The organism is Crocosphaera sp. UHCC 0190, from assembly GCF_034932065.1.
GTDB lineage: Bacteria > Cyanobacteriota > Cyanobacteriia > Cyanobacteriales > Microcystaceae > UHCC-0190.
In genome coordinates this window covers 1-104,599 of sequence record NZ_JAYGHP010000015.1, presented here as the reverse complement: position 1 = coordinate 104,599, position 104,599 = coordinate 1, and the positions used below count along the sequence as shown (strand labels likewise).

At 39.2% G+C, this 104,599-nt stretch carries 102 protein-coding genes, 3 tRNA genes and 1 pseudogene; 66 read left to right on the top strand and 40 right to left on the bottom strand.

The annotated features are described in order from the left end of the window. Positions 1-541 (bottom strand): annotated as a pseudogene (locus VB715_RS18365) (photosystem II D2 protein (photosystem q(a) protein)); the annotation flags it as partial. Positions 542-815: 274 nt separating this feature from the next. Here VB715_RS18365 and VB715_RS18360 point away from each other — a divergent pair. Beyond that, positions 816-1,088 (top strand): hypothetical protein, encoded by a 273-nt coding sequence (locus VB715_RS18360; RefSeq protein WP_323302671.1) that lies wholly within the window; start codon positions 816-818, stop codon positions 1,086-1,088. A gap of 125 nt (positions 1,089-1,213) precedes the next feature. Here VB715_RS18360 and VB715_RS18355 read toward each other — a convergent pair whose 3' ends face one another. The 3 genes from VB715_RS18355 to VB715_RS18345 form a co-directional block, all read right to left on the bottom strand. After that, positions 1,214-1,939 carry a cistern family PEP-CTERM protein gene (locus VB715_RS18355; RefSeq protein WP_323302670.1) on the bottom strand — a complete coding sequence of 242 codons (726 nt, stop codon included), beginning with the start codon at positions 1,937-1,939 and terminating at the stop codon, positions 1,214-1,216. A gap of 267 nt (positions 1,940-2,206) precedes the next feature. Next, entirely contained in the window at positions 2,207-2,989 is a 783-nt protein-coding gene (locus VB715_RS18350; RefSeq protein WP_323302669.1) for a PEP-CTERM sorting domain-containing protein, read from the bottom strand. 168 nt (positions 2,990-3,157) lie between these two features. After that, the gene (locus tag VB715_RS18345) at positions 3,158-3,931 is read right to left on the bottom strand and encodes a pentapeptide repeat-containing protein (protein WP_323302668.1); all 774 of its coding nucleotides are present in this window, start codon (positions 3,929-3,931) and stop codon (positions 3,158-3,160) included. A gap of 103 nt (positions 3,932-4,034) precedes the next feature. Here VB715_RS18345 and VB715_RS18340 point away from each other — a divergent pair, with 103 nt between their 5' ends. From VB715_RS18340 to VB715_RS18325, 4 genes are all read left to right on the top strand, one after another. Beyond that, a complete protein-coding gene (locus VB715_RS18340; RefSeq protein ID WP_416336956.1) occupies positions 4,035-4,412 on the top strand; it encodes a Uma2 family endonuclease in 378 nt (125 codons plus the stop codon). After that, positions 4,409-5,272: a sulfotransferase domain-containing protein gene (locus tag VB715_RS18335; protein WP_323302667.1), complete on the top strand. Its 864-nt coding sequence runs from the start codon at positions 4,409-4,411 to the stop codon at positions 5,270-5,272. The genes VB715_RS18340 and VB715_RS18335 overlap by 4 nt, the downstream gene beginning before the upstream one ends. Positions 5,273-5,360: 88 nt before the next feature. Next, positions 5,361-5,951, top strand: coding sequence for a precorrin-6Y C5,15-methyltransferase subunit CbiT (gene cbiT, locus VB715_RS18330; protein WP_323302673.1), 591 nt, complete (start codon positions 5,361-5,363; stop codon positions 5,949-5,951). A 140-nt stretch (positions 5,952-6,091) separates the two neighbouring features. Next, positions 6,092-6,988, top strand: coding sequence for a phosphatidate cytidylyltransferase (locus VB715_RS18325; protein ID WP_323302666.1), 897 nt, complete (start codon positions 6,092-6,094; stop codon positions 6,986-6,988). 159 nt (positions 6,989-7,147) lie between these two features. Here the strand turns inward: VB715_RS18325 and VB715_RS18320 are convergent, their stop codons facing one another. Further along, positions 7,148-7,330, bottom strand: coding sequence for a hypothetical protein (locus tag VB715_RS18320; RefSeq protein ID WP_323302665.1), 183 nt, complete (start codon positions 7,328-7,330; stop codon positions 7,148-7,150). Between the two features lie 76 nt (positions 7,331-7,406). On the opposite strand from VB715_RS18320, the gene VB715_RS18315 reads away from it, so the two are divergent. The 3 genes from VB715_RS18315 to VB715_RS18305 all read left to right on the top strand — a co-directional run bounded on the left by VB715_RS18315 (position 7,407) and on the right by VB715_RS18305 (position 10,787). Continuing rightward, positions 7,407-8,549, top strand: a complete 1,143-nt coding sequence (locus VB715_RS18315; protein ID WP_323302664.1) for an anhydro-N-acetylmuramic acid kinase — start codon at positions 7,407-7,409, stop codon at positions 8,547-8,549. A gap of 190 nt (positions 8,550-8,739) precedes the next feature. Continuing rightward, on the top strand, positions 8,740-9,183 hold the full coding sequence (locus VB715_RS18310; protein ID WP_323302663.1) for a hypothetical protein: 444 nt from the start codon (positions 8,740-8,742) through the stop codon (positions 9,181-9,183). A 74-nt stretch (positions 9,184-9,257) separates the two neighbouring features. Continuing rightward, positions 9,258-10,787: a serine/threonine-protein kinase gene (locus tag VB715_RS18305; RefSeq protein WP_323302662.1), complete on the top strand. Its 1,530-nt coding sequence runs from the start codon at positions 9,258-9,260 to the stop codon at positions 10,785-10,787. Here VB715_RS18305 and VB715_RS18300 read toward each other — a convergent pair whose 3' ends face one another. After that, positions 10,788-11,666 (bottom strand): universal stress protein, encoded by an 879-nt coding sequence (locus VB715_RS18300; protein ID WP_323302661.1) that lies wholly within the window; start codon positions 11,664-11,666, stop codon positions 10,788-10,790. Between the two features lie 181 nt (positions 11,667-11,847). On the opposite strand from VB715_RS18300, the gene VB715_RS18295 reads away from it, so the two are divergent. From VB715_RS18295 to VB715_RS18280, 4 genes are all read left to right on the top strand, one after another. Beyond that, positions 11,848-12,168 carry a hypothetical protein gene (locus VB715_RS18295; RefSeq protein WP_323302660.1) on the top strand — a complete coding sequence of 107 codons (321 nt, stop codon included), beginning with the start codon at positions 11,848-11,850 and terminating at the stop codon, positions 12,166-12,168. A gap of 24 nt (positions 12,169-12,192) precedes the next feature. Continuing rightward, positions 12,193-12,864, top strand: a complete 672-nt coding sequence (locus VB715_RS18290; RefSeq protein ID WP_323302659.1) for an energy-coupling factor ABC transporter ATP-binding protein — start codon at positions 12,193-12,195, stop codon at positions 12,862-12,864. 74 nt (positions 12,865-12,938) lie between these two features. Continuing rightward, a complete protein-coding gene (locus VB715_RS18285) occupies positions 12,939-13,478 on the top strand; it encodes an NYN domain-containing protein (protein WP_323302658.1) in 540 nt (179 codons plus the stop codon). Positions 13,479-13,561: 83 nt separating this feature from the next. Next, positions 13,562-13,634 (top strand) — tRNA-Glu (locus VB715_RS18280). A 171-nt stretch (positions 13,635-13,805) separates the two neighbouring features. Here VB715_RS18280 and VB715_RS18275 read toward each other — a convergent pair. Then, positions 13,806-14,039, bottom strand: a complete 234-nt coding sequence (locus tag VB715_RS18275; RefSeq protein WP_323302657.1) for a DUF4327 family protein — start codon at positions 14,037-14,039, stop codon at positions 13,806-13,808. 198 nt (positions 14,040-14,237) lie between these two features. Then, the gene (gene psaK, locus VB715_RS18270) at positions 14,238-14,504 is read right to left on the bottom strand and encodes a photosystem I reaction center subunit PsaK (RefSeq protein ID WP_323302656.1); all 267 of its coding nucleotides are present in this window, start codon (positions 14,502-14,504) and stop codon (positions 14,238-14,240) included. Positions 14,505-14,764: 260 nt separating this feature from the next. Between psaK and VB715_RS18265 the strand changes: the two genes are divergently transcribed. The 9 genes from VB715_RS18265 to gloA all read left to right on the top strand — a co-directional run bounded on the left by VB715_RS18265 (position 14,765) and on the right by gloA (position 21,702). After that, positions 14,765-15,115 (top strand): YbaB/EbfC family nucleoid-associated protein, encoded by a 351-nt coding sequence (locus VB715_RS18265; RefSeq protein WP_323302655.1) that lies wholly within the window; start codon positions 14,765-14,767, stop codon positions 15,113-15,115. 111 nt (positions 15,116-15,226) lie between these two features. Further along, positions 15,227-16,340, top strand: a protein-coding gene (gene prfB / locus VB715_RS18260) for a peptide chain release factor 2 (RefSeq protein ID WP_323302654.1) whose coding sequence is annotated in 2 segments (ribosomal slippage) — positions 15,227-15,298 and positions 15,300-16,340 — 1,113 coding nt in all. Because the reading frame shifts where the segments join, the coding sequence is not laid out codon by codon here. 269 nt (positions 16,341-16,609) lie between these two features. Further along, entirely contained in the window at positions 16,610-16,807 is a 198-nt protein-coding gene (locus VB715_RS18255; protein ID WP_323302653.1) for a DUF3285 domain-containing protein, read from the top strand. 12 nt (positions 16,808-16,819) lie between these two features. After that, on the top strand, positions 16,820-17,377 hold the full coding sequence (gene ybeY, locus VB715_RS18250; RefSeq protein WP_323302672.1) for an rRNA maturation RNase YbeY: 558 nt from the start codon (positions 16,820-16,822) through the stop codon (positions 17,375-17,377). A gap of 57 nt (positions 17,378-17,434) precedes the next feature. Next, positions 17,435-17,965 (top strand): diacylglycerol kinase family protein, encoded by a 531-nt coding sequence (locus VB715_RS18245; RefSeq protein ID WP_323302652.1) that lies wholly within the window; start codon positions 17,435-17,437, stop codon positions 17,963-17,965. Between the two features lie 45 nt (positions 17,966-18,010). Further along, positions 18,011-18,607 carry an aminodeoxychorismate/anthranilate synthase component II gene (locus tag VB715_RS18240; protein WP_323302651.1) on the top strand — a complete coding sequence of 199 codons (597 nt, stop codon included), beginning with the start codon at positions 18,011-18,013 and terminating at the stop codon, positions 18,605-18,607. Between the two features lie 23 nt (positions 18,608-18,630). Further along, positions 18,631-19,419, top strand: coding sequence for an MBL fold metallo-hydrolase (locus VB715_RS18235; RefSeq protein WP_323302650.1), 789 nt, complete (start codon positions 18,631-18,633; stop codon positions 19,417-19,419). A gap of 164 nt (positions 19,420-19,583) precedes the next feature. Next, entirely contained in the window at positions 19,584-21,254 is a 1,671-nt protein-coding gene (locus VB715_RS18230) for a mechanosensitive ion channel family protein (RefSeq protein ID WP_323302649.1), read from the top strand. A gap of 16 nt (positions 21,255-21,270) precedes the next feature. Next, positions 21,271-21,702, top strand: coding sequence for a lactoylglutathione lyase (gene gloA / locus VB715_RS18225; protein ID WP_323302648.1), 432 nt, complete (start codon positions 21,271-21,273; stop codon positions 21,700-21,702). Between the two features lie 67 nt (positions 21,703-21,769). Here gloA and ppk1 read toward each other — a convergent pair whose 3' ends face one another. From ppk1 to VB715_RS18210, 3 genes are all read right to left on the bottom strand, one after another. Beyond that, complete coding sequence (gene ppk1 / locus VB715_RS18220; RefSeq protein ID WP_323302647.1) at positions 21,770-23,941, bottom strand: polyphosphate kinase 1; 2,172 nt, start codon at positions 23,939-23,941, stop codon at positions 21,770-21,772. 107 nt (positions 23,942-24,048) lie between these two features. Continuing rightward, positions 24,049-24,774, bottom strand: coding sequence for a peptidylprolyl isomerase (locus VB715_RS18215; RefSeq protein ID WP_323302646.1), 726 nt, complete (start codon positions 24,772-24,774; stop codon positions 24,049-24,051). Between the two features lie 122 nt (positions 24,775-24,896). Beyond that, complete coding sequence (locus VB715_RS18210) at positions 24,897-25,463, bottom strand: photosystem I assembly protein Ycf4 (protein WP_323302645.1); 567 nt, start codon at positions 25,461-25,463, stop codon at positions 24,897-24,899. 503 nt (positions 25,464-25,966) lie between these two features. Between VB715_RS18210 and VB715_RS18205 the strand changes: the two genes are divergently transcribed. After that, the gene (locus tag VB715_RS18205; protein WP_323302644.1) at positions 25,967-27,379 is read left to right on the top strand and encodes a DNRLRE domain-containing protein; all 1,413 of its coding nucleotides are present in this window, start codon (positions 25,967-25,969) and stop codon (positions 27,377-27,379) included. 90 nt (positions 27,380-27,469) lie between these two features. Here the strand turns inward: VB715_RS18205 and pyk are convergent, their stop codons facing one another. Further along, positions 27,470-29,242 carry a pyruvate kinase gene (gene pyk, locus VB715_RS18200; RefSeq protein ID WP_323302643.1) on the bottom strand — a complete coding sequence of 591 codons (1,773 nt, stop codon included), beginning with the start codon at positions 29,240-29,242 and terminating at the stop codon, positions 27,470-27,472. Positions 29,243-29,431: 189 nt separating this feature from the next. Between pyk and VB715_RS18195 the strand changes: the two genes are divergently transcribed. Continuing rightward, positions 29,432-30,157, top strand: a complete 726-nt coding sequence (locus VB715_RS18195; RefSeq protein ID WP_323302642.1) for a metallophosphoesterase family protein — start codon at positions 29,432-29,434, stop codon at positions 30,155-30,157. 6 nt (positions 30,158-30,163) lie between these two features. Here the strand turns inward: VB715_RS18195 and VB715_RS18190 are convergent, their stop codons facing one another. Continuing rightward, positions 30,164-32,224: a thioredoxin domain-containing protein gene (locus VB715_RS18190; protein WP_323302641.1), complete on the bottom strand. Its 2,061-nt coding sequence runs from the start codon at positions 32,222-32,224 to the stop codon at positions 30,164-30,166. Between the two features lie 251 nt (positions 32,225-32,475). Between VB715_RS18190 and VB715_RS18185 the strand changes: the two genes are divergently transcribed. From VB715_RS18185 to VB715_RS18175, 3 genes are all read left to right on the top strand, one after another. After that, a complete protein-coding gene (locus tag VB715_RS18185; protein WP_323302640.1) occupies positions 32,476-33,138 on the top strand; it encodes a hypothetical protein in 663 nt (220 codons plus the stop codon). A 138-nt stretch (positions 33,139-33,276) separates the two neighbouring features. Continuing rightward, positions 33,277-33,513, top strand: coding sequence for a DNA-directed RNA polymerase subunit omega (locus VB715_RS18180; RefSeq protein ID WP_323302639.1), 237 nt, complete (start codon positions 33,277-33,279; stop codon positions 33,511-33,513). 161 nt (positions 33,514-33,674) lie between these two features. Further along, on the top strand, positions 33,675-34,409 hold the full coding sequence (locus VB715_RS18175; RefSeq protein ID WP_323302638.1) for a GUN4 N-terminal ARM-like repeat domain-containing protein: 735 nt from the start codon (positions 33,675-33,677) through the stop codon (positions 34,407-34,409). Positions 34,410-34,452: 43 nt separating this feature from the next. On the opposite strand, the gene VB715_RS18170 is transcribed toward VB715_RS18175, so the two are convergent. Beyond that, positions 34,453-34,863: a DUF1622 domain-containing protein gene (locus VB715_RS18170; RefSeq protein WP_323302637.1), complete on the bottom strand. Its 411-nt coding sequence runs from the start codon at positions 34,861-34,863 to the stop codon at positions 34,453-34,455. Between the two features lie 99 nt (positions 34,864-34,962). Next, positions 34,963-36,105, bottom strand: coding sequence for a glutamine-hydrolyzing carbamoyl-phosphate synthase small subunit (carA, locus tag VB715_RS18165; RefSeq protein WP_323302636.1), 1,143 nt, complete (start codon positions 36,103-36,105; stop codon positions 34,963-34,965). 195 nt (positions 36,106-36,300) lie between these two features. Here carA and VB715_RS18160 point away from each other — a divergent pair, with 195 nt between their 5' ends. From VB715_RS18160 to VB715_RS18140, 5 genes are all read left to right on the top strand, one after another. After that, positions 36,301-37,224, top strand: a complete 924-nt coding sequence (locus tag VB715_RS18160; RefSeq protein ID WP_323302635.1) for a transposase — start codon at positions 36,301-36,303, stop codon at positions 37,222-37,224. 393 nt (positions 37,225-37,617) lie between these two features. Next, positions 37,618-38,505, top strand: coding sequence for a pentapeptide repeat-containing protein (locus VB715_RS18155; RefSeq protein ID WP_323302634.1), 888 nt, complete (start codon positions 37,618-37,620; stop codon positions 38,503-38,505). Between the two features lie 158 nt (positions 38,506-38,663). After that, entirely contained in the window at positions 38,664-40,823 is a 2,160-nt protein-coding gene (locus tag VB715_RS18150) for a diguanylate cyclase (protein ID WP_323302633.1), read from the top strand. A 57-nt stretch (positions 40,824-40,880) separates the two neighbouring features. Continuing rightward, positions 40,881-40,961, top strand: a tRNA-Leu gene (locus tag VB715_RS18145). Positions 40,962-41,096: 135 nt separating this feature from the next. Beyond that, positions 41,097-42,284, top strand: coding sequence for an SGNH/GDSL hydrolase family protein (locus VB715_RS18140; protein WP_323302632.1), 1,188 nt, complete (start codon positions 41,097-41,099; stop codon positions 42,282-42,284). Positions 42,285-42,338: 54 nt separating this feature from the next. Here the strand turns inward: VB715_RS18140 and tilS are convergent, their stop codons facing one another. Genes tilS through VB715_RS18125 form a run of 3 tightly spaced genes read right to left on the bottom strand, consistent with a single transcriptional unit; the run spans position 42,339 to position 45,017 of the window. Next, complete coding sequence (gene tilS / locus VB715_RS18135; RefSeq protein ID WP_323302631.1) at positions 42,339-43,304, bottom strand: tRNA lysidine(34) synthetase TilS; 966 nt, start codon at positions 43,302-43,304, stop codon at positions 42,339-42,341. A gap of 41 nt (positions 43,305-43,345) precedes the next feature. Then, entirely contained in the window at positions 43,346-44,329 is a 984-nt protein-coding gene (dusA, locus tag VB715_RS18130; RefSeq protein ID WP_323302630.1) for a tRNA dihydrouridine(20/20a) synthase DusA, read from the bottom strand. Positions 44,330-44,339: 10 nt separating this feature from the next. Continuing rightward, positions 44,340-45,017: a Uma2 family endonuclease gene (locus VB715_RS18125; protein WP_323302629.1), complete on the bottom strand. Its 678-nt coding sequence runs from the start codon at positions 45,015-45,017 to the stop codon at positions 44,340-44,342. A 236-nt stretch (positions 45,018-45,253) separates the two neighbouring features. On the opposite strand from VB715_RS18125, the gene ebsA reads away from it, so the two are divergent. The 10 genes from ebsA (at position 45,254) to VB715_RS18075 (ending at position 51,954) form a co-directional block, all read left to right on the top strand. Next, entirely contained in the window at positions 45,254-45,640 is a 387-nt protein-coding gene (gene ebsA / locus VB715_RS18120; protein WP_323302628.1) for a type IV pilus biogenesis protein EbsA, read from the top strand. A 26-nt stretch (positions 45,641-45,666) separates the two neighbouring features. Continuing rightward, positions 45,667-46,728: a phosphotransacetylase family protein gene (locus tag VB715_RS18115; RefSeq protein WP_323302627.1), complete on the top strand. Its 1,062-nt coding sequence runs from the start codon at positions 45,667-45,669 to the stop codon at positions 46,726-46,728. Between the two features lie 133 nt (positions 46,729-46,861). Beyond that, positions 46,862-47,971 carry a hypothetical protein gene (locus VB715_RS18110; RefSeq protein WP_323302626.1) on the top strand — a complete coding sequence of 370 codons (1,110 nt, stop codon included), beginning with the start codon at positions 46,862-46,864 and terminating at the stop codon, positions 47,969-47,971. A gap of 18 nt (positions 47,972-47,989) precedes the next feature. Next, positions 47,990-48,268, top strand: coding sequence for a hypothetical protein (locus tag VB715_RS18105; protein WP_323302625.1), 279 nt, complete (start codon positions 47,990-47,992; stop codon positions 48,266-48,268). Positions 48,269-48,622: 354 nt separating this feature from the next. Further along, on the top strand, positions 48,623-48,904 hold the full coding sequence (locus VB715_RS18100; protein WP_323302624.1) for a hypothetical protein: 282 nt from the start codon (positions 48,623-48,625) through the stop codon (positions 48,902-48,904). After that, positions 48,879-49,421: a hypothetical protein gene (locus VB715_RS18095; protein ID WP_323302623.1), complete on the top strand. Its 543-nt coding sequence runs from the start codon at positions 48,879-48,881 to the stop codon at positions 49,419-49,421. The genes VB715_RS18100 and VB715_RS18095 overlap by 26 nt, the downstream gene beginning before the upstream one ends. Before the next feature lie 60 nt (positions 49,422-49,481). Beyond that, positions 49,482-49,691, top strand: a complete 210-nt coding sequence (locus VB715_RS18090) for a hypothetical protein (RefSeq protein WP_323302622.1) — start codon at positions 49,482-49,484, stop codon at positions 49,689-49,691. Then, a complete protein-coding gene (locus VB715_RS18085; protein ID WP_323302621.1) occupies positions 49,688-49,954 on the top strand; it encodes a type II toxin-antitoxin system RelE family toxin in 267 nt (88 codons plus the stop codon). The genes VB715_RS18090 and VB715_RS18085 overlap by 4 nt, the downstream gene beginning before the upstream one ends. A 27-nt stretch (positions 49,955-49,981) precedes the next feature. Further along, positions 49,982-50,164 carry a DUF2442 domain-containing protein gene (locus VB715_RS18080; RefSeq protein WP_323302620.1) on the top strand — a complete coding sequence of 61 codons (183 nt, stop codon included), beginning with the start codon at positions 49,982-49,984 and terminating at the stop codon, positions 50,162-50,164. 155 nt (positions 50,165-50,319) lie between these two features. Beyond that, positions 50,320-51,954 (top strand): alpha-D-glucose phosphate-specific phosphoglucomutase, encoded by a 1,635-nt coding sequence (locus VB715_RS18075; protein WP_323302619.1) that lies wholly within the window; start codon positions 50,320-50,322, stop codon positions 51,952-51,954. Positions 51,955-52,060: 106 nt separating this feature from the next. Here VB715_RS18075 and VB715_RS18070 read toward each other — a convergent pair whose 3' ends face one another. Both VB715_RS18070 and VB715_RS18065 read right to left on the bottom strand, forming a co-directional pair. Beyond that, positions 52,061-53,452, bottom strand: a complete 1,392-nt coding sequence (locus VB715_RS18070) for a YcjF family protein (RefSeq protein WP_323302618.1) — start codon at positions 53,450-53,452, stop codon at positions 52,061-52,063. A 75-nt stretch (positions 53,453-53,527) separates the two neighbouring features. After that, a complete protein-coding gene (locus VB715_RS18065) occupies positions 53,528-54,025 on the bottom strand; it encodes a 2TM domain-containing protein (protein WP_323302617.1) in 498 nt (165 codons plus the stop codon). A gap of 333 nt (positions 54,026-54,358) precedes the next feature. Between VB715_RS18065 and VB715_RS18060 the strand changes: the two genes are divergently transcribed. From VB715_RS18060 to VB715_RS18040, 5 genes are all read left to right on the top strand, one after another. Then, complete coding sequence (locus VB715_RS18060; protein ID WP_323302616.1) at positions 54,359-54,871, top strand: inorganic diphosphatase; 513 nt, start codon at positions 54,359-54,361, stop codon at positions 54,869-54,871. A 198-nt stretch (positions 54,872-55,069) separates the two neighbouring features. Then, positions 55,070-55,429, top strand: coding sequence for an NAD(P)H-quinone oxidoreductase subunit M (locus tag VB715_RS18055; protein ID WP_323302615.1), 360 nt, complete (start codon positions 55,070-55,072; stop codon positions 55,427-55,429). Between the two features lie 5 nt (positions 55,430-55,434). Continuing rightward, entirely contained in the window at positions 55,435-55,668 is a 234-nt protein-coding gene (locus VB715_RS18050; protein ID WP_323302614.1) for a DUF6737 family protein, read from the top strand. Positions 55,669-55,876: 208 nt separating this feature from the next. Beyond that, a complete protein-coding gene (locus VB715_RS18045; RefSeq protein ID WP_323302613.1) occupies positions 55,877-56,296 on the top strand; it encodes a BlaI/MecI/CopY family transcriptional regulator in 420 nt (139 codons plus the stop codon). Positions 56,297-56,298: 2 nt separating this feature from the next. Continuing rightward, positions 56,299-57,153: a M56 family metallopeptidase gene (locus VB715_RS18040; protein WP_323302612.1), complete on the top strand. Its 855-nt coding sequence runs from the start codon at positions 56,299-56,301 to the stop codon at positions 57,151-57,153. 81 nt (positions 57,154-57,234) lie between these two features. Here the strand turns inward: VB715_RS18040 and VB715_RS18035 are convergent, their stop codons facing one another. Both VB715_RS18035 and VB715_RS18030 read right to left on the bottom strand, forming a co-directional pair. Next, a complete protein-coding gene (locus tag VB715_RS18035) occupies positions 57,235-57,825 on the bottom strand; it encodes a M23 family metallopeptidase (RefSeq protein ID WP_323302611.1) in 591 nt (196 codons plus the stop codon). A gap of 203 nt (positions 57,826-58,028) precedes the next feature. Then, complete coding sequence (locus tag VB715_RS18030; protein WP_323302610.1) at positions 58,029-58,853, bottom strand: acyl-CoA desaturase; 825 nt, start codon at positions 58,851-58,853, stop codon at positions 58,029-58,031. Positions 58,854-59,092: 239 nt separating this feature from the next. Between VB715_RS18030 and VB715_RS18025 the strand changes: the two genes are divergently transcribed. Then, entirely contained in the window at positions 59,093-60,328 is a 1,236-nt protein-coding gene (locus VB715_RS18025) for a methionine gamma-lyase family protein (RefSeq protein ID WP_323302609.1), read from the top strand. Positions 60,329-60,685: 357 nt separating this feature from the next. On the opposite strand, the gene recA is transcribed toward VB715_RS18025, so the two are convergent. Both recA and VB715_RS18015 read right to left on the bottom strand, forming a co-directional pair. Then, on the bottom strand, positions 60,686-61,729 hold the full coding sequence (recA, locus tag VB715_RS18020) for a recombinase RecA (protein ID WP_323302608.1): 1,044 nt from the start codon (positions 61,727-61,729) through the stop codon (positions 60,686-60,688). Between the two features lie 561 nt (positions 61,730-62,290). Continuing rightward, complete coding sequence (locus VB715_RS18015; RefSeq protein WP_323302607.1) at positions 62,291-63,421, bottom strand: HetZ-related protein 2; 1,131 nt, start codon at positions 63,419-63,421, stop codon at positions 62,291-62,293. Positions 63,422-64,048: 627 nt separating this feature from the next. Between VB715_RS18015 and VB715_RS18010 the strand changes: the two genes are divergently transcribed. Genes VB715_RS18010 through VB715_RS17980 form a run of 7 tightly spaced genes read left to right on the top strand, consistent with a single transcriptional unit; the run spans position 64,049 to position 70,318 of the window. Further along, positions 64,049-65,437 (top strand): glycosyltransferase, encoded by a 1,389-nt coding sequence (locus VB715_RS18010; RefSeq protein WP_323302606.1) that lies wholly within the window; start codon positions 64,049-64,051, stop codon positions 65,435-65,437. A 58-nt stretch (positions 65,438-65,495) separates the two neighbouring features. Then, on the top strand, positions 65,496-66,224 hold the full coding sequence (locus tag VB715_RS18005; protein ID WP_323302605.1) for a class I SAM-dependent methyltransferase: 729 nt from the start codon (positions 65,496-65,498) through the stop codon (positions 66,222-66,224). A gap of 40 nt (positions 66,225-66,264) precedes the next feature. Further along, positions 66,265-67,086 (top strand): FkbM family methyltransferase, encoded by an 822-nt coding sequence (locus VB715_RS18000; protein WP_323302604.1) that lies wholly within the window; start codon positions 66,265-66,267, stop codon positions 67,084-67,086. 44 nt (positions 67,087-67,130) lie between these two features. Next, positions 67,131-69,032, top strand: a complete 1,902-nt coding sequence (locus VB715_RS17995) for a hypothetical protein (protein WP_323302603.1) — start codon at positions 67,131-67,133, stop codon at positions 69,030-69,032. A gap of 16 nt (positions 69,033-69,048) precedes the next feature. Further along, positions 69,049-69,330, top strand: a complete 282-nt coding sequence (locus VB715_RS17990; protein ID WP_323302602.1) for a hypothetical protein — start codon at positions 69,049-69,051, stop codon at positions 69,328-69,330. A gap of 18 nt (positions 69,331-69,348) precedes the next feature. Next, positions 69,349-69,597 (top strand): hypothetical protein, encoded by a 249-nt coding sequence (locus VB715_RS17985; protein ID WP_323302601.1) that lies wholly within the window; start codon positions 69,349-69,351, stop codon positions 69,595-69,597. A gap of 10 nt (positions 69,598-69,607) precedes the next feature. Next, positions 69,608-70,318: a hypothetical protein gene (locus tag VB715_RS17980; RefSeq protein WP_323302600.1), complete on the top strand. Its 711-nt coding sequence runs from the start codon at positions 69,608-69,610 to the stop codon at positions 70,316-70,318. On the opposite strand, the gene VB715_RS17975 is transcribed toward VB715_RS17980, so the two are convergent. Then, on the bottom strand, positions 70,310-70,828 hold the full coding sequence (locus tag VB715_RS17975; RefSeq protein WP_323302599.1) for a PadR family transcriptional regulator: 519 nt from the start codon (positions 70,826-70,828) through the stop codon (positions 70,310-70,312). The genes VB715_RS17980 and VB715_RS17975 overlap by 9 nt on opposite strands. A 162-nt stretch (positions 70,829-70,990) precedes the next feature. On the opposite strand from VB715_RS17975, the gene VB715_RS17970 reads away from it, so the two are divergent. Then, complete coding sequence (locus VB715_RS17970; RefSeq protein ID WP_323302598.1) at positions 70,991-72,454, top strand: efflux RND transporter periplasmic adaptor subunit; 1,464 nt, start codon at positions 70,991-70,993, stop codon at positions 72,452-72,454. A 51-nt stretch (positions 72,455-72,505) separates the two neighbouring features. After that, a complete protein-coding gene (locus tag VB715_RS17965; protein ID WP_323302597.1) occupies positions 72,506-75,640 on the top strand; it encodes an efflux RND transporter permease subunit in 3,135 nt (1,044 codons plus the stop codon). Between the two features lie 65 nt (positions 75,641-75,705). Here the strand turns inward: VB715_RS17965 and VB715_RS17960 are convergent. From VB715_RS17960 to gshA, 4 genes are all read right to left on the bottom strand, one after another. Further along, positions 75,706-75,779: transfer RNA gene (locus VB715_RS17960), tRNA-Met, on the bottom strand. Positions 75,780-75,904: 125 nt separating this feature from the next. Next, positions 75,905-78,037 carry a peptidoglycan DD-metalloendopeptidase family protein gene (locus tag VB715_RS17955; protein ID WP_323302596.1) on the bottom strand — a complete coding sequence of 711 codons (2,133 nt, stop codon included), beginning with the start codon at positions 78,035-78,037 and terminating at the stop codon, positions 75,905-75,907. Between the two features lie 399 nt (positions 78,038-78,436). After that, positions 78,437-78,898, bottom strand: coding sequence for a tRNA (cytidine(34)-2'-O)-methyltransferase (locus VB715_RS17950; protein WP_323302595.1), 462 nt, complete (start codon positions 78,896-78,898; stop codon positions 78,437-78,439). Between the two features lie 119 nt (positions 78,899-79,017). Continuing rightward, on the bottom strand, positions 79,018-80,163 hold the full coding sequence (gshA, locus tag VB715_RS17945; RefSeq protein ID WP_323302594.1) for a glutamate--cysteine ligase: 1,146 nt from the start codon (positions 80,161-80,163) through the stop codon (positions 79,018-79,020). A 94-nt stretch (positions 80,164-80,257) separates the two neighbouring features. Here gshA and VB715_RS17940 point away from each other — a divergent pair, with 94 nt between their 5' ends. After that, the gene (locus tag VB715_RS17940; RefSeq protein ID WP_323302593.1) at positions 80,258-80,740 is read left to right on the top strand and encodes a hypothetical protein; all 483 of its coding nucleotides are present in this window, start codon (positions 80,258-80,260) and stop codon (positions 80,738-80,740) included. 153 nt (positions 80,741-80,893) lie between these two features. Next, a complete protein-coding gene (locus tag VB715_RS17935; RefSeq protein WP_323302592.1) occupies positions 80,894-81,274 on the top strand; it encodes a PilZ domain-containing protein in 381 nt (126 codons plus the stop codon). Positions 81,275-81,453: 179 nt separating this feature from the next. Here VB715_RS17935 and VB715_RS17930 read toward each other — a convergent pair whose 3' ends face one another. After that, positions 81,454-82,635 carry an aldo/keto reductase gene (locus VB715_RS17930; protein WP_323302591.1) on the bottom strand — a complete coding sequence of 394 codons (1,182 nt, stop codon included), beginning with the start codon at positions 82,633-82,635 and terminating at the stop codon, positions 81,454-81,456. Between the two features lie 65 nt (positions 82,636-82,700). Here VB715_RS17930 and VB715_RS17925 point away from each other — a divergent pair, with 65 nt between their 5' ends. Further along, a complete protein-coding gene (locus tag VB715_RS17925; protein WP_323302590.1) occupies positions 82,701-83,966 on the top strand; it encodes a folylpolyglutamate synthase/dihydrofolate synthase family protein in 1,266 nt (421 codons plus the stop codon). On the opposite strand, the gene VB715_RS17920 is transcribed toward VB715_RS17925, so the two are convergent. Both VB715_RS17920 and hisC read right to left on the bottom strand, forming a co-directional pair. Beyond that, positions 83,937-84,761: an inositol monophosphatase family protein gene (locus tag VB715_RS17920; RefSeq protein WP_323302589.1), complete on the bottom strand. Its 825-nt coding sequence runs from the start codon at positions 84,759-84,761 to the stop codon at positions 83,937-83,939. The two genes, VB715_RS17925 and VB715_RS17920, sit on opposite strands and share 30 nt — an antisense overlap. After that, on the bottom strand, positions 84,751-85,797 hold the full coding sequence (hisC, locus tag VB715_RS17915; RefSeq protein WP_323302588.1) for a histidinol-phosphate transaminase: 1,047 nt from the start codon (positions 85,795-85,797) through the stop codon (positions 84,751-84,753). Before hisC ends, VB715_RS17920 begins: the two co-directional genes overlap by 11 nt. A gap of 184 nt (positions 85,798-85,981) precedes the next feature. On the opposite strand from hisC, the gene stpA reads away from it, so the two are divergent. Further along, positions 85,982-87,259, top strand: a complete 1,278-nt coding sequence (gene stpA, locus VB715_RS17910; RefSeq protein ID WP_323302587.1) for a glucosylglycerol 3-phosphatase — start codon at positions 85,982-85,984, stop codon at positions 87,257-87,259. A 103-nt stretch (positions 87,260-87,362) separates the two neighbouring features. Here the strand turns inward: stpA and hisB are convergent, their stop codons facing one another. Then, complete coding sequence (hisB, locus tag VB715_RS17905; RefSeq protein ID WP_323302586.1) at positions 87,363-88,013, bottom strand: imidazoleglycerol-phosphate dehydratase HisB; 651 nt, start codon at positions 88,011-88,013, stop codon at positions 87,363-87,365. Between the two features lie 508 nt (positions 88,014-88,521). Here hisB and VB715_RS17900 point away from each other — a divergent pair. Further along, the gene (locus VB715_RS17900; RefSeq protein WP_323302585.1) at positions 88,522-89,052 is read left to right on the top strand and encodes a DUF4330 domain-containing protein; all 531 of its coding nucleotides are present in this window, start codon (positions 88,522-88,524) and stop codon (positions 89,050-89,052) included. A 20-nt stretch (positions 89,053-89,072) separates the two neighbouring features. Here the strand turns inward: VB715_RS17900 and VB715_RS17895 are convergent, their stop codons facing one another. Then, the gene (locus VB715_RS17895) at positions 89,073-89,411 is read right to left on the bottom strand and encodes a hypothetical protein (RefSeq protein WP_323302584.1); all 339 of its coding nucleotides are present in this window, start codon (positions 89,409-89,411) and stop codon (positions 89,073-89,075) included. Between the two features lie 93 nt (positions 89,412-89,504). Then, the gene (gene ilvD / locus VB715_RS17890; protein ID WP_323302583.1) at positions 89,505-91,190 is read right to left on the bottom strand and encodes a dihydroxy-acid dehydratase; all 1,686 of its coding nucleotides are present in this window, start codon (positions 91,188-91,190) and stop codon (positions 89,505-89,507) included. Between the two features lie 294 nt (positions 91,191-91,484). Here ilvD and VB715_RS17885 point away from each other — a divergent pair, with 294 nt between their 5' ends. Both VB715_RS17885 and VB715_RS17880 read left to right on the top strand, forming a co-directional pair. Further along, positions 91,485-92,876, top strand: coding sequence for an AAA family ATPase (locus tag VB715_RS17885; RefSeq protein ID WP_323302582.1), 1,392 nt, complete (start codon positions 91,485-91,487; stop codon positions 92,874-92,876). 5 nt (positions 92,877-92,881) lie between these two features. Next, a complete protein-coding gene (locus VB715_RS17880; RefSeq protein WP_323302581.1) occupies positions 92,882-93,733 on the top strand; it encodes a chromosome partitioning protein ParB in 852 nt (283 codons plus the stop codon). Between the two features lie 416 nt (positions 93,734-94,149). Here the strand turns inward: VB715_RS17880 and VB715_RS17875 are convergent, their stop codons facing one another. Next, a complete protein-coding gene (locus VB715_RS17875; RefSeq protein ID WP_323302580.1) occupies positions 94,150-94,869 on the bottom strand; it encodes a hypothetical protein in 720 nt (239 codons plus the stop codon). A 526-nt stretch (positions 94,870-95,395) separates the two neighbouring features. Between VB715_RS17875 and VB715_RS17870 the strand changes: the two genes are divergently transcribed. Continuing rightward, complete coding sequence (locus VB715_RS17870) at positions 95,396-97,072, top strand: CHAT domain-containing protein (protein WP_323302579.1); 1,677 nt, start codon at positions 95,396-95,398, stop codon at positions 97,070-97,072. A 32-nt stretch (positions 97,073-97,104) separates the two neighbouring features. Here VB715_RS17870 and VB715_RS17865 read toward each other — a convergent pair whose 3' ends face one another. Together VB715_RS17865 and VB715_RS17860 are read right to left on the bottom strand one after the other, a co-directional pair. After that, positions 97,105-97,608, bottom strand: a complete 504-nt coding sequence (locus VB715_RS17865; protein WP_323302578.1) for a DUF4168 domain-containing protein — start codon at positions 97,606-97,608, stop codon at positions 97,105-97,107. 112 nt (positions 97,609-97,720) lie between these two features. Further along, positions 97,721-98,491 carry an ABC transporter ATP-binding protein gene (locus tag VB715_RS17860; RefSeq protein WP_323302577.1) on the bottom strand — a complete coding sequence of 257 codons (771 nt, stop codon included), beginning with the start codon at positions 98,489-98,491 and terminating at the stop codon, positions 97,721-97,723. A 327-nt stretch (positions 98,492-98,818) separates the two neighbouring features. Here VB715_RS17860 and VB715_RS17855 point away from each other — a divergent pair, with 327 nt between their 5' ends. Beyond that, the gene (locus tag VB715_RS17855) at positions 98,819-100,816 is read left to right on the top strand and encodes an AarF/ABC1/UbiB kinase family protein (protein ID WP_323302576.1); all 1,998 of its coding nucleotides are present in this window, start codon (positions 98,819-98,821) and stop codon (positions 100,814-100,816) included. A gap of 5 nt (positions 100,817-100,821) precedes the next feature. On the opposite strand, the gene VB715_RS17850 is transcribed toward VB715_RS17855, so the two are convergent. Further along, positions 100,822-102,003: a glycosyltransferase family 2 protein gene (locus VB715_RS17850; protein WP_323302575.1), complete on the bottom strand. Its 1,182-nt coding sequence runs from the start codon at positions 102,001-102,003 to the stop codon at positions 100,822-100,824. 12 nt (positions 102,004-102,015) lie between these two features. Further along, the gene (locus VB715_RS17845) at positions 102,016-103,218 is read right to left on the bottom strand and encodes a glycosyltransferase (RefSeq protein ID WP_323302574.1); all 1,203 of its coding nucleotides are present in this window, start codon (positions 103,216-103,218) and stop codon (positions 102,016-102,018) included. Between the two features lie 143 nt (positions 103,219-103,361). On the opposite strand from VB715_RS17845, the gene VB715_RS17840 reads away from it, so the two are divergent. Then, complete coding sequence (locus VB715_RS17840; protein ID WP_323302573.1) at positions 103,362-104,381, top strand: glycosyltransferase family 2 protein; 1,020 nt, start codon at positions 103,362-103,364, stop codon at positions 104,379-104,381. Positions 104,382-104,599 lie beyond the last annotated feature (218 nt).

Below are 104,599 nucleotides of genomic sequence, written 5' to 3'. Positions count from 1 at the left end.
TGAAACGGAAAATTCCGGCTACCCCAAAACTGGGAGCAAAGAACCAGCTAGACTGTCCCAAGGGGTACATCAGGAAAACGCTGACGAATACCGCAATGGGGCCAGAAAAGGCAATAGCGTTATAAGGACGAATGCCGACTAAACGGGAAATTTCAAACTGACGTAACATGAAGCCAATCAGTCCAAAAGCACCGTGTAGGGCGACAAAGGGCCATAATCCGCCAATTTGACACCAGCGAGTAAAGTCTCCTTGTGCTTCGGGACCCCATAAAAAGAGAATGGAGTGGCCGAAGGCATTAGCGGGAGAAGATACGGCAACGGTCAGAAAGTTACAGCCTTCCAAATAAGAACTGGCTAACCCGTGGGTGTACCAGGAGGTGACAAAGGTGGTTCCGGTTAACCATCCACCTAGGGCTAGGTAGGCACAGGGAAACAATAGTAACCCAGACCAACCTACAAATACGAAGCGATCGCGCTTTAACCAGTCATCGAGGACATCAAACCATCCTCGCTCTGGGGCGCGTCCGACTGCAATGGTCATGGCGCAAATCTCCAAATGAATATAAGGACAAGGTTTAAGAATTCTCTAAAACCGCCTAGCATACCTCAACTTCGTGTTACGAAGTAGATCCCTAGACGAAATGTGAGAAATCGTTACTTTTCTTAACTGATACCATCTTAATGTAAACTGTCCGAGTTTTCCACCCTAAATCTTAACAAAATATAAAGATTCTCTGAAAGCCATCTCTACCCTGGGTTGTGCTAAGTTTTAACAGATAATTAGATTGAGAGCCGTTTTTTTACGAGGAGCATTCATGATCAGTATTGATTTAGCCTTGAAGTACATTCCGATTCCCATTTCTGTCCAACGCAAAGAAACTGAAGATGCAGAAGCTTTATATCAGCAAATTGTGAGCGCAATGAAATCCCCGACTCCCCAACTGTTAGAGTTAACCTGTGAGAAGCAAACGGAAAAAAAGGTCGCTGTGATGAGTGATCAGATTGGTGCGGTGATCCTTTCTCAGAAAGATGGATCTACCGCAGCGGGCCGGGTTCCTGGGTTCTTTTCGATGGTGGAAGCAGAATAACCTGAGAAAGCTAAAACGCATTTAAAATGCGTTTTAGTCAGGAAAAAGGGAAAAAATTAACCGAAAAAAATACAGGCCTAGCGGCCTGCAACACACTAAAAGGTTTGATCTGAAATTATGGAAAATTAAGCGTTTTTGTCCTTCTTTTTGGCTTGAGCTAATTTGCGCTTGAAGGCACCACCAAATCCAACCGCAGCACTTGCACCAAGTATGGTAAGGGGTTCGGGAACGGGAGTACCAGTCCCAGTGCCACTGTTTCCAAGGTTAGTTCCAGTAATGCTTTGGTAACGAACACCAAAGTTAGATAATGAAAGGGAAGATGGGGGCATTAAGGCTCCTGGTGCAAAGTTAAGAGCAACGGTGAAGTTACCTGTATTACCAGTAGGAACACCACCACCACCGCCACCTTGACAGTTGCTAGTGCCTCCACCAGCTTTGAAGCAAACACCAATTGGACCGAATCCATTAGGATAAGCACCATTACGAACAGCAATGTCAAAAATACCAGTGGAGGTAGCACCTGTTAGCACAGGATCGGTATTAAATCCTAGACTGGATACTCTTGAACCAATTCCACCCGAAGATGTGTTGGTCAGTGCAATACTGAAGAGTGCCCCACTATTGTTAAAATTAACCAGGGTAAAAGTAGCTTCTGATGTCAGTCCTGCCACATCTTGAGTCGCAACATTACCGTTAAATTTTACCGTGAAAGATTGTCCGATATCGGCAGCTGTAATATCAGTAACACTATCATTAGATATAGTAAGTGCAGAGGCATTTGAAGTCATCCCAATAGCCAAACCTGCGGCTAATAGAGAAGTCCCAATTAGAGTTGAGGTTGCGTTTTTCATCGTTTTTATCCTTTACTATATGGACTGTTCAACCAACTTCTAAGGTGAAGTTAGCAAGTATCCTGATTCAGTAGGGTTTTAATTACCACCACTAAAACAATCATAGAAAGGGGATGTATAAGATGGTGTTATCGCAATGTATAACTTAGTGTATAACTTTAGGGGTGAAAACTACCCCAACTAAGCTGACGCTATAGTTGGGGTTTCTGAATTCACAGGGGAATGGCTCAAGACAGACTAAAAGGTTTGCTCTGAAACCAGGGAAAATTAAGCTTTTTTGTTGTTCTTTTTGGCTTGGGCTAATTTGCGCTTGAAACCACCACCAAAGGCAACGGCAGCACCTGCACCGAGGATGGTGAGGGGTTCGGGAACTGTTCCAACAGGTGGTTGTTCTGCCTCTCTGTGTAGCCACTCCTCAAATCCACCTCCAGCGTTGGTGAACTCAGAGTATAAGTAAACGTATTCGTTGGGCCCTGTGAATAAACTATCTTTAATTCCGACTACATAATCATACCGACCGCTACCAGAATTGAGATCTGTCATCGAAACTGAATTACCGGAACCGAGATCGAAAATTTTCGTTACATCGCCATCGAAAGTCGGATAATTGTTCAGATCACCAGCGTTACCCAGGAAAATCTGCAACTTACTTAATGTGATCCCAGGTTGACTTCCCCCATTAGGCTCGTTCAAATCTAGGATAAACTGGCGATAAGTTACACCACCAACCTCGAAAGTGGGTACGTCACCTAACAAAAGTGAACGGGTAAAATTGCCATCGGTTTTTTCATCAAACTGAACTGGACGGTAATCTGTATTGTAGCCTTTTTCAGTACCGTTGTTTTGAATCCGCAAAAATGAATCAATGGCCCCAGTTCCTGCTGGAACGCCGTCACTAACCTGCTGGAAGTAGGCATCACCTAGAGTGCCAGAAGATCCAGCTGTTGTGACATTTAATGTCGTTGCTCCAGCTTCACTAGCAGAGAAAGACAGGATACTTGTAGCAGCAATTACTGAAGCCCCAATTAAGGTTGAAATTGCGTTCTTCATTATTTATGTCCCTTATGTACAAATCATTAAGCAAGTTTCATGTAGAGGTTAACAGTCCGTTAAGCTCTACTATTCTTTCATTGTAGAAAGGGGATGTATACGATAGTGTCAGCGCAATGTACAACTTTGTGTACAACTTTGTAAAAGTAACATTTTGGCGATCGCCACTTAATTTTTCAAATTAACCCCATCTAAATTAGTCCCAATGAAAATTACCCCCTGCAGGTTCGCTCCTTGCAAATTAGCTCCTCTTAAGTCTGCATAGCTTAAATTAGCTCCTCTGAGATTTGCACCCGCTAAATTTGCCCCTTGTAAGTTAGCTTGGGTTAAATTAGACCATCTTAAATCGCAGCGATCGCCTTTAATTTCTGTTAAATTAGCTCTGAATAAATAGGCCTGACATAAGTGAGCTTGAATCAGTTGCCCTTGTGATAAATTAGCACGGTAAAAATAGGCTCCTTGCAATTCGGCTTCGTATAATATTGCTTGACTTAAATCTGCCTCACAAAAGTTTGTATTTTGTCCCAAAGCTTCACTTAAATTAGTACGGTTAAGGTGAGTGCGACTAAAATCAGCCCCTTTTATTTGGGCATTTCGTAGGGATGTTCCAATTAAATTAGCTTGAGATAAATTTGCATAATTGAGGCTTGCTTGAGATAAATTTGCACCGATTAAATTGCTATTTTGCAAGTTAGCATAATTGAGATTTGCTTCACTTAAATTCACTTGAGAGAGATCAGAGTTTTCTAGATTAGCGTGATTTAATATAGCTTGTTGAAGATTGGATTTGTTTAAATTTGCTCCAAATAAATAAGCTTTTTCTAGGTTTTTTTTGCTTAAATCAATATCTCTTAAATCTGGTGTAATTTTTGGGTTATCTTGTCGCCAGGTTAACCAGTTTATCTCTTTTTCTAACAGTGCCAAATGTTCTCGATTTGCCATGATTTTAATAAATCCCTTAATTCCCCTGATTCATAGTTTAGCAAAGAATGGCAACATTCCCTAAATTTGTTAACATAAAAAGTAAAATGAGTTAATAGCAATTATGGACACACTTATTAAATGGTCACTGGAAGATTACCATAAAATGATTGAAGCGGGAATATTAAGCGATCGCTCTTGTGAGTTAATTGCAGGAGAGATACTACAAATGAGTCCAGAAGGTCCAATACATACTTCAATTAATCATATCGGTGTTACCTATCTTCGTTCAATTTTAGGAACGCAAGCAGTCATTAGAGAAGGACACCCCATTACTCTGACAGACTCGGAACCAGAACCAGATATTGCGGTGGTTCGTTCTCCTTATACATTATATCTAAATCATCATCCTTATCCTGAAGATATTTATTGGTTAATTGAGGTTTCTGATAGCACTTTAGGGAAAGATTTAGGCATCAAAAACAGAATAAAAAAAATATGAAAAAACCCAGCTATTACTATCATAATGGATTTCGGATGCCCATGGGATTTCCCATAGAAGGATTTACCTCAGCACTAAATTATCAAGCGCAACCTTCAGACATTTTTATTGTAACTTATCCTAAATGTGGAACCACTTGGACACAATATATTGTCTGGTTAATTCAACATAATGGCGAACCTTTATCAGCATCAAAAAAAATAGAAGATGATATTCCTCATTTAGAAGAAGTTGGCAAAGAAAAGATTGAAATATTACCCCAACCGAGAGTAATTAAAACCCATTTTCCCTATAATTTAACCCCTTATCATCCACAAGCAAAATATATTTATATTGCACGAAACCCTTTTGATTGTGCCGTTTCATTTTATCATCATACCAGAGGCTTTATTAAACATTATAATTTTGCAGAAGGGAGTTTTGAGGATTTTTTTGAATGTTTTATTAAGGGAGAAGTAGACTTTGGAGATTATTTTGATCATTTAGTACCTTGGTATAAACATAAAGATGAGCATAATGTTTTGTTTTTAACCTACGAAAATATGAAAATAGAGCCAAAAAATGCTATTATAGACATAATTAATTTTTTAGGAAAAGCCTACAAAGATAGAATTAAAAATGAGGAAATTCTGAACAAAATCATCATTAATAGTAGTTTAGAAAACATGAAAAAAGATCAACAACGTTGGTCAAGTAAACGCCCTGAAAATATGCCCCCATTTATTCGTAAAGGACAAGTTGGAGACTGGGAAAATTATTTTTCACCCGAACAGCAACAAAGATTAATAGAAAAGTTTATGATTAGGACAGCTGGAACTGGTTTAGAAACCTTATGGAACGGAATTATTATCAGATCCTAATCTCAGAAAAATAAAAGTAATAAAATGTTAGAAACAATCAACAAAATTTAAGAGAAAATAGGAAAGAAAAATCAGTCTTATGATCACTATGCTTTGGCCCTACAAAACCCCTGGTATTCCTGACACCCTCTTTGAACGTTTACCAGGTATTCCCCTCAGTAAACGAGAAGTGCGCTTACTGCTCATTTCTGCTCTAAGATTAAAAAAAGACTCGGTAGTCTGGGATATTGGGGCTGGTACTGGAACCATTCCCGTAGAAATTGGCTTATTATGTCCCGAAAATACTATTATTGCTGTAGAAAGGGATGAAGATGTAGCTAAATTAATTCGTCGTAACTGCGATCGCTTTGAGGTCAATAATGTAACGATTTTTGAAGGCAACGCCCCCGACTGTCTCAGTGAACTCCAACCCCAACCCGATCGCGTCTGTATTGAAGGCGGTAGTCCCATCAAAGAGATCATAACCCAAGTCTGGCAACATTTAAAGCCCGAAGGAAGGCTGGTGGCCACAGCGGCCAACTTAGAAACCCTTTATCTCATTTCAGAGGGCTTCGCGGCACTACAAGCGCGTAATATCGAGGTTGTTCAAGCAGGGGTGAACCGTTTAGAAACCAGGGGGGTGCATCAAACTTTAGCTGCTGTCGATCCCATTTTTATTCTCAGTGGAGAAAAATTTTAACGTTTTGTACCATGGACAAAGGTGCAACTACCAGGAATTCCAGGAATTTTATACAATTAAAATGGTGGGACTTGTTAACCTTTTATAAGGAATTCTTAACATATCTTGCCCCTCTTCCTCACCCTATCTTATCCTAGCTTATGCCCTGGACTCGAATTATCACTACAATTATCGCCATTGCCCTGGCCCTCGGAATGCTGATTATTGGGGGATGGTACTTTACCCTAGGACTTTGTATTATCGTCTTTTTGGGGCAATTAGAATATTTTCAATTGGTTAGGGCCAAAGGTATCGCCCCCGCTGCCAAAACCACCCTAGTTGTGTCTCAGTTATTATTAGTAATAGCTGCGATCGCCCCCCATTTAACAGATGCTTTATTTCCCTTAACGGGGGCGTTAATTTGCTTTTATCTGCTTTTTCAACCCAAACTTGCCACCATTGCTGATATTTCTACCTCTGTTTTGGGGTTATTTTATGGCGGATATTTACCGAGTTATTGGGTAAGATTACGGGTAGGACTTGCTCAAACTGTCCCCACAGTTGATATTGCCAGCAGTAATTTTAGTAACTTATCCTTGATGGGATATTGGCCAGAATCTTGGGTAGAACCTAAATTATTTCCCCCTGCTTTAACTGTAACTTTTTTGGCTTTTGGGTGTATTTGGGCCGCAGATATTGGGGCTTATATTATGGGTAAATGGTTGGGTAAAACTCGCTTATCCGATATTAGTCCAAAAAAGACTGTTGAAGGGGCAATTTTTGGCTTGTTAGGAAGTATTTTAATTGCTGAATTGGGGGCTTGGTATTTAGAATGGCCCTATTGGTATATGACAGGAATGTTATTAGGGGTATTAATTGGTATTGTCAGCTTATTGGGTGATTTAACTGAGTCCATGATGAAACGAGATGCGGGGGTGAAAGACTCAGGACAGTTAATTCCCGGCCATGGAGGCATTTTAGATAGAACTGATAGTTATGTATTTACTGCCCCTTTGGTTTACTATTTTGTTACTTTATTTTTACCGTTGTTACATTAAAGAAAGTAGTTCTATTACCAAGGATTATAAGGCTTTGTAGACAGCCTTTTCTTTATAGAATCAATATTAATAAATAATAAGTAAAGGCATCAAGTTTAGAAAAATGTCTAGAAACCAGGCTGATATCTGTTGCTATTCCATCAATTTTGTCAATAATTCTTACTTCTTTGTTTCTTTGTTTCTTTGTTTCTCTAATGTTTTAAAAATAGTGTCAAAATAACCTACTAATTTTTTATTAAGTAAAGCTTCCACTTTATCCCGATAAAATTTAGGTATTTTTTCCCATTGTTCATCCTTAATAATTTCTTGCATCAAATCAAAATTAAACCCTGAGTCTGTCATTTTTGGTTACTAGGTGAACTATTATCTTTATTTTAGCGTCTATTAATTATTAACTATAATTAGGAAATGTAAATTTATGTATTGTATTGGGTTAATGAGTGGCACATCTGTGGATGGAATTGATGCCGCTTTCGTTGAAATTACAGGTAAAGAACTTGATTTAAACATAAAATTTTTATCGGGAATCACCCATTTTTATCCTGAAAAAATCAGAAATAAAATCTTAGAAGTATGTGGGGGAAAATCAATATCAATGGAAGAATTAGCCCAATTAGATGATGAGATCGCTTTGTCTTTTGTCGAAGCTGTCAACAAAATTAAAGCCAATAATCCCCCCGCAGGATTAATCGGTTCCCATGGACAAACAATCTTTCATCGTCCACCAACCAAAGAAATATTAGGTTATAGTTTACAAATTGGTAGAGGAGAAATGATTGCTAATTTAACAAGAATTACTACGATTAGTAACTTGCGGGTAGCAGATATCGCCGCCGGAGGACAAGGTGCGCCCTTAGTCTCAAAAATAGATGCTTATGTCTTAAGTCATCCAAAATATCATCGTTGTGTACAAAATATTGGGGGAATTGGTAACGTTACTTATTTACCTCCCCATCAACAAAAAGACTGGGAAACCAATATTATTGGCTGGGATACAGGGCCAGGTAATGTCTTAATTGACCTCACGGTTCAGAAACTAACCAATGGTCAAAAAACCTACGATAAAAATGGCGAATGGGCCGCCAAAGGAACCCCCCATCAAAGATTAATTAAACAATGGTTAGCTCAGGACTTCTTTAAACAAATACCCCCCAAATCTACCGGAAGAGAATTATTTGGCCCAGACTATTTAGAAAAATGTTGGCAAGATGCACAAACAGAAAAGTTATCAGAAACCGACTTTTTAGCCACCATTACCGATTTTACGGCTGCTTCCATTGCTGATAGTTATTATCAATTTATTCAAGAACCCATCGATGAAATATTATTGTGTGGCGGAGGCAGTCGCAATCTATACTTAAAAGAGAGGATTCAATATCATTGTCCTGATTCAACCACAGTAAAAATCACTGATGAAGTTGGCATGAACAGTGATTTTAAAGAAGCGATCGCCTTTGCCGTCTTAGCTTATTGGCGTTTCAGTGGTGTTCCAGGCAATTTACCGAAGGTGACAGGGGCAAAACAAGCAATGTTACTGGGAGAAATTCATCTTCCTCTTTAAAGATGAATGTTCAAGGGTTTAACACTGTTAAACCCCTACAATAATATGGGATTGAGGCATTAAAACAATGAATTTTAAGAAACTGTTAGTTTTCTGTGATTTTCGGGAAATCTAAAGTAGAGAAACCTGAGAGTTACCCTGTCCCCAGAGGATCTCGATCAAAATTGTTAGGAGATTAAGGAGTGGTATCTTGACCCATAGCTTTTTAATGGAAAGTGGACGCTGGACGATTGAAGGAAATTGGCTAGAACGCAGTGAATTGCCCCTACCCGTCAAAGGTAGGAGTATCGTGGCCTGGAGTCAGGATAATTGGTTCACCATGGTCACAAAACTGGTGTTTCCAGGCAGCGATCGCCCTGAAATCTCCTTTCAATACCGGGGTCGCTTAGATGGGGAGGAACGCCAGTACACCTATGTTCTTCAGCAAAGCTTACTCGGAAAAGTAGAGGGGGAAGGTTGGATCGGCCCTGAGTCCATTATCCAACGCTATTGGGTTTTAGGCGATCGCCAACGACGCAGTGGCTTTGAAACCTTCTACCGCCTCAATAATAATACTTATCACTTCTCCAGTGGCATCCTGGCCGGTCATTACCTGACCAGTACCATGGAAGCCACCCTAGAACGCCAACCTTAACAGGGTTTTCTCCTAAAATAACTCTTTTTCCTAGCCCCTAATTACTCACCCTACCGAATCCTTGATGAAACATTATGAGTCGCCCAGTTACCGTGAAAGATGCTCATCACCGCCGTTTGTTGGCTAACCGTTATCAATTGATCGATCTGGTTGGTAGTGGTGCGATGGGTCAAGTGTATCGCGCTGAAGATAAATTACTTGGTGGTGTCACTGTTGCCGTAAAATTCTTGTCCCAAGCTTTGCTAAATAATCGGATGCGGGAACGTTTTGAGCGAGAGGCGACCGTTTCTGCCCTATTAGGGGAAAAAAGTAATCATATTGTTCGAGTCCGAGATTATGGTGTAGATGAAAAAGAAATTCCTTTTTATGTGATGGAATTTCTTCATGGGGAAAGTCTGAGCGAAGTGATTAAGTTTCGCCCCCTATCCCTATCCCGATTTTTAAAAGTAACACGGCAAATTTGTTTTGGACTGGAATGCGCTCACAAAGGCATTATGTTTGAAGGGGAAATGTGTCCTATCATTCACCGTGATATTAAACCGAGTAACATTCTCGTCACCCATGATCCAGCTTTAGGGGAATTAGTCAAAATTCTCGATTTTGGTATTGCCAAATTAGTACAATCAGGAGAAGCTCAAACTCAGTCATTTATGGGAACCCTGGCCTATTGTTCCCCTGAACAAATTGAAGGAAAAGAACTCGATAGTCGCTCAGATATCTATAGTTTGGGCGTGATGATGTATGAAATGATTACCGGAGAAATGCCCATTTTTCCCGAAAATTCCTCCTTTGGCGGTTGGTATGAAGCCCACCACTACGCAAAACCTAAACCTATTCCCCCGAAACTTAGTCTGCCCTCCGGACTGGAAAGTCTCATCTTTAAATGTCTTTCTAAAGCCCCTGATGAACGCCCTCAAACCGTTACAGAATTATTACAGGGGTTAGAAAAGTTAGAACCCAGTCAACCGGAATCTCAACAAGAAACCCTGGTGGCCAACTCAACTATGGTGGTTGATAAACCGGCCAGTAAAAAAACCTTACCAAAAGTTGATGATGTCTGCTTAAAAATGACCTGGCCAGAGGATAAACCTCAGCAAAAAATTGTCTTTCCCCATGTCTTACGGTCTAACGAAGGAGCCTTTGCCAGTCTCTGGGTGATGTTGAATGAGGAAGATATTGCTAATCGAATGTCGAGTATTCGTTATAATCAATTTGTCTTTATTACCAGTCCCCATCCCATGATTCTCTGGATTACGGTTCTTTACCACCGTGAATATGGCCCCAGATGGCTTCCCTGTTATCTAGATTTAAAAACTTCGTCAGGCCAACGGTTTGCTCGATTATTGGGAGAATCAGGCTCTTATTGTATTTTATTCTTTGCTTTGGAAAAGGGAGAACGTTGTCAACACGTTTTAAACACCACTATCGCCCCTAACCAACGCCAAAACCTCCAGGAATGGGCTGATAAAAGTCAACTGCTACGAGGAGGCAAACCCCAAATCACCAAACGAATGTTAAAACAGGAGTTTGAAAAGCTTAAGCCTAGCATTGTCAATAAACTGAAAGCAGCTTATACCACTTCCCGTACTGCGTCTAAATTTTAGCTATTTTTTCGGGGAGAAGAAAAGAACAGGAAACCAACTACGGTTTAAGACATCATTGGCTAGACTAGGGGCTGTCCACTCTAAAATATTACTGCGATAATCACAAGCAATGGCGATCGCACTAATATCATAGTGTAGGGCCGCATCTAAGATTTCCTGTAAGGGGTTGCCTTGACGTACTTCGGTTTTAACGCTTAGATTTAAAGTCTCTAGTTCTGCCTTAACTTGGTTTAACTTCTCTTGCGCTTCTTGAAGATGATATTCAGTTAATTCTTGATTGCGTCCCCCATCATCAATCACCCAAAATAATAAACAGTGTTTAAATCCATTATTGGGCTGTTCTTGCGCCATTTTTTTGATATTTTCCAGCAAATAATGGGCAGATTTGCCATCATTATAGGGAATTAATAAGTAACGCCATAAATGTTGACAGCGTAAGGCTAATTCTTCACAAGTATAAGTGGAAATTAATTGAGGACGAAGAATCATTAAGGGGGTAGGGGTTGAGGGGGCTAACTCTAGGGTGTGACTGCCAAAAATTCGCGCTTCTAAGGTATTGTGAATAGGCATTCCTGTAAATACCACATCAATCTTATAAATATCAATTAACTGCAAAATGCTGTCTTTGGGGTTTCCTAATCGTACCTCAACTTTTACCTCTACCCCTTGGGGAACCTTTTCTAAAGCAGGGGCCAAACGCTTTTTGGCCTCTGCAATTTTTTCCTCATCAACACTAGCCGCTTTGTCTCCTTGCCAAACAGAGATACTGTGAAGGAAAACAATGCGCTTCAGACCATTAATCGCTAGTTGAGGGACAAAATCAACTAAACGATGAAGGCCATCGGCAAAATCCGTACAAATTAGACAGTTTTCAAACATAGGTGGGGAGATTTAGTTTGCCAATGCTTCTTGAATTTTAACAAACCCTTGGTTGATTGTCTCCCTGGGGTTGGTTTATTTATAATTGATTAAGATGTTGGCAACTTTGCTGATTATTGCAAAAACACAATAAAATTGGTTTCTCTTGTTAAAATTGAGGTAATGAGTTCAAAAGAAACTAATGTTAAAATTGCGAGATTTTTGGATACTTATTGCCCTTGTTTCTTTTACAATTGGGCTTTATGATTTTGTCGCACTTAAATCGGCTAAACAATCTGGTGATTTACTCCAAGAAGCAAGACTTCGGGCTGATTCGTATACTGAGATTGGATTGGGATTAGGCGGTATAATGATTTATGAATTGGCAGCAATTAACGCTAAATTAAAAGAGTTTAATGAAAACTTGAAGGCATCTAAAAGAGGTTTTCGAGGCAGCATTTCCACTCTACCTAAATATCAAATTAAAGTGCCAATCAGGAAAAGTTCGGAACAAAACAATTAAAACCCCTGTCCTCAAGTTTAGATTATGACCAATTTTGCTATAAACGTCCAAAATATCAGCTTTAGCTGGCATGAAAACGCTCCTGTCCTCAAATCCTGTTCTCTGGCTGTCCCTGAAGGGGAATTTTGGATGCTTTTAGGCACTAATGGCAGCGGCAAGTCGACGTTACTACGACTTCTCACGAACCTCCTAACCCCCGAAAGCGGTACCATTGAAATGACACCACCTGTGGGCTTTGTTTTCCAAAACCCCGATCGCCAGTTGGTAATGCCCACCGTGGGGGCTGATATTGCCTTCGGGTTAGTCTCTGAAAATTTACCCCCCCTAGAAGTGCGTTATCGTGTCCGAGAAGCCCTAAGCGCGGTTAATCTCCTAGAATTAGAAAGACGGCCTATTTATGCCCTCAGTGGGGGACAAAAACAACGCATTGCTATTGCCGGAGCGATCGCCCGTCATTGTTCTGTTTTACTCTTAGATGAACCCACCGCCCTCCTTGACCCCGACACCCAAGGAGAATTAGTAATTCAAGTGCAGAATTTAGTGAAAAGTCGGGGCATTACCGCTTTATGGGTGACACATCGTTTAGAAGAATTAAATCACTGTGATGGGGCATTTTTACTCGAAGACGGCCAAGTCGTCGCCCAAGGTGATCCCCAAGAACTTAAGGCTAGATTATTAGCAAAAACTTCCCCATAAACGTCAATTATTTGTTAGGATCAGAAAATGTTTGGATTAAAAATGTTAACAATTTATGGTCACTCTCAAGAACAATGTATTCTCACCACTATCCTTTACTATTGGTCGATGGCTATAACATAATTGGTGCTTGGTGTTCCCTGAAAAACACCCGCGATCGCCACGGACTTGAACAAGCGCGGCGTGAATTAGTGGAAGCCCTAATTAACTATACTGCCCACAAAGGTTACAAAACCCAAGTTGTCTTTGACTCTCAATACCAAAAGAGTCCTTGCTCTCTCGAACATCATTCTTCCCACCTATCCATCTATTTTACCGCTTGGACGCAGACGGCTGACACCTATATAGAAAAGGTGTGCGCGTCTTTTTTTCATGGTAAAACTGCCGCCCCTCCTCGTCTCATTGTGGCCACATCAGATCGAGATCAACAGTTAACAGTGGTGGGTTATGGGGCAGAATGGATGTCTGCCCAAGTCTTGTCCAGTGACATTCAAACTTCTTTCTCCCAAGTCAAACGCAAACAACGCAACAGTCAGCGCAGCCAAGGGCGTTTTTTATTCAACTGTCTAGATGCCAAGTCCCAAGAAAGGTTGGCTCGTTGGCGACAGGGTTGAATGAGTATTCTCAAAAAATTTCCCAGACCCTATTGACACAGCAAAAAAGTCTTGTTATAGTTATAAAGGTCTGAAAAATATAAGCCCCCATCGTCTAGTGGCCTAGGACACCTCCCTTTCACGGAGGCGACAGGGATTCGAATTCCCTTGGGGGTACTCACACTTCTAAAATAATAAGAGTATTCAGGTTTTGGTATTTTCAACGGTTGATCTGCTTGAGATGTCAAACCTGGCCAAAAATGGTAACGAAAATCCGTAACGGGTCCACTTTGATGAGAAATGGCCCTGTTACGGCTTGTTATAATTGCTCAACCAAAAAAAGGGGCTTTAATCTTCTCTCCATTCTTCCTGACTTAAGAGATCGATGATGGGATCTCTCAATAAAAAATCATATCTTTCTAGCTCACATTCCACCTCAGGCCATTCACGGGCTGGAATATACTGGCAGAGAGTATAAATAGGCTGTTGGCGATATAGTTTCTTTTGACGAACTAATTGAGCCGCCTCATCTTTAATCACTTCAATTGTATATCTTGTGGGGGATTGAATCGCTTTAACCATAGCTAACCTCCTCACCAGAACCTGGTAGATGTAACGCTGACAACAACTCTATTGCATTATCTGTCATTGCGTAACCCAGTCCAAGGGGTCGAAAACAAATTGTAATGATATCTCAGAAAAAACACTGGGCGACTGCTGATTTTAACCGCCAAGGGCTAACTTCCATCAGTCGCCTCATTTTGATCGAGGGCCAGAGAATTAGAGAGCGCCTGAACTAGCTAAACCTAAAATAACACCAGCCCCTAGAATATGACCAAAGCTAGTGGTTCCCAGTAAAGCACCGATTCCCATACCACCGAACATATTAGGAGAAGGTAAAGCAGGGCCTTCGCTGGGTTTAGCAATGGTGAGTTTACCAAAGGCAATAGCCACGATATTACAAACAATCATGATCAATGCTACTTTGGGACTCCATTCAATGGTAGTGGGGACAGTAGCAGCCGCTAAAACAAGCATAGAATACATAAAAGACGTTTCTCCTGAGAGATGGGACATTAAATTTTTAATCTTAAAAGGTTGACCCCCTCTTCTCAGTGATGCTGTTGCAATACTTAATGAATTAATACAGATCAAATGTATTTTTAATCATCATCTTGCCCCTAGTTGAGTCAGGATTAGCCAAAAGATGCTAATGTGACAAAGGAGTTGATTGTTGTCAACGAACCCAGTCTCATCAGGGACTGCCATTGACTCATCATTATTGAAATTAATAAGATTCAAGGAATATGACACAAGAAAAAGGAAAAGGATTTGGGTTCGGATTAGGTAAAATAAAAGAACTTCAAGAGGCGTTTCAAAAAGCTCAGCAAGTTCAGGCCGGAGCGCAACAACTCCAAGAAGAATTGGAGCAAATGAATATTGAAGGCATGAGCGAAGATGGCTTAGTTAAAGTAATAATGAGTGGCAACCAAGAACCTCGTCGGGTAGAAATTTCCCCAGATGCCATGGAAAAAGGGCCTCAAGCCTTATCTGAGTTAGTGACAGCCGCGATGAAAGATGCTTATGCTAAGTCCACTGAAACCATGAGAGAAAAAATGGAAGCCCTTACCAGTGGCTTAAATTTACCTGGGATGTAAGCTGATTAGTAACCGTTAGGGAAGGTATCAGTAGGGGTCAACGGCTGTTGACCCCTACAATTTAATTACCGTATAGAATAGAGTTATTTCCTCATCGCAGTTTAGAGGTCTATGGAAACAGCAGAACTAAAACGAGAAATTGAAATTGTCGGTTCGCGCCTGGGGAAAACCCAGGAATATCTTTGACTTGCCCGCTCTTCAGGCCAGAATTCAAGATTTAGAAAATGTGGCGGCTCAACCAGAGTTTTGGGATAGTCCTGAAATCGCCCAAACTACTCTACAGGATCTCAATGATTCTAAATCAACCTTAGAACAATATCAACAGTGGAGCAGTCAGTTAGAAGATGCCAAAGCGATCGCAGAATTATTAGAATTAGATGATGATCCGACCTTACGTCAAGAAGCGGAGAATAATATTGTTCAATTAAACCACACTTTAGATCGTTGGGAATTACAACGGTTATTATCAGGTATTTATGATGCTAAAGGGGCGGTTTTAACTATTAATGCGGGGGCCGGTGGAACAGATGCCCAAGACTGGGCAGAAATGCTGTTGAGAATGTATACCCGTTGGGGCGAAAAACAGGGTTATAAGGTCCATTTAACGGAACTTTCTGAAGGAGATGAAGCAGGTATTAAGTCAGCGACATTAGAAATAGAAGGGCGTTATGCCTTTGGTTATTTAAAGGGAGAAAAAGGAACCCATAGACTGGTAAGAATTTCGCCTTTTAATGCTAATGGAAAACGTCAAACTAGCTTTGCTGGAGTGGAAATCATGCCAGCATTAGAAGAAGGAGATGTTAAGGTAGATATTCCTGAAAAAGACTTAGAAATTAGCACTTCTCGCTCTGGAGGAAAAGGAGGACAAAACGTTAATAAAGTAGAAACGGCTGTGCGAGTAGTCCATTTACCAACGGGACTTGCTGTGCGTTGTACTCAAGAACGTTCTCAACTGCAAAATAAAGAAAAAGCCTTAACTTTATTAAAGGCAAAATTATTAGTGATTGCTCAAGAACAAAGGGCCCAAGAAATTGCTGAAATTCGAGGTGATATTGTAGAAGCTGCTTGGGGAATGCAAATTCGTAATTATGTTTTCCATCCCTATCAAATGGTAAAAGATTTACGAACTAATGTAGAAACAACGGATATTAATGGGGTTATGGATGGTGGTTTGGAACAATTTGTTGAGGCTTATTTACGGTATGTAACCCGTAGTGAAGATTAATTAAACAGATGAGTTTTTTCAGAGTTTTCTTTTTCTTCAAAATTCCCCGTTACAGCGCGAGCTTAACGGGGGAGTGTCAACAGATTAGTTATGGAGTTTTTAACAATTTGATAAGCTTGCTATCTAATTAGGGAACCCTAGAAATGAGGAGGAATAAACCACCCTGAGAAAAGTGGGCTTTCCACTACTTAAACTCTGGAGAGTGACCAGAACGTTAAATTTTTGCAACAAACTGTTACATTAGTTAAGACAGTTTCCCTTAGGCAATCATGAGTAACTCACCCTCATCAACCCAACCCACAGAAGAAAACATCTCAGAAACCCCAACAACCGAACCCCAACCCAGTTATGTAAAACTGGCCATGCGTAACATGGTTCGTAAAAAAGGACAGTCTCTCAAACATTTCTTTTTAACCACCGCAGGGTTACTCGCTTTCTTAATTGGAATTTCCTATTTAACCCGCTAGGATAGCAACGTGATGATATCTTCTGAACCCTCAAGCATTGTCATTGACGTTAATATACAGGATGTTTTCACGGCTCATTCATCTGATATAGACGATAATTTGAGTATCTTGTCAGATCAGTGGCAACATTGGTTTAACATCTGGGGAGAAAGCCTCGTCTCCTATCTGCCCTCGTCATCTAGCTATGAATTAAGTCTCAGGTTGACGGGAGATGCTGAAATTCAAAGTCTTAATGCCCAATATCGTCAAAAAGATCAACCGACAGACGTTTTAGCCTTTGCTGCCTTAGAAGTAGACTTTCCGATACCTGAGGATGGCACTTCTGAGATTGAGCCGCTATATTTAGGGGATATTGTCATCTCCATCGAAACCGCTAACCGACAAGCTCAACAACAAAATCATTCTTTAAACCGAGAAGTCGCTTGGTTAGTGGCTCACGGGTTCCTTCACCTCTTGGGATGGGATCACCCTGATGACGAAACCCTTGAAGAAATGCTACAACAACAAGAAACTTTGTTAAAAAGTATTGGTCTTGGTGGACAACCAGACTACACTATATGTTCTAATTGAACAGACTCTGTAAAAATAATTAATTATTCTGTACCAAACTTACCAAAACTTTAGATTATGAAAGCCAATTTTCAAATTAGCCAACCCACATCCCCCCATTTTTCTCCCGTCACCCTCCTGTCAGCGACTTCCACTTTGGGAAACAGTCGCGCACCTCAAACCGCCCCAAACCCACCAGAAATCAATTTCAGCCTGAAAAGAGAGTCTGCTTGGCAAATTGCCCCTAATCTCTTTCTCAGCTTTAAATATGCTTGGGCTGGCATTTGTTACGCCTTTATGACTCAACGAAATTTCCGAATTCACACCACGATGACAGCCACAGCAATTAGTTTAGGGGTTTTTCTCCACATCAATGGAGTCAGCATGGCCATTGTTTCCCTAACCTGCGCCTTAGTCATGGTTTTAGAATTATTAAATACGGCTTTAGAATCTGTAGTTGATTTAACCGTCGGCCAGTCCTATCATGAATTAGCTAAAATTGCCAAAGACTGTGCAGCCGGGGCAGTCATGATTTCTGCGATCGCCGCTTTATTGGTGGCTGGATTTATCATCGCCCCTCCCTTGGCAGCACTGGCTCTTCCCTTATAATATTCAAGTTGATTGTCATGCTGACCATCACTGAGGAGATAATCATTGATTCTCGTCATCGATAACTACGATAGTTTTACCTATAATTTGGTGCAGTATTTGGGAGAATTAGGGGCCCAATTGCCCGTTGCATCTGAAATCCAAGTTTACCGTAATGATCAAATCGATCTCCCCAAAATTCGCCACTTAAACCCTGATGGGGTGGTAATTTCTCCTGGCCCGGGCCGCCCTGAAGATGCGGGTATCTCCTTAGATTTAATTACAGAATTAGGCCCCACCCTTCCCATTTTAGGGGTTTGTTTAGGGCATCAGAGTATGGGACAAGTTTTTGGGGGTAAAGTCATTTCTGCCCCTGTTTTAATGCACGGAAAAACCTCTCCTATTTACCATCAAGGGGTAGGAGTCTTTGCAGGATTAGAGAAACCCTTTAATGCGACGCGTTATCATAGTTTGGTGGTTGAGCGGGAAAGTCTTCCTGATGTGTTGGAAATTACCGCTTGGGTAGAAGATGGCACAATTATGGGTCTTCAACATAAAGACTATCCCCACCTTCAAGGGGTACAATTTCATCCAGAAAGTATCCTAACTGCTTCAGGGAAACACCTATTGCGGAACTTTCTGACCTCATTAAAATCTCCTTAATTAAACCCAATTTTTGATATCTCATGAAACGGCGACAATTAATCCGTTATGCAGGGGCCGGTGCGATCGCAGCTACCGGACTCTCTTTCACATCTCATTGGCCATCAGTGGCGGCCCCAGGAAAAGATTCTTTATTGATTCAATATCTGGGCCATACTGCCTTTTTGTTTACGGGAGGGGGCTTGCGAATTTTGGCTAATCCTTTTCGGGCGATCGGCTGTACTGCTGGTTATCGTCTGCCCAAAATTGCGGCGGATTTGGTGATTATTAGTAGTCAAATGTGGGATGAGGGGGCCGCGGAAAATTTGCCTGGCAATCCTAAAGTTTTGTATGAACCAGGGGTTTATGAAATTAATGGCCTGAGAATTCAAGGGGTTGGCATTGCTCATGATCGAGATGGGGGTAAACGTTTTGGGACAAATGTGGCTTGGCGTTGGTCACAAGGGGGTATTCGTGTGGTTCATTTAGGGGGGGCAGCGGCTCCAATTGATATTGAACAAAAAATTCTCTTAGGCAGTCCTGATGTGGCTTTAATTCCTGTTGGTGGTGGCCCCAAAGCCTATAACCCTGAAGAGGCAAAAAAAGCGATGGAAATTTTGCGGCCAAAAGTGATGATTCCGACTCATTATCTCACCTCAGCGGCTGATAAAAAATCTTGTGATATTGCTCCATTAACGGACTTTTTAGACCTAGTAAAAGGCATGAATATTAAAGAAGTTAATCATGATCAACTTCGCTTGAGATTTGAAGATTTGCCCAAGGAAGGTACTTTAATCCGTATCCTAAATTATAAACCTGCCTTGAAGAAATAAAATCAATAACTCTATCTGAAATGATGGACTAACAGGGAACTTTTGAGGATTCCCTGAAGTATCTCTATTGGCAATATTAAGTTATAATACAATTAGTAATTTAATTCTCAATTATTTGGAGGATAAATCAGTCATTGTACTTGTCTGGGTTTATGTTGATACTCATGAAAAATAAACAAAAATCAGCCAATTTTCTGAAACAGCTTATTAGTCAAAAATGGATCAACATAATTTTCATTTTTCTGGCTACTTATTCAACCGCAGTACCTGTTAAAGCTCAATCGCAAATCATTCCTTTTTTACCTGATTTGAGTGATAAGAATAGTTGGTTATTAAATAAGTCAGGAGATATTAATATCACAGCCTGTGTTCGACTTGATGGTCGTTGTCTATTTAATATTACTTATCCAAAAACAAAAGTCAATGAAAGAATAGAGATCATTGAAAGACGTTTAAAGCGAATAAGTGAACTTTATTCTTCCCAAGAAAACTCTAAATTAATAATTGAACAAAGGGGTAGAAATAATCAAAAAATTTATGTTATTATTGATGACCAAACTATCCAGTTAATGACAGTTGGTAACTTAGATATTGAGAATGAGGGAATTGATGCTGATACAAAAGCATCTCTTATTGTTGAACAGCTAGAGCAAGGATTAAAACAAGCAAAACAAGAAAGAAAACTCGAATATTTAATGATTCAGGGCTTAATTTCTTTAGGTATTCTGGGCGGATCTCTAGTAATTAATACTCTCATTCGTCATCAAATTAATCAATTAAAGTTTTCTCAAGAGAAGGTGGCTGAAGCAAGAAGCGATCAACCCATTTCTACCTTGTTAACTCATCGACAACAGTGGAATATTAAAGAGGTTCAGCATCGTCTTTTACAGTTAGCGCAGATAGGAACTTGGTTAGGAGGAAGCCTACTAATTTTAGGGCTATTTCCCTATACAAGAATTGCTCAATTTTGGTTAATTACATTGTTTAAAATTCCTGCAAGATTTGGCATTGTTGGAGTGGGAACCTATGTAATTATTCGCCTAAGTTATGCGTTAATTGCCAAAGTAACTTCGGCTTTAATGATGCGTGAATTGATTGATTTTCGTGAAAATCAACGATTGGAATTAAGGGTGACAACTATTTCTCTAGTTGCTCGTAGTATCATTACTGTTATTTGGACAGGGGCAGGAATTATTATCGGATTATCTGTTATTGGGATTAATATAACTCCTTTATTAACGGGTTTAGGAATTTTAGGGGTTGGGGTTTCTTTAGCTTCTCAAAATTTGATTCGAGATGGAATTAATGGCTTTTTTATTATCCTTGAAGATCAATATGCTGTGGGAGATGTCATTCAAGTCGGTAGCTTTGGCGGACTTGTTGAAAACATCAATTTACGCATTACACAACTGCGAGATCCAGAGGGAAGATTGATTACAATTCCTAATAGTGAAGTCAAAATTGTTGCTAATCTTTCTAGTAAGTGGTCAAGGGCAGATTTGAATATTCCTATTTCCTATAATACGGATATTGATCAAGCCTTACATATCATTAAAAATGTGGCAGAAACGATGCGTCAAGATAGAATTTGGCGGTCAGACATTCTAGAAAATCCTGAAATTTTAGGAGTCGATAATTTTGAGGAAAGGGGGTTAATTGTTCGGGTTTGGATTAAAACTAAACCCCTCAAACAATGGGATGTCTCCAGAGAATTTCGTCGTCGCTTAAAAGTTGAATTTGATCGTCAAGGTTTACCCTTACCTATCCCTCAACAAAAAGTTTGGTTTACGGATGATAAGATAAATGGTAAGGGTCAAGAACAACCCATAAATTAAGGAGGAAATATTACTCATGCGTCTTTTACATACCATGTTACGAGTTAATAATCTCGAAGAATCCCTACAATTTTACTGTGATATCTTAGGAATGAAATTAATTCGTCAAAAAGACTATCCAGGAGGCAAATTTACCCTTGCTTTTGTGGGATATGGCGATGAATCTGACACCGCAGTCATTGAATTAACCTATAATTGGGGTGTGGATTCCTACGAATTAGGAAACGCCTATGGACATATCGCCATTGGGGTTGATGATATCTATGGAACCTGTGAAAAAATTCGGGAACAAGGTGGTAATATTAGCAGAGAACCTGGCCCAATGAAACATGGCTCAACGGTGATTGCTTTTGTTGAAGATCCCAATGGATATAAAGTAGAATTAATTCAGTTAGTAACCCAAGGATCTACAGAAAAAGAAACAGCAGCAGCCGGGGCTAATTCCTAATTCTTTAATGAGTAAATGCCGAATTATGTTGGTAGAGACATTATCTAAAATGTCTCTACTACTGAGTTTAAACCAAGTCTCCCAAAGAGTCTAACGCCATCTTCATAAAGATTTTTTGTGAATTTTGTTCTTGTTTATCATTCTCAGGTTTACGTTGAATGTAACTGCCATTAGTTTGTAAGTCCCAAGCTTGACGGTTATCAGCTAACATAATGCCTAGGATTTCTTGTAACTCTTTTGCGATCGCAGGATCATCAATAGGAGTAATGGCCTCAACCCGACGGGAAAGATTACGAGTCATCCAATCTGCACTACCGATATAAATCTCTTCATCTCCACCATTATGGAAGTAAAAAATCCGTGAATGTTCCAAGAAACGGCCTACAATACTAATAACATGAATATTCTCACTTACCCCCTCAATACCTGGCCGTAAACAACAAATTCCCCGTACAATTAAATCAATTTTTACCCCTGCTTGGGAAGCTTCATAAAGCGACGTAATCATTTGAGGATCAACTAAAGCGTTCATTTTTGCCACAATACGACCACTTCCTCCATTGCGACAATGTTCTGCTTCTCGACGAATCATGGCAATCATGCGATCGCGCATATTTACCGGAGCAACTAATAGTTTACGATAGGATTTTTGACGAGAATATCCTGTTAAGAAATTAAATAAATCCGTCAAGTCTGCACCTAATTCTTCTCGACAACTTAATAACCCTAAATCTGTATATAATTTAGCAGTTTTTGGATTATAATTTCCCGTTCCAATATGAACATAACGACGAATTTTATTACCTTCTCGACGTACCACTAAAATAACTTTGGTATGGGTTTTTAGTCCCACCAAACCATAAACGACATGAACCCCTGATTGTTCTAAACGACGGGCCCAAAGAATATTATTTTCCTCATCAAATCGCGCTTTTAATTCCACCAATGCAGCCACTTGTTTACCATTTTCTGCCGCCGTAATTAAAGCATTAACAATGGGAGAATCACCGGAAGTCCGATATAATGTCATCTTGATCGCTAAAACATCAGGATCATGAGCCGCTTGGGTAATAAATTGTTGAACTGAGGCACTAAAAGATTGATAGGGATGATGGACTAACAAATCTGATTGACGAATTAATGAAAAAATATCCTCTCCCTCTTGGGAAATTTTGCCCTCATCATTGCTATCCATTACATCTTTAATGCGTTGTAAAGCGGGGGGAATAACCGCACTCCAAGGTTCATCTTTTAGATCGGGACGAGGAATAGATAAGAAGTAAAATAAATCTTTTAGACCTAATAATCCATCGATATTATAAACATCAATTTCTTCTAATCCTAAATCTTCCATCAGTTGTTGTCGAATGGGTTCAGGAGTCGCTGCATGAATTTCTAAACGTACCGCAGATTTACCAATATGACGCTTTCTTAACTCTTGTTCGATAGCCAAAAGTAAATCATCTGCTTCGTCTTCTTCTACGGATAAATCAGCATTTCTAGTGACACGAAAAGGATGGCATTCTTGAACAATCATGCCAGGAAATAAGGCCTCAAGATTATGGGCGATTACTTGTTCTAAAGGAACCCCTGTCCAAATCGCAGTTTGATCGTCTTCTTGGTGGCGTAATTCTTTCGGTAGTGCCACAAAACGAGGCAACACTCTCGGCACTTTTACCCGTGCAAAATGTTCTTCCTCCGTATCAGGATCACGCACCACAACCCCTAAATTTAAACTAAGGTTAGAAATGTAGGGAAAGGGATGAGACGGATCAACCGCTAAAGGGGTTAAAACAGGAAAGATATGATCGTCAAAATATTGATGAAGATAGGTGCGTTGTTCTTGATCGAGATCAACATAATTAATCAAATAAATTCCTTGAGCAATTAAGAGGTTTCTTAGGGTATATTCAAAGAGATGATCTTGCTCTTTTACTAAACCTCGAAGACGCTCACTTAATACCGTTAATTGTTCAGAAGGGGCCAAGCCATCAGGGGTCAATTTCGTCACTCCTGCTTGCACTTGTTGCTTTAACCCCGCAACCCGTACCATAAAAAATTCATCTAGGTTAGAGCTAAAAATAGCGGCAAATTTAAGCCTTTCTAAGAGGGGAGTCCGTTCATCTAAAGCTTCATTTAAGACACGATAATTAAATTCTAACCAACTTAGTTCTCGGTTTAAGTAATATTTAGGATCTTTAAGATTAATGGTTGCGTTTGTTGTTTTTGCTTGTGTCATAATCTGAGAGGTTAATAAGTTAGGGTTATCTATAAAAGTAATTGCTCTCGATTTTAGCGTGACTTGCGATCGAGAGCGTTATTATTAGGTTAAGAAAATAGCTTAAGCTACTTTTTCAGATTTTCTAAGCCCGAAGTCACTTTGGCCGACTCAATGCGATCGCCTTCTTTAATACTATCAACCACATCCATACCTTGGGTAACTTTACCAAACACCGCGTAATCACCATCAAGAAATTCTAAATCTGATAGGGCAAAATAGAATTGAGAAGAAGCAGAATCAGGCATTCCTGAGCGTGCCATGGCCACGGCTCCCCGTTGATGTTTTAAGACAACGGGTTGAGACACGGCTGAACCTTGTCTGCCCAAAGCTTGACTATAGGTCGGTTTTTCAGCCCCTTCTAGCTTAATTTCTAGGGGAATGCGCCGTTCTTGCTTGGTTTTGGGGTCAATAAACCCTCCGGTGCCATTGCCTTTAGGATCTCCCCCTTGAGCGACAAAGGGTTGAGGATCTGTCACTACACGATGGAAAACCAACCCATTATAAACACCACGCTCCACCAAATCCACAAAATTTCCTGCCGTAATGGGTGCATCCTTTCCTTCGACTTCAATGGTGACAGGAGAACCCTTGATGATCATTTCAACCGTTGCGTTTCCTTCTAATCGCGGTACATAATTATCCATGTTTACTTGGCTCCCTTGTTTAGTTTCCGTGAGACTTACTTGAGTATTTGATTCATTCGAGGCGTTAGAACAACCAGTGAGGAGTAACCCACTGATTAATACAACACAGAGGACAGTTTTTAACCAATGCGGTCTAAAGTTTCCCATATCTACTGTTGAATGCTAATGTGTTGAGACTTACGGGACGATAGATTTTGTCTTTTGTAGGGGCAATTCATGAATTGCCCTTACAGCTAGTTTCTCTGCCTAAGTCCTGATATATGCCAAAATTACAACCCTTCTAAGGGAACCCCTAAAAAACTGGCTAATTCGGCCCCTTGATTTTCTAAGTCTGAGAGGGAAATGGGTTGTCCAACACGGGTTAAAGGAACATCTCGTCTTTGTTTAACTTTGATGTAGAGTTTCCGTTTTGTGTTTAACCCTTCTTGAATTTCGGCCCGCACTGCTTGAACATCTTCCAAAGGACAGGTAAATTCAATCCGACGATTTTTACCAGGGAAACCCCAACGAAAAATACTGACTTGATTTGTCTCTTTATTAAATTCGTTGTGGCCTCCCCCAATATTCAAAGCAATCATGAACCATTGATATAAGGCTAAAAGTGAACCCGCTACCCCGTAAAATAATAGGGCAACCCCTTGGGGAATAAAAATGAGATCTGACGGATCGCTGACAATGAGTAGGTTTTTGTGTAAATAACTCGAAAGTCCGGCTAAAAGGAAGCCAACGCCTCCCATTGAGGCAATAATCGCCCACCAGTAGTTACTGAAGCGACGAGAGCCGAGAACGTCTTGACGAAAAATGAGGCGATCGCTTGTCATGGCCGCTGCATTCATTCCATTCTACTTGAAGATGACTTCTAGCATTTTACCGAAAAGGGGAACCCCTGCCTATCTAATAGCAATTTCCTCAAGTAGGGGTCAACGGCCGTTGACCCCTACAACATCCACATCTTAGGAATAATTGTATTCTATCTAACACAGTGAGGCACTAAGAAATTTGCCTTAGGTGTTAATTAAAATGCCATTTATGGGAACTATAAAAGCGGTTTCAGTTTTTAAGGCTTAAAACAAGATGCCCAACTCCCATAGCCAAGAAAGTAACATCACGATGGCTATTATACTCAATCGCCAATAAGCAACAATGTATTAAGAAATACTAACAAGTCCGAAACTCTTGTCTGACCACTTAGTTACAGTTAAACTTAAACAAAAAACGAAAACTTTGATCAGATTTGTCTAATTGTTTATTTTAACCGCTAAATTGTAAACAGTTTAGATCCAAAATTTTTGTGTAAGGCCTAATACAGATGAAAAGCTTTCTCTCGACTTCGATAATCATGGCGACTACCAGTGCCAGTTTAGGGTTAACAATTTTACCCCTGAAACCAGCACAAGCTGTGAGCGTATCTTATGCAGCAACGGCTGATACTTATATAGACTCCAACAACCCTAATACAAACTATGGTAGCCGTCCCTTCCTGAATGTGGGGGAAGTCCTTCAAGCTCCAATGGAGCAGAATATTTTATTGCGGTTCGATAATCTGGTTCCCACGGCCCCTGGACAATATGCTATCAATGTCAAAGCCACTTTAACCTTACAAGCGATCCATAATCAAATCGATGTAGCCTTAGCGGGAGGCTTTGCCGTTCGTAATTCGATTGCTAATCCTACGCCTACTTACCTAGAACCAATAATACCCTGGCAAGATACAACCCCCAGCGTCACCTATAATAATTCTAATGACTGGATTGATACGGAAACACAGCTATTTGCCGGCCCGATCACACGCCTCAATAATGGATTAACAACTTTTCAGGGAGATGGGTTAAATAACTTAGTCCAACAGTGGTTAAATGGCAACCTCAATAATGGATTAGCCATTGAAGCTTTAATCACTAATGCACCAGGCAGCACAGGTAACTTTGATGCTTTTGCCAGTCGCAACCAGTCAACCCGTCCCGTTCCTACCCTTAATATTACCTACGATCTCGTGCAAGTAATGCCTTTCCAGGTTGAAATACGGGCCGGTGGCAGTGGCCTTAGTGACTGGGAAGTAGCCCTGCAAGATCCAGGCAGTAATATACCCCTAACGGGAACACAGATTGACAATTTAGTCTGGCAGAATGGGGTCGATAAAGAGTGGGAATTGATTTGGGATCGTGTTAATAACGACTTAACATTCACCATTGGTGGCATCACCAAAAAATACACAGAATACTCTGAACCCATGGATGACTTTCTGCGAGGGTTGCGGATTTTAACCAAATCTGAAACGGATGAAACGAACAGTGGTAGTTGTATCGTGGCACCAGGAACGGGAATAGATTTTCAAGTTAATCAATACAGACAACAAGGCTCAAGTCAGTATAGCACTCTGTCCACTCCCTGGAGTAACTCAGCCACTTCTCCCGATCCCAACACCTTTGACTTTTTGTTTGATAGAAGACTAAACGATGGTAACTTTGCTCTCAATAACTTACTTCGACCCATTGAAGCTTTTAAAGGCACTGTAGCCATGTCCTGGGACGATGAAAATTGTAATCCTCAGGAGGCCAAGGCCAGAAGCCGTACAGAGGTTATTATTCAAGGTTTAGGTCGTCTTCGGACTACTTCTGCAACTTTACCCGCCAATGATGCTCAGTCTATTCCGGAACCAACATCGGTGATCGGGTTGCTTGGGTTAGGTATGTTTGGAGTCCGTCGTCTCCGTCAGAAAAAATCCCATGATGATTCTTCTGTGCAAAACTAATTTTTCCGGCAAAACTTGGGTAAGGAGTTAGACTTCTCCTCACCCTTTTGCCGTTTTCTGCCAAAACTTATAAATTCTGCAAGAGATGCCCTAACCTGCAACATGGTGATTGGTAATAATACCCGAATAAACGACCCCTTTTTGAGCATCTACTGTGATAATTGCTCCTTCTCGAATAATTTTAGTCGCATCCTTAAAAGCCACAATGACAGGAACCCCTAAACGGAGGCCAATCACGGCTGCATGACTGGTTAAACTCGATTCTTCCGTAATAATAGCGGCTGCTTTTCGCATCATCTCCACAAACTCCGCATTGGTTCCAGGAACGACTAAAATGTCTCCTGGGTCAAAATCTCCTAATTCCCTGGCGTAATGGGCAACTCTAGCTCGTCCACTGGCCGAACCCTGACCAACCCCCACCCCCTTCCCCAAAATTGCCTTTACCATTTCTACCTTAATCAAATCCGTTGAACCCGCAATCCCCTGTAAGGTTCCGGCAGTCATGACCACTAAATCCCCATCTTTGAGTAAATCATTCTCTTGAGCCACATTAATCGCTGATTGAAAGGTTTGGGTTGCTGAGGGTAAATCAAGGACTAACAAGGGTTTAACCCCCCAAACTAACTGTAACTGTCGGGCCACATCTACATGGGGTGTCACGGCTAAAATTGGAATTTGGGGGCGGAATTTTGAGACATTGCGGGCTGTTGATCCGGTTTTGGTTAAGGACATGATCGCTGCGGCGTTGAGTTGTTGGGCAATTTGACTCACGGCCGCTGAAATGGCATTGGTGACAGACTGTTTACCTTGAGAGGAAATTTTTAAGGCTGTGGGTTCCCTTTCTATCCTTTCTGCAATAGTGGCCATGGTGGCCACTGATTCAATGGGATATTTACCCACGGCGGTTTCATTGGATAACATCACCGCATCTGTTCCATCTAAAATGGCATTGGCCACATCAGAAACTTCGGCGCGAGTGGGCCGAGGATTACTGGCCATACTATCTAACATTTGTGTGGCCGTAATGACGGGAATGCCTAATTTATTGGCTGTGGCAATTAACCGTTTTTGCAGAATCGGCACATCTTCAGCCGGTAATTCTACCCCTAAATCTCCCCGCGCCACCATCACCCCATTACAAAGAGAAAGAATTTCTTCCATTTCTTCGATCGCCTCATGTTTTTCTATCTTGGCGATGACGGGAACATTTTTCCCTGCACTAGCGATTAATTCTTTAATTTCTAGGATATCTTGGGGATTACGGACAAAACTCAAGGCAACCCAGTCAACCCCTTGATCTAACCCAAACATCAAATCTTCTTTATCTTTGTCGGTTAAGGCCTTAACAGATAGATAAACTCCTGGAAAATTCACCCCTTTACTATTAGATAGCACCCCACCGACAACCACCCGACAATGTAAGTCTTTTTTCTCATAATCAATGCGTTCGACGAGCATTTCTACTTTGCCATCATCCATGAGAATTCTCGCATTTTCTGGCACTTCATCGGCCAGATATTCATAGGTGACATAGCTAATATCTTGATTACATTCCACTACCCGACTGGTGAGAATGAAGGGATCACCAGGTTTAAGGGTAATTGCACCGTTGACAAATTTCCCCAGACGAATTTTTGGTCCCTGTAAATCTTGAAGAATGCCAACGGGTTGATTTAATTCAAAGGCTGTTTGACGAATCAGACGAATACTATGTTGATGATACTCATGATCGCCATGGGAAAAATTAAGCCGAAGGGTAGTGGCCCCCGCTAGAATTAATTGACGTAGAACCTCTTTATTTTGGGTAGCAGGGCCAATGGTGGCAACAATTTTGGTTCGACGAAACATAGGACGGGGTTCCATGGCGATATTCCAAGTTAGGGGAGATCCTGAATTATAAGGGATGAGGAGAGATCTCTTTATCTAGCCTCTCATGAATGGTTTCCCTCTGTCTCAAATTTCCGTATTTTTTTAGGGATCACTGTGCCTTAATCTTAACTTAATCTTTTCACCGTCTAATAGAGACTAGAGAAACCCATTGAGGATTAAGCTATGCGAACCTTAGCAGTGGGAGATATTCACGGGTGTTCTAAAGCATTTGATCGTCTTTTGGAAGTGGTGCAGTTGCAACCTGAAGATAAATTGATTACCTTGGGAGACTATGTCGATAAAGGCCCCAACAGCAATGAAGTTTTAAACCGCTTATTAAAACTTGCTCAAAATCATCAATTAATTCCCCTGAAAGGTAATCATGAAATGGCCATGTTAGCGGCTCGTCAGGAGGGAAGGTTACAGGATTTTTGGTTGGCGATGGGGGGAAAAGAAACCTTAGAATCCTATCCTAAACAGGGTAATATTCAGACTTTAGCTAATATTCCTGATGATCATTGGGAGTTTATTGATCGCCATTGTTTAGACTGGTATGAAACAGATGATCATATCTTTGTTCATGCTAATCTTGATCCCGATCTTCCCCTACATAAACAGTCTGAACATGATTTATTTTGGCAGAAACTTTATCCCCATGACCCTCATTATTCGGGAAAAATTGTTATTTGTGGTCATACCAGTCAAAAGGATGGGCAACCTGTTAATTTGGGTCATCAAATTTGTATTGATACTTGGGCCTGTGGTGATGGGTGGTTAAGTTGTTTAGATGTAGATACAGGTAAACTTTGGCAAACCAATCAAAAAGGTCAAGTTCGGACTACAGTGCTTAAAAATCAGAGAAAATCAGGTCAAGATCCCTCCTTAAGAGCTTTTCTGTCCTATCTTTAATATCAATCAACCTTGACTAATTTCTCTCATTTGGCGCAATAATTGCTCTTCGGTTTTAGCGGGTTCTAAACAGGATAATCCTTGACAGACTAAACCAATAACATCATGAGGTAATTTCTGATCTAACCGATAAGCTGTTGTCGGAAAATATTGAGGGATGACTTTTGCTAATGTTTCCTGATTTGTTCTGACTAAACTGCCAAAATAATACCAATCTAAGGCAGTAAATAAACTAGGACAAGCACGGGGAGATTGGCTTAAAATATGACCGAAGGCCTGTAATCCTTGTTCAGCTTTATGGAGATAATCTAAATTGTCAGTCAAGCGGGCCAAACGAACTAAATTCCCTAAAGCAATACCATTTGCTGATGGGGTTGCATTATCAATATAATTCCTTTCACGCACTAATAAATCCCCACTATTATCCGCCGCATTACTATAATAACCTCCCATTTCTAGACTCCAGAATAATTCATCAAATTCCTGTTGTACTTCCATCGCTTTTTCTAACCATTGGGTTTCTTGAGGAATTGCTGATTGTAAATCTAACAATGCTTTAATCAAAAAAGCATAGTCTTCTGACTGGGCCAATACTGAGACTTTTCCCTCATAATTAAGCCGATATAGTCGCCCATTTATCCACTGTTGTTGAACAATAAATTCAGCCGCATTGCTCGCTAATTCCCAATATAAAGGTTCTTGAAAAACCCCATAGGCCCTGGCCAAACCAGAAATCATTAAACTATTCCAAGCAACAATCATTTTAGTATCTGTTACCGGAGGAATACGTCCTGGCCAATTATTTGTTTTTGCACCTTGATTATTGATCGCAGGTTCAAAGGTTTCTAAGCTGTCTCTAGAACTCCCATATCGTTTGATAAATAACTTATCTAAAATATTTTCTATACTATCTGAAAGCTGTCCCCCTTGACGACGTTGTAAAACATTTTTGCCTTCAAAATTCCCCTCAATAGAAAGGGTAAATACTTCCGTTAATTCCGTTAATTCTGCGGGGGTTAATTCCTGTGCAAGTTGTTGATATTCCCACACATAAAATGCCCCTTCTTCTGGTTCTTTTTCCTCAGAAGACGTAAAATTATCCGCATCTTGGGCCGCATAAAAATAACCTTGAGGGGCCGTCATTTCCCGTTTTAACCATTCTACCGTACGGATGATCCCCCGTTCAAAGGCCGGTTCCTCTTGACCCAAACTCCACAAATTTGCCAAATATTCGACAATTTGCCCATTATCATAGAGCATTTTTTCAAAGTGAGGCACTGTCCAGGTGGAATCTACAGTATAACGATGAAATCCCCCCCCCAGATGGTCAAAAATGCCCCCTAAAGCCAAATCTTGCCCCCGTTGACTGCTTAATTCAATGCGTTGCTCTTGATCCCCAAAAGGTAAACAGGTTCCTTGTAAGACCAAATTACTATAAGGAATCATCGGAAAACAAGGACGGCCAAAATCATCCGAACTGACCTGAATTACTTGACTATTGATTTCAATGCCATGATAAAGCAGTTGAGGATCATTTAATTCTGTATTACTAATAGGAACAATAACAGATTGTTGTAAACTTCTGAGAATTTCTGTTTTAAACCCCTTAAGTTTTTCTTTTTCAGTATCATAAAAACGGCGAATTGATTGTAAAACTTGTAAAAAACCAGGCCGGCCATAACGGGGTTCTATGGGGAAATAAGTTCCCCCATAAAATGGCACTAAATCTCCTGGAGTCAGGAAAACATTGAGGGGCCAACCTCCCTGTATCCCCATCATTTGTACCGAACTCATATAGATACTGTCAATATCCGGTCGTTCTTCCCTGTCAACTTTAATGGGGAGAAAATTGTCATTGAGGTAAGTAGCGATCGCCAAATCTGAAAAAGCTTCCCCTTCCATCACCGTACACCAGTGACAGCTAGAATAACCAATAGAGAGAAAAATGGGCTTATTTTGGGCTTTCGCGGTTTCTAAAGCTTCTTTGTCCCAATACCACCAATCAATGGGGTTATCAGCGTGTTTCCGTAGGTAGAGACTTTGGGTATTGGCCAGACGATTCGGCATAATATAAGGTTTTATCGGGTAAATTTAACAGTTTTCTGACTTTATTAGAAGGCTGATAACAAAATATTGTGATAAGGAGGAATAGAGGAGTTCTGACAGTTTAGCAAACTTAGCAGATCCTTATCAAACTAATCCCTAATTGAGCAAATTTTTTTGACTTAAACCAGTATAATTTGGGATTGAATCAGCAAGTCATGGGGTAAATGATGGAATTTCAAAGAGAATTTTTTCCCAGCGTCCGCAAAACGATCATGCCACGGCCCTATTTTGTCCAGGAAACAGACATTCTTGGGCAAAGTGGCACTGCTTGGGCAGTAGATGCCTCGGTTTATGGAGACAACTACTATATTAATCGAGAACAGGGTTTAGTGGAAATCTATGAAGGGGGGCCAGCCCTCAGTTTTTATCATCTCATTCCTCGCAAAAATAAATACGAAAAAGAAGGGCTTTATCTGCGGTTAAAATTAGCTTATCGAACCTCAGAAAACGCTAACGTCAATATTCGTACTTTTTCAGGCAATCATGTTACTTTACTCAATAGTTTTTATGGGGATATGTATGATGATCCCAATACTTATTGGTGGGTAACAGATGATTTAACTATTAATATTAACTCAATTTTTTCTGGAGAAAAATTCTGGATTCAACGAGTTGATTGGGAATGGATGAGTAAAGAAGTCATTTATGAAGATGAAGTTCAAGACCAAAATACCCTGTTAAATCGTTCTTTTGAGGAGATAGAAAAGTTATATGCTGCTAAAGCTATTACTAATGATTCTGTGAAAAACTTCTTAATGGAAAATATCAAAAAAGATGATAACTTTGCCAAACGTTGTCTATTGCTGTTACGTCAAGATCAATTAATGGGTGAAGATCTCAGTAAACTGTTTGAAGATAGCGGCATAGAGTTATAAATTACTCCCTGTAGAGGCACTTCATGAATTGCCTCTACCCTCACGGTTTAATGTGATCCTATCCTGCTCTTTAGCCGTTCTTTACGCCCCCCTGATATAGTGAAGGGGAAACAGCGATCGCTTAGGGAGCAATAATCAATGGCTCGACATTTTTCCGTCGATAGCACCGATATTATGTATCGGGCTGATAAGTTGATGAGTGTTGCCTCAAATCGCTATCGAATTGTGGTACAAGTCTCAAAAAGAGCTAAACGCTGTCGTTATGAAGACAGAGATCAGATGGATACTCCTATGATGAAACCCGTTATCCGTGCCATTTTAGAGATGTCTGACGAATTTACAGAACCCGAAATTTTAGGAGATGAGCTTAATTAATCAAGGTTTTAACTGCTAAATCATGCCGCTTTTTGGGTTACTATAAATAACGGAGAGTGAGGCATCATTCCCCGAAATGCCTACTAAGCAGTAACCCCAAGCTGCCGCGAAAGTTTAATTCAGTGGGCAACTTATCACTGCAAGCGTCAACGGATGGTTTCATGACTGACCAACAAGCTGCTACACTCAATAATACAAACGATCAGCTTTCCTCATTGACGAATCAATGGGTTAATGGGTCAGAAAAAGACCGACTTTCTCTAATTCCCCAATTAATCGCTTTGGGCGAATTAGGTTTAGATTTTTTAATCACATTTTTGCAATCTTCCGAGTTAAGCCGTGTCAATGTAGTTCGCGGGAAGGTTTATCAGACTCTTTATCAAGTTAAATCCCCTAAAACGCAAGAATTTATCCAAAACTATGGTTTAGCAGGGGTTATTCCCTTAAAATCAGAGCGAAATATTGATTATCAACCCCTCAATCAGTTATTAATAGAACAAGATTTTCAAGAGGCAGATACCTTAACCAGATATCTCCTTTGTGAGTTGGCGGGAGAAGGGGCTGTCCAACGTAAATGGGTTTATTTTACAGAAGTTGAGCAGTTTCCGGTTACGGACTTATATACTCTCAATTCTTTGTGGTGGGTTTATTCAGAAGGCAAATTTGGCTTTTCTGTGCAACGAAAATTATGGTTATCTGTGGGGAAAGATTTTACTAAATTGTGGCCAAAAATCGGCTGGAAAAAAGAAAATAACTGGACTCAATTCCCGAATCAATTTACCTGGAATTTAAGTGCGCCTGTGGGTCATTTGCCTCTCTTAAATCAATTGCGGGGGGTTAGAGTTACAGCCTCTTTATTTGCTCATCCGGTTTGGACTGAAAATAACTGGGAATAACCTAACAAAAATTTTGCTAGGGGCGAACGTCAACCCTACTGATTTAACCATTGGTTTTAGGGGTTTGGGAATTATGTTGAAAATCAGGCTCTTTTTGTAAATTAGAGGGAGAAATTGCTTGAGTCAGAAGATAATTGAGAATAGTTCGTACAGCAATAATAACAATCAGTCGGGCAATATCATCCCAATGACTAGAGATCATTGTTTTTAAGATACTGGCACCTACTAAAAAACTTAACCCCAAAGAAAAAGAATAACCCATCGCTAAACGACTGCGTTGAAAAGCTTCCGTTGTTTGGGGTTTAAAAAGAAAATCTTTGAGGACAATAATTAATGCCCTGATTACACCAGAAAAGATGACAAATATTGCTAATAGTTGACAAAAACTGGTTAAAATTTCATTGCCAACTCTGACCAATAAAGCAAGATCTGAACTTATTGATTGAATCATCATCTCTCTATGTTTAGGGGAATAATAATAATTAAAATTGTAGGGGTCAACGGCCGTTGACCCCTACCTTTGTCTTTCACCTAGCAGTATTTCTTCTCAGAATTACGCCTTACTGTCTCGCATTAACTTAACAAACTTCTCAAATAAATAATCAGCATCATGAGGGCCAGGACTCGCTTCAGGATGGTATTGAACAGAGAAGAAAGGTAAGGTTTTATGGGATAAACCAGCCACTGTGCGGTCATTCAAATTGAGATGAGTAATTTCCACATCAGCCTCTAAAGACTTTTCTGTGACCGCAAAGCCATGATTTTGACTGGTAATTTCTACCTGTTGTAGTAACCCACAGGGTTGATTTAAACCACGATGACCAAACTTTAACTTAAAGGTTTCAGCCCCTAAAGATAGCCCTAAAATTTGGTGTCCCATACAGATGCCAAAAGTTGGTTTTCCTTCTTTAATTAAGGCTTTAGCTGTGCTAATTCCTTCCGTAACTGCCGCCGGATCACCAGGGCCATTCGATAAGAAAATTCCATCAGGATTATACTTTAAAATATCTTCAGGCGGCGTATTAGCAGGGACGACAATTACCCGACAACCATAACTCGCTAACCGCCGTAAAATATTGCGTTTAATACCAAAATCAACCGCTACCACCGTCAAAGGAACTTCCGTAGAATCAAGATTTTTTGGATTAAATTCCCAATGAGAATCGGTGGGCGTTGACCACTCATAAATCTCTTTTGTGGTAACTTCCTTAACTAAATTTAATCCAGCCATAGAAGGGGCTAATTGAACTTGACGCAACAACTCACCGGGGTCTAATATCTCAGTGGAAATAATCCCATTCATTGCCCCAGATGAGCGAATTTTGCGGGTTAAGGCCCTCGTATCTAACCCATAAATTCCCACAATATTATGGCGTACTAAATAATCAGGCAAAGATTCCGTAGACCGCCAATTACTCGGCCGATAAGTGATATTGCGGGCAATGACTCCTTTTACCTGGGGGCCGGCTGACTCCTCATCATCAGGGTTAACTCCCGTATTGCCCAATTCAGGATAGGTAAATGTTACCATTTGACCACAATAACTTGGATCAGTTAAAACTTCCTGATATCCTGTCATTCCCGTATTAAATACTACTTCTCCTACGGTCGTTCCTTTTGCTCCAAAGGATAAACCCTCAAAAGATGTCCCGTCAGCTAACACTAATAAAGCGGGTGTTGCCTTTGCCATTACCATAATCGTTAAGTTTTTGATACTGAAAAGAGATGAAACCGGACAGGGAACGATAGACTAGATCAGGCAACTAAATAAATCCCGATGCTCTAGTCATCTGTTGAGACAGATCAAACCCTAGGTTACTGGGGATTATCTTATCAGATGGTTCTAGGGGTGTTAAGGTAGAGTCGAACTGCCAAAAAGGTAGGTATAATCATGAGTCCCAAGAAATTAACCGACGACGACAAGCAAGAAATTCTTAAGCTTTATCGTCAAACGCCAGAAACTACCTCTACCTTAGCTGACCGTTATGGGGTCAGTAGTTCTACCATTAGCCGCTTTCTGAAAAATACTCTCTCGGATATGGAGTATGAGGATTTAATTCAGAAAAAACGGTTAGCTCGTACCCATAAACCAGAACCAGTACCAGAATTAGAATTAGAACTAGACCTAAAACCGGAACCAGTAACAGTACCAGAAGAAATCCCTCAACTGCCAGAAAAAGCAATAGAAGTCAAGGAAGTCAAAGCTGCTCCTGTTATCATTAAGAAAGAGTCTCCAGCAGCTATCCCAGAAACCCCCCCCATTACCTCCCAGAAACCCTCTCTTACCATCGAGAAACCTGCTTTGAGGTTTCCCGTCGAAGAGGATGATGATGATGATGGAGAAGACTTAGAAGAAATGGATGTTGTCGCCCTCGGAGAAATGTTAGGGGAAGACATTGATGATGAAGATGATGAAGATGATGACTGGGATGAGGATGATGAGGATGACGATGAGTCTGACTATAATCAATCCTTGTCTAGCCATGGAGATGTTCAAGTCTTACCCCTATCAGCAGCGACTTTTCCGAGAACTTGCTATTTAGTGATTGATCGCACGGCGGAATTAATTGTGCGGCCTTTGAAAGAATTTGCTCATTTGGGCCAAATTCCTACGGATGAACTGCAACAAAAAACCTTGCCCGTGTTTGATAATCATCGGGTTGCTCGTCGGTTTTCTAACCGTTCTCAGCGTGTGATTAAGGTGCCTGATGGCCGTTTATTGTATAAAACTTGTTCTTATTTGCAAGCTAAAGGAATTACCCGTCTTCTGATGGATGGTCAGATTTACTCCTTAGCTAACCACTCAGAAAATTAGCTGTCAGGATTTAATGATGATACTTTTGATGAATATTTTCTAAGATTAAAGCCATTAAAAAAAATGAGACTTCCGTAATTTCTAGGAAATAAAATAGAGATTTTTTAAGAATCAGACTTTGATCCCGAAGATCTGATAAAATTTTTGATGAAATAATCTAACTAAATTTAAATAACAAATAAGTTTTTTAAACAGAAATCGGTTAATGATACCAGAATGATTGGCTTGTGGGTAAAATGATAATAATCAAAAGATCGTGCTTATCTCAAGCAACCTTTAGCGGCAAGTCTTCAGCCCTAACATCTAGACAGAATTTTGTCTAGATTGGCTTAAATATAATCTGGTTTACCGCGATTAGTTCAGCCACTATTTTTGGGAGTATCCAACCCTAATATGAATATTAGCAATCTACTCCGACTCTATGAAAAAGGCATTCGAGATTTCCCTCAAATTGATCTTAGAGGGGTCGATTTGTCAAGGGTAATGCTGATCTCCGTAGATTTAACCGCAGCCAACTTAATGGGAATTAATCTCAGTCGCGGGTTTTTAACCAAATCTAATTTAAGCCATGCTAGTTTAAACTGGGCTGATTTAACCTACGCAAAAATGAGTCAAGCACAACTGATTGAAACCGATCTCACCAAAGCCAATTTGAGTGGGGCATTTATGGTTAAATCATCCTTAGTAAGAGCCAAATTAAGTGGGGCAGATTTATCCCATACCAATCTCCGATCTGCTGATTTATCCTATGCCAATTGTTGTGGGGCAAATCTTCAGCGCATTAACCTCCGAGAAGCCAATTTAAAAGGGGTTAATTTTAATTGGGCTAATCTTAAGGAAGCTCGTTTAAGCTCAGCAAATTTACAAGAAGTTTCCTTTTTTGGGGCAGATTTAAGTCGTAGTTTTCTCAAAGATGTAGATTTAAGTCATGCTGATTTAGAATGGGTAAATTTAAGTGAAGCACGATTAGGAAATAGTAATTTAGAGAAGGCAAATTTAAAAGGGGCCAATCTTCAAGGGGCCCGGTTACGTTATGCTAATTTGCGAAATGCTAATCTATCGGGCGCAAATTTAGCTGATGCGAATTTAGAAGGGGCAGATTTGACGGGGGCAATCTTAGAAAAAGCTAATTTACAGAATACAAATTTTAGTCAAACCAATGGAATGACAACTTATTTAGAAACCAAGGCAGAAAAATCCCCTTTAGTTACCTCAAGTATTGAAAATTCCCAGGATTATGAGACTTCTTTTTCATTGTTCCAGCCAGGATTTGCCCTTTAAAATTATAAACTTTTCATAAGATCTTCAGTCATTTTTAGGTGATCATAGCTGGGAGATGACCTAATTTGTTATGATGAGAGGAGGGAATTCAACTAGGGTAAATTTTAAATATTTCCTTTGTGATAATTATTTAAAAGATTGCCTGTGGATAGAAAATTATGACAACGCAGCATCAATGTCCACTCTGTGCGTCCCCCCTATGGCCTCATGTTCGGGGAGGACAAATGGGGTGGTTTTGCCGCCACTGTGAACAAGAAGTTCCCTATAGTGTTGATAATAATGAAATAGAAACGGTAACAGCCGGGCAGGGACATCATCCCCATTACCCGCAAAAGGGATGGGTTAACCAAACGATGACAGGTAATTCCGAGCAAGGAGTTTTTAACTCACCGATACAAAATCCTTTCACTTTACGGGATTTGCTTCATACTGCTGTAACAGGAATTTCTCAATTTCTGCAAACAGATCGGGTCATCATTGCCCAACGGATGGACTCAGGAGGGATGACAGTGGTTGAAGAATGGCGAAAAAGACCTTGGAAAACCCTACAACACGCCAAACTTGGACAATTTCTGACCTTTGCCGATCTTCACACTTGGGAACAGGGAAATATAGAAGTGGTGGGGAATGTTCATCAAAACAGCCCTAAGCCAGCGAGTATGATGACTTTTGATAGCTTGTTTGAGGTCAAAGCTAAGGTAATTGTTCCCATTCTCCAAAATCGAGCCACCTTGACCCCTTTTGACCCTACTTACCCCAAACCAAACCGACGTTATCCTAGCACAGCCCAAAGCTTATGGGGGCTGCTGATCGTTCATCAATGTTCTGATTTCCGTCAGTGGACAGAGTCAGAAATTGGTTTATTATCTTTATTAGCAACTCAGATTGCCATTTCGATTCAACAGGATAGCTTTTATCAGCACCTCAATACTATTAATCAGAAATTAGAAACCATTGCTTTCCAAGACAAATTAACTCAAGTTGCCAATCGTCATTATTTTGAACAATATTTTGACGAAGAATGGCGACGCATGGCCAGGGAAAAAAAACCTTTGTCTTTGATTTTATGTGATGTGGACTTTTTTAAGCCCTATAACGATACTTATGGTCATCCAGAAGGCGATAGCTGTTTACAAGAAATTGCTAATGTCCTGAAATATACCTTACACCGTCCAGGGGATTTAGTTGCTCGTTATGGGGGTGAAGAATTTGTGGTCCTTTTACCCAATACCGAAGCATCTGGTGCGGTTCATCTGGCGGAGCAAATTCGGACCGCTGTCAAAGGATTAAAAATTCCGGCTGCTTCTCTTAATGTGAGTGATTATGTGACCTTAAGTTTGGGGGTAAGCTGTGTCATTCCTCGGCTAGAAATGTCTACTAAACTGTTATTAAATCAAGCAGATCAAGCTTTGTACAAAGCCAAAGATCAAGGACGTGATCGCATTGTTTTATATCATCCCAAAGAGACATTTTGGACTACCTCATCCGACTTTATGCAGCCTGTGGTAAAGCTTGCCGAAAAAAATGAGCCTTCTAGTCCGACAGATTTATTGAAAAGCTATGTCGCTTATTTTGTGAGTCGTGGCATCAAAATTAATAGTCCCACGGAAGGAATTTTGCCTTTTGATGGGTTAGTTTATCAATACGAGGGCTATCATCAAGACTTTTTAAATGTCTGGCATAAATTTGAGCAGCGATCTGATTATCAACAACTTTCTTTACAAGGAGATACCTACGCTTTTGGGAATTTTTTAACAGGAAACTATCAAGTTAATGAATGCGCTCGTTGTAATTTACCTCTAGTTACCACGACCGGGAATATTTATGATCTACCAAGTTGTACATTATGCTTAGAAAAGCCTAGTTCAGATCAGATTAACAAGATAGATTATCGGGATAATTCTTCTGCACTTTTAAAGGTTTTAGTAATTACAAAAGATAGTCAAAACCGGCAAAGGTTAAAGTTATGGTTGAATAAGAATCAAATAGATGTCCAGTTTCTTCATGAACCAAAATCTATTTCTTCCCTGATGCTTTCTGAGTCAATAACTGCTGTAATTATTGATAGTGATATTGATGAAAATACAGCTAAAAATTGGGCTAAATATCTTCATCAACAGCCCAAATTAGAAGGGGTTCCGATTATTGCTTTGAGCGATCAAGTAGGTGAAGGAATACCTTGGGTAAGTCGTAAGCTACAAGTAGAAGATTATCTGTTAACGCCTTTAAATGGGCATAATTTAGCTGATTATTTACGTTATTTATCTCAGGTGCGTCCTTCCTGCAAGTCAACGGAGATTTATTGGTTTCCCCGTTAGTTGCAAAAATCTTGCCTAAATTGATTAACTTGTGTTATGATTATAAGCCGGACACAAGCGGACGTGGCGGAATTGGTAGACGCGCTAGATTTAGGTTCTAGTGTCTTTGGCGTGAGAGTTCGAGTCTCTCCGTCCGCATTAATTAATTGACTGATACCACAAAACTGCAATTTTGTCAAGCTTCGATTATGGAACATCCTAGTCATCAATTCGGTCAATAATGAAGCAATAGCGACTCAGCGCGGATTGAGAATAAAAATATAGACGATTTTTATGCCGCAACTTAAACAAATTGGAATTAATTTACTGGTTGGATTAGGTGGGATTATCTTTGCCTTAGTAATTGGGGAAATTGGGTTAAGAATTGTCGGTATTTCTTATCCAAGTTTTTATCAAGCGGATGCAAATCGAGGCCATGCTTTAATCCCAGGAATATCAGGATGGTGGACTCATGAAGGAAAAGGATGGGTTTCAGTTAATAAACAGGGATTACGAGACAAAGATTATACTTTAGAAAAACCACAAAATACGTTTAGAATTGCTGTTTTAGGAGATTCTTTTGCGGAAGCAATTCAAGTTAATGCTGACAAAACTTTTTGGTCATTGATTGAAAATAAATTGCCTCAATGTCAAGCATTTAAGGGACAAAAAATTGAGGTAATTAATTTTGGAGTGGGTGACTATGGTACTGCACAAGAATTAATGACACTGAAAAATAATGTAGTGAAATATTCCCCTGATTTAGTTATTTTAGCTGTGTTTACGGGTAATGATATTATTAATAATTCAAAAGTTTTAAGTCCACCGGATCGCTTTAGTCCCTTTTTAGTTAAACAAGACGGAAAATATGTTCTTGATACATCTTTTAAGGAGACAGAAACCTATCAATGGCGTAATAGTTGGCCGAGAAGATTAATTTTTTCCATTGTTAATCATTCTCGAATTCTTCAGGTAATTAATGAAGCAAGAGTTGCCATGAAAAATCAGCGTAGTATCTTAGGAAATGAGGGAAAACCTGAGAATAAAGATGTTGTGAACTATCTTGATTTTACCCCTGAACTTTATGGTAATTCTAATAAAGATTGGCAAGATGCTTGGGACATTACTGAAAAACTAATTACTTTAATTCGAGATGAAACAAAAGTCCTCAATTCTGATTTTTTAGTAGTAACATTAAGTAACCCGGCTCAAGTTTATCCTGATCTTTCTTTGCGAGAAAACTATTTTAATCAAGAAAAGATTACTAATGAATTTTATCCTGATGAACGCATTGCTAACTTGGGTAAAAAAGAACAATTTGAAGTGTTAACATTAGCCCCATTATTACAAGCTTATGCTGATCAAAATAAACAGTTTTTACATGGATTTGATAATACAGTAATGGGTAGTGGACATTGGAACGAATTAGGACATCAATTAGCAGGTGAATTGATTGCTGATAAGGTTTGTTCTCAACAATAAATAACGCGATAAAATTGAGAATAATAAATCAAGTTAGTAGTTGGTAATTTAGCCCTATAATTGTATAATAATAATCCATTCTTCTTGAACTTCTGCAATAAGATTACCAGGAAGAGAAGAAGTCCGAGATCGCCTGGGTGCATCAATCAAATTAACCATAGCTTCTATTTGCTCAAAATTTGGTTGTTGAGTGCCAAGTTGTTGCAAAAATTGGCGCATTATTCGCCGTTGCAAAGCTAAGGGAACTGTGCGTAAAATTAGATGATTTAATTGAGTTTTGTTAGGGGAAATTACCTGAAGTAAAATATTCTTTGCTTCCGTTTCTAAATAATCAGATTCTGCTTTTAATATTTCGGCAGTTTGAGATAAATTATTTTCAATATTAGGATTAAAATTTTCTTTTAAATAAGGTAATAATTGCTGACGAATACGGTTACGAGCATAGTCAATATTAGCATTAACAGCATCTTCCCAAATTGGGATCTGAAACTGTTGACAAAAGGCCAAAGTTTCAGCACGGGAAACATTTAATAAAGGACGAACTAAATTGATTTTATCAGTTAAAGGACGTTTCCAAGTTAAGGCACCAAGTCCCGTCGTTCCCGAACCTCTTATTAAATTATAGAGTAAAGTCTCAGCGCGATCGCTTAATGTATGTCCTGTAACAATTTCTGTAAACTCATTTTCTTGAGCAATTTCTATTAATGCTTGATATCGCCATTCTCTTGCTGCTGCTTCCGTTTCTTTCATGGTTGAGGCAATTTTCAAATAAAAAGATATCCCCCAATTTTGAGCTAATTCTTCTACATGATCAGCAATTCCAATATCAGAGGCCCACCCATGATCACAGTGAGCAATTGCTATTTTCCAAGACCATTTTGATTGTAAATCATTCAAAAGTTTAAGTAAACAAAGAGAATCTTGTCCTCCTGAAACCGCAATTAAGAGATGATTATTTTTAGGTAATAAATCCCTGTCTTTTAGGGTTTGATGAAGTCTAGCATGAAGTGGTGTCCACATTTTACGCTTAGTTAATATTAAATAGACTATAATAACATGATTTAACGAGGTACTTTTAGCAAAGCATCAGCAATCACTTGAGCATCTGCACTAGATAAACAAGCATTTTCACTAATATGACGTTTCCATGCTTTTGTCCCTGGAACACCTGCAAAAATAGCTAATAAATGACGACTAATACTATGAAGTTTGACCCCACGACTCACCCAATAATCAATATAAGGGAACATCCTTTCTATAACCTCATGACGAGTCGGAGGTATGACATTTTGCTGATAAATATCTCGATCTACTGTAGCAAATAAATAAGGGTTATCATAAGCTGCTCTACCAATCATAACCCCATCTACAAACTGTAAATGATCTCTCACTTGTTCAAGATTAATAATACCCCCATTTATCTCAATAAAAAGCTGAGTAAACTCCTCTTTAAGACGATAAACATCCTCATATCTTAAGGGAGGAATATTGCGATTTTCTTTAGGACTTAAACCCTTTAACCAAGCTTTTCTTGCGTGTACCGTAAACCGTTGACATCCTGCTTCGGAAACAACCCGAACAAAATGAGCCATATCTTCATAATTATCCTGCTCATCAATGCCAATTCTATGCTTAATTGTAACGGGAATATTAACTGCTTGCTGCATTTTTTCAACTGCTTCGGCCACTAATTCAGGGTTGGCCATTAAACAGGCCCCAAAATTACCACTTTGTACGCGATCGCTAGGACAACCTACATTCAAATTAACTTCGTCATAACCCCAATCTTCTGCAATAACTGCACATTCTGCTAACTCTTGAGGGTTATCTCCTCCTAACTGCAAAGATAAAGGTTTTTCTTCAGGAGAAAAGTTCAAAAGTTTTGCTTTATCACCATGTTTTATTGCTGCGGTGACAATCATTTCCGTGTATAGTAGAGTATGATGGGTAATTTGACGCATAAAATAGCGAAAATGGCGATCAGTGTAGTCCATCATCGGTGCTACACTCAAAGGGTTAATCTGGCAATTTTGATTGTTGTTCATAAATTCAATTTTATAATTGATCAGGATCAACCCCTAAACTTCTCAGTTTTTCTTCTAATTTTTTAGTTCTTTCTTGTGCTTGTAACGCCCTTTCTTCTGGGGTTAAATAGCGTTTTCCATCTTGATCATACCAATATAACCATTCTCTTTTAATACCTTGATAGGTTCCAATTTCTTTACCTATTCCTAAATTTAATTCTGATAACCAAATTATCTCCCCTGGTAATAATTCATAATTACCATTATTTAATTGATACACTTCTAATCTGGGTTTTCTCTTACGCAATGGATTATAAATTACATAATATAAAATTCCCATCTCGGCATAAAAATCTTTTTTTTCTGTATATTCTTTACGTCTTGTTTGGGAAACAACTTCTAAAGCTAAAATAGGAACTTTCTGTTCTTCCCATAAGACATAAGATAAGCGTAAATCTTCATCAATAATGCGGGGAACACCAATACTTAAAAACCCATCAGGGACAATGGCAGGTTCATTCGGATCATAATAGATTCCCATATCAACCCCAAAATACCAATCTTGTCTTTCTGACCAAATTAAGGCAAGAATAGTTTGAAGAATATGAGGAATTAAGTCTTGTAATTGATTATCCACAGGAGTATCATCAGAATCGGGTAAATCTTCAGCAGAAGGAAGACAATGGCGAGGATTATAGTTTAATAGCATCTTATTATTTAATTAACTCAGAAAGATTGAAATTAGTCAGAGAGTGTTGGGGTTTTAGGACTTTATTAACTTAATTATAGACACAACAATAGATTAAGCGATCGCTGTTTTAAGGGGAGAGGAAAACTCAAAAATCTCAACCCTGAGACAAAATATAGATGCCAAAGTTACCTATAATGGAATAAAGCCGGATTTTGAACAATCATCCATCAAACCTTTGAAGGTTAAGGCCCATTATGACTACCATCGATCAAATTCCACCTGCGGCCAAAGCTGAGGTGATGATCTATCAACCTTACTATCACAAAGATAAACATAAAATTCTTCCCTATGCTATCTCTTTGTACTCCCAAGGTCATCTCGAAGGACAACGACGCATTGAAGGAGGCCAAGGTATCCCTTTTGTTGCTTCCTGGTATGTGTCTAAGCTACCCTCTGAATTAACCCGTTGTCGAATGCAGTTTGATGGACAAGCAGAATTAAGCTATGAAATCACCATTCTCAATGCAGAATTCATCGACCATCTGATTGAAGTCCTGAAAACTTTTCAAGCAGCCAACTCAGTAGATTTCCCTCAAGGATTCTATCGCAAGTTGCTACACTGTGAAGAATCAGCCTCGTGACCCATTAAACGATAAGGAGTAACAGGGTGGCACAGTCAGCCAAATATTTATTAGTCGGGTCAATAGAAGCCTATAGTGGTAAATCAGGAACCATCCTAGGACTGGCCCATCAATTTCAAGCAAAAGGATTATCCTTTGCTTATAGTAAACCCCTCGGTACTTATTCGGAGGATAGCCAAACCGAAGCCGATGTACAGTTTATCTCTGAGGCTTTAAGTTTACCAGAGGAGCGAGTGCGATCGCCTCTTATCTCCCTAGAAGACAAAACCGTTGAAAAACGCCTGACGGGAGAAGATACAACAAATTATAGCCAATTATTACAGCAACAATTATCCGATCTTGCGGTTGATGTGGCGATTTTAGAAGGGGCAGGGACACTCTGGGAAGGCAGTTTATTTGGCCTATCCCTTGGGGATATGGCCCAAACCCTAGACGCGGCCATTTTGCTGGTGGCCCGCTATAATTCTCCCTTAGTCGTTGATAGTATCTTAAAAGCCAAGGCAGAATTAGGCTCTCATCTGATCGGGGTGTTAATTAATGATATTCCCACTGAAGCCCTAGAAGCCACTCGCACTTTGGTCAAACCCTATCTAGAGAGTCGGGGAATTACGGTTTTAGGGTTGTTGCCGTCGAGTCGTTTACTGCGGAGTGTCAGCGTCAGAGAAATTGCTCACCAATTAAACGCCCAGGTTTTATGCCGTAGCGATCGCCTAGACTTAATGGTAGAAAGTCTCACCATTGGGGCCATGAATGTTAATTCCGCCTTAGAATATTTCCGTCAAGGACAAAATAAGGCAGTTGTCACGGGAGGCGATCGCACAGATTTACAACTGGCTGCCCTAGAAACCTCTACCAGTTGTCTGATTCTGACGGGACACATGGCACCTCAACCATTAATCATCAGTCGGGCCGAAGATTTAGAAGTTCCCATTCTTTCAGTGGATCTTGATACCTTAGGCACTGTTGAAATTGTTGATCAAGCCTTTGGGAAAGTGCGACTGCAAGAAAAAATTAAGGTTAGCTGTATTCAGGAATTAATGGGAGATGCTTTTGAAATCTCTCAATTAATGGACAAATTAGGACTTTAGCCTTATGGGAGAAATATCCTAAATTATAAGGAAAATCAGTAATTTTCCGTCTTTTTGTGGCCAGTCCCCCCAGAGAAATCAGGCTAATATTGTAAAGTAGTAGTCTGAATACTCTTTTTTGACCAAACTAACCATGAAAAAATTACCCTTAGTCCTACTGATGAGTTATCTAGCTCTGACATTAGGCGGGTGTGGCTTGTTCCAAAAATCTGAGGAACCCTCAGAAGAGCCTCCTGTCGCTGAATCTCCTGATGATGGGTCTAAAAAAGCGGGAAAAACCCCTGAAAAAACCGACGAAACCGCAGTTACTCCCCCAGCACCTCCTACAAATAACTTAATTCCCTCTACTGATCCCAGTACCCGCCGCAACGAAATCAAAAAACCACAAAATAAAAATAACCCCTTTGCTTTTCTACCCTTGGCACCAGTGGTTAAAGGGAAAACCGATACTAGCGGTGTAACTAATACTAAGCCTGGGTCAAGTGGTGGCGGAGCGACTAATGCTGCTGCTGGGTCAAGTCGTGGCGGGGTAACTAATGCGGTGGCTGTTGAAAGTCGCTGTCAAGCTTCATCTTCCGTTGTATCTTCCGTTCCGCCTTCCATTCCAGAACCGAGCTTACCCATTCCCAATGAAGCGAGAGGGGTATTTGTCTCAGGTGTCGTTAAGTTTAATGGAAAATCAGTGGCTATTGTTAAAGTCCCCAATGAAAATGTGGCCCGTCAGGTAACAGAAGGGGCCGCCCTCTCCAATGGACAAGTACGGGTTAAATCTATTAATGGCAATAGTCTCCAACCTTATATTGTCTTGGAGCAGTATGGGTTAAATGTATCCCGTGCTGTGGGAGAACCAGCAGAAGAGCCAGTCCAACCCCCTACCCCTAAGGCTCCGCCTATTGCCCCCCCAGAACCGAGTGGCTATGGCACAGTCAATAATATTGTTTTACAAGAAGTCGAGATTAAAGATGAAAATTCAGCTAATCCACTCGTTAACGGAACACTCTGTAATTCAGGAGAAAAAACTTTGCAAGTTTCGACTCTGACTTTGCAAATTTCAGAGAAAGGAACCAAAAAAATTATTAGCAGTATGAGAGTTGAATTAGCAGCTACTTACACCATTGAACCTGGAATACAGGCTGAATTTGATGGTCGAATCGGCTCGAATGACAATTCACAGAAATCTGAAACCGGCCTTCGAGGTCGTCAAAAAGGTGATGTAACAATTACTTTAACAGATTGGTCTTAAAAACCAATAATTAACACCATGAAACAAGAGCCAGAACAAATCACTTATCCTAATTTACCCTTAGCTATCTATCGAGAATTAGCGGCTCATTTACGCCAAATTGAAGGGATTATCATTGACTTAATTCCTCAACAATCTCAACAGTTTGATTATACTCAAAGCCAGGTAGATCATCTACAACTTCACTATCCCCTTAATCTCTCATCTGATGCTAAACAACAGATAGATACAATTCTGAATTATTATGCTCAAAGATATGGAGATTATGAGCGTAAAATCCTTACAACTCTTTCCTAAATTTCTGTTCTAACTCCTCGCGCTTTTATTTGACCATCTATCATCACACCCTAAATATAATTATTATTTATACTTTCAAGAGATAGACAAAATGTCCATTGAGTGTAGTGATTTTGTTGATATGGTTAAATTATAGATTGTAGGTTGTAGGTTGGGTTGAGGCACGAAACCCAACAAAACGCCAATCCTGGTACACAAAATTAGCTGTGTCAGTGACCTTAACCCTAAAGAGTTAAGCTAGATAAACAAAGGTTGCCTACGCAACCAAGAATTTAGTCCGCGAAGGCGGACTTAGTTCTTGTAGAATTAGGCTTTAGCCTATTATTAATTATAACCACATTGCAGGTTTATTATATGCCTGAATCCCCAGAGAATCCTGAAAAGCAAACAGTAGAAACAGTTCAACAAACAACGGAAACGTTAGCTAAGTTTGTGCAATGGATAGCTGAATTAATTCGTAGACGTAACTGGTTTACTTTACTGTTATTGATTAATGTTGTCCTAATTTTATTTTGTACACCAGAGGGAATAGTTCCTAAGTTTTTAGACACTACATTTAGTATCACACTTCCAGAAGTTTATTCCTCCGTTTCGCTGGAAGTTGACTCATGTGAGTCAGCAAATCAACCATCCTGAATCTCAAGTACAAGCGGTTGTAGCCTTTGCTAAGGATCAACATTTCTCTCAAGCGATCGCCTCTGCCAACCAGATGACGAATTCCTCTCTCAAAGCCAATGCCTTAAGTGCCATTGCCGAAGCCATTGGCAATCTCAACCAACCCGATAAAGCCGCTGAGTTGCTCAAAGAAGCGATCGCCTCTGCCAACCAGATGACGAATTCCTCTCTCAAAGCCAATGCCTTAAGTGCCATTGCCGAAGCCATTGGCAATCTCAACCAACCCGATAAAGCCGCTGAGTTGCTCAAAGAAGTGATCGCCTCTGCCAACCAGATGACGGATTCCTCTGACAAAGCCGATCCCTTAATTGCCATTGCCGAAGCTGAGGCAAACCTAAAAAATTGGGGACAAGCACTAAAAGCGAGTCAAAAATGTCCGAGTAAAGATTGTGAGGTGGAGTTGTTGGCGAAGATTTTAACGGTTTATGCAGAACAACAGCATCCTGAGTTGAAGAAGGAGGAGAAGTCTGAGGAGTGAGGTAGGTATCAAGAAAATAATTATAATTAGAGAATCGCCCTTAATTCAAGAGAAAAAGGAATGACTGAACTTTCATTAGACAAAAATCTGCTCAAAGAAACCCTAAAAACAGCAATCCTAGAAATCATCCAAGAAAACCCCGATGAATTTCAGAAATTACTGACAGAAGTTATTGAAGATATCGCTATGACACAGGCCATAGAAGAAGGAGAAAAAACTGAATTAGTTGATAGAGATAGTATTTTCAACCTGCTAAATCGAGAATCATGAAAACTGAATTTAGGAAAAGTTTTGAAAAAGACTTAGCCAAGTTACGGAATATCAGCTTAGTACATAAAATCAGACAAATCATTGAAGATGTTGAGAATACAGATAGACTCGAACTATTGACAAATATCAAAAAACTCAAACACAAGGGAAATTATTATCGGATTCGAGTAGAAGATTACCGCATTGGTATTTCTTTTCAAGATAATACTGTTACTTTTGTAAGAGTTTTGCATAGAAGAGAAATGTATAGACACTTCCCCTAGTTAAATCTAAAATTCCGGAGGCATGGAATGAACACTGTAGTTAATGTCATAGAACCACGCTTATTAAACGTTCAAATTACCGAAGATGAAATTATTGGTGATGGACAAGGGATACATTGGCCTGATATAGATGAGGATATTAGTGTCTCAGGAATGTTAACAGGTTCGCCAGCACGTCGTCCCCATAAGAAAACAACTGTAGCTGCTTAAATTCTATTCAATGACTAGGGGTCAACGGCCGTTGACCCCTACTTAAACTAGACTCCTTGGTTGATATAAGGCTAAATAAAGGTAAAGTAATTATAAATCATGCCCCAAACCATTTAAGGGTATAGAAAAATACTGTTTTCAGGTCTAATGGCACTATGACAATTCGTACTATTGCGACAACGCCTTTTGACGATCAAAAACCAGGAACCTCTGGACTCCGTAAAGCTGTCCCTGTCTTCCAAAAGCCTCATTATTTAGAGAATTTTATTCAGTCTATCTTTGATAGTTTAGACGGTGTTGAGGGGTCAACCCTTGTAGTGGGAGGTGATGGCCGTTATTATAACCGCCCAGCCATTCAAATTATCCTCAAAATGGCAGCGGCCAACAATATTGGACGCATTTTAGTGGGATGTGCGGGCATTTTTTCGACCCCGGCTGCCTCTACTGTTATTCGCAAATATAACGCTTTGGGGGGCATTATTCTCTCCGCAAGTCATAACCCTGGTGGCCCTGATGGAGATTTTGGGGTTAAGTACAATGTGAGCAATGGTGGCCCTGCCCCAGAAAAGGTCACAGATGCCATTTATGACCGCACTAAAGCTATTACAGAATACAAAATACTCGAAGCGGCAGACATTAATCTTGATCGCCCTGGTTCCTTTAAATTAGGGACTATGGATGTGGAAGTTTTGGACTCTGTAGTTCCCTATGTGGAGTTAATGCAGACGTTATTTGATTTTGACAAAATTAAGGCTCTCCTGAGTTCTGGCAAGTTTAGAATGTGTATGGACTCTCTCCATGCTGTCACAGGCCCTTATGCTCATGCGTTGTTTGAGAAACATTTAGGGGCCCCCACAGGAACAGTACAAAACGGCACACCCTTAGAAGACTTTGGGGGAGGACATCCTGATCCTAACCTGGTTTATGCCCATGATCTTGTGGAAATCATGTTCGGAGATGATGCCCCAGATTTTGGGGCCGCTTCTGATGGAGACGGCGATCGCAATATGATCTTAGGGCGCAATTTCTTTGTTACCCCTAGCGATAGTCTGGCAGTCTTAACCGCTAATGCTACCCTAGTCCCTGGTTATAAGGATGGTTTAGTAGGGGTGGCCCGTTCTATGCCTACCAGTGCCGCAGCAGATCGCGTTGCTGAAAAATTAGGCATTGACTGTTATGAAACCCCGACGGGTTGGAAGTTCTTTGGCAATTTATTAGATGCGGGGAAAACCACCCTTTGTGGGGAGGAAAGTTTCGGGACAGGATCAAATCATATTCGAGAAAAAGATGGTCTGTGGGCAGTGCTTTTCTGGCTCAATATTTTAGCGGTTAAGGGTGAGTCGGTTGAAAAAATTGTGCGAGATCATTGGCAAGAATATGGACGCAATTTTTATTCTCGCCATGATTATGAAGAAGTGGAGTCCGGCCCCGCTAATGAATTAATGAAGCTTCTCAGATCTATGGTTCAAGATATGACAGGAAAGTCTTACGGTGGCTATAAAGTAGCTTATGCTGATGACTTTTCTTATATTGATCCGGTTGATGGCAGTATCAGTCAAAAACAAGGCATTCGGATCGGGTTTACCGATGGTTCTCGGATTATTTTCCGTTTATCAGGAACGGGAACTAAAGGGGCAACTTTACGGGTTTATGTCGAAAGCTATGAACCTGATGCCAGCAAGCATAATGTGGATACCCAAGTAGCTTTATCTCCATTAATTCAATTAGCGGAAGAAATTGCCCAAATTAAGAAGTTTACGGGACGGGATCAACCCACAGTAATCACTTAATTAATTATACAAAAGATTGTAGGGGCGGGTTTTTTAGAGTAGTTATGATACTCAAAAATAGGTCAGATCAACCCGCCCTAGTTGTGTAATGAATCCTATTGAGAGTTTATGTTAATTTAGGAATGCCTTGTTTAACCAAGTTTTGTAGTAATTCTGTTCGCTTGGTTTGCTCAAAGACTTGTTTTAATTTTTGAGATAATTTTTCTAAATCTATTTTTTTATTCCCCGATGTATTAATGTCTTGTTCTTGGAAATATTCAACTAAACTTAAGCCAGCTAGACGGGTTAAATAAGCTGCACTAATGCCTTGGGTTACGCCCCCTGCTACATAAGTGACTGCATTGCTTTTTAATAACCCACTAATGGCATGGGTAGACAATTCAACTACTCCTAATTGTACCATTGCCTTAGCAATTTTGGCGGAAACAGTTTGTCCTTGAGCTAGGGAGAATTTTAGGTTATAAATATCACTTAAATCAAGAACCATTTGCGTATTAATTGCTGCCGTTGCTAATAAATCTAAAGCTGCAACAGGGTTCGCAAAGGCAGTTCCCGCAGCTATCCACTGATATTGTTCTATTATAGGAAGGGCGTGATCGCTTCTAATTTGATTGAGTATTTCTTTAGCTTGTTGTTTAATTTCTACTGCTTCACGCCAAATATTTCCCCAGATTAATTGTTGTCTTTCCTGTTCTAAAATAAGTTTAATTCGTGTAACTAATGGCTCAATTTTGGGCGGTTGATTTTCTATCCATTCTTGCTGTGATCCATCTGTTTGATATTGCCTAACTTTTAATTCAGTTTGAATGCCATTAATAGAAATAACATCTTCTGCTGGAATAATTGATTTTACCCGTTGCTGTAATTGTTGTAGAATTAATACTCTTTCTTCAGGAATATATTGATCTTGTTTATTGAAAACAATTAAACAGCGTTGATGATTTTGCTGTAATTGTTGAATTATTTGCCATTCAGATTCTGTTAAATCTCCTGTGGTTAAAAATAAAATTAAATCTGAAATAACTGGTTTATTTTTGTCATCTATTAGTAAGTATTCACTGTCTATAAAGTCAAGATTACTATCTATATTTTGAGCTATTAATAAGGATTTTAATGTTGTTTTTCCTGTTTTTGTTCCTCCAACTAAACCAAGAGAAACAACTGATTGATTAAATCTGGTTGGTAATTGGCTTGATTTTTGTTGTAGACTAGAGATGTTAAGATTGGGCCATTCTTTAACTATATAATCTAATAGGGTTTCTGTCTTGGCGATCGCCTGATTTGCATCTTCTAAGGTTAAGGGAGAAATTGGTTTAAGAATTGGCAATTCTTGTGTTTTTTGTTGCCACCACCAGACTCCACTTCCCAGGGCCATTAATCCCAAGAGTCCCCATTCTCCGAATGCTAAAATCTCTTGATGAAGACTTTCCCCAAGCCATAATAAAAAGGAAAGACCAACACCAGCAACCAAAATCGGTTTGTTTAGTTTAACCGCCATTTTTTTACCTATAATCACCCTTATTTTGATTGTACTCCTCCCATGGCCGATCTTCAATCAATCTCAAGGGAATATTTAAGACTGCCAAGCTTTCTTAATCTTATTCCAAACACTAGAAATTGATTCTTCGATCTCCTTCTTAAAATACCATTGTTGAAAAGCTTTTTCATAGGCTTGCCCTTCAGTTTGCAGGGTTTTCCAACTATCTAAAGCCAGGGGTAATCCTAATAATAACAAGAGGTATAGTGACCAAGATAAGGTACCAGCAGCCAAAAAATTGAGCAACAGTAAAAAAGCATTAATAATCAAATACTTGACAGTTTTTTGCTTTAATTGTTCCCGTCGATACTGCTCAAACTCCGTTCGTTTCTGTTGACGTTGTTTTTGGGATAACCAATCTTGTTCAGCAATTTGTAGAGATTCTGGATCAATCTCTAATTCTGCCGCAATTTCCCAAAGTTGGGTACGAGATAACTCCTCGGACTCAGTTTTGCGGGCGATCGCCAAGTGCAGAATTTCTTGAACCTCTTCCTTGCGATAAGATTCAGGGGGTTGTACGTCAGAAGCAGACATAATGATACTAAGATTGGCTAAGTCTTCCTTAATTTTATATGATCAACTCATCCGTGGGTTTATTCAGTATGTAAACCAAAAAAAAAGGGGCTATTTACTGCTGAAACAATAAATAACCTTTGCTGTTGTATGCACCCGCTTTTTGAATCCTGTATATATTATGTCTGCTTAATCCCTTAGCCTCAATGGGGAAGATCACCTCCAAGATGTGATTATTATCATCGCTAAGTTAAAGATAAGTTCCCGAAAACGAGCAGCACCATTGTAAAATAAGCAGCTAGGGATTAAATCGTCCCTAATTAAGCTAATCTTGTAAAGCATTCGGAGAGAGTTGTGGACTTAACGCGCATTCCGGCCCAACCGAAACCTGGTTTAATCAATGTATTAATTGAAATTCCTGCAGGGAGTAAGAATAAATACGAATTTGACAAAGATCTTAATGCTTTTGCCTTAGATCGGGTACTCTATGCCTCAGTACAATATCCCTATGACTATGGGTTTGTGCCTAATACCTTAGCGGATGATGGAGATCCCTTAGATGGAATGGTGTTGATGGATCAACCAACTTTTCCTGGTTGTGTGATTACGGCCCGTCCCATTGGGATGTTAGAAATGATTGATGGTGGCGATCGGGATGAAAAAGTTCTCTGTGTTCCCGATAAAGATCCTCGTTATTTTGGAGTCAAGTCTCTCAAAGATATTGCCCCTCACCGCTTAGACGAAATTGCCGAATTTTTCCGTACTTATAAAAACCTAGAAAAGAAGGTGACAGAAATTCTCGGTTGGAAAGATGTAGAGGCCGTACTTCCTTTAGTTGAACAATGCGTCAAAGCAGGAAGTAAGTAAATTTTTAACGGAGAGGGAAGATAGGGAAGACAAAAAGCTGTAGGGGGCCATTAGATAACAGCACTTACACAGTCGCCTTATCTGTAGGGGGAATTCATGAATTTCCCCTACTATTAATTTATTTACGATAGTTTAATTGCTCTTTTTTTCAGAAACCATTACCATCTCAATAGAAGTCTTTATTCATTTCTGACACCTATGTTAGTCAAGTCTACCACTCGTCATGTTCGTATCTATACTGCCGAAATTCAAAAAAGTGAATTAGTTCCTAGTGAGAATATGCTCACTCTAGATGTTGATCCTGATAATGAGTTTAATTGGAATGAAGATGCCCTACAAAAATTGTATCGTAAATTTGATGGGTTAGTTGAAGCTTGTAGTGGAGAAGAACTAACAGATTATAATTTGCGTCGTATTGGTTCAGATTTAGAACATTTTATTCGTTCACTACTACAAAAAGGCGAAATTAGTTACAATCTCAAAAGCCGTGTGCTTAACTATAGTATGGGACTTCCTAAACTGGAAAGCCCAGAAACCGAAGGCAAATATAATCTGTAAGTTAGATGACAGAATCTTCTGAGCCTAAATCTACAAATATTTGGGACTATAAACCTTGGTGGTGTCAACCTTGGTCAATTATTTTGACGGGTATACTGTTAGTCAGTGGCCTTTGGTTGATCACCAAATTTATTTGGTTAACCCTAGGTTTAGCCTTGCTTATTATGATTTGGTGGGTATATTTTTTGCTCATTTATCCCCGAATGTTTAAAGAGTATTTAGAACACCAAACCCAATAAATTCCCAAAAATCCGTAGGGGCGGGTTTTTGTTAAAGTCTATGATTCCCACAAATAAGTTAAATAAACCCGCCCTATCCTAGATCATTACTTTTATTCTCAGTCTTGGGTTTTTACAAAAATTTATGATTAAAAAAGGAGAGAAAAGACTAAAATAAAAGCAGTCATCAGTCTCATAATTTTCATTCAATTTTTGTCAAAGCTAAACTATGGCCCCTTTACCTGAATATCGCCCCAAAAAACTCTCATTAGGTTCTCTAGAAACAGAAATTTTAGAAATTATTTGGGAGTTAGGGACTGCCACAGTTAAACAAATTCATGATCGTATTTTAGCTGATCCCGAACGAGAACTAGCTTATGCATCTGTGACTACTGTATTAAACCGTCTCACCCAAAAAGGATGGTTAAAATGCTTCAAACAAAATCGGGCATTTTCTTGGCAACCCTTAGTCTCCCGTGAACAAGCAAAAACCCTCCAAGCTTATGAACAACTTCAACAATTTCTAGCCATCAGTAACCCTGATATGGTAGCCTCATTTGCAGAGAGTTTGGATACGGCAAGCTTAGAACAATTAGACGCGATCGCCACTCGTTTACAAGCCATTCGTCGTCAACGGGAGAAACCATAGCCATGCATTCACTAATGATTTTAATGGCCTTATTTTTAGCTTGGGGAATACGGTTAAGTTTCCCCTTATCTCTGTTTCCTTGGATGAACCGTTGGCAGCGATCTCTGGTTTATTTTCTCGCTCCACCATTATTATTATTAATGACAGCTATTGCCGTTATTTTAATGGGCTATCATGGAGAAATGTTAGGCTGGCCAGCCACTCGGTTTAGTTATTTATTATCAATTATTTTTTTCAGTTTTGCCTTTATTAAATGGATACAATTAACCTGTCAAGGTTGGTATTCTACGCAAAAAATCCAACATTATCCACAAAAAACAATTAAAGGGTATAAAGCAAGAATTCTGGATATAACCTTTCCCTACAGCGCACAAATTGGCTTTTGGCAGCCTGAATTAGTCGTAAGTCAAGGACTTTTAGATACCCTAGATAATGCTCATTTAAACGCTGTTATCGCCCATGAACAAGCTCATGCTAATTATCATGACACCTTTTGGTTTTTTTGGTTAGGCTGGTTAGGTCGGATAACTTTTTGGTTACCTCACACAGAAACCTTGTGGCAAGACTTATTATTATTAAGAGAAATGCGAGCAGATCATCAAGCAACCCAAGAAGTTGATCCCTTGATTTTAGCAGAATCTTTATTAATTGTTGCTCAAGAAATCAATAAAATATCAATTTTAAATCCCTTGGGAGTGGTTGAGGCTGCTTTTCATGATATCAACACAGCAAACCGACTCAATGAAAGAATTGAAGCATTATTTAATGAGTCGGATAACTTAGGATTTGATAATTTTGATGGGCGTTTTATGTTGTTAACCTTACTTCCCCTATTTTCTATTCCGTTTCATTGTTAAAAGAGGGAATAGGAAACAGGCCACAGAAAAAATGAATAATGTTAAATAAAGCCGCCCTAATCGCTGTTAGTAAATAGTTTTCTAATACTCTTGAACTTCAGTAATTTCTCTATTTTGAGAACGACTAATAGGGGGGTTTTCCGTGGGTAAAAAAGCCCTGGGATTAACCGCTACTCCACCTTGGGGGCGAATTTCAAAGTGTAAATGGGGGCCGGTACTGTTTCCTGTACTCCCCATCTCCGCAATTTGTTCTCCTTGCTTAACCTGTTGTCCTTGACTGACTAAGATACGAGAATTGTGACCATACAAACTTAAACTGCCATCAGGATGATGCAATGTCACCAAATTACCATAGCCTTCTGGACTCCATCCTGTGAAGACAACAACCCCCGTAGCGGCGGCAAAAATCGGGGTTCCCATGGGGCCCGCAATATCAACTCCTGTGTGCATTTTATTAAAGCGTTTACCAAAACCCGAAGTCACAACCCCTTGGACGGGCCAAATATACCCTGTCAAGCTTTGCGGTGTTTGGGGTAAATGATGCCCAGAGGTATTCGATAATCGCTTCTGTTGAGAATTAGTTTCACCAGAAGCAAAGACTATATTATGACAAAGGAAGGAGATTCCAAGACTTACACCACTGATAAATAATCGATTGGATAAAAATTTCATAAACTTGTAGGTATTTCAGCATTGATCCCTTCACAATTTTTAAGAAAGTTAAAGAGTTGTTAAACACTGTAGCGGAAAGATGACGTTTGGTAAAGTCAAGCTCACTTACGATCTTCTCCAGAATATGGTATATCTAGGGAAAATTAGGCAAAAAAAACCCTTCTTTTGAGAAGAAGGGCAAAATTATTGATAGATTTGAAAAGTTAATGACTCTCATTAGTTGGTGCTAACTTAACATTTTTAGCTAGTCCCAGGATTTGTAAAAAGCGAATCGTCATCCAGGTAATATCAATTTCCCACCAAGCTAAACCATGACGAGCAGAATATTGATAAGCATGATGATTATTGTGCCATCCTTCCCCAAAGGTAAGTAACGCTACCCACCAACAATTACGAGAATTATCATTAGATTCATGACTCTGATAGCCAAATTTATGAGTGGCACTATTGACAAACCAAGTAAAGTGAAAAACGAGAACCAAACGGACAAAAATTCCCCAGATTATAAAGGGCCATCCTCCTAAGAAATAGAGAAACAGTCCCAAAATAATTTGAATGGGAACCATATAGGTTTGACAAAACTTAAAAAAGGAATCTTCACAGATATCTTGAGTGTAGCGAGGGATATCCTTATCAGCCGGAATTTGATGTAACATCCATCCCACATGACTCCACCAAAATCCTAAGTTAGAATCATGGGGATCTGGTGCTGTATCTGAGTATTTATGATGCATACGATGTAACCCCACCCACTGAATTACTCCCCCTTGACAAGCTAAGGTTCCACAAAAAACTAACAAGTATTCTAACCATTTAGGGGCTTGAAAACTGCGATGAGAAATCAAACGATGAAACCCTAATGTGATACCTAAAGCTCCTGTTATCCAGTAGAGAAGAAAGGTGACACCAACCGCTTCCCAGCTAAAATTACCAGGTAAAAAGGCTAACAAAGCAACTAGGTGAATCGAAGCCATGTAGAGAATAACAGACCATTCAAGGGGAAGTTTTTGAGATGTGGCAACAGTCATGTAATAACCTGAATATGAAAGTAATTGAACAAAACTAATCAGCGAAGATCCTAAATATCTTAACCCCTCAGTTAACACCAGACTCGATTATTAATTTTGAGTTTTTTGGGCAATTAAAATGCTGAAAATTAACAATAATTTGGTATAACTGAATGGGAGCCAATCGAGTCATGGGCCAAGAGTAACGACTTAAGTTGTAAATCGGTAATTATGAACAAGATTTTGTTTAGGGTTGACAAATGAACAATTTAATGCTGATTAAGGAAGCCGAAACTGCCCTTCTCCCGATTTTTTCGGAAATTGACAATAAGGTCAAGCAAAATCTCAAAAAAATCTTAGAAGCATTCCGTGAACATCGTCTTGGGGTTCATCATTTCACCAGTGTGACTGGTTATGGTCATGATGACTTGGGGAGAGAAACCTTAGATAAGATTTTTGCCCAGATTATGGGAGCAGAAGCCGCAATTGTTAGGGTACAATTTGTCTCCGGAACTCATGCGATCGCCTGTGCCTTGTTTGGGGTACTTCGTCCAGGGGACGAAATGTTAGCCGTTGCGGGCCCTCCCTATGACACCCTAGAAGAAGTCATCGGTTTACGGGGAAATTGTCAGGGTTCCCTTGTGGATTTTAACATTAATTACCGAGTATTGGGGTTAACTGATCAAGGAACGATTGATTGGGAAGGGTTAAAAACTGCCATCAACGATCGCACTCGTTTAGCTCTAATTCAGCGTTCTTGTGGTTATTCCTGGCGGCAAAGTTTATCGATAACAGATATTGAAAAAATTATTAAAATTGTTAAGGAACAAAATCCGCAGACGGTTTGCTTTGTGGACAATTGTTATGGAGAATTCATTGAAACCCTAGAACCCACAGCAGTTGGGGCCGATTTAATGGCGGGTTCTCTGATTAAAAATCCAGGGGGAACTATCGTCACTGCGGGGGGATATTTGGCGGGTAAAAAAGTTTTCGTAGAGGCTGCTGCTTGTCGGTTAACAGCCCCAGGAATTGGCAGTGAGGGGGGGGCAACCTTTGATCAAAATCGTTTGTTATTTCAAGGGTTATTTTTAGCCCCGCAAATGGTGGGAGAAGCAATTAAGGGTAGTCATTTAATTGCCTATGTTTTTGATAAATTAGGCTATCCGGTCAATCCTTTACCTTTGGTTCCCCGTCGGGATATCATTCAGGGGATTAAGTTGGGTTCTCCTGAGAAGTTAATGGCCTTTTGTCGTGCCATTCAAAGGCAGTCTCCTGTCGGATCTTATCTAGACCCCGTTCCCGCTACTATGCCAGGGTATGAAAGTCAATTAGTGATGGCTGGAGGGACGTTTATTGATGGCAGTACCTCGGAATTTTCAGCAGATGGGCCATTGAGAGAACCTTATATTGTTTTTTGTCAGGGGGGAACCCATTGGACTCATATTTCTTTGGCTTTAGAAGCTGCGATCGAAGCAATTAATCAGACCATTCCTTAACTCTTTAACTTTCAAACTGACATTGTAACCATTGACGAAATTCACCAAGTAAGGAATTTTCTCCCATCTCACCCCGCTTTTTCAGAAACCTTACAATGTCCGACTTTGACAAAATGGGCAAGACTTGAGATATTTCCTGTTCCTTATAAACTCCATTTTTTGATCCATAAATGAACAATTCTTCCCCATCAAACCGCCACACTTCCCCTACCTCAAGGGCAGCATAAATCCTCAGACGGTTCTGATTTCTGCTTTGAGTAAAGTTTTAGTCATCAGTAATAAGAGATAGATTTGAGAAAAAAGGATGAATAAAAAACCTTATCCATCCTTATTGATTTACCTTAAATGATAGTTGTTTTATTCTTCTTCATCTACTTGAGAAATGGGAAAAGTCAAGGCCCCTAATTCCAATTTTTCTCTGACTTGTTGTTCAATAGTTTCGGCAACTTTGGGGTTATCTTCGAGATATTTAACCGCGTTATCTCGCCCTTGGGAAATGTTATCGCCATTGTAACTATACCAAGCCCCTTTACGGTTAACGACATCGGTTTGTTCTGCTAAATCTAACATACAACCCATTTGGGAAATTCCTTTGCCAAAAATGATGTCAAATTCTGCAATACGAAAAGGTGGCGCAACTTTATTTTTAGCGACTTTTACCTTCGCCCGAATTCCATATTCTCCTTCACTGCCTTTTTTGAGGGTTTGAATACGACGAATATCTAAACGTACTGAGGCGTAAAATTTTAGGGCATTTCCTCCTGTTGTTACTTCGGGACTACCATAAGTTACCCCAATTTTTTGCCGTAACTGGTTAAGGAAAATCACCACACAGCCAGATTTTCCAATATTTCCCGCAACTTTCCGCAAAGCTTTACTCATCAGTCGCGCTTGTAACCCAACTTGAGTATCCCCCATTTCTCCCTCAATTTCAGCACGGGGAACTAAGGCAGCTACGGAGTCAATCACCACCACATCAACGGCGGCCGATCGCACTAATTGATCAACAATTTCTAAGGCAGATTCTCCGGTATCAGGTTGGGCCACTAATAAGTTATTAATATCAACTCCTAAAGCAGCTGAATAGGTGGGATCTAAGGCGTGTTCCGCATCGACAAAGGCCGCCACACCTCCCGCTTTCTGCACTTCTGCGAGGGCATGAAGAGCTAAGGTTGTTTTACCGGAACTTTCTGGGCCATAAATCTCAATGACTCGTCCTTTTGGTAGTCCTCCCCCTAAGGCCAGATCTAGGGTTAATGCACCCGTGGAAATGGTTTCTACCTTCATTCGCGCCGCATCGCCAAGACGCATAATTGAGCCTTTGCCGAAATTTCGCTCAATTTGATTGAGAACTAAGCTTAGAGCCTTCTCTTTGTCGGGATTGTTTGTAATAGCAGCCATTAACGCCTCAATGTGTCTTTAGACAACCAAGTATAGTACAAAAGTATTTATACATTGTAGCTCTTTTTGGTGACAACTACTGCAAGTATGTCAAGTTTGTTATAATCTTGTTCATGAAACCTATGCAATACTGGAAAGTTTGCCGTTCAATTCCTGCTTCATCCTAGGGAGACGGCCCCCTTCTAGTCCACAGGCGTAAACCGATAAGCCATCGGCATCTTTTAAGCAACAAGGCGTGAATTCTCAGTTTAATTTAAGGATTGTCTAGAACTTTTTGACAGTTTCTTCACTATAGTTTCTCTAGCTTGGTTTTCGCTTATTTGGGAAAAAATGAAGTTACTAAGTTTCCATCACAATTTGCTGCATTCTAACATTGAATTCTTTGGTTCGTCAATAATTGATTGACCAAGAGCCGTAGCAATTCCTAGAAATCATGTATAGGTGTCTCTGGTATTGTAATAGTCGGACATAAATAAACCGCTCTCTGTTAAGAAATATTACCAAGGCGGAAAGTCTTTGCTGTTGGCAGATGCAGCGTTGCCTTTTGTTAATTGTGACTACTTAATTGCCCCGTAATGATTGGGCTTTTAAATAAACTTTGCGCCATTCATTCATCACTTGAGTCTTTTTCAATTTTAGAGATTGACCAATATCTTCTAAAGATTGATTCTCTTTCAGACCATTAATAATGGCTTTTTGATCGGAGGTTAATTCTTGCCAAAATGTTGTCCATTGTTGAGGTGTTAAGCCTAAATTATGTTCTTGGGGAGAGATTTCTAACCAATTAGCTACTAATTCAGGATTTCCCTTCAAAGCAAACACTTGGATCGCATGATATCCCACCTTTTCCCGCAGTCGATAAATGGTTTTAATGGGAACATTTAATTCTTGGGCGATCATTTCTTGGGTATGACCTTGTAAATACAATTTAAGCCATTCTACGGCTTCTTGACCAACTTTTTCCTGTAAATAACTAGCAAATTCATTTTGAACTTTTTGGCGCATTAATTGTTTTTCTTCCCACTCCTGCATTTCTTCATAATCACTGACTGCTTGAATATCCAGCAAACTAATGGAATTATCTCCCTCGTCCACATTAATTTCCTCAGAAATCATGCGAATATTTTGTTGTTGAGGTACTTGAGTCATTCCCCCTCGCTGAGAACGCCGTAAATAGTTGACAAAACGATACACTAATAAGGGTTGATTGCGGATCGGACGAAGACAGTATTCTTCTAAGGTCGTAATCAATAAACTGTTGCGTAACCGTTCATCAGAAGTGCATTCAGAGATCCAAGCAATCTGACTTTGAATATAGCGATCGCTGTTTAACATCTCTTGGATAATTTCTTGTAATACGTCCGTCACCAACCGTTGGCGATCGCGGCTTAAGGATACCCAAGTTTGAATTTTATTCCGCAACACAGCCACTGATCCTAACCGTTTCATGAGGTTACGATAAGCTAAGGTGGGACTTTTCCCTAAATATCTTTGTTGTAAGATACGATAGCGATAGTCTATGCCCTGTTGTGCGATCGCCCGCTTTTCTGGGGCCAAGTCATCCCATTCCCCAAAGTTTTCTCCGAGTAACCAACGAATGATACTATCCCGTGTTTCTTGAGTTAACTTAGTTTCCTCTTGTTCTAAACGGGTTTGCCAGGCTTTTTCTAACTGAGTTGCGACTTGGGTCATGAGTTAAGATAATTGTTCCCTTGTTGATCGTGATGTCTGAATCTATAAATTGTGACTCGCTTAGCTTAATTATCAACTATGAGATAAATCTGAGATTAATATTATCCTACAGATTGGGGTGAAGATCTTAAAAATTCAGCAATTTCTCTGTCCAGCTTAGATCAATTACCTAAAAAAATCCTCAAATTCGATACAATTTAGATATTTTGAGCTAATTCCAAAGCGACATCAAATATTAAGTTAACAGAATTCATTAGTATAAAAACCCGTATAGTTTAATCTTTAGTTTTTATTTGATTCTATATCTTAAACTTTAATTTTTTATGAATTGGTCATTAAATTTCAAGAGAATGGCTATAGTTTACTAAGAAAAAAATATAAAAGATAAGAAATTTTAATTATTCCCCTAAACATTGACAATGTTGGAAAATTTAATATCTAATTAATAAAAATGTCAAATTATGTATAATTCTTATTGTATTCGTCTATGTTTAACCTAAATTGACAAGTTAGGAGATAGCTGTTAGTTTGAAGTGTAAATCTTCTTAAAAAACTCTTTAAAAGAACTATAAACTTTTAATTAGTGAGAGATATAGCCTATTTAATTAAAAGTTTTAATTAATCATTATGATGAATTATTTAGAAAACTGGAGAAAGAAAAATATCTCTTATTATAGAGATATTGAAAATTTATATAAATTCTTTGTTAAACCTCAGTCAGATGTCTTGGAGATCGGCTCTGGGACAGGATGTTTACTCGATTCTGTTCAACCGAAAACTGGATTAGGAATTGATAGTAATTCTCAGGCTGTCGAACTATCTCAGCAACAATTTCCTGACTTACAATTTTGGGTTGAAAGGGCTGAAATGTTTCAAATTAATCAAGAATTTGATTACATATTAATGGCTAATACTGTTAGTTATTTAGATAATATTCAACAAACTTTTTTTAATGTTAGAAAAGCTTGTAAACCCTCTACTAAGATTATTATAACTTTTCATAATCCAGCCTGGGAATTTGTTTTAAAGTTAGCGACTTTTTTAAAACAAAGGATGCCAATTTATAATCTTAATTGGTTGAGTTCTAGAGATATTGAAAATTTACTGAATCTTGAAGGATTAGAAGTCATTGGAAAAGGTAAGCGAATGTTATTACCGAAACGCATTCCCTTGTTGTATAAATTAGTCAATAAATATCTGGCTCCTTTGCCATTAATTAACAATCTTTGTTTAACAGAATATATTATTGCCAGAGTCCAAACAGACATAACAGAAGCACAAAGAAATATTCAGAATTTGACTTGTTCAGTTATTGTTCCTGCGAGAAATGAGGCAGGAAATATTGAAAGTTGTGTTACGCGAATGCCCCAACTCGGAAAACATACCGAAATTATATTTATTGAAGGTAATTCTAGTGACAATACTTGGGAAGAAATTAAACGAGTTAAGGAACAATATGGAGAGAAATGGGACATTAAAATTGGTCAACAAAAAGGGAAAGGAAAAGGAGATGCTGTCCGTCAAGGTTTTGACATAGCAACGGGGGATATATTAATTATTTTAGATTCAGATTTAACTGTTAGACCTGAAGATTTAGTCTACTTTTTTGATGCCGTAGCATCAGGAAGTTGTGAATTTGCCAATGGTTGTCGTTTAGTTTACCCTGTAAGTGCTGAGGCTATGCCCTGGTTAAACCGGATGGCAAATCGATTTTTTGCTTGGTTACTTTCCTATCTTCTAAATACAGAAATTAAAGATTCTTTGTGTGGAACTAAGGTACTTTCACGAGAGAATTACTTACGAATTGCGGCCAACCGTTCCTATTTTGGAGAATTTGATCCTTTTGGAGATTTTGATTTATTATTTGGGGCAGCTAAACTTGGTTTAAAAATCAAAGATATTCCCGTCAGATATGTCCCAAGAACTTATGGAAGTTCCAATATTCAACATTTTAAAGAAGGCTTAGTTTTATTAAAAATGTGTCTTTATGCAGCCCAAAAAATCAAGTTTCGTTAATTAGTCTACACTCTCCCAATGAGCAACTACTTCCAAGTATTTCCGAGGAGTAACTAGAATGTCAGAAGAAATTCTTAAAGAACATAAGGTTATTTGGCAAAAGAAGCCAATTTTACGAGTTTTATATACTCAATGGTATCAAGAAATAGCCGCCAAACTAATACCTGGAAATACTTTAGAATTAGGGGGAGGGACTGGTAATTTCAAGGAATTTGCTCCCAATGTTATCTCTAGTGACATTGTACCTTTACCTTGGATAGATGTGGTTGCTGATGCTCAAAATTTACCCTTTGAGGATCAAAGTCTAGACAATATTGTGATGTTTGATGTGTTACATCATATTGAAAATGTGACACTATTTTTTAATGAAGCAATTCGGGTTCTTCGTCCAGGTGGTAGAGTTGCTATGATGGAACCTTATATTTCTTTTGCATCTTGGCCAGTGTATCATTTTTTGCATCCCGAACCAGTTGATTTTAAACAAGATCCCTTAGTTTTTGTGCAACCTTCTCCTCATAGACAACCCTTTGATTCTAATCAAGCTTTTGCTACAATCTTATTTGAAAAAGAGTTTCATAAATTTAAAGATAGGTATCCACAATTTGCTAAGATATATCATCGACGAATGGCATTTTTTGCCTATCCTCTGAGTGGAGGATTTGAAAAGCCTTCCTTACTTCCTATGTCTCTACTAAAACTAACTTTAACCTTAGAAAAGCGACTTTGTTTTTTGAGTGAATTTTTAGCCTTTCGCGTTTTAGTAGTATTAGAAAAAAGAGCTATTTAATTACTAAATTTTTGAACTTAAAAACCATGAATTAACAACTATGAAACTTTTTCAAGGAATTTTACTATTTATATATAGCCTTATCAACAAAACAGGTTTACTAGAAACACCTTGGTTTAATAAAATATTTATATCCTGTTATTTCTTATATAAAAAGTATTTTGAAGATCCATTTTTTGGACTAACTCAAAAGTATCCTAATATTTTTCAAGGAGGAAATATCCTAGATATTGGGGCAAATATCGGTTATACTGCCACAATTTTCTCTCAAGCAATGACACCAGGATTTCGAGTTTATGCCTTTGAACCCGATCAAACTAATTTTCTGAGTCTGAGGGAAATTATTAAAGCGAATAAATCCATTGAAAAAATTATTCCCATTCAAGCTGCTGTAGGAGAAACCAAAGGAACTACAGAACTTTGGCATAATGAAAACCATCATGCTGATCACAGAGTTGCCACTGAACAATATCAAAAAACTGGGGTTGATTCGATGAAAATAATTACAGTTCCATTGTGGTCTGTAGATAATTTTGTTACAGAAGAAATAGAAAAACAAGTCATTAAATTCATCAAAATTGATGTTCAAGGATACGAATTTCCTGTTTGTTTAGGAATGCAAAAAACCCTAGAGGATAACCCTCATGCCGTAATTGCTTTAGAGTATATGCCAGCAAGTATGGCTGAATTAGGATTTGCACCAGAAGAAATTTTTAATTATTTTAAAGAAAGAGGATATATTATGTATATACTCCATCAAAAAGGAAATCTTGAAATAGCAAAATTTTACATAATCGATGAATTAGTAAAAAAACGAGGCTATATTGACTTGATATTTAGTAGACAAGCCCTTACAGATTAGGTGATATTAACTATTTTTTGCCAATTAATAAAGAAGATAACTTGATGAAACTCCAGAAACTATTGCCCAACCTATCTAAATCATGGCTTTATACTACTGCTATTTTAGCCATTGGTTTATTGACATATTCTGCCATGTTAATAATTGGTATTCCCAGTAAACTTGTTGTCTTCTTATTTGCCACTGACTCAACCTTTCTTTTCATTACTATATTAGTCTTACTTTATTTCGCCTATCGTCCTTCTGGTTGGCTAGGGACATTGACCAGTTTTAGTGCGACTCTAATATTATTTGCCTCACAATTATCAGCCGTTTGGCGTAATGCTGCTGGTTTGAATAAGACATTCTCAGTTGGTGGTTTATTGCCGATGAGTGATGCTTGGAACTACTATAAAGAAGCATTACGATTGCTAGAAGGTAGAGATTTATCAGGTGCAGCAGCCTTCCGCCCCTTGTCTCACGGAGTCTTAGCAACCTTTTTGGCAGTGACTCAACAGAATCTACAGCTTACTATAGCCATTCTTGTTCTAATCGTCGCTATTGCCTGTTTTCTGTTAGCTCGTGAAATCCAACAAAGTCATGGGACGATTACGGCAACTTTAGTGCTGACCATCATATTTTTCTTTTACAGAACCTTTATCGGCACTGTAATGACAGAGAATGTCGGACTGGCTTTAGGTGCAGTGGGATTAGGCTTACTCTGGCGAGGGACAGTTAGAGAGACAATAAATTTATGTTTGTTGGGAATATTTCTGCTGACATTGGCCCTCAATGCTCGTGCTGGAGTATTTTTTATACTACCTGCTCTGCTGTTGTGGGGAACTTGGACGTTTCGGGGGAGATCTCGTTTTTCTACTTATTTCTTGATAGGTGGATTTAGTGTAATTTTACTAGGTTTTATCATTAACTCCATTGTCTATAAAGTAATTGCCTCCCATGATGCCCTAGGAAATTCTAATTTCTCTTATACTTTCTATGGTCTAATTGTCGGGGGTAAGTGGCATACTGTGTTTACAGATTATCCAGAACTAAGAAATTTAAGTGATGCAGAGCAGTCACAGAAAGTTTATCAGTTAGCGTTTGAAGTTCTCCGTCATGATCCTTTAGCTTTGGTAAGGGGATGTTTCCGGGCTTGGAAAGCGTTTCTTGGAAATGATTTTGTCTTTTCTTTTGCTGAGAGTGTAAAGATCAATTTCATTTTGCAAGTCTTGAGCATCATAGGGATAATAAATTGCTATCGAAAACGTCAATCTCCGATGGGTTCTCTGATGATAGCTGCTCTGATAGGAATTATGCTCTCAATTCCCTTTGTACCACCTTGGGATGGTGGAATCAGGGTTCATGCCGCAACCATTCCGATTGTTGCCCTATTTCCTGCCTTGGGTTTACATTGGATCGTAACTAAGTGTCAATGGCAACCGTTATTAAAGACAACCCATGACCAAGCTTCCCCGCGAATACTATGGCTTTTTGCCATTGCCTTAGCACTCCTAACTTTTGCAGGGCCACTGATTACTAACTTTTTAAGGCAACCTACCCAATTGTCTGAAATATCCTGTCCAGAAGGCCTGGAAGTTGTTTATTTTCGTAATCATCCTGGTACTTCTATTCACTTAATTGCCGATCAGGCGATGAAAAGAACCTTAGTGCCGAATGTCCGTATCTCTGACCTTAGAAATAGATTAGCCAAGATAAGTCCACAGTATGTTAACTGGGGTCATGAATTAAGTCAATTAAAACCTAATACTACTTTAATACAAAAGATAGATTTGAAAACTCGTGAGGGCATAAATTTGGTTGTCCATAGTAAATTACTACCAAAAGAGCGAGGAATAGTTGCTGCCTGTGTGCAGAGCAAGGATATCCCAATTATCTTCAGAGATGATTATATCGGGTATCAAAAGCTTTATTTTGCTAAGTCAATCAAGCTATTATCCTCTAAATAGTTGTGTGTTTTTTTTTATGAAACTTCAAAAAATCCTACGCAATTTATCTAACTCATCGCTTTACACCACTGGTATTGCAGTAATTGGTTTATTAATATATTCTGCCATTTTAATAATTGGTATTCCCAGTAAACTTGCTTTCTTTTTATTTGCTCCTGACTCAACCTTTCTTTTCACTACTATATTAGTATTACTTTATTTCGCCTATCGTCCTTCAGGTTCGCTAGGTATCTTAACCAGTTTTAGTGGAACTCTGATTCTCTTTGCGGTTCAGTTATCAGGGTTGTGGCGAAGTTGACTTAACCCCAGTGGCTATATGATGTCTGGTTTGTTAACCATGACCGATACAGCCGACTATTATGGTAGTGCTTTAAGATTATTGGAAGGAGGGACTTTTGGGACAGTTGCCTCTTGGCGGCTTTTGGCCCAAGGGGTTTTGGCCACTTTCTTAGGACTCACTCAGCAAAACTTTCAACTAACCATTGCCCTATTAGTTTTAATTTGTGCGATTATCCTTAGAAGTATTGCGTTCAGATCCTCTAAGTCTCGTGAGAGGGTGTTTTAGAGCCTGGAAAATGATGTTTTTAGATGACTTTGTTTTTCACTTTCAGGTTGGCACAGAACTCAATAAAATCAATGTGATTCTGCAACTATTGAGTGTAATCGGTTTGATTAAGTGCTATCGTCAGCGTCACATTCCTCTTAACGCCTTTGTGTTAGTTATCACTTTGGGAATTTTTGTGTCAATTTCTTTTATTCCTCCTTGGGATGCGGGAATGCGACCTTACATGGCAACGGTGCCGATGATTTCTATTGTACCTGCATTGGGTGTGGCTGCATTAGCCCAAAAATTACAATGGAGGCGTTTATTAATTATTCCTCAATCCCCTACCTCTTCTTCTCTGTTATGGGTAGCTGCTGTTCTTTTAAGTATCCTGACGATTGGGGGAGGCATAACCACGAAACTTTTAAGTCAACCCCCGCAACTAACGCTAGTTTCCTGTGGTGTCAATAGTCAAACAGTTTATTTTCGCAATAGTCAAGGATCATCAATTTATCTGGTTGATGATAAGGCTGTGAGACAAACCAACATACCAAAGATTCCAATCAGTCATTTTCGGACAATCTTAGAGCGTTATCAACAAAAATACGCCCATCATCCCAGTATTATTCAAATCACCAAAGAATTATCCAAACTTAGTCCGAATACAACGATTACGAATAAAATTAATTTGAAAGATGGTAATATGATTTGGATAATTTCGCCTGACTCGATATTAAACTAATTTTTCTTGTTCTAACAAAATTTGTTCACTTAACCAACTAATTTCAGTTTCAATCACCCCTTTAAACCGTTGCCAAGCAGCTATTTGATAGGGATCATCTGGCAATTCTTCCATATCCTTATCTGCGAGTCTTGATTGACATTTTATTAAACGATTTTCTAATAATTTTAATCGTTCTGCTGACTCCAAATAACTAAAAAAGAAAAATTTAATCATAAAGCGAGAACGGGCATGAACCCAACTTTCTTGGGGCTGTTCCATCATTTTTTGATGCCATCGGACTTTTCCTGCGGAGGTAATACGATAGATTTTGCCCGATGCCCCATGGTTTTCCTCTGGGTCGATTATGACACAAATTAATCCTTTCTGCTCCAATCGCCGCATTAATGGGTAAATCGCGCCATAATTGGCACTAATACAGCCACTCATAAATAATTCTAATTGTTGTTTAAGGCGATAGCCATTTAACGATTCTCCTTGTAATAACCCTAAAGTTGCAAGTTCAAGCATTGATGTATCAAACTGATATATATAGTTGTTATATTAAGAATTAATAAGGCAGCTTAGTAAAAAAATTGAGACAATTATCATTAGGTATCCAAGAATATGCTCCCTACTCAATATAAACCACCTATAATTTCACCTGACACTGTTCAGAAGGAATCCACACCTATGTCCAACTTACAACGAAGACGTTGGCCTTTGATCCTGGGTTTACTGTTACTCGTTGTGGGAGCAGGTTGGGGGGGAAACTGGTGGTTAAATAGTCAAAAAAATGCGGCCACTTCAGGGGCCTTTGCCCAAAAAACGCCACCCACCTCAGTCAAATTGGCTAGTCTCAAACCAGACATCATGCAAACTACCTCGGAAGTGGTGGGAACGATTGAAGCCAGTAATGCGGTGATTCTCAAGCCAGAAATTGAAGGCAGAATTGAGCAAATTCTTGTCAAAGAAGGCGATCGCGTGAGCAAAGGGCAAGTTATCATCAAACTGGACAACAGCGACTGGCAAGCCCAATTACTGCAAGCTCAGGCTAAATTAGCTAGTACCCAAGCCAAACTCGCTGAATTACAGGCAGGAAGCCGCCAGGAAGACATTGACGAAGCTCAAGCCAGTTTACAGGAAGCGAAAGCTCGGTTAAATAATGCTCAAGGGGGAAGTCGTCCTGAAGAAGTTGCCCAAGCAGAGGCTCAACTGAATTCAGCCCAAGCAGAAGCAGAATTAGCTGAACAAAGGGTGGCCCGTTATGAAGGACTGAAGGAAGAGGGGGCCGTTTCTGCGGATCAATATCAAGAATATTTAACTCAGTCTCGCAGTGCCACCGCAGCTTTAGAACAGGCAAAACGGCGTTTATCCCAACTACAAAAAAGCCGTCGTTCCGATGTGACAGAATTAGCTGCAGCAGTGGAAAGGGAAGCCCAAAACCTGAGACGCTTGCAAAACGGCCCCCGATCTGAAGTTATTGCCCAAGCTAAAGCAGATGTGGCTGAAGCGATCGCCCAAGTTCGTATCGCAGAGGTTAAAGTGAACAAAACCCAAGTAATAGCGGCCATTTCAGGCATAGTAGGGGATATTCCTGTTGAAATTGGGGATTATGTGAGAGAGGGGGATACTTTAACCACCTTAACGGAAAATAATCTGCTGGAACTTAATTTGTCTATTCCCTTAGAAAAAGCCCCTCAACTGCGTTTAGGTTTACCCGTAGAAATTTTAGACCTTCAAGGAAAAGCGATCGCCTCTGGGCAAATTAGTTTTATCTCTCCCAATGTTACCGCAGATTCTCAATTAATCTTGGCGAAAGCGACTTTTAATAATGGTAATCGAGATTTATTGAACCGCCAATTTATTCAAGCTAAAGTGATTTGGGAGCAACGTCCTGGGATTTTAATTCCTGCTACTGCCGTATCTCGTTTAGGGGGGCAAACGTTTGTATTTGTGGCTAAACCTCATGAGTCTTCTAAAGAGGATGAACCAAAATTGATGGCTCAACAAAGACAAGTACAATTAGGGGATTTACAAGGGAATAATTATCAAGTTATTAGCGGCTTAGAAGTGGGAGAAAAAATTGTCACTGCGGGTATTCTTCAACTTAAAGATGGTGCGCCCATTCAACCCCTTGAATCAAGTCAGAAGTAATAATTAATAAGGGTTTGCCTTGTGTAACTAAAAAATTACTCCCTAAACATCATGAATTTTGTTGATTTCTTTATCAAACGGCCTGTTTTTTCAACAGTTTGCGCCCTCTTAATTTTATTAGTAGGGTTGATTAGTTTATTGAACCTGCCTGTGGATCGTTTTCCTGATATTAGTCCTACGAATGTTCAAGTTAGGGCAACTTATAGCGGGGCCAGTGCAGAAGTGGTCGAAAATGCGGTAACTAACATCTTAGAACGGCAAATTAATGGGGTTGAAGGACTCAGATATATTAGTTCTACCAGTAGTAATAGTGGTACCAGTAGTATTACTGTTACCTTTGATTCGTCACGAGATCAAGATTTAGCTGCGGTTGATGTGCAAAATCAAGTGGCAATTGTACAATCTCAACTGCCTGATGATGTCCAACGCACCGGAGTACAAGTCAGTCGAGAATCTAATAATTTACTGTTAGGAATTGGTTTATTTAGTGACAATGATCGCTATGATAATATTTTCTTGAGTAACTATGCAGATCAATATTTAATTGATGCTTTAAAACGTATTGATGGAGTCGGAAATGTTCGGATTTTTGGGGAACGTCGTTATGCTATGCGTCTTTGGTTAGATCCAAATCGTTTGGCAAGTCGAGGCCTAACAACCCAAGATGTGGTTAGGGCTTTATCGGAACAAAATCTACAGGTTGGGGCAGGAAAAATTGGGGCTGAACCCGCAGTTAAAGGACAAGAATATCAGTTTGATTTACGAGCAATTAGTCAATTAAAAGATCCTAAAGAGTTTGATAATCTTTTATTAAAAACTGACGAAAATGGCTCATTAATTTATTTTAGAGATGTGGGGAGAGCCGAATTAGGGGCAGAAGATTATAGTTCTTTTTTGCGATTTAGGGGACAAGAAGCCGTTGGTATTGGAGTTTATCAAAGAACGGGATCAAATGCTTTAGATGTAGCCAAAAGAGTTAAAGAAGAAATGGAAAGATTAGAGGGTTTCTTTCCCCCTGATTTGCAATATGCAGTGGCTTTTGATACCACTCAATTTGTAGAAGAATCTTTATCTGAAGTGGTGAAAACTTTAATTATGTCTGTGGGATTAGTGATCTTAGTGATCTTGATTTTTCTACAGAATTGGCGAACCACTTTAATTCCTGCTTTAACGATTCCTTTGGCTTTAATTGGTACTTTTGCCTTTATTAAAGTCTTTGATTTTTCTATTAATAGTTTGACTTTATTTGGCCTAACCTTAGCAACAGGAATGGTTGTGGATGATGCCATTATTGTTGTAGAACAAATTAGTCGTTATATCGAAGATGGAGATATGTCTCCTCAAGAAGCTGCTAGTAAAGCGATGGGGGAATTATTTGGGGCAGTTATTGCCACTTCTTTAGTCTTAATGGCCGTTTTTGTTCCTGTGGCATTCTTTCCAGGAACAACAGGAGCATTGTATCGACAATTTGCCCTAACTATTGCTTTCTCTATTGCTATTTCTACCTTTTTGGCTGTTACTTTAACCCCGTCTTTATGTGCCTTAATCTTGGAAAAGGGACAAAAACTTCCCGGTTGGATCGGTGTGATTTTTGCCTATTTTAATCATTTCTTAGAGTGGACAACAGAACAATATCGGCGATCGCTTAACACCTTAGCCCATTTTCGAGGGGTTGTCGTCGCAATTTTTACCTTACTTTTAGGGGTAACAGTTTGGTTATATATCACCGTCCCCACCGCTTTTATGCCAGAAGAAGATCAGGGCTACTTTATAACTATTATTCAAGCCCCTCAAGGAGTCTCTTTACAATACACCAGTGATGTTATCCGAAAGGTCGAAAAAGCCATTTTAGAAGAACCAGATGTACAGGGAACCTTTGCGGTGGGAGGATTTTCCTTTAGTGGAAATAGTGCCAACCAAGGGATTATTTTTAGCCCCCTTAAACCGTTTAAAGAACGTCGTGGCCCACAACATTCGGCCCAAGCGGTTATTGGTAAACTATGGGGGAAATTTAGCCAAATTCCTGAAGCCCAAATTTTTCCCGTTAACCCCCCAAGTATTCGAGGATTAGGGAATTTTGGCGGTTTTGCCTATCAATTACAAGATCGACAAGGAACGGGAGATATTAATAATTTAGTGCAGGTGATGGGGTCATTATTGGGAGCCGCTAATCAAAATCAGGCTCTAAGCCGGGTTTTTAGCAGCTTCTCAGCTAATACACCTCAATTTTTGATTGAAGTCAACCGTAATCAGGCCCAAGCCCTTCAGGTTTCTATTAATGACATTTTTAGTACCCTACAAACCGCTTTAGGGTCGCGCTATGTTAATGATTTTACCTTACAACAACGTACCTATCGGGTTTATGTACAAGCTGATAGTCAATTCCGTGCCAACCCTGATGATGTGAAAAAATTATATGTGCGATCGGCAACGGGCCAGATGATTCCTTTATCAAATTTAGTCACGATGACTGCGACAACGGGGCCCCAAACTATTTCTCACTATAACCTGTTTCGTGCTGTGGAAATTAATGGTTCTCCTGCTCCTGGGGTGGGTTCGGGTAATGCTATTAAAGCGATGGAAACCCTCTCAAAACAGCTATTACCACCAGGGTTTGGTTATGAATGGTCGGGGACTTCTTTAGAGGAGATAGAATCAGGAGGATTAGCTCCCATTATTTTCGGGTTGGGGTTATTATTTGTGTTCTTGGTATTAGCGGCCCAATACGAAAATTATGTTGATCCTTTGATTATTATTATTGCGGTTCCTTTAGCTATTTTAGGAGCATTAACCGCCCAATCATTAAGGGGATTTGCTAATGATGTTTATTGTCAAATTGGTTTAGTTATGTTGATTGGTTTAGCCAGTAAAAATGCCATTCTGATAGTGGAATTTGCTAACCAATTACGAGAGGAAGGTTTACCCTTAGTTAAAGCAGCAGTAGAAGCAGCACAAGAACGCTTAAGACCGATTTTAATGACAGCAATTTCTACCCTATTGGGGATTTTTCCTTTGGTGGTGGCAACGGGGGCTGGTGCGGGAAGTCGTCAGTCCTTGGGAACGGCTGTTTTTGGGGGAATGTTGATTGCTTCTTTCTTGAGTTTATTCGTCGTACCAATTTTGTATATTGTGATTAAAATGGCAACAGAGAAATTGTTACCGAAGAAACAGTTGGAAGATAGTTAAACTATCTCCTTTTTCTGAGACGAACCTGTAACACGACTTAATTAGTGAATTTACCACAACTTAAATGGCTCAAGGGTGATTTGAACACCCGACCTTGGGCTTATGAGTCCCCTGCTCTAACCAACTGAGCTACTGAGCCGATTTTTTTACACCTTTTCTATTGTATACGCAAGATTCACAAAATGTCTAGTCCATAAAAAAAGACCAGAGAAAATTTTTCTCTGATCTATCCCATCGCTCGACTCAACAAACTGAAGTAATCATTTAGGATCTGTTCTTAGGCAAAAAGGCCATCGGATTTTGGGCCGCACCACCACTAGGATGAACTTCAAAATGCAGGTGAGGGCCGGTGCTATAACCCGTACTACCCATTTCAGAAATTTGTTGCCCTTGATCGACCTGTTGCCCACGACGGACTAAAATGCGGCTATTGTGAGCATATAAGGTCATACTGCCATCAGGATGACGTACCTTAACTAAATTGCCATAACCGCCAGAATTCCAGCCCGCATAAACCACTTCTCCAGGGGCGGCCGCCATAATAGGCGTTCCCACCGGAGCAGCAATATCGATGCCCTTGTGCATTCTGCCCCAACGTCGGCCAAACCCGGAGGTAAGAACCCCTTTACTGGGCCAAATATAACCCGTAAATTTAACAGGCGCACCAGGCAGATAATCATCAGGGTTAGATAAACCAGGAAGCTCAGGGCCGACATTGGTTCCCACAGGAATTTGGAAGGCATCATTATAAAAACCTGGATCAGTGGGAGCCGTGCTAATTAATTGCGGCTTTGTCTGGTCTACTCTTTGTCCAAGGGTTGCTTGGGGTGATTGTCGAGTTTGGCGGTCATTTTTCCATTCAGAGTTAACGGTTTCCCCAACCACCGTCTGACTTGCGTCTTCTGTGCGGTAAGATTCCACCTTAATTGAGACAGATTCAGGTTGTTGACGATAGTCTTGCTGAAGACTAACAATATCCGCTCTCAATTTGTCTGTGTAAGCTTCTTGGGCGGTTGCTATAGAAATTTCACTCCGATTTTGAGCCACGAAACTTCTTTGAGCCGTATCACTCTGTAGTGGTAACTTATTCACGGAAGCGGAGAAAGAAGACCGAGAAAAACTTCGGTTTCCTGTGCCATTATTGGCAACGGTTGTTTTTTGGGGAATGACTAAAGTTTGATTGACCTTAATCAAATTAGGATTCGTAATACCATTGGCACGAATTAACTCAGTGGCAGAGATACCATGACGACGGGCAATGCTGTTTAAGGTATCTCCTGGACGAATTTGGTAACTTTTCTGAGTAACCACCGCTTGGGGTTGGGGGACAATGGCTGTCGGCTGTCTAAAGGAGGTTTGTTGAGGAGCTGGTAACTCTGTTTCTGAAGCATCTTGGAAAGGCTGAGCTTCAGGAGCAATCACAGGAATGGAAATGGGTTGCTCTGGGTCTGCTTTGGCTGTGGTTTGCTGTCTCATCGAGGGAACGACAGGCAGACTGGACAGAGAGGGGGATTTCTGTTCCCTCTCTTCTTGTCGAGACACAGCAGCAGAAGCCACTTTTTCTTTGGGCTGAGAGGGGGCAGAATTTCCCGTTGGAGATTTAATTTCTGGAATCGTCAGGGGAACGTTTGAAGTTGAAGAAACCGCCTCACTCTCAGGGCCGAGAACGGGGATCTCAATCGCTTGAGCTATCTCGGTTTGGGCCGATGGGTTAGTCAATTCTGGGGAAGATTCAGGAACAGTTAAGGATTGGCTCACATCAGAGACATCGGCCACCACTGTGCTTGTTTCTACATTCGTCTGAGATTTCTCGGTTTTAAGCTCCGCTAAGCTATCTTGCAAACGCTTACGGGTTTCTCTCAGGTGATCCAGAGACGTATTCAGGGGCTTAGCCGCTACTAAATCAGTCTCAGGGTTTTGGGAGACAGTCCCTTTGGCTGGGACTTTTTCCGTAGATTTTTTAACGGAAGGAATCTTAATAGTTTGTCCTGGTTCTAACTCAGCACTTACCGCTAGATTATTAGTAAGAGCAATCGCTTCCGGTGAGACTTGATATTCCTTCGCCAATTGTTGAAGAGATTCCCCAGGCTGTACCTTATGCTTCAGGGCCAGGGGAGCTAATTGACCTTGGTCTGTGTCTGAGTGGGAAAATGTTGGCAGGCTAGGAATGGATGGGTTGGCTGCGATCGCCGCCTTTTCCTGACTGAGTATCATGCCGGTGGCACTCATGGAAATGGCGAGGCCAATCATGGCAGCAGAGCGACGTACCCGACTTTTATGGTCGTTGGCGGTCAGTTTATTAAGGGTTTCCTCTAGAGTAGGGTCTACGGATGCCTGAGGGCAATCGGCGAGACAAGAGGAAATTTCGGTTGCTTTGTGGGTGAATGTATCTTTCAAAAAAAACCTCCTAGTGTGTGAACGAGCGATTTAGGACTTAAATGAGTCAGTTGGGATTGTTTTTTACGAGTAGATCCTATCAGGGTTTATTTTTAACAAGGATCGCTAATTAAGTCAATGTACCTAATCAGTCTGTTATGAAAGGTTAACTTGTTTTGCTAATTTTAAACAAGTTTAGATTATTTACAATTTACATCAGCAATTCTTAATTTATCGTTCTAAGATGCGAGTCCGTAGACGAATACCTTGACCTAAAGGTTTCCTCAGCATTGATTTGCTCCGCTAATTTCCTCAGTTTGGGGCTGATAGACTGGGAAATGAGACTCTCAGCAAATCGTTAAGTTCTCTTAAAGATTTGGCAATCAGTTGGGGGGGCAATGATAAAAATTTCTTATTGAATTAGTGCAAATAATCTAATTGTCGTAAGGCTTCAAATAACCCAATGGCCACACTGACGGAGAGGTTTAAGCTCCGAATTTCGGGATTAATCATGGGAATTTTGAGGATTGGATCACAGGCTGTTAAAATCTCCGGGGGCAGTCCATCGGTTTCGCTGCCAAATACCAGCCAGTCATCATCTTGAAAAGTACAATCGCCATAACAAGACGCACCCCTAACACTAAAGCCAATTAGTCGCCCTTGCTGCTGTTGATAATAGGCCTGAAATGCCTCAAGATCAGGGTGATAATGTAAATTCACTTGGGGCCAATAATCTAATCCTGCCCGTTTCAAATAGCGATCGCTTAATTCAAACCCTAAGGGGCCAACTAAATGAAGCTCAGTCTTAGTAGCGGCGCAAGTTCGGGCAATATTACCCGTATTTGGCGGAATTTGGGGATTAACTAAAACAACTCTCGGCATAAGCATCTATAGTTTTTTGTTATCTATCGCCAACAAGGCGTGAATGATTTCAATTACTCAACAGATCGTTAAAAAAGATTAAGAAAACTTATGAATTTTCTAAAGATCTTAATAATTGCTTAAGCAACGAAGAGAGCGTCACAGAGCTTATCTTCTAAGGCGGCTTCAAATTGAGCCATGCTGGCAATTTCTTGGGTCACAATGGAGGAAATAGATTGTCCTGAATCATGTTTTTGTAGCCACTGCTGGGCCAAATTCCCATCCCGGAGAATTTTTTTAATTGGGGTCAGAAAACAGCTAAATCCGCCTTGTTTCGCCGAGGGCCAAACCGTTTGATACAATTGCTCGATCCATTCTTTGGCCAGAATAGAACGACCATCTTGCCAATGATAAAGGGATGCGTCTAAACTTTGTTGAGCGACGGCCATTTCGTTTTTGTCAGTGATTTCTAATAAGGTTTCGGGAGATAATTGACTTTGGCTGAGAGGATCAAGAGTAGGATCATCAATCAGTTGCAGCAGACGGGCTTCTAATAACGCGATCACAGCTAACAAGGCGATAGGATCAACAATTAAGTCACAAATTCTCAATTCTAGGCGATTAAGATTGTAAGGACGATTATCCCCATTGGGCCGCACTGACATCCATAAATGCCGAACATTTTGCATGGTTTTCAGGCGTAATTGTTCTTCTGTCCAATGAATAAAATGAGCATGACTTTCAAAGAAAGGCACATGAGAGGGTGTTTGGGGAAACATTTGCCAGCGAGTGGAATGATACCCTGTGGCCTGGCCATCCAGAAATGGGGAAGAAGCACTCAAAGCCAGATATAAGGGAGCCTCAACCCGCACCAAACGGCAAGCACGCATTAAGACTTCGGGGTCACTAATACCGATATTAATATGAACACTAGCGGTCACAACTTTAGTCCCGTAAGTCTGTTCAATGTAGGTATGATAGGGGTTTTGGGGATCGGAGCGATAAAATTGCTGACTATCCCCCAAGGATAAAGTGCTTCCCGGAATCAGGGTATAATCTCCCATTTTCTCTAAATACTGCCGCAAATTACGTCTAGGCCGCACTAGAGAACATAATAAGCGATCATAGCAAGAGAGTGGGGCTGTTGTATATTCAACGTTCCGACTATCGGGTTCTCGAACAAACCCATTAAGATCTTTGGTAATGTGATCGGATAATCCAATGATCTCCCCTTGGGGTGTCCCTGTATACATTTCTACTTCAACGCCTTTGGATAGTCGTACCATGATTCCTCTGGGTAGCTTGGCCTGGTTTGCCTCATATCTTTCATTATTAATGATCTTGTAGTTGGTTTCTAGTTTTTTTATTTTTTGCTTGTTTATGAACTACCTTTTGCTGAGTTTTGCTCTCTGTCTTGGAGTTGAGTTTTTGATGATTCCTGGCCAGAGCATTGCTCAATCTCAGTTATTTTTTTCTCTGGATCAAACCTTGGATAATAATCCTTCTTCGGTTGATTTGGCCCCCCCTTTAGGAACAGCACAAAATTTGATTCCTGGAATTTGGCGTGGGTTTCATGAAACAGGAGAATTCACAGTTTATTATGGTTATCAATTTCGCAATGATGGGACATTTTGGGCTAGACACCGGGTTTATGAAGGAAAAAAAACGATTGAAGATAAAATTTGGCAAGGGAAATGGGAATTTGAGGGAGATCAGGTTACAGTATCAGAGACTAATCAAGAAAATCCTGATGATTCTCTGAATTTCCGGTTTCAGTTGACCACAGACTTTAAATTGATTTATCAGGAGGGATCTTTATCCGAGGTTTATAGATCTATGAGGTTAACTAAAGTGAGTCAGTAGAGTATCTCTATTCGGTCACTATTTAAGGGATTTTACGGATTACAAAGTTATTATAATCCTTTAATATTAAGTAAAAACAACAGCGGAAAAATACCACGACCAAATTAGTGATTCTTAGCAGTCAGATTACTCTGATTAAGCAAGGGAGGAATTATGTCTGAGTTACCGATTGATCACTCCAGTATTCATTCTAATCGCAGAAGAAGTAAAAGAATTTATGTTAATAAAGGAAGCTCAATTCAATTAGTTTTTAACCAAGAACAAATTAATGTTCCTTTTGGGGGAGTGATTATTGATGATTCTTTTCATGGATGTGGTTTAATAGTTAAGAGTGAAGAAAAGTTATGTCCTGAACAATCATTTCTCATTTTAATGCAGGGAATGGAACCTATTCCCGCCAAAATTGTTTGGAGTCAACAACTCGAAAATAATCAATTCAAATTAGGGGTTAAATATGTCACTTCTAAGTCCCTAAAAACCAAGATATTCTTTCAAAAAACTCGTCAGTCAAAAGCGTTTATGTCGCAGGAATAAGGCAAGACATAACGGTTCTACCGAACTTACCCTGTAAAATTAATAAATAAATACAGGCTAAAGCCTTATTCTATAAGAACAAAGGCTGTCTACACAGCCTTATTCTGATAATTTTTAACCGTGTTACATCCTAGGTTCGGTAGAGCCAATATAACGAGTTCTTGCGGTTTTAAACTGACTTAACTTAGAGAGAGTCTTTGCACGGATTTACCCCCTAATAATTGATGAGCTTCTGCCAATAACTGAGGGATTTCATCTCGATGGGAACTCTGACTTAAACAAGCTTTTAAGTCAAATGTCTGGACTTTTTCAGCATTTTTACCAGGAAACCAATGCCCTCCATTACCTAATAAATTATACCGCATTTTTGCATATTCAAGCATATCATAAGCCAGCACTAAATTTCTGAGCCATAAAATAATTGGAATGTTAATATTTCCTGGGGTTTGATGATGTCCTGGAAGTCCGATATGCCAGGTTTTGACCCAAGTCTCTCCTAAGATTTTAATGGCTTCTTTTTCTAAGTTGTTAATAATTGGTGCTAGGAAATCTTGAGGATTTTCTAGAAGAGATAAAGTTTTTAAATGTTCATCAAAATCCGTGGGACAAGAGGCACCTAAACTAAGGGTATGAACTTGAGGGTGAGATAAACAAAATAAATTATTAAACACCATTGGACTTAAAGGTTGACATAATTTGACTAATTTTTCTGGGGGTTGATAAAGTTTTCCTCCTTTATCAGATGGACTAATAATAAAGACTCCCATATCATGTTTTGTCGCTGCTTCTATCCCTGGCCAATTGCCTTGATTGATATAATACCAATGGAGATTAACATAATCAAAATAATCGGTTTCAATGGTTTTTGTGATAACATCGGTTGGCCCATGGGTTGAGAAACCAATAAAGCGAACTTTTCCCTGTTCTTGTAATTTTCTTACTTCGTCTAAACACCCTCCTGGACTGAGACAATAATCTAAAATTTCCTTAGTATTGATTCCATGTAATGCCAATAAATCAACATAATCTAATTGGAGAAACTTTAAAGATTGATTAAATTGCTTACGGAATTCTTTAACATCTTTTGTTGGGGATACTTTAGTTTGAATAATTAATTTTTCTCTAGGAAGTTTGGGTAAAATCTCACCTAATTGCATTTCAGAAGTACCATATCCCCTGGCGGTTTCAATATGATTAATTCCAAGTTCTAAGGAACGTTGAATTGTGGCTTCTAGATTTCGCTGATTTTCTTGGGGAACTTGCCATGCAGGAACATCTTGCCATTTATATTGATAGCGCATTCCTCCACAGGAAAATATAGGCATTTCTAATTCTGTGCGGCCAAATCTTCGATAGTGCATAATGGGTTGCTTTCTAGAACTTAAGTGTTTATGATAATTAAATAATTACATTCTATTATAAACTCATGTCAATTGATTTGTTACTCAAACCCTTTCAAAATTTTGGTATTCATTTGGGTTTAGAACGAATTCAAACCCTATTAGCTGATTTGGGAAACCCCCATCAATCTATTCCCATTATTCATGTGGGGGGAACTAATGGTAAGGGATCAGTTTGTGCTTATCTATCTTCAATTTTAACAGAAGCAGGTTATAAAGCGGGGCTTTATACTTCCCCCCATTTAATCGACTGGACAGAAAGAATTTGTCTGAATAATCAACCCATTTCTGAAAACCAATTAATAGACATAGTAATTACAATTAAAAACATCATTGATTCTTATTCAGAAAGTCCGACACAATTTGAAGTCATTACTGCTGCTGCTTGGGTTTATTTTGCTCAACAAAAAGTAGATATTGCTGTGATTGAAGTAGGATTAGGAGGACGGTTAGATGCGACTAATGTTTGTGAGCAATCTTTAGTGAGCATCATTACTTCTATTAGTCGAGAACATTGGCAGGTTTTGGGGGATACTATCGAATTAATTGCTAAGGAAAAAGCAGGGATTTTTAAGCCTGGTTGTCCAACGATTATTGGTACAGTTTCTAGGGAAGTTGAATTAGTTTTTAAGGCGCGTATTCAACAGTTAAATTGTCCGTCTATTTGGGTGAAACCTGCCATCTATATTCAAGATAATTGGGCAAAATATCAAGACATTGAATATCCCTTACCCCTGTTAGGTCAAATGCAGTTAAGTAATTCTGCTCTTGCTATTGAAACAGTAAAATTTTTACAACAAAAGGGTTGGAATATTCCCTTAACTGCTATTCAAAACGGCATGAAAAAGACCCAATGGTTAGGCAGATTACAATGGGTACAATGGCAGAATACTTCTATTTTAGTCGATGGGGCCCATAATCCAGCAGCGGCTGAGATGTTACGCAATTATGTTGATACTTTTGGAAAATCTATTATTTGGGTAATGGGAATTTTATCGACAAAAGAACATGATAAAATTTTTCAATTTTTACTGCAACCTCAAGACAGTTTATATTTGGTAGCAGTTCCCAATCACAATAGCGCAAATCCTCAAGAATTAGTAAAATTAGCAGTTACTATTTGCCCTAATTTGGTTGCTATTAAAACGTTTGAAACCGTTTTTGATGCGCTAGATAAAGCAATTAAAAATTTACCATCAGAGCAGTTAATTGTCTTGTGTGGTTCCCTTTATTTAGTAGGGCATTTTCTGGGAAGTTTACAATCAAATAATACAACTCTGAATGACCGTTAAGGCTTGTTGGTGTAAAACTTTGTTAGAAGCAGCCAAAATTTCGGTAGACTGGCTATTTAGGGGATTTCCTGACCAATCAGTGATGATCGCACCTACACCCTCAAGAATGGGAATTAAAGCACAAAAATCGTAGTATTTAAGATCTGATTCTAGAATAACCATGGGCATGGAACTCCAACCCATGGCCAAGCATAAATAATTGTAACAATCTCCCCCAAAAGCAGTACGACGACACACGGTTTGCAGACGAGTGGCGATCGCTTGTTGACGAGGGGTGACAAACATGAGGGGAGTTGTAGAAGTTAAACAAGCTTCTGCTAATTGAAAGTTAGTCTTATTTGTGTAAGAATTTTCAATAATTTGGTTATTAAAATGAGGGGATTGTCCCCTTATACCTAACCATCGTTCTTGTAAAATGGGTTGATTAACACATCCTAATAGGGGCAAATTGTTCTCAAGATCGACTAACCCGATTAAAGTACCAAAAATGGGTAAACCTTTGACAAAAGAGGATGTCCCATCAATGGGATCGAGTACCCAATAATAACCGTTTTTCGAGGCAATATTTTCTCCTTCTTCGCGGATAATGCCATCCTTGGGAGCTTCTTTTTTAATGATAGCAACCATCGCCTCTTCTGCCAAGCGATCAGCGATAGTAACAATTGAAGAAATTTGATCGGTTTTGGTTTCTGCTTCTAGGTTTGGTTGACGGAAATATTGTTTAATAATGTTTCCTGCTGCGTCAGCTAAGGTATTAGCTAATTCTATTTTAGTGCTAAGGTTTTCATTTTTCATTTTTGAGTTGTTTAATTACTTCTAAAAGGCGATCAATTTCTGGATCTGTTCCAATGGTAATTCTGACATAGTTATTAATCCGAGGATGTTTAAAGTATCTAACTAATACTTTTCGCGCTTTTAACTGAGTATAAAGTTCAGAAGCAGCGATCCATTGGGGAGAAGCAAGTACAAAATTAGCATCGGAATCACAGACTAAGAAATCTAAGTTTCTCAGGGAATTTGTGAGACGGGTACGGGTTTGACGAACTTGCTGCCAAATTTGCTGAAAATAGTCTTGAAATTCAAAACAATTACTTGCTAAAGTTTGGGCAATACGATCTAAGTTATAAGAGTCTCTTACTTTGTCCATTTGCTCAATAATTCCTAAAGAACTAATGGCAAATCCAACACGCATTCCTGCTAAACTGTAGCTTTTAGACATGGTACGAGAGATAATGACATTATCATATTTATTAAGAAAATCCCAATGATTTTCATCAGAAAAGTCTACATAAGCTTCATCAATTAAAACTATCCCTGTTGCTTGTTTACAGGTTTCTTCTAAGTATTGACGGTTTAAGTGTTTCCCTAATGGGGGGTTAGGAGAAGCAACAAAAATAAGTTTTGCTTCTGGACAAATTAACGGGCCATTTAACTCAAACTTCTCATTGGTTGGAATCGTTTTAATGAGCGCACCATGTACTTTAGCGATTGTCTCATATAAAGAGTAAGTCAAATCAAGAAAAGCAACTGTTTCCCCAGGATTAACAAAGGTTCTTAGGGTAATATTTAGGATATCATCAGACCCATTTCCTGCCAAAATATTGTTATGAGAAATACCAAAAATGTTTGATGCTGCTTTGCGTAATTGAGTAGAAACGGGGTCAGGATATAATCTAACTTTAGTTAATTCTTGTTGCAATGTATCAAATATTTTATCCGGTGGGGGATAAGGGTTTTCGTTAGTATTGAGTTTAATATAATCAGTGGTTTGAGGTTGTTCTCCAGGAATATAAGCTGGGGTTTGGTTGACACATTCTCGAATCGGTAGCATAGGGATCGGTGTAAGTGTTAGGATCTATTATTATAGCCTCAAACTATCCCCAGTTCTCTTAAGAAAAAATAATTAAAATTGAGCATCGGGACAGTTTAAGGGGATTTTTTCTGATACAATTAGATAAATTTTTGTGTCTTTAGGACGCTTGATTTTTTTGTAGCACTCAACTTTTGGTTATATCATGTCTACTTCCTTTTTACCACTTCATGAGCGTTCTTTATCTTTAGATCATGAGGGGTTAATTCAGTTATTGGCAAGGGAATCTAACCTTTTAATTATACAAGATCTTGATGGGGTTTGTATGGGATTAGTGAAAGATCCTTTAACGCGAGTTATTGATCCTAATTATTTAGAAGCGACTCAACTTTTTGACGGTCATTTTTATGTCTTAACCAATGGGGAACATATTGGTAAACGAGGTATTAATTCCATTATTGAACGTGCTTATAATGATGATAATTTAGTCAAAAATAGAGGATTATATTTACCTGGTTTAGCAGGGGGAGGTGTACAATGGCAAGATCGTTATGGGGAAGTTTCTCATCCTGGAGTTAGTGATCAAGAATTAGGATTTTTAGCATCTGTTCCTCAAGTTATTGAAACCAGTCTTAAAGGATTTTTTAGTCAGGATAATTATGGTTTAGACTATAGCACAATTTTGGATTGTATTCAAGCAACAGTTTTAGATAATAAGGTATCTCCTACTGCTAACTTAAATGTCTTTCATGAAGTTTTTATCGATCAGGAGAATGATTATCTAAAGTTACAACAAAGAATGAAACAATTGATGGATGAGTTATTAGAAAATGCTCAAAATAAAGGTTTGAAAAACTCATTTTTTGTTCATTATGCCCCCAATTTAGGGAAAGATAAACAGGGACAAGAAATGATGCAGTTAGCACAAGGGAAAGATTCAGGAACAACAGATTTTCAGTTTATGTTAAGAGGTGCCATTAAAGAAGTTGGTATCTTAGTTATTTTAAACCGTTACTATTATCAAAAGACGGGTAAATATCCATTAGGAGAAGGGTTTAATGTTCGACAAGCACCGAGAAAACATGAGGAATTATTATCTTTAATTAAAGAAAGATTTGACCCGGATCAAATGCCAATTATCGTAGGAGTTGGGGATACTGTTACCAGTAAAGCGATTACTAATGATGATAAATTAAGCTTTGGAAGAGGAGGAAGTGATCGGGGATTTTTAGAATTAATTCAAGAAATTGGCAAAGAATTTAAGACAGGAAATATCATTGTTTATATTGATAGTAGTGATGGAGAAGTTAAGAACCGCAAACCTTTAAAAACAGAAAAAATTAATGATGAAATCAGGGTTATTGAGGGGCCAGGAGATCCCAGAGATCAACATGATCCTTTAACCTTAAATGTTGTTTTTCCCGGAGGTCATAAACAATATATTCAGTGTTTTAGAGAAGCAGCACAAAGCAGGAAAAATTAAATATAAAAAAGCTTGTAGTGAGGACTTTAGTTCTCCATTCTTATGAGTTTCCAGCACTAAAGTACCTACTACAAACATTAATTTATTTTTGACTATCTACTCACTAAGTCATTAAAACCCCTTTAGAACTAGGAATAGAATTGCCCCGACGAGGATCAATTTCCAAGGCCATTCGCATTGATCTTGCAAACGATTTAAAGGTTGCTTCAATAATATGATGAGAGTTAATTCCATCTAATTGACGAATATGTAAAGTCATTTGACTATGATTAACAATAGCAACAAAAAATTCTCGGACTAATTGTGTATCATAAGTCCCGACTCTTTGGGTAGGAATTTCTAGACCATAAGTTAAATGGGGTCTTCCTGAAAAGTCTAAAGAAACTTGAACTAATGCTTCATCTAACGGTGCAATAAAATGACCAAAACGGACAATTCCTTTGCGATCACCTAAAGCTTTTCCTAATGCTTGGCCTAGGGTTATTCCCACATCTTCATTAGTATGATGATCGTCAATTTCAAGATCACCTTTTGCTTTAACATCTAAATCAATTAAACCATGGGAAGAAATTTGGTGTAACATATGATCAAGAAAGGGAATTCCTGTGGCTGCCTCACAATTTCCTTGACCATCTAAATTCAAGGTAACTTGAACATCTGTTTCTTGAGTGGTGCGACTAACAGAAGCAATTCTAGGAGCAAAAGAGGGAATAATAGAGGGAGAATTAGGAAGATGGGTATTTTGAGTCTGCATAGGTTGATCAACAATAGTAGTTAGGACAAACTTTTTGAGTTTCCTTATCTTTAGGATATCAATTTACGGTTGAGATTGTACCTTAAAAGTGACAAGAAAGAAAAAATTAGTCTGAAACGACATTTTGGATGATTTAATTAAGCATAAGTATCAAAGATTTAAAATTGGGTAAATTCACTAAAAATTCAACTAAATTTCATTTAAAACAACTCTATGAACAAGATTATTTGACCTGGTATAAAATTACTTTAGATGAAGACTGGCTACCCATACCTTAACGAAGTCATTCGTCAGAAGTTGTTTTTGTAACGAGGACGCATTCTCAGAATAGGAATTCAAAGAAGTTTGGGGATACTTTTAACCCGATCATTCGTCATTGTTGTTGAGAAGGGGAGAGACTATGATAGAATTGCTGAAATTTGTCTCATCTTACCAAGAGAAAGACAATCGACTATCTTGTTCTAAGCCTCATTGTTCCTCATTTTCACACTGATTGAGTCATTTATTTATGAAACTATTAGATTCTAAAGGCCGTTTATTTGGAAAAGTTAGTATCCTAGATTTAGGGGCAGCATTAGCGATTTTTCTAGTTATTGTCGGTATTTTTGTCGTTCCTGGTAAGTCGGGAACCAGTACCATTGCACAAGTCGCTAACAAACCTATCGAAGTTGATGTTATTGTACGAGGTTTGGGGATACTTGATCCAGACTCTCTAATGCGTCAATTTGAGGAAACTAAAAAAACGAATATTGTAATTCGTAACCAACCTGCGGGAGAGTTCGGAATTAAAGCGGTTCAACCTATTCCAAGAACCACTCTTGTTCCTCAACAGGACGGTACTGTCAAAGCTTTACCTGATCCTAGCCCACAAGCCAAATATTATCAAGATATGATTATTACCTTAACTGGAGACGCGCAAATTACCAATACGGGTGCGGTAGTTGGTCAGCAAAAAGTTAAAATTGGTACTTTAATTGAGTTAGAAGGGAAAGATTATAACTTTAATACCAGTACCATTGCTGTGCGAGTTTTGAAGTGATTTAACTGAAAACATTATCATCATTTTTCAATTTGGGTCATGCGCTTTTCTAAGTTCATGACCCTTTCTTTTAATTCTATCACTAAGGTTGATAAACGTTCAAATAAAGGGTCACTGCGTCCAATGACTTCACCATCAATTATTTGGGGAGATGTGTTAATAGAAGGGTTATTAGCAGAATTATCCTGTCGTTGTCTTACATTAAGAATAGCATTTTCTAAGCGACTGACTCGCGCATTTAAGCGGTCAATATCTGCACGAAAACGACTATCATCACTGGCAAAAATAGGAGATATTTGAATGAATACTAAGATAGTTATAAGGGTAATTAGGATTAAAAATAGTTTGCGATCGCTCATTTTCTTAGGTTGCCGTTTCAAACAGGGTTAAAATAATAAGATTCTTGCCTAAGAGATTAATATTAAGTAAGGTGGGCATTGCCCACCCTACAATTAGAAGAGATTTAAGTCTGTTACGGCCCCTAAACTACTTGAAGAAACTAACTTCGCATACTTCCCTAATACTCCTCGTTTATACCGAGGTTCAGGGGCTTTCCAGTTAGTGCGACGCTGGGCTAATTCTTCATCAGAAACATTCAATTGCAACAGCTTTTCTTGAGCATCAATAGTAATACTATCTCCCTCTTTAACTAACCCAATAGTTCCCCCAACATAAGCTTCTGGTGCCACATGACCAACCACTAAACCATAGGTTCCTCCAGAGAAACGGCCATCGGTAATTAAGCCCACAGAATCACCTAAACCTGCCCCAATAATAGCGGAGGTTGGTGCTAACATTTCCCGCATTCCTGGGCCTCCTTTTGGCCCTTCATAGCGGACAATAATCACATCTCCAGGATTAATCTTTTTAGCAAGAATTGCCTCTAAGCATTCTTCCTCAGATTCAAAAACACGCGCTGGCCCCGTAATTTTAGGATTCTTAACCCCGCTAATTTTAGCAACAGCACCCTCTGAAGCTAAATTACCTTTTAAAATGGCTAAATGTCCCTCTTTATAAACAGGTTTATCCCAAGGAAGAATGACATCTTGATTAGCTGGTGGTTCAGCAGGAATATCTGTTAAAATCTCCTCAATAGTTTCCCCTGAAATAGTTAACGCATCCCCATGTAATAACCCATGAGTTAACAGCATTTTCATGACTTGAGGAATGCCACCAGCTTGATGCAAATTAACAGTTACATAACGTCCCGATGGTTTCAAATCACATAATACGGGAACCCGTTGACGAATGGTTTCAAAATCATCTAAAGTTAACTCAACACCGATGGTATTTGCTATGGCTAATAAATGCAATACTGCATTAGTAGAACCTCCGACAGCCATAATTACAGAAATGGCATTTTCAAAGGCCTTGCGCGTTAAAATTTGACTCGGTAAAAGCTGATTACGGATAGCATCAACTAACACAAAAGCAGACTTTTCTGTACTGTCTGCTTTCTCTGCATCTTCTGCGGCCATAGTTGAAGAATAAGGTAAACTCATACCCATAGCTTCAAATGCGGAAGACATAGTATTTGCAGTAAACATTCCCCCACAGGAACCGGCCCCAGGACAAGCATTTTTTTCAATAGCTAATAATGTGTTATCATCTATCTTACCTGCGCTGTGTTTTCCTACCGCTTCAAAGGCACTAACAACGGTTAAATCTTCCCCATTGTAATGGCCAGGTTTAATCGTTCCCCCATAGACAAAAATAGCAGGAATATTCATTCTTGCCATCGCTATCATGGCCCCTGGCATATTTTTATCACATCCTCCAATAGCAATAACTCCATCCATACTTTGACCATTACAAGCAGTTTCGATGGAGTCTGCAATAACATCCCGTGAAACTAGAGAATATTTCATCCCTTCTGTTCCCATAGAAATGCCATCACTAACAGTAATTGTACCGAACATTTGGGGCATTCCACCCGCACTTTTGATCCCAGTTTCGGCCCGTTTTGCTAACTCATTAATTCCCATGTTACAAGGGGTAATGGTACTAAACCCGTTAGCAACACCGACGATAGGTTTAGTAAAGTCATCATCACCGAAACCAACAGCGCGTAACATCGCACGGTTAGGGGTTCGTTGACTTCCTTGAGTCACAACACGACTTCTTATATTCTCAGACATTGTAGCGTTCTCCTTGTGGCTGTGGCACTGTTTCTATTGTCCGTTGTTCTTACACTTTGCGGTGAGAAGATATAACAAAAATTTTACAACTCCCTAGTAATTTTACTGAATCTGGGGAACATCACAAATAATGTGTTACTCAAATCTTAAGCACTTATACTGATTGTGATTAGGTAAATACTTCGAGATAATCAGAACAATGAGAAGTATAAGCGGTATTAATTCTACGCTTATACAATGTTCCCTATTTATTAAATTTGACCACCTATCTTTTGTTATCGGCAAAATAATCAGTTGAAATTTTATCCTAAATCCTGTCGTAATGAAAGGGAAGTTGAGAGTAAGCTAATTGTTCAATATTTATTGCCGCAATTAGGTTATTCTCCTGATAATTGGCATCAAGAGGTTTGTTTTGGGAATATTCGTTTAGATTTTTTGACAGTGGCAAATAAAAAAATCAAGAATTTTTCTTTATGTGTCGTCATTGAAGCAAAACATCCCCAAGAAAATTTAGATCATCATGTCCGTCGTCTCGGACATTATTTAACTAAAATCAAGAGTTTATATGGCGTTTTAACCAATGGTAAAGATTTCAGGATTTATCAAAGACAAGAAGACAAAATAAAATTAGTTTTTTGTTGTTCTGGAGAAACTATTGAATCAAATATTGTCAAAATTAATGCTTTAATTGGAAAGGAGAGTTTACAGTCTAAATTCATTCCTCCTAAATCTCTAACTACTCAAGAGTTTAGTCAAAATTCAGTTAACCTTCCTCAAGTTTCTCAATCACCTATTACGGAGTCAAAAAAAACATCAATGAAAGTTATTGCTATTTATCATCATAAAGGTGGCGTTGGAAAAACCACAGTTGCTACTAATTTAGCTGCCGCTTTCAGTAATCAAGGAAAACGAGTTTTATTGATTGATATTGATGCTCAAGCTAATACTACTTTTGCAACTGGGTTAATTAAATTTCAGTTTGATGATGATGATGATCTAAAGGATAAAAATGTTTTTCATTTACTAGAAAGTAAGGTTAATACAATTTCTGATATTGTGAGAAAATCTCAAGGATTTAATCAAAAAGAGATTGATGTTATACCGTCTCATATAATGTTAATTGACAAACAAAACGAATTAGCAAGATATGCATCAAGTCGTTCTAGATTAGTGAAAAAATTAGAATTGGTTACAGAAGAATATGATTTGGTTATCATTGATACTCCTCCTTCTTTAGATTTATATGCAGAATCAGCATTAACCGCTTCTGATTATATTATTATTCCTTCTGATTTAAAACCATTTTCTAATCAAGGACTAAGAAGTGTTAAAAACTTTTTGGAGACACAAATTAATGATAATAGAGAAACTTTAGGCAAACCTTCTGTCAAAATCATGGGGGTTCTTCCTTCTAAAATTTCTACTCATCATCAATATCTTAAATATACTTTTCCTAAGCAGCGAGAATTGATTGCGACAAGATATAATTTTCCGATTATGGAAAATATGATTTCTGAAAGAACTGCTTTATCTCATTGCATTAATGAAACTATACTATTAGGAGAATTGGAAATTCCTGCTCCTAAATCTATTTTTTACTACGCAAATAATGTGTCTTCTGCTAACACATCTGCTGCTGAATTTGAATCATTAGCTATTGAAGTTTTGGAAAAAATAGGAGCTTAATTATTATGGATTTTTTCTTAGTAGATGTTGATACCATTAATTGTACCATTCCTTATTCTGAAATTAAGGATAATGAGATGATTGTAAATAGATTGGCTAATATCATCTTAGAATCTGGAGGTATTGTCAATCCTTTATTTGTCAAAAAACTAGGTTTTGATTCCTATGAATTAGTCTATGGTGATGTAGAATATTATGCGGCAGTAAAGGCGAGTCAGATAGATCCCAGAAAAGGAGAAATGATTGCTGCATTTATCATTAAAGATGAACAAAAAGATGCAATTAAAAGACAGATTGATGTTTTGAGAAAAACTTTATCAAACATAGAACAATTAGGAGATAATCAACCATCAATCAATCAAGTAATCTGCACAGCAAGCGATAACTATAGTAAGTTAAACTCAGTGGAGAAAGACATTAAACAGATCCATGAGCAACTAGACTATTTCATGGAAATTAATACACCAAAGGGCATTAAAAAGCTACTCACAAAACAACTTGAAACTATTATCTCCGAGACTGAAAATAAAACTAAACAAGAGGCAATACAACACCTGAGAAAAGCTCAACATGAACTGCAACAATATCAAAAGAATATTGAAAACGAAATTCTAGAATTAAGTAAATTCAATTTGATTGATGTAACTTATGATGAATTAGCCCAAATCATGAAACAAGTAGGAAGTAGTGTAAATCAAATAAATGCTAGTTGGAAAGCCATTGAATATTGGAGAAAACCTGACAAAGAATTATCTTGGGATAATCTTAAAAAGTCCACAATAAATAAGTCTAAAGATAAAATATATGGTTTTGCTCAAGCTGCTTATGCCAAACTAAGAAAAGTGGCTTATTTGTAACTTTTTAACGCTTCAACTAGATTAATTAATACAGTAGGGATATGATATATTATGTCCCTAAAATTAGAATATAATACCAAATCCGCTTTAAAAAGTAGAGTTATTAAAACAAAAAAAAACCAGTAGAGGCGTTGCAGGCAACGTCTCTACGTTAATCTCTTTTGATAACCGGATTTGGTATAATGATAGTATGGAAGAAAGTTTCAAGTATTAAAACTTGAAATAATATTATCAAATCACAAAAAAATAAGGTAGAAATTTCTACCTTACTAAATTTAAACATCGAGTTTTTTATAGCATTACCTTTGGCTTTTTATCAATTATTGCTTATTTCAGCTACAGGTTAAAACCTGTTGAAAAAAGGAGCTAAATTAACTAGATAATATGTCATCTACTTTTGATTTAAGTAGATGATTTTAAGCATTTTGTCTGAGTTTTTTCTTAGCGATCGCTAACAAAGGAATTGTTAACCATGCTAACCCAGGAATATCGGATTCGGGAATTTGAACTGCGGGTTCGTCCGATGGCGAAGGAATATTGGATTCAGGAGTTGGAGTTGGGGTTGGGCTTGGGGTTGGGCTTGGGGTTGGAGTTGGGGTTGGGGTTGGAGTTGGAGTTGGAGTTGGGGTTGGGGTTGGAGTTGTAGTACCTCCAAAGCTTAAGGATGCCGAAATCGCACCAAATACATCCTGAGCCGTGAACCTGAATGTAACATCATTGGACTTAATGAGATTTAACTTATCATCGAGGAAACCATAGCCATCAATTCTCAGGTCATCAGGGCTATCGGATTTACTTGTAATTGAATTGAGTGAGAGAGAAAAACGGTCATTTTCTCCGAATTTCAAGAATGACGGAATAGAAGTAAATTCATTAATTGATAAGTTAGTGACCAATGTACCAAAATCACTGGGATTAATAATTCCAAACAGTTCATTAGGGGAACCGTTACTTAATTGAGGGATACGAGCAAATTCAAATAAGCTAGAAAACATTAGGTTTTTAGCCTGTCCCAAAGAAGAACCTTCAAAATCTTCTACACCGACATATCCGGCTGCACTAAATGTACCAGCAAAAGCCACCATTGGACTACTCAAGACAGAGACAGCGACACCTACAGCGAACAAGTATTTCATTTTCCCTCACAGGAATTAAAAGTATTCCTCCAATAAATAACAAATTCTCCGTAAAAATACAAGCTTAGTTAACTCTTTATAAGGAATTTTTTGGGGGATTTTACTGAGGTAGTTTAGTCTATTTATCTAATTTGCTCAAAAATTGAGCTAAAAAAGTCAAAAAAGGGGATAGGAATTTTTACTGTCCTTTCCCCGTTGGTTCATGAGTTTAATAAACGAAACTTATCTAATAAGTAGTTGGGTAATTTTAGTCCGTCATCAGCTTGGACATATTGCTTTAACTAAATGTTTACTGGCCTGACTTTCCATCTGTTGTCGCAGTATTCTCTGATAGAGCAATCACCAAAAAACTTGCCCATTCTTGCCCATTAAAAATGGACATCCGACTTCAATAATCACTTTTTCAAGTATTAGAAAAATCAGAGAAATAAGTTTTGCTTGACTGTTTAACTTTTACTTCACCCCTAACTGGCCTGGGTAACAGTAAGTTACAATGCCATTATTGACTTATTTTTAAGAGTAGGTAATGACCCTAGGCTTAAACCCTTGCCTAACTGTAGCGATCGCCCCTTTGACAACGGCGGGTTCAGAAAGTTTTGCCCTTTGGGTAACCAATGCCCCTTTGCCGAGTGGATACGTTCATCATGATTCCTTATGGTCAGAAACCTTAACCCGCAAGTGGTTAGCTTGGCAAGAAATGTTTGCCCCCCAAGGAGAACCCCACCTTCCCGTTACTCATGCTCAACTGACCAGTGATCTGCCTCCTTTGACCTTTACCCTAGCAAGTCCCACCGAAAGCTATGGTGGACGACTCATGCAAGAATTAGGTCTGAGTTTGTGGCAATGGTTGTTTGATGCTTCCATTCATTCCAGTTTTGCCCAAAGTCGCGGCCTGGCATTAGGCAGTCATCGTCCCTTAAGATTACGGTTGGACATTCAAGCGCCTGAATTAATTCCCCTGCCTTGGGAAATTATGCAATCAGCCGCGGGTAAACAAGCAATTTCCCTCGATCCTCAAATTCTTTTTAGTCGTACCACTAACAATGTAGACCCCTTAGTTTTTTATCAGGCGAAAGAAATCTTAAACATCTTGCTGGTCTTGGGAAATCAAGCTCATCCCTCCCCAATCCCTCTCAATGAAATTACAAATCAAGCTGACAGTCAAGGCCGTTCAGTTCAAGAAGTTGAGGGTTTAACTCATGAGGACTTAAAACTGGAAACCGAGGCTGACTTGTTGGCCCAAATGATTGAACATAGTTCCTTTGCCCCCCAAGGAAGTTGGCAGCCGCCTGTTACCGTTCCTGTGCGAGTCCATCCCCTGGTGCAACCAACCCCTGGCCAATTAATTGAAGCCCTTGATAGTGGAGATTATAATGTCCTTTTTTATGCCGGCCATGGAATGCCAGCCCCCAATGGTGGATTACTATTTTTAAGTTCTCAGGCAACGATGAATGGGACAGAATTAGCACAAGTGCTGATTCGTAATCAAATTACCCTAGCGGTGTTTAACGCCTGTTGGGGGGCCCAACCTGATCATCAAGGCTCAAAAACCATTGAACGCAGTAGCCTGGCAGAAGTCTTAATTCATCATGGAGTTCCGGCTGTCTTAGCTATGCGAGATTCCATCGCCGATCAAGAAGCCTTAAGCTTTATTCAAGCCTTCACAAAAGCCTTAACTCAACGTCAACCAATTGATGAGGCGGTGAGATTTGCAAGACAACAATTATTGACCCTTTATAAATTTAATCAACCCGCTTGGACCTTGCCTATTCTCTATATGCACCCTCAATTCAATGGGGAATTAATTTCCCCCTTGGATGATATTACCCAATTACCCTTAATCACGACTAAACCCCCGGCTGCTTATCTTCGGTTTGTCGAAGAAGCAGAAACTCGCTGGCAAATTTACGGCGGGTTAATGAGGGTGGGCCGTCGTCCTGAAAATGATCTCGTCATCCAAGAAAAATGGGTCAGTCAACGTCATGCTGAGATTATTTGCCGAGAAGTTCCTGCCGATCCTGAACAGAGCTATACTTACTTTCTACGGGATTTTTCCCGCTTTGGAACCTTGATTTTGAGGGATGACCATTGGCAAAGAGTCCACTATGAGGAAGTGCCATTACCATCGGGGACTCAGTTAAAATTTGGTAGCCCCTATGGTCAAACGGTTGAATTTATCGTTGAAGAAATAGGGGAAAACTAATTAGGTGGGGCATGGCCCACCTGATACACCATCTAACGTTGCAACAATTCAACAACTTGTTTTTGTAGTTCAGGATTACCTTCTACTGTTTTACCAATTTCATTAAATCGTGAAATATCTAAACCACTTGCCTCTACTGCTTCCCGTTTTTTCTCCCGATCTTCCTCATTGATCTTTTTGACAACGGCTAAGGCTTTTTCAAACTTTTGCTTGTCTTCAGGGGTGATCTCACCGCTGCCTTGGGCATTGGTATCCCGCTGTTTTTTGCCAATTTCCATAAACTGTTCCGGTGATAACCCTTCAGCTTGCACGGCTTCAACCATTTTTTGTTGAGTGGCTTCATCAACGGCTTGTAACTTGATCACTGCTTGAGCAAACTGTTTTAATTCGTCTTTACTGACATTCTTGGATGCTAGGGTTTGTTGAGAAGCTTGAGCGATCACCTCCCCAGGTTGACTATAGGCGGGAAGGCTGCCAAGACAAACAACTGAACAGAAAACACCGAGACATCCTTTAAAAAGCAATTGCTTAAGCATTTTATTATTTCCTAAGAGGTTTAACATTGGGCGATCATTCTAAATGAATAACCACAAAAACTCTCACCAGAGTTTTTAGGATTCTAACAAGTCTTGGGCCAAAACGGAAAAATCAATCTCCTAAATAGGCTTCTAGAACGATAGCATTGTGTTGAATTTCTTGGGGTGTCCCATCGGCTAAATTTGTGCCTTCTGCTAAAACCCATATATGATCACACAAGGACATGATTACATCCATATTATGCTCAATAATTAAAAAAGAAATTCCCTGGCGATTCCAATTTGTAATATGTTCGCAAATTTGACCAATCAGCGTCGGATTAACCCCTGCGGCCGGTTCATCGAGTAAAATTAATTTAGGACGAGTCATCAAGGTTCTGGCCATTTCTAGTAATTTGCGCTGTCCCCCTGATAAAGCCCCCCCATAGTCATAACATTTGTCAATCAGTCCAACGGATTCTAAGATAGAAAGGGCTTTTTCTCGGTTTTCTTGTTCTTCTTTTTTGATCTGTGCCTGTTGTAGCCACACTTTAATCAGATCTTCTCCTGTCTGTTTTTGGGTGGCCAAAAGCATATTTTCTAACACCGTCAAACGAGACAAAACTCGCGCTACTTGAAATGTCCGCACACATCCTTGTAAGGCAATTTGGTGAGGAGATAGCTGGTGAATGGGTTCTCCATCAAAAATCACTTCCCCTTGATCGGGACGAATAAAACTCGATAATAAATTGAATAAAGTGGTTTTTCCAGCACCATTGGGGCCAATTAACCCCGTAATACTTCCCTTTTTCACTTGGATATGAGCATTATTAACAGCCTTCAATCCACCAAAACTTTTGTATAATTCTTTTGCATTTAGGATTATGGACGAGGAAGTGGTCATTGCTCAAATCACTAATTACTGCTAGAAAACGAGGGTATGCTTTGACTAATCGGGTCTCATAATAACACAGATTAGCCACTACTTACCAATCTTTAGTTTATGCTCCTGGAATTAAGTTATTGGCTTATCATTATCGCCTCAATCAAGAAAGATTATTAGCCTTAAAAGATTTTAATTTTTACTATAATTAACTCCAATCATTCTCTTCAAAATTATTAATTTTATCCCTCTTCTCCTCTACCTCCAAGTTTAGCTAAGCTTAAAGACCACATAAATTGTTACAATAGTTTACAAAGCCCTAATACTGATAGCAAATTCATGACTCTTATGCCTCAATCCACCCTATCCCCAGATCTTCAAAATCCTGATTTAATTACGATTGACGCGCAACCCATCCACATTCCCGCAGGACACACAGAAGATTTAGGGCCCATTAGTGATACCTCTCCTGAAAGCTGGCAGTACAATCCAGAAGTCATTAATCAATATTATCGTCAACGTCTTCTACAAGTTCTGGGCCGCTTAATCAGTGTTTTTATCTTGTTTTTTCGCTTTGCTTTGGGGTTGTGGTGGGATAAAATGAGAGGCAGAAATCCCAAACAAGAGCGAAACCGCGCCATTCATCTACGGGAAATGTTAACAGAATTAGGGCCCACCTATATTAAAGTCGGACAGGCCCTCTCGACAAGACCCGATTTAGTTCCCCCCGTCTATCTTGACGAATTAACTACCCTACAAGATCAATTACCTTCTTTTCCTAACAAGATTGCCCATCGTTTCATCCAAGAAGAATTAGGGGAACATCCTGACGAAATTTATGCTGAACTTTCAGAAAAACCCATTGCTGCTGCTTCTCTCGGACAAGTTTATAGAGGAAGATTAAAAACAGGGGAACAAGTTGCCGTGAAAGTGCAACGTCCTGATTTAATTAAAAGGATTACATTAGATATTTATATTCTGCGGAATTTATCAGCTTGGTTGCAAAAAACTTTTTCCTTTATTCGTTCCGATTTAGTAGCGATTACTGATGAATTAGCGGGACGAATTTTTGAGGAAATTAATTATGTTCAAGAAGGCAAAAATGCAGAAGAATTTGCAGAACTCTATGGACATTTACCAGAAATTTATATCCCAAAAATCTATTGGGACTACACAGGTAGGCGCGTTCTGACGATGGAATGGATAGAAGGAATAAAATTAACCAATATTCAAGCTATTCAAGCCCAAGGAATTGATGCTACCCATTTAGTTGAAGTCGGTGTTAATTGTTCCTTACGTCAATTATTAGAGCATGGTTTCTTTCATGCTGATCCCCATCCTGGTAATTTATTAGCCATGAAAGATGGCAAACTTGCTTATCTTGATTTTGGCATGATGAGTCGTATTAAACCTTATCAACGCTATGGACTCATTGAAGCAGTCGTTCATTTAGTTAATCGAGATTTCGATTCTTTAGCTTATGATTATGTTAAACTCGATTTTCTCAAACCTGATACAGATTTAACTCCGATTATTCCTGCTTTAACGGAAGTCTTTGGCAATGCTTTGGGGTCAAGTGTAGCTGAATTAAACTTTAAAAGTATTACGGATCAAATGTCAGATATGATGTATGAGTTCCCTTTTAAAGTTCCTGCCTATTATGCTCTAATTCTTCGCTCAATGGTTACATTAGAGGGGATTGCGATCGGCATCAACCCCGATTTTAAAGTGTTAAGTAAAGCCTATCCTTATGTGGCAAAACGCTTATTAACTGATCCCTCTCCTGAATTACGCGCTTCTTTAAAAGATTTGTTATTTAAAGAAGGAAGCTTTCGCTGGAATCGCTTAGAAAATTTAATGAGAAATGCTAAAGATTCTCAAGACTATGATATTGATAAAGTTCTCGATCAAGCTACCGAATTTCTCTTTTCTCAACGGGGTGAATTTATTCGAGAAAGACTCGTCAATGAAATTATTAATGTCTTGGATATTTTCGGTCGTCGTACCTGGTTTAATCTCTCGGCAATGGTAAGAGAACAAGTAGGATTAGCCGTTCAAGAAACCCCTCAAGACTTGCGAGAAAATGCTCAAACGGCAGAACATTTACAAAACATCCTGAAAATCCTCCAAGATACCCCAGGATTTGACCCCATGCGCTTAGTTCCTGTGGCTGCTAAATTGATAGTCAAGCCGGAAACTCAACACATGGGACAGAAAATTGCTGAAGGGTTAATGCAGAAATTAGTGGCTCGTTTGATTCGTAATTTATTATTAGAATTAGATCAACCGAAAGGGAAAGACCTTCCTGTTAAAAACACTCAGAAAGCTTTACCAGTATCACTTTAAAACTATTAATCTCTTTCTGTTTTCACCCATTTTGATTGAGGACGAACTAAAAAAGTAACATAAAGGGGGATTTTCCAAAGTAAGTAAAAAGGGATAGAAATTAAAGCCCATCCAGAAATTTCTTCCCGGCCAAATTTGGCCCAGCCAGTTACAATTGCTGTTATTAAACAGATGCCGCCTATACCGAGAAGAATACTAGGTAACCAAGAAATTCCTAATAATCCTGCCGTTACCATGATGCTCATTCCTAGGCCCCAAAACATAACTAATAAAGATAAAGGAGGAACACTTAACTCTAAAGCTAATGCCAACAAATCTAAACGTCTTTGTTTCAAAGATGCTAGTAACAAACGAGGAGTTTGACTCAAAATTAAAGATAAATGACCATGTTCCCAACGAGATCGCTGACTTTGTGCCTGATCTTGCTGCATTAATCGTCCAATCACTTTTCCTTGGGGACAATAAGATGGGGCATATCCAGCGATAGCGAGGTCAACTGATAACTGCATATCATCAACAGTTTTATTATTCGCCAGATTAACCTGACTGATAATCGACCAGGGAAATGCCATTCCTGAGCCATTGAGGAGACAAGGACTATTCAATCGTGCTAAACCATAAGGGCGAACAAAGTTTTTCATCAGAATAGCAAAAGCAGAAATTTTATCCCTGAGCATAGGATCAAGATCTGTTTCCATCAAATAAGTGCTTTGAATCGGTTTTTGCTGAGCGTAAGATAATTGAACAAGATACCCAAGGGTTTGGGGTTCCATTAAACAATCCGCATCAAGAATGATAACAATTTCAGGAGGTTTCCCATTGAGAAATTTGATACCGTAATCTATGGCATAGCCTTTACCACGTTTTTCAGAATCTTGGCGTTCGAGAACAGTAATTTCAAATTTTCGGGCGATCTCTGCCGTTCGATCAGTACAGTTATCAGCAATAACAATAATCTCGTCAGGAGAATTAACTTGAAGTAATAAGGATTTTAGTGTTTCTTCAATAACAGTTTCTTCATTGTGAGCAGGGATTAAAATTTTAAAACTGGGCTGATTTTCTAAGTGAGTTTCTAGAGATTCATTCAAAGGCAAAATAGACATTAAACATTCGACCAATAAAACTAAGCAAGGAATCAGAAGAAGAACGGCGATCAACGACAATCCAATTTCTAAACTAAAAAACATAAAATCCTCTCATCAATGAACAGACTCAAATAATTGTATTAATTGTTGGGCTTCTTTCATAATATTATGTTGTTGAGCCACAAGTTTTGCCCCAAAATTTCCCATTTCCTCTAATTGAGAAACCGGAGTTTCTAAAGCAGTTTTCATAGCTTCTACTAGCCCTTCAACTGAACCAGCCGGTACTAACCATCCTGATTTACCAGGTATCACTAATTCAGGAATTCCTGCAACATAAGTGCTAATGACAGGACGACCTAATGCCAGACTTTCCATCATAACCACAGGTAATCCTTCAGCAAAACTAGGTAACACCATCGCCCGTGATTGTAAGATATAGTTTTGCACTTGTGCTTGAGTTGCCCATCCCGTAATCTCAACAACATCCTCTAAATTCTCCTGAGTAATTGCGGCTTCAATCGGTTTTCTTAAATCCCCATCTCCCACTAAAATAACCTTGAATTTATGGCCTTGAGCTATTAATTTGCTTGCTGCCTTAATTAACAAAAATTGTCCCTTTTGTTCACTTAAACGACCGACACAAACAAAACAAGGTTCTTCAGAAATCGGTTGCCTAGGAAGGGAGAAAAAAGCATCATCTACCCCACAATGAATAATGTGAATTTTTCCCCAATCCCTAAATTCACACCAGCGATACAATTGACTGCGACTATAGGAACTAATTGTCACGACAAAAGCTGCCCGTTTGATTTTTTCCGGTAATGCGATCGCCTCCACTTTATCAAATTCTTCGGGCCCATGTACGGTAAAACTATAGGATGGCCCCCCTAACCCATAGCAAAACATAGCGACGGTAGTGGCATTCGTGCCAAAATGGGAATGAATATGAGTCACATCCCACTTGGATAGCCACCGCAATAAAACACAAGCTTCTGCTAAATAAGCTAAATGATAAAGAATTCCCTTTTCAGATTTCCACCCAATACGACAAGCTAAAAAAAGCATTGACCAAAAAGCTAGAGGCCTACTAATGGCAGTGGCTAATAGGTTGAAAATTAAGCCTAGTCTACCAACCCCTAAAATAACACGAGTTTTTTCTAGTTCTTTTTTATCAGCTTCATCCACAACTTGTTCCACGCAGGAACGAATAGAAAACCGAGTAATCGGAAGTCCTAATGCTTCTAAAGCCAGAATCTCCCGTCGAATAAAACTATGACTAATTTTCGGATATTGATTAATCAAATAAGTAATTTTCATCCTGGTTGATGGCTCAAGTTACTTGATCGTTAATATGTATACTTCATCTTAGGAGATAGGATACAAGAAAACTTACCCAAATATACAACAAATCTGGTGATCGTTTATGATTGATGATGAAACTTGCGCTTAGTTAGTCAATCATGAGCAATTTAGGAATAGTCATCATCGGCAGAAATGAAGGAGAGCGTTTAATTAACTGCCTTCAATCATTAATTACTGAGGTTACTGAATTCAACAATATTCCCATTGTTTATGTTGACTCAGGCTCAACAGATGGGAGTGTGACAACAGCAAAATCTCTGGGGATTCAAGTCATCGAATTAGATACATTCTCTCCCTTTACTGCAGCAAGAGGAAGAAATACAGGCTTTCGGTTTTTAATAGAACAATATCCAGACTTGAAATATATTCAATTTATGGATGGGGACTGTGTTCTTGTTCAGGGATGGCTTAATCAAGCTGTCAAGGAGTTAGAAAATAATGAAAATCTGGCCATTGTTTGTGGCCGCCGTCGTGAAAAAGTTCCTGACGAGACACCTTACAACCGCCTAGCCGATATGGAATGGGATACTCCCGTCGGCGAAACAATGGGTTGCGGGGGCGATGCCTTGATGCGAGTTAAAGCGATTAAAGCAGTTAACGGTTTTAATGATGCCTTAATTTGTGGTGAAGAACCGGAAATGTGTATCCGCTTACGTCGTCAAGGTTGGAAAATTTTGCGTTTAGATGCTGACATGACCTTTCATGACGCAGCCATGACTAAGTTTAGTCAATGGTGGAGCCGCATGGTGCGCTCAGGTTGGGCCGTGGCACAAGGGATGGCTATGTATGGTTCATCCCCAGAAGAATATATGGTTCGTGAATACTTTAGCAATTGGTTTTGGGGACTTATTCTACCTCTGATTGCTTTTGGGTTCGCTTGGTTGACTTCAGGGCTAACTTTATTACTACTAATCGGATACTTAGTCTTAGGGGGGCGCATCTACCAAAGTCGCCGTCGTCAGGGTGATATACCAGCCCATAGCCAATTATATGCAGTAGCTTGTGTCTTCGCTAAGTTCCCTCACATTATTGGTCAAACTAAATATTGGCTGATGCGGTGGCAGGGTAAACAAGCCACTCTAATTGAATATAAAAACCCCAGAAGTGATGTTAGTTAACAACCACTTGCTCATAGTCTTACCGTAATACAGTGTAATACAGTATTGCCTGGACTAAACACAAGAACCAACAGAGAAATCGATAACCCTGAAACCCTTGTCTTGACTGCATTTCAAAAAAAGTCAAAAAAAGTTTGCCAAAAGGGTTGACATTCCTGGGGAGATTGGATATATTTGTAAATGCGCGGTTGAGAGCGGAAACGCCCGACGCGCTCCGA

What these genes read in the sequence shown, in the direction of transcription:
- VB715_RS17970 (WP_323302598.1), top strand. Translation starts at nt 70,991, where the DNA reads ATGTCCAACTTACAACGAAGACGTTGGCCTTTGATCCTGGGTTTACTG.
- VB715_RS18230 (WP_323302649.1), top strand. Translation starts at nt 19,584, where the DNA reads ATGAAAAATAAACAAAAATCAGCCAATTTTCTGAAACAGCTTATTAGT.
- pyk (WP_323302643.1), bottom strand. Translation starts at nt 29,242, where the DNA reads ATGGAACCCCGTCCTATGTTTCGTCGAACCAAAATTGTTGCCACCATT.
- ebsA (WP_323302628.1), top strand. Translation starts at nt 45,254, where the DNA reads ATGACTACCATCGATCAAATTCCACCTGCGGCCAAAGCTGAGGTGATG.
- VB715_RS17875 (WP_323302580.1), bottom strand. Translation starts at nt 94,869, where the DNA reads ATGAAATACTTGTTCGCTGTAGGTGTCGCTGTCTCTGTCTTGAGTAGT.
- VB715_RS18085 (WP_323302621.1), top strand. Translation starts at nt 49,688, where the DNA reads ATGAAAACTGAATTTAGGAAAAGTTTTGAAAAAGACTTAGCCAAGTTA.
- VB715_RS18100 (WP_323302624.1), top strand. Translation starts at nt 48,623, where the DNA reads ATGCCTGAATCCCCAGAGAATCCTGAAAAGCAAACAGTAGAAACAGTT.
- VB715_RS18035 (WP_323302611.1), bottom strand. Translation starts at nt 57,825, where the DNA reads ATGAAATTTTTATCCAATCGATTATTTATCAGTGGTGTAAGTCTTGGA.
- VB715_RS17850 (WP_323302575.1), bottom strand. Translation starts at nt 102,003, where the DNA reads ATGTTTTTTAGTTTAGAAATTGGATTGTCGTTGATCGCCGTTCTTCTT.
- VB715_RS18340 (WP_416336956.1), top strand. Translation starts at nt 4,035, where the DNA reads ATGGACACACTTATTAAATGGTCACTGGAAGATTACCATAAAATGATT.
- VB715_RS18345 (WP_323302668.1), bottom strand. Translation starts at nt 3,931, where the DNA reads ATGGCAAATCGAGAACATTTGGCACTGTTAGAAAAAGAGATAAACTGG.
- VB715_RS17940 (WP_323302593.1), top strand. Translation starts at nt 80,258, where the DNA reads ATGAACTACCTTTTGCTGAGTTTTGCTCTCTGTCTTGGAGTTGAGTTT.
- VB715_RS18105 (WP_323302625.1), top strand. Translation starts at nt 47,990, where the DNA reads ATGAAACAAGAGCCAGAACAAATCACTTATCCTAATTTACCCTTAGCT.
- VB715_RS18350 (WP_323302669.1), bottom strand. Translation starts at nt 2,989, where the DNA reads ATGAAGAACGCAATTTCAACCTTAATTGGGGCTTCAGTAATTGCTGCT.
- VB715_RS18000 (WP_323302604.1), top strand. Translation starts at nt 66,265, where the DNA reads ATGAAACTTTTTCAAGGAATTTTACTATTTATATATAGCCTTATCAAC.
- VB715_RS17920 (WP_323302589.1), bottom strand. Translation starts at nt 84,761, where the DNA reads ATGAAAAATGAAAACCTTAGCACTAAAATAGAATTAGCTAATACCTTA.
- VB715_RS18300 (WP_323302661.1), bottom strand. Translation starts at nt 11,666, where the DNA reads ATGTTTGAAAACTGTCTAATTTGTACGGATTTTGCCGATGGCCTTCAT.
- VB715_RS17980 (WP_323302600.1), top strand. Translation starts at nt 69,608, where the DNA reads ATGATGTTTTTAGATGACTTTGTTTTTCACTTTCAGGTTGGCACAGAA.
- stpA (WP_323302587.1), top strand. Translation starts at nt 85,982, where the DNA reads ATGTCTACTTCCTTTTTACCACTTCATGAGCGTTCTTTATCTTTAGAT.
- VB715_RS18010 (WP_323302606.1), top strand. Translation starts at nt 64,049, where the DNA reads ATGATGAATTATTTAGAAAACTGGAGAAAGAAAAATATCTCTTATTAT.
- psaK (WP_323302656.1), bottom strand. Translation starts at nt 14,504, where the DNA reads ATGTATTCTATGCTTGTTTTAGCGGCTGCTACTGTCCCCACTACCATT.
- VB715_RS18245 (WP_323302652.1), top strand. Translation starts at nt 17,435, where the DNA reads ATGAAAGCCAATTTTCAAATTAGCCAACCCACATCCCCCCATTTTTCT.
- VB715_RS17900 (WP_323302585.1), top strand. Translation starts at nt 88,522, where the DNA reads ATGAAACTATTAGATTCTAAAGGCCGTTTATTTGGAAAAGTTAGTATC.
- recA (WP_323302608.1), bottom strand. Translation starts at nt 61,729, where the DNA reads ATGGCTGCTATTACAAACAATCCCGACAAAGAGAAGGCTCTAAGCTTA.
- hisC (WP_323302588.1), bottom strand. Translation starts at nt 85,797, where the DNA reads ATGCTACCGATTCGAGAATGTGTCAACCAAACCCCAGCTTATATTCCT.
- VB715_RS18175 (WP_323302638.1), top strand. Translation starts at nt 33,675, where the DNA reads ATGACTGACCAACAAGCTGCTACACTCAATAATACAAACGATCAGCTT.
- VB715_RS18305 (WP_323302662.1), top strand. Translation starts at nt 9,258, where the DNA reads ATGAGTCGCCCAGTTACCGTGAAAGATGCTCATCACCGCCGTTTGTTG.
- VB715_RS18025 (WP_323302609.1), top strand. Translation starts at nt 59,093, where the DNA reads ATGAACAATTTAATGCTGATTAAGGAAGCCGAAACTGCCCTTCTCCCG.
- VB715_RS18360 (WP_323302671.1), top strand. Translation starts at nt 816, where the DNA reads ATGATCAGTATTGATTTAGCCTTGAAGTACATTCCGATTCCCATTTCT.
- VB715_RS18090 (WP_323302622.1), top strand. Translation starts at nt 49,482, where the DNA reads ATGACTGAACTTTCATTAGACAAAAATCTGCTCAAAGAAACCCTAAAA.
- VB715_RS18295 (WP_323302660.1), top strand. Translation starts at nt 11,848, where the DNA reads ATGTTAAAATTGCGAGATTTTTGGATACTTATTGCCCTTGTTTCTTTT.
- dusA (WP_323302630.1), bottom strand. Translation starts at nt 44,329, where the DNA reads ATGAACAACAATCAAAATTGCCAGATTAACCCTTTGAGTGTAGCACCG.
- VB715_RS18045 (WP_323302613.1), top strand. Translation starts at nt 55,877, where the DNA reads ATGGCCCCTTTACCTGAATATCGCCCCAAAAAACTCTCATTAGGTTCT.
- VB715_RS17845 (WP_323302574.1), bottom strand. Translation starts at nt 103,218, where the DNA reads ATGAAAATTACTTATTTGATTAATCAATATCCGAAAATTAGTCATAGT.
- tilS (WP_323302631.1), bottom strand. Translation starts at nt 43,304, where the DNA reads ATGTGGACACCACTTCATGCTAGACTTCATCAAACCCTAAAAGACAGG.
- ppk1 (WP_323302647.1), bottom strand. Translation starts at nt 23,941, where the DNA reads ATGACACAAGCAAAAACAACAAACGCAACCATTAATCTTAAAGATCCT.
- VB715_RS18195 (WP_323302642.1), top strand. Translation starts at nt 29,432, where the DNA reads ATGCGAACCTTAGCAGTGGGAGATATTCACGGGTGTTCTAAAGCATTT.
- VB715_RS18185 (WP_323302640.1), top strand. Translation starts at nt 32,476, where the DNA reads ATGCCACGGCCCTATTTTGTCCAGGAAACAGACATTCTTGGGCAAAGT.
- cbiT (WP_323302673.1), top strand. Translation starts at nt 5,361, where the DNA reads ATGCTTTGGCCCTACAAAACCCCTGGTATTCCTGACACCCTCTTTGAA.
- VB715_RS17880 (WP_323302581.1), top strand. Translation starts at nt 92,882, where the DNA reads ATGGATTTTTTCTTAGTAGATGTTGATACCATTAATTGTACCATTCCT.
- VB715_RS18125 (WP_323302629.1), bottom strand. Translation starts at nt 45,017, where the DNA reads ATGCTATTAAACTATAATCCTCGCCATTGTCTTCCTTCTGCTGAAGAT.
- VB715_RS17995 (WP_323302603.1), top strand. Translation starts at nt 67,131, where the DNA reads ATGAAACTCCAGAAACTATTGCCCAACCTATCTAAATCATGGCTTTAT.
- VB715_RS17935 (WP_323302592.1), top strand. Translation starts at nt 80,894, where the DNA reads ATGTCTGAGTTACCGATTGATCACTCCAGTATTCATTCTAATCGCAGA.
- VB715_RS18180 (WP_323302639.1), top strand. Translation starts at nt 33,277, where the DNA reads ATGGCTCGACATTTTTCCGTCGATAGCACCGATATTATGTATCGGGCT.
- VB715_RS18160 (WP_323302635.1), top strand. Translation starts at nt 36,301, where the DNA reads ATGAGTCCCAAGAAATTAACCGACGACGACAAGCAAGAAATTCTTAAG.
- VB715_RS18190 (WP_323302641.1), bottom strand. Translation starts at nt 32,224, where the DNA reads ATGCCGAATCGTCTGGCCAATACCCAAAGTCTCTACCTACGGAAACAC.
- VB715_RS17855 (WP_323302576.1), top strand. Translation starts at nt 98,819, where the DNA reads ATGCCTCAATCCACCCTATCCCCAGATCTTCAAAATCCTGATTTAATT.
- gloA (WP_323302648.1), top strand. Translation starts at nt 21,271, where the DNA reads ATGCGTCTTTTACATACCATGTTACGAGTTAATAATCTCGAAGAATCC.
- VB715_RS17870 (WP_323302579.1), top strand. Translation starts at nt 95,396, where the DNA reads ATGACCCTAGGCTTAAACCCTTGCCTAACTGTAGCGATCGCCCCTTTG.
- VB715_RS17950 (WP_323302595.1), bottom strand. Translation starts at nt 78,898, where the DNA reads ATGCCGAGAGTTGTTTTAGTTAATCCCCAAATTCCGCCAAATACGGGT.
- VB715_RS18050 (WP_323302614.1), top strand. Translation starts at nt 55,435, where the DNA reads ATGACAGAATCTTCTGAGCCTAAATCTACAAATATTTGGGACTATAAA.
- VB715_RS18235 (WP_323302650.1), top strand. Translation starts at nt 18,631, where the DNA reads ATGAAACGGCGACAATTAATCCGTTATGCAGGGGCCGGTGCGATCGCA.
- VB715_RS18355 (WP_323302670.1), bottom strand. Translation starts at nt 1,939, where the DNA reads ATGAAAAACGCAACCTCAACTCTAATTGGGACTTCTCTATTAGCCGCA.
- VB715_RS18070 (WP_323302618.1), bottom strand. Translation starts at nt 53,452, where the DNA reads ATGGCGGTTAAACTAAACAAACCGATTTTGGTTGCTGGTGTTGGTCTT.
- VB715_RS17985 (WP_323302601.1), top strand. Translation starts at nt 69,349, where the DNA reads ATGATGTCTGGTTTGTTAACCATGACCGATACAGCCGACTATTATGGT.
- VB715_RS18210 (WP_323302645.1), bottom strand. Translation starts at nt 25,463, where the DNA reads ATGAATGCAGCGGCCATGACAAGCGATCGCCTCATTTTTCGTCAAGAC.
- VB715_RS18075 (WP_323302619.1), top strand. Translation starts at nt 50,320, where the DNA reads ATGACAATTCGTACTATTGCGACAACGCCTTTTGACGATCAAAAACCA.
- VB715_RS18065 (WP_323302617.1), bottom strand. Translation starts at nt 54,025, where the DNA reads ATGTCTGCTTCTGACGTACAACCCCCTGAATCTTATCGCAAGGAAGAG.
- VB715_RS18265 (WP_323302655.1), top strand. Translation starts at nt 14,765, where the DNA reads ATGACACAAGAAAAAGGAAAAGGATTTGGGTTCGGATTAGGTAAAATA.
- VB715_RS18080 (WP_323302620.1), top strand. Translation starts at nt 49,982, where the DNA reads ATGAACACTGTAGTTAATGTCATAGAACCACGCTTATTAAACGTTCAA.
- VB715_RS18335 (WP_323302667.1), top strand. Translation starts at nt 4,409, where the DNA reads ATGAAAAAACCCAGCTATTACTATCATAATGGATTTCGGATGCCCATG.
- VB715_RS17990 (WP_323302602.1), top strand. Translation starts at nt 69,049, where the DNA reads ATGAAACTTCAAAAAATCCTACGCAATTTATCTAACTCATCGCTTTAC.
- VB715_RS18040 (WP_323302612.1), top strand. Translation starts at nt 56,299, where the DNA reads ATGCATTCACTAATGATTTTAATGGCCTTATTTTTAGCTTGGGGAATA.
- VB715_RS17865 (WP_323302578.1), bottom strand. Translation starts at nt 97,608, where the DNA reads ATGCTTAAGCAATTGCTTTTTAAAGGATGTCTCGGTGTTTTCTGTTCA.
- VB715_RS18005 (WP_323302605.1), top strand. Translation starts at nt 65,496, where the DNA reads ATGTCAGAAGAAATTCTTAAAGAACATAAGGTTATTTGGCAAAAGAAG.
- VB715_RS18255 (WP_323302653.1), top strand. Translation starts at nt 16,610, where the DNA reads ATGAGTAACTCACCCTCATCAACCCAACCCACAGAAGAAAACATCTCA.
- VB715_RS17860 (WP_323302577.1), bottom strand. Translation starts at nt 98,491, where the DNA reads ATGACCACTTCCTCGTCCATAATCCTAAATGCAAAAGAATTATACAAA.
- VB715_RS18205 (WP_323302644.1), top strand. Translation starts at nt 25,967, where the DNA reads ATGGCGACTACCAGTGCCAGTTTAGGGTTAACAATTTTACCCCTGAAA.
- carA (WP_323302636.1), bottom strand. Translation starts at nt 36,105, where the DNA reads ATGGTAATGGCAAAGGCAACACCCGCTTTATTAGTGTTAGCTGACGGG.
- VB715_RS18170 (WP_323302637.1), bottom strand. Translation starts at nt 34,863, where the DNA reads ATGATGATTCAATCAATAAGTTCAGATCTTGCTTTATTGGTCAGAGTT.
- hisB (WP_323302586.1), bottom strand. Translation starts at nt 88,013, where the DNA reads ATGCAGACTCAAAATACCCATCTTCCTAATTCTCCCTCTATTATTCCC.
- VB715_RS18285 (WP_323302658.1), top strand. Translation starts at nt 12,939, where the DNA reads ATGTATTCTCACCACTATCCTTTACTATTGGTCGATGGCTATAACATA.
- VB715_RS18315 (WP_323302664.1), top strand. Translation starts at nt 7,407, where the DNA reads ATGTATTGTATTGGGTTAATGAGTGGCACATCTGTGGATGGAATTGAT.
- VB715_RS18320 (WP_323302665.1), bottom strand. Translation starts at nt 7,330, where the DNA reads ATGACAGACTCAGGGTTTAATTTTGATTTGATGCAAGAAATTATTAAG.
- VB715_RS18150 (WP_323302633.1), top strand. Translation starts at nt 38,664, where the DNA reads ATGACAACGCAGCATCAATGTCCACTCTGTGCGTCCCCCCTATGGCCT.
- VB715_RS18110 (WP_323302626.1), top strand. Translation starts at nt 46,862, where the DNA reads ATGAAAAAATTACCCTTAGTCCTACTGATGAGTTATCTAGCTCTGACA.
- VB715_RS18055 (WP_323302615.1), top strand. Translation starts at nt 55,070, where the DNA reads ATGTTAGTCAAGTCTACCACTCGTCATGTTCGTATCTATACTGCCGAA.
- VB715_RS17840 (WP_323302573.1), top strand. Translation starts at nt 103,362, where the DNA reads ATGAGCAATTTAGGAATAGTCATCATCGGCAGAAATGAAGGAGAGCGT.
- VB715_RS18290 (WP_323302659.1), top strand. Translation starts at nt 12,193, where the DNA reads ATGACCAATTTTGCTATAAACGTCCAAAATATCAGCTTTAGCTGGCAT.
- VB715_RS18015 (WP_323302607.1), bottom strand. Translation starts at nt 63,421, where the DNA reads ATGACCCAAGTCGCAACTCAGTTAGAAAAAGCCTGGCAAACCCGTTTA.
- VB715_RS17930 (WP_323302591.1), bottom strand. Translation starts at nt 82,635, where the DNA reads ATGCACTATCGAAGATTTGGCCGCACAGAATTAGAAATGCCTATATTT.
- VB715_RS18155 (WP_323302634.1), top strand. Translation starts at nt 37,618, where the DNA reads ATGAATATTAGCAATCTACTCCGACTCTATGAAAAAGGCATTCGAGAT.
- VB715_RS18325 (WP_323302666.1), top strand. Translation starts at nt 6,092, where the DNA reads ATGCCCTGGACTCGAATTATCACTACAATTATCGCCATTGCCCTGGCC.
- VB715_RS18215 (WP_323302646.1), bottom strand. Translation starts at nt 24,774, where the DNA reads ATGGGAAACTTTAGACCGCATTGGTTAAAAACTGTCCTCTGTGTTGTA.
- VB715_RS17925 (WP_323302590.1), top strand. Translation starts at nt 82,701, where the DNA reads ATGTCAATTGATTTGTTACTCAAACCCTTTCAAAATTTTGGTATTCAT.
- VB715_RS18030 (WP_323302610.1), bottom strand. Translation starts at nt 58,853, where the DNA reads ATGACTGTTGCCACATCTCAAAAACTTCCCCTTGAATGGTCTGTTATT.
- VB715_RS18140 (WP_323302632.1), top strand. Translation starts at nt 41,097, where the DNA reads ATGCCGCAACTTAAACAAATTGGAATTAATTTACTGGTTGGATTAGGT.
- VB715_RS17895 (WP_323302584.1), bottom strand. Translation starts at nt 89,411, where the DNA reads ATGAGCGATCGCAAACTATTTTTAATCCTAATTACCCTTATAACTATC.
- ilvD (WP_323302583.1), bottom strand. Translation starts at nt 91,190, where the DNA reads ATGTCTGAGAATATAAGAAGTCGTGTTGTGACTCAAGGAAGTCAACGA.
- VB715_RS17965 (WP_323302597.1), top strand. Translation starts at nt 72,506, where the DNA reads ATGAATTTTGTTGATTTCTTTATCAAACGGCCTGTTTTTTCAACAGTT.
- gshA (WP_323302594.1), bottom strand. Translation starts at nt 80,163, where the DNA reads ATGGTACGACTATCCAAAGGCGTTGAAGTAGAAATGTATACAGGGACA.
- VB715_RS17975 (WP_323302599.1), bottom strand. Translation starts at nt 70,828, where the DNA reads ATGCTTGAACTTGCAACTTTAGGGTTATTACAAGGAGAATCGTTAAAT.
- VB715_RS18275 (WP_323302657.1), bottom strand. Translation starts at nt 14,039, where the DNA reads ATGGTTAAAGCGATTCAATCCCCCACAAGATATACAATTGAAGTGATT.
- ybeY (WP_323302672.1), top strand. Translation starts at nt 16,820, where the DNA reads ATGATATCTTCTGAACCCTCAAGCATTGTCATTGACGTTAATATACAG.